Origin of the sequence: Pseudofrankia asymbiotica (genome assembly GCF_001983105.1) — a bacterium.
Lineage (GTDB): Bacteria > Actinomycetota > Actinomycetes > Frankiales > Frankiaceae > Pseudofrankia > Pseudofrankia asymbiotica.
This window is the reverse complement of record NZ_MOMC01000032.1, coordinates 1-115,343: the sequence shown is the minus strand read 5'-3', so window position 1 is coordinate 115,343 and position 115,343 is coordinate 1. Positions and strand designations below refer to the sequence as shown.

The 115,343-nt window shown below is 72.2% G+C and carries 98 protein-coding genes and 3 pseudogenes (1 of these 101 running past the window's edge); 47 read left to right on the top strand and 54 right to left on the bottom strand.

The window, feature by feature from the left end:
• Together BL253_RS17075 and BL253_RS17070 are read right to left on the bottom strand one after the other, a co-directional pair.
• Positions 1-658: the 5' end (the start) of a hypothetical protein gene (locus tag BL253_RS17075; RefSeq protein ID WP_076818059.1), read on the bottom strand. The gene continues 1,139 nt to the left of window position 1, outside the view; the window shows 658 of its 1,797 coding nt (coding positions 1-658); it begins with the start codon at positions 656-658; the stop codon falls past the left edge of the window.
• On the bottom strand, positions 655-1,974 hold the full coding sequence (locus BL253_RS17070; RefSeq protein WP_241834872.1) for a hypothetical protein: 1,320 nt from the start codon (positions 1,972-1,974) through the stop codon (positions 655-657). Before BL253_RS17070 ends, BL253_RS17075 begins: the two co-directional genes overlap by 4 nt.
• Positions 1,975-2,341: 367 nt before the next feature.
• Here BL253_RS17070 and BL253_RS17065 point away from each other — a divergent pair, with 367 nt between their 5' ends.
• The 4 genes from BL253_RS17065 to BL253_RS17050 all read left to right on the top strand — a co-directional run bounded on the left by BL253_RS17065 (position 2,342) and on the right by BL253_RS17050 (position 7,982).
• The gene (locus tag BL253_RS17065; protein WP_076818057.1) at positions 2,342-3,682 is read left to right on the top strand and encodes an ABC transporter substrate-binding protein; all 1,341 of its coding nucleotides are present in this window, start codon (positions 2,342-2,344) and stop codon (positions 3,680-3,682) included.
• Between the two features lie 516 nt (positions 3,683-4,198).
• On the top strand, positions 4,199-5,554 hold the full coding sequence (locus BL253_RS17060) for an ABC transporter substrate-binding protein (protein WP_076818055.1): 1,356 nt from the start codon (positions 4,199-4,201) through the stop codon (positions 5,552-5,554).
• 491 nt (positions 5,555-6,045) lie between these two features.
• A complete protein-coding gene (locus tag BL253_RS17055; protein WP_076818053.1) occupies positions 6,046-7,395 on the top strand; it encodes an ABC transporter substrate-binding protein in 1,350 nt (449 codons plus the stop codon).
• 161 nt (positions 7,396-7,556) lie between these two features.
• Positions 7,557-7,982 (top strand): allophanate hydrolase-related protein, encoded by a 426-nt coding sequence (locus BL253_RS17050; protein ID WP_076818051.1) that lies wholly within the window; start codon positions 7,557-7,559, stop codon positions 7,980-7,982.
• 7 nt (positions 7,983-7,989) lie between these two features.
• Here BL253_RS17050 and BL253_RS17045 read toward each other — a convergent pair whose 3' ends face one another.
• The gene (locus BL253_RS17045; protein WP_241834871.1) at positions 7,990-8,715 is read right to left on the bottom strand and encodes a DUF4232 domain-containing protein; all 726 of its coding nucleotides are present in this window, start codon (positions 8,713-8,715) and stop codon (positions 7,990-7,992) included.
• A 395-nt stretch (positions 8,716-9,110) separates the two neighbouring features.
• On the opposite strand from BL253_RS17045, the gene BL253_RS17040 reads away from it, so the two are divergent.
• Positions 9,111-10,802, top strand: a complete 1,692-nt coding sequence (locus BL253_RS17040; protein WP_076818049.1) for an ABC-F family ATP-binding cassette domain-containing protein — start codon at positions 9,111-9,113, stop codon at positions 10,800-10,802.
• 86 nt (positions 10,803-10,888) lie between these two features.
• On the opposite strand, the gene BL253_RS17035 is transcribed toward BL253_RS17040, so the two are convergent.
• Positions 10,889-11,740: an alpha/beta fold hydrolase gene (locus BL253_RS17035; RefSeq protein ID WP_241834870.1), complete on the bottom strand. Its 852-nt coding sequence runs from the start codon at positions 11,738-11,740 to the stop codon at positions 10,889-10,891.
• Positions 11,741-11,801: 61 nt separating this feature from the next.
• On the opposite strand from BL253_RS17035, the gene BL253_RS17030 reads away from it, so the two are divergent.
• Positions 11,802-12,428: a TetR/AcrR family transcriptional regulator gene (locus BL253_RS17030; RefSeq protein WP_076818045.1), complete on the top strand. Its 627-nt coding sequence runs from the start codon at positions 11,802-11,804 to the stop codon at positions 12,426-12,428.
• A gap of 144 nt (positions 12,429-12,572) precedes the next feature.
• On the opposite strand, the gene BL253_RS17025 is transcribed toward BL253_RS17030, so the two are convergent.
• The 3 genes from BL253_RS17025 to BL253_RS17015 all read right to left on the bottom strand — a co-directional run bounded on the left by BL253_RS17025 (position 12,573) and on the right by BL253_RS17015 (position 15,006).
• Positions 12,573-13,223, bottom strand: coding sequence for a DUF2461 domain-containing protein (locus tag BL253_RS17025; RefSeq protein ID WP_076818130.1), 651 nt, complete (start codon positions 13,221-13,223; stop codon positions 12,573-12,575).
• Positions 13,224-13,381: 158 nt separating this feature from the next.
• Complete coding sequence (locus BL253_RS17020; RefSeq protein WP_076818043.1) at positions 13,382-14,224, bottom strand: ferritin-like domain-containing protein; 843 nt, start codon at positions 14,222-14,224, stop codon at positions 13,382-13,384.
• A complete protein-coding gene (locus BL253_RS17015; protein WP_076818128.1) occupies positions 14,224-15,006 on the bottom strand; it encodes a ferritin-like domain-containing protein in 783 nt (260 codons plus the stop codon). Before BL253_RS17015 ends, BL253_RS17020 begins: the two co-directional genes overlap by 1 nt.
• A 350-nt stretch (positions 15,007-15,356) precedes the next feature.
• Here BL253_RS17015 and BL253_RS17010 point away from each other — a divergent pair, with 350 nt between their 5' ends.
• A complete protein-coding gene (locus tag BL253_RS17010; RefSeq protein ID WP_076818041.1) occupies positions 15,357-15,716 on the top strand; it encodes a hypothetical protein in 360 nt (119 codons plus the stop codon).
• Between the two features lie 513 nt (positions 15,717-16,229).
• Here BL253_RS17010 and BL253_RS17005 read toward each other — a convergent pair.
• A complete protein-coding gene (locus tag BL253_RS17005; protein ID WP_076818126.1) occupies positions 16,230-17,054 on the bottom strand; it encodes a helix-turn-helix transcriptional regulator in 825 nt (274 codons plus the stop codon).
• Between the two features lie 118 nt (positions 17,055-17,172).
• On the opposite strand from BL253_RS17005, the gene BL253_RS17000 reads away from it, so the two are divergent.
• A complete protein-coding gene (locus BL253_RS17000) occupies positions 17,173-18,633 on the top strand; it encodes an MFS transporter (protein WP_241834869.1) in 1,461 nt (486 codons plus the stop codon).
• Positions 18,634-18,803: 170 nt separating this feature from the next.
• On the opposite strand, the gene BL253_RS16995 is transcribed toward BL253_RS17000, so the two are convergent.
• The gene (locus tag BL253_RS16995) at positions 18,804-19,439 is read right to left on the bottom strand and encodes an FMN-dependent NADH-azoreductase (RefSeq protein ID WP_076818040.1); all 636 of its coding nucleotides are present in this window, start codon (positions 19,437-19,439) and stop codon (positions 18,804-18,806) included.
• 168 nt (positions 19,440-19,607) lie between these two features.
• On the opposite strand from BL253_RS16995, the gene BL253_RS16990 reads away from it, so the two are divergent.
• Complete coding sequence (locus tag BL253_RS16990) at positions 19,608-20,252, top strand: MarR family winged helix-turn-helix transcriptional regulator (protein WP_076818123.1); 645 nt, start codon at positions 19,608-19,610, stop codon at positions 20,250-20,252.
• Between the two features lie 34 nt (positions 20,253-20,286).
• Here BL253_RS16990 and BL253_RS16985 read toward each other — a convergent pair whose 3' ends face one another.
• The 3 genes and pseudogenes from BL253_RS16985 to BL253_RS45825 all read right to left on the bottom strand — a co-directional run.
• Complete coding sequence (locus BL253_RS16985; RefSeq protein ID WP_076818038.1) at positions 20,287-21,162, bottom strand: hypothetical protein; 876 nt, start codon at positions 21,160-21,162, stop codon at positions 20,287-20,289.
• 348 nt (positions 21,163-21,510) lie between these two features.
• Positions 21,511-21,900: pseudogene (locus tag BL253_RS45830) on the bottom strand (3-oxoacyl-[acyl-carrier-protein] synthase III C-terminal domain-containing protein).
• A 207-nt stretch (positions 21,901-22,107) separates the two neighbouring features.
• Positions 22,108-22,683, bottom strand: a pseudogene (locus BL253_RS45825) (type III polyketide synthase); the annotation flags it as partial.
• 1,080 nt (positions 22,684-23,763) lie between these two features.
• Here BL253_RS45825 and BL253_RS16975 point away from each other — a divergent pair.
• Positions 23,764-24,975: a cytochrome P450 gene (locus BL253_RS16975; RefSeq protein WP_241834868.1), complete on the top strand. Its 1,212-nt coding sequence runs from the start codon at positions 23,764-23,766 to the stop codon at positions 24,973-24,975.
• A 140-nt stretch (positions 24,976-25,115) separates the two neighbouring features.
• On the opposite strand, the gene BL253_RS16970 is transcribed toward BL253_RS16975, so the two are convergent.
• Positions 25,116-25,844 (bottom strand): alpha/beta hydrolase, encoded by a 729-nt coding sequence (locus BL253_RS16970; protein WP_131831507.1) that lies wholly within the window; start codon positions 25,842-25,844, stop codon positions 25,116-25,118.
• Positions 25,845-26,107: 263 nt separating this feature from the next.
• On the opposite strand from BL253_RS16970, the gene BL253_RS16965 reads away from it, so the two are divergent.
• Positions 26,108-27,343 carry a sensor domain-containing phosphodiesterase gene (locus tag BL253_RS16965; protein WP_076818121.1) on the top strand — a complete coding sequence of 412 codons (1,236 nt, stop codon included), beginning with the start codon at positions 26,108-26,110 and terminating at the stop codon, positions 27,341-27,343.
• Positions 27,344-27,425: 82 nt separating this feature from the next.
• Here the strand turns inward: BL253_RS16965 and BL253_RS16960 are convergent, their stop codons facing one another.
• Entirely contained in the window at positions 27,426-28,256 is an 831-nt protein-coding gene (locus BL253_RS16960; RefSeq protein ID WP_198946287.1) for a TetR/AcrR family transcriptional regulator, read from the bottom strand.
• Between the two features lie 104 nt (positions 28,257-28,360).
• On the opposite strand from BL253_RS16960, the gene BL253_RS16955 reads away from it, so the two are divergent.
• Both BL253_RS16955 and BL253_RS16950 read left to right on the top strand, forming a co-directional pair.
• Positions 28,361-29,377 (top strand): ATP-binding cassette domain-containing protein, encoded by a 1,017-nt coding sequence (locus tag BL253_RS16955; RefSeq protein WP_076818033.1) that lies wholly within the window; start codon positions 28,361-28,363, stop codon positions 29,375-29,377.
• Positions 29,374-30,237: an ABC transporter permease gene (locus BL253_RS16950; RefSeq protein WP_081438387.1), complete on the top strand. Its 864-nt coding sequence runs from the start codon at positions 29,374-29,376 to the stop codon at positions 30,235-30,237. The genes BL253_RS16955 and BL253_RS16950 overlap by 4 nt, the downstream gene beginning before the upstream one ends.
• A 74-nt stretch (positions 30,238-30,311) precedes the next feature.
• On the opposite strand, the gene BL253_RS16945 is transcribed toward BL253_RS16950, so the two are convergent.
• The 3 genes from BL253_RS16945 to BL253_RS16935 all read right to left on the bottom strand — a co-directional run bounded on the left by BL253_RS16945 (position 30,312) and on the right by BL253_RS16935 (position 33,367).
• A complete protein-coding gene (locus tag BL253_RS16945) occupies positions 30,312-31,190 on the bottom strand; it encodes a metallophosphoesterase family protein (protein WP_076818031.1) in 879 nt (292 codons plus the stop codon).
• Positions 31,191-31,472: 282 nt separating this feature from the next.
• On the bottom strand, positions 31,473-32,150 hold the full coding sequence (locus BL253_RS16940; RefSeq protein WP_076818030.1) for a response regulator: 678 nt from the start codon (positions 32,148-32,150) through the stop codon (positions 31,473-31,475).
• Positions 32,147-33,367 carry a sensor histidine kinase gene (locus BL253_RS16935; protein WP_076818028.1) on the bottom strand — a complete coding sequence of 407 codons (1,221 nt, stop codon included), beginning with the start codon at positions 33,365-33,367 and terminating at the stop codon, positions 32,147-32,149. The genes BL253_RS16940 and BL253_RS16935 overlap by 4 nt, the downstream gene beginning before the upstream one ends.
• Positions 33,368-33,646: 279 nt before the next feature.
• Here BL253_RS16935 and BL253_RS16930 point away from each other — a divergent pair, with 279 nt between their 5' ends.
• Together BL253_RS16930 and BL253_RS16925 are read left to right on the top strand one after the other, a co-directional pair.
• Positions 33,647-35,929, top strand: coding sequence for an MMPL family transporter (locus tag BL253_RS16930; protein ID WP_081438385.1), 2,283 nt, complete (start codon positions 33,647-33,649; stop codon positions 35,927-35,929).
• Positions 35,930-36,058: 129 nt separating this feature from the next.
• Positions 36,059-37,030: an LLM class flavin-dependent oxidoreductase gene (locus tag BL253_RS16925; protein WP_076818026.1), complete on the top strand. Its 972-nt coding sequence runs from the start codon at positions 36,059-36,061 to the stop codon at positions 37,028-37,030.
• Positions 37,031-37,062: 32 nt separating this feature from the next.
• Here BL253_RS16925 and BL253_RS16920 read toward each other — a convergent pair whose 3' ends face one another.
• The 5 genes from BL253_RS16920 to BL253_RS16900 form a co-directional block, all read right to left on the bottom strand.
• The gene (locus BL253_RS16920; protein ID WP_076818025.1) at positions 37,063-37,623 is read right to left on the bottom strand and encodes a PH domain-containing protein; all 561 of its coding nucleotides are present in this window, start codon (positions 37,621-37,623) and stop codon (positions 37,063-37,065) included.
• Between the two features lie 399 nt (positions 37,624-38,022).
• Positions 38,023-38,424, bottom strand: a complete 402-nt coding sequence (locus BL253_RS16915) for a hypothetical protein (protein ID WP_076818023.1) — start codon at positions 38,422-38,424, stop codon at positions 38,023-38,025.
• 820 nt (positions 38,425-39,244) lie between these two features.
• Positions 39,245-40,621, bottom strand: a complete 1,377-nt coding sequence (locus tag BL253_RS16910; RefSeq protein ID WP_081438394.1) for an IS701 family transposase — start codon at positions 40,619-40,621, stop codon at positions 39,245-39,247.
• 287 nt (positions 40,622-40,908) lie between these two features.
• The gene (locus BL253_RS16905; protein ID WP_076818020.1) at positions 40,909-42,252 is read right to left on the bottom strand and encodes a sensor histidine kinase; all 1,344 of its coding nucleotides are present in this window, start codon (positions 42,250-42,252) and stop codon (positions 40,909-40,911) included.
• Positions 42,252-42,926, bottom strand: coding sequence for a response regulator transcription factor (locus tag BL253_RS16900; RefSeq protein ID WP_076818116.1), 675 nt, complete (start codon positions 42,924-42,926; stop codon positions 42,252-42,254). The genes BL253_RS16905 and BL253_RS16900 overlap by 1 nt, the downstream gene beginning before the upstream one ends.
• Before the next feature lie 147 nt (positions 42,927-43,073).
• Between BL253_RS16900 and BL253_RS16895 the strand changes: the two genes are divergently transcribed.
• Entirely contained in the window at positions 43,074-43,460 is a 387-nt protein-coding gene (locus tag BL253_RS16895) for a hypothetical protein (RefSeq protein WP_076818018.1), read from the top strand.
• A 91-nt stretch (positions 43,461-43,551) separates the two neighbouring features.
• On the opposite strand, the gene BL253_RS16890 is transcribed toward BL253_RS16895, so the two are convergent.
• On the bottom strand, positions 43,552-44,487 hold the full coding sequence (locus tag BL253_RS16890) for an aldo/keto reductase (protein ID WP_076818016.1): 936 nt from the start codon (positions 44,485-44,487) through the stop codon (positions 43,552-43,554).
• A gap of 138 nt (positions 44,488-44,625) precedes the next feature.
• On the opposite strand from BL253_RS16890, the gene BL253_RS16885 reads away from it, so the two are divergent.
• Entirely contained in the window at positions 44,626-46,887 is a 2,262-nt protein-coding gene (locus BL253_RS16885) for a protein kinase domain-containing protein (protein ID WP_096336022.1), read from the top strand.
• Between the two features lie 99 nt (positions 46,888-46,986).
• On the opposite strand, the gene BL253_RS42305 is transcribed toward BL253_RS16885, so the two are convergent.
• Positions 46,987-47,586: a hypothetical protein gene (locus BL253_RS42305; protein ID WP_076818013.1), complete on the bottom strand. Its 600-nt coding sequence runs from the start codon at positions 47,584-47,586 to the stop codon at positions 46,987-46,989.
• 150 nt (positions 47,587-47,736) lie between these two features.
• On the opposite strand from BL253_RS42305, the gene BL253_RS16875 reads away from it, so the two are divergent.
• A complete protein-coding gene (locus BL253_RS16875) occupies positions 47,737-47,934 on the top strand; it encodes a helix-turn-helix transcriptional regulator (RefSeq protein WP_076818114.1) in 198 nt (65 codons plus the stop codon).
• 108 nt (positions 47,935-48,042) lie between these two features.
• On the opposite strand, the gene BL253_RS16870 is transcribed toward BL253_RS16875, so the two are convergent.
• Together BL253_RS16870 and BL253_RS16865 are read right to left on the bottom strand one after the other, a co-directional pair.
• Positions 48,043-48,684, bottom strand: a complete 642-nt coding sequence (locus BL253_RS16870; protein ID WP_076818012.1) for a CoA transferase subunit B — start codon at positions 48,682-48,684, stop codon at positions 48,043-48,045.
• The gene (locus BL253_RS16865) at positions 48,681-49,427 is read right to left on the bottom strand and encodes a CoA transferase subunit A (RefSeq protein WP_076818113.1); all 747 of its coding nucleotides are present in this window, start codon (positions 49,425-49,427) and stop codon (positions 48,681-48,683) included. The genes BL253_RS16870 and BL253_RS16865 overlap by 4 nt, the downstream gene beginning before the upstream one ends.
• Before the next feature lie 1,028 nt (positions 49,428-50,455).
• Here BL253_RS16865 and BL253_RS43785 point away from each other — a divergent pair.
• Entirely contained in the window at positions 50,456-50,758 is a 303-nt protein-coding gene (locus tag BL253_RS43785) for a hypothetical protein (protein WP_241834867.1), read from the top strand.
• A gap of 173 nt (positions 50,759-50,931) precedes the next feature.
• Positions 50,932-51,276: a hypothetical protein gene (locus BL253_RS16855; RefSeq protein WP_076818010.1), complete on the top strand. Its 345-nt coding sequence runs from the start codon at positions 50,932-50,934 to the stop codon at positions 51,274-51,276.
• A gap of 559 nt (positions 51,277-51,835) precedes the next feature.
• Here the strand turns inward: BL253_RS16855 and BL253_RS16850 are convergent.
• Complete coding sequence (locus tag BL253_RS16850) at positions 51,836-53,014, bottom strand: helix-turn-helix transcriptional regulator (protein WP_076818008.1); 1,179 nt, start codon at positions 53,012-53,014, stop codon at positions 51,836-51,838.
• Between the two features lie 87 nt (positions 53,015-53,101).
• Between BL253_RS16850 and BL253_RS16845 the strand changes: the two genes are divergently transcribed.
• The 4 genes from BL253_RS16845 to BL253_RS16830 all read left to right on the top strand — a co-directional run bounded on the left by BL253_RS16845 (position 53,102) and on the right by BL253_RS16830 (position 55,254).
• On the top strand, positions 53,102-53,500 hold the full coding sequence (locus BL253_RS16845) for a VOC family protein (RefSeq protein ID WP_076818007.1): 399 nt from the start codon (positions 53,102-53,104) through the stop codon (positions 53,498-53,500).
• A gap of 113 nt (positions 53,501-53,613) precedes the next feature.
• A complete protein-coding gene (locus BL253_RS16840; RefSeq protein ID WP_081438383.1) occupies positions 53,614-54,072 on the top strand; it encodes an ArsR/SmtB family transcription factor in 459 nt (152 codons plus the stop codon).
• Positions 54,072-54,554, top strand: coding sequence for an SRPBCC family protein (locus BL253_RS16835; RefSeq protein ID WP_076818005.1), 483 nt, complete (start codon positions 54,072-54,074; stop codon positions 54,552-54,554). Before BL253_RS16840 ends, BL253_RS16835 begins: the two co-directional genes overlap by 1 nt.
• Positions 54,547-55,254 carry a TIGR03086 family metal-binding protein gene (locus BL253_RS16830; protein WP_081438382.1) on the top strand — a complete coding sequence of 236 codons (708 nt, stop codon included), beginning with the start codon at positions 54,547-54,549 and terminating at the stop codon, positions 55,252-55,254. The genes BL253_RS16835 and BL253_RS16830 overlap by 8 nt, the downstream gene beginning before the upstream one ends.
• Positions 55,255-55,374: 120 nt before the next feature.
• Here BL253_RS16830 and BL253_RS16825 read toward each other — a convergent pair whose 3' ends face one another.
• Positions 55,375-55,659 (bottom strand): NHL domain-containing protein, encoded by a 285-nt coding sequence (locus BL253_RS16825; protein WP_076818003.1) that lies wholly within the window; start codon positions 55,657-55,659, stop codon positions 55,375-55,377.
• A gap of 56 nt (positions 55,660-55,715) precedes the next feature.
• Between BL253_RS16825 and BL253_RS44755 the strand changes: the two genes are divergently transcribed.
• Both BL253_RS44755 and BL253_RS16820 read left to right on the top strand, forming a co-directional pair.
• Positions 55,716-55,844, top strand: a complete 129-nt coding sequence (locus BL253_RS44755) for a hypothetical protein (protein WP_274535217.1) — start codon at positions 55,716-55,718, stop codon at positions 55,842-55,844.
• A gap of 102 nt (positions 55,845-55,946) precedes the next feature.
• Positions 55,947-56,564, top strand: a complete 618-nt coding sequence (locus BL253_RS16820; protein WP_076818001.1) for a LysE family translocator — start codon at positions 55,947-55,949, stop codon at positions 56,562-56,564.
• Positions 56,565-56,650: 86 nt separating this feature from the next.
• Here the strand turns inward: BL253_RS16820 and BL253_RS16815 are convergent, their stop codons facing one another.
• Positions 56,651-57,052 (bottom strand): DUF3592 domain-containing protein, encoded by a 402-nt coding sequence (locus BL253_RS16815; RefSeq protein WP_131831506.1) that lies wholly within the window; start codon positions 57,050-57,052, stop codon positions 56,651-56,653.
• 571 nt (positions 57,053-57,623) lie between these two features.
• Between BL253_RS16815 and BL253_RS16810 the strand changes: the two genes are divergently transcribed.
• Positions 57,624-58,664 carry an LLM class F420-dependent oxidoreductase gene (locus tag BL253_RS16810; protein WP_076817998.1) on the top strand — a complete coding sequence of 347 codons (1,041 nt, stop codon included), beginning with the start codon at positions 57,624-57,626 and terminating at the stop codon, positions 58,662-58,664.
• On the opposite strand, the pseudogene BL253_RS16805 reads toward BL253_RS16810, so the two are convergent.
• A pseudogene (locus BL253_RS16805) lies at positions 58,633-59,121 on the bottom strand (condensation domain-containing protein); the annotation flags it as partial. The gene BL253_RS16810 and the pseudogene BL253_RS16805 sit on opposite strands and share 32 nt — an antisense overlap.
• An 86-nt stretch (positions 59,122-59,207) precedes the next feature.
• On the opposite strand from BL253_RS16805, the gene BL253_RS16800 reads away from it, so the two are divergent.
• Positions 59,208-60,821: a TrkH family potassium uptake protein gene (locus BL253_RS16800; protein ID WP_241834866.1), complete on the top strand. Its 1,614-nt coding sequence runs from the start codon at positions 59,208-59,210 to the stop codon at positions 60,819-60,821.
• A gap of 50 nt (positions 60,822-60,871) precedes the next feature.
• A complete protein-coding gene (locus BL253_RS16795) occupies positions 60,872-61,552 on the top strand; it encodes a potassium channel family protein (protein WP_076817995.1) in 681 nt (226 codons plus the stop codon).
• Between the two features lie 30 nt (positions 61,553-61,582).
• On the opposite strand, the gene BL253_RS16790 is transcribed toward BL253_RS16795, so the two are convergent.
• Together BL253_RS16790 and BL253_RS16785 are read right to left on the bottom strand one after the other, a co-directional pair.
• Complete coding sequence (locus BL253_RS16790) at positions 61,583-62,242, bottom strand: TetR/AcrR family transcriptional regulator (protein ID WP_076817993.1); 660 nt, start codon at positions 62,240-62,242, stop codon at positions 61,583-61,585.
• 1 nt (position 62,243) lies between these two features.
• Complete coding sequence (locus BL253_RS16785; RefSeq protein WP_076817992.1) at positions 62,244-63,974, bottom strand: N-acyl-D-amino-acid deacylase family protein; 1,731 nt, start codon at positions 63,972-63,974, stop codon at positions 62,244-62,246.
• 244 nt (positions 63,975-64,218) lie between these two features.
• On the opposite strand from BL253_RS16785, the gene BL253_RS16780 reads away from it, so the two are divergent.
• Positions 64,219-64,797, top strand: coding sequence for a hypothetical protein (locus BL253_RS16780; protein WP_241834865.1), 579 nt, complete (start codon positions 64,219-64,221; stop codon positions 64,795-64,797).
• 168 nt (positions 64,798-64,965) lie between these two features.
• Here BL253_RS16780 and BL253_RS16775 read toward each other — a convergent pair whose 3' ends face one another.
• Positions 64,966-65,274: a DUF1876 domain-containing protein gene (locus tag BL253_RS16775; RefSeq protein WP_076818107.1), complete on the bottom strand. Its 309-nt coding sequence runs from the start codon at positions 65,272-65,274 to the stop codon at positions 64,966-64,968.
• A gap of 276 nt (positions 65,275-65,550) precedes the next feature.
• On the opposite strand from BL253_RS16775, the gene BL253_RS16770 reads away from it, so the two are divergent.
• Positions 65,551-66,045, top strand: coding sequence for an STAS domain-containing protein (locus BL253_RS16770; protein WP_076817988.1), 495 nt, complete (start codon positions 65,551-65,553; stop codon positions 66,043-66,045).
• Here the strand turns inward: BL253_RS16770 and BL253_RS16765 are convergent.
• Entirely contained in the window at positions 65,956-67,026 is a 1,071-nt protein-coding gene (locus BL253_RS16765; RefSeq protein WP_241834864.1) for a sigma-70 family RNA polymerase sigma factor, read from the bottom strand. The two genes, BL253_RS16770 and BL253_RS16765, sit on opposite strands and share 90 nt — an antisense overlap.
• Positions 67,027-67,253: 227 nt before the next feature.
• Between BL253_RS16765 and BL253_RS16760 the strand changes: the two genes are divergently transcribed.
• The 4 genes from BL253_RS16760 (at position 67,254) to BL253_RS16740 (ending at position 71,645) form a co-directional block, all read left to right on the top strand.
• Positions 67,254-68,489: an aromatic ring-hydroxylating oxygenase subunit alpha gene (locus tag BL253_RS16760; protein WP_241834863.1), complete on the top strand. Its 1,236-nt coding sequence runs from the start codon at positions 67,254-67,256 to the stop codon at positions 68,487-68,489.
• Positions 68,490-68,814: 325 nt separating this feature from the next.
• The gene (locus BL253_RS42300; RefSeq protein ID WP_158230366.1) at positions 68,815-69,774 is read left to right on the top strand and encodes an Rpn family recombination-promoting nuclease/putative transposase; all 960 of its coding nucleotides are present in this window, start codon (positions 68,815-68,817) and stop codon (positions 69,772-69,774) included.
• Between the two features lie 216 nt (positions 69,775-69,990).
• A complete protein-coding gene (locus BL253_RS16745; RefSeq protein ID WP_076817983.1) occupies positions 69,991-70,377 on the top strand; it encodes a (2Fe-2S)-binding protein in 387 nt (128 codons plus the stop codon).
• A 386-nt stretch (positions 70,378-70,763) separates the two neighbouring features.
• Complete coding sequence (locus BL253_RS16740) at positions 70,764-71,645, top strand: hypothetical protein (protein ID WP_338013720.1); 882 nt, start codon at positions 70,764-70,766, stop codon at positions 71,643-71,645.
• A 143-nt stretch (positions 71,646-71,788) separates the two neighbouring features.
• On the opposite strand, the gene BL253_RS16735 is transcribed toward BL253_RS16740, so the two are convergent.
• From BL253_RS16735 to BL253_RS16710, 5 genes are all read right to left on the bottom strand, one after another.
• Positions 71,789-72,256: an NUDIX domain-containing protein gene (locus tag BL253_RS16735; RefSeq protein ID WP_076817980.1), complete on the bottom strand. Its 468-nt coding sequence runs from the start codon at positions 72,254-72,256 to the stop codon at positions 71,789-71,791.
• 176 nt (positions 72,257-72,432) lie between these two features.
• Positions 72,433-74,370, bottom strand: coding sequence for a CocE/NonD family hydrolase (locus BL253_RS16730; RefSeq protein ID WP_081438380.1), 1,938 nt, complete (start codon positions 74,368-74,370; stop codon positions 72,433-72,435).
• Positions 74,371-74,690: 320 nt separating this feature from the next.
• A complete protein-coding gene (locus tag BL253_RS16725) occupies positions 74,691-75,971 on the bottom strand; it encodes a PucR family transcriptional regulator (RefSeq protein WP_131831505.1) in 1,281 nt (426 codons plus the stop codon).
• A 222-nt stretch (positions 75,972-76,193) separates the two neighbouring features.
• Positions 76,194-77,474 (bottom strand): ABC transporter substrate-binding protein, encoded by a 1,281-nt coding sequence (locus BL253_RS16715; protein ID WP_076817973.1) that lies wholly within the window; start codon positions 77,472-77,474, stop codon positions 76,194-76,196.
• A 75-nt stretch (positions 77,475-77,549) separates the two neighbouring features.
• The gene (locus BL253_RS16710; protein ID WP_076817972.1) at positions 77,550-78,254 is read right to left on the bottom strand and encodes an ABC transporter ATP-binding protein; all 705 of its coding nucleotides are present in this window, start codon (positions 78,252-78,254) and stop codon (positions 77,550-77,552) included.
• A gap of 122 nt (positions 78,255-78,376) precedes the next feature.
• Here BL253_RS16710 and BL253_RS16705 point away from each other — a divergent pair, with 122 nt between their 5' ends.
• Positions 78,377-81,100: an ABC transporter permease subunit gene (locus tag BL253_RS16705; protein WP_076817970.1), complete on the top strand. Its 2,724-nt coding sequence runs from the start codon at positions 78,377-78,379 to the stop codon at positions 81,098-81,100.
• A 12-nt stretch (positions 81,101-81,112) separates the two neighbouring features.
• Here BL253_RS16705 and BL253_RS16700 read toward each other — a convergent pair whose 3' ends face one another.
• Both BL253_RS16700 and BL253_RS16695 read right to left on the bottom strand, forming a co-directional pair.
• The gene (locus BL253_RS16700) at positions 81,113-81,397 is read right to left on the bottom strand and encodes a YdeI/OmpD-associated family protein (RefSeq protein WP_241834862.1); all 285 of its coding nucleotides are present in this window, start codon (positions 81,395-81,397) and stop codon (positions 81,113-81,115) included.
• Between the two features lie 301 nt (positions 81,398-81,698).
• Positions 81,699-82,670, bottom strand: coding sequence for an NAD(P)H-dependent flavin oxidoreductase (locus BL253_RS16695; RefSeq protein ID WP_076817969.1), 972 nt, complete (start codon positions 82,668-82,670; stop codon positions 81,699-81,701).
• A gap of 178 nt (positions 82,671-82,848) precedes the next feature.
• Between BL253_RS16695 and BL253_RS16690 the strand changes: the two genes are divergently transcribed.
• Together BL253_RS16690 and BL253_RS16685 are read left to right on the top strand one after the other, a co-directional pair.
• Positions 82,849-84,138, top strand: coding sequence for a cytochrome P450 (locus tag BL253_RS16690; RefSeq protein WP_076817967.1), 1,290 nt, complete (start codon positions 82,849-82,851; stop codon positions 84,136-84,138).
• A gap of 174 nt (positions 84,139-84,312) precedes the next feature.
• Positions 84,313-84,801 carry a potassium channel family protein gene (locus BL253_RS16685; RefSeq protein ID WP_076817965.1) on the top strand — a complete coding sequence of 163 codons (489 nt, stop codon included), beginning with the start codon at positions 84,313-84,315 and terminating at the stop codon, positions 84,799-84,801.
• 142 nt (positions 84,802-84,943) lie between these two features.
• On the opposite strand, the gene BL253_RS16680 is transcribed toward BL253_RS16685, so the two are convergent.
• Positions 84,944-85,909, bottom strand: a complete 966-nt coding sequence (locus tag BL253_RS16680; protein ID WP_131831504.1) for a helix-turn-helix domain-containing protein — start codon at positions 85,907-85,909, stop codon at positions 84,944-84,946.
• 541 nt (positions 85,910-86,450) lie between these two features.
• Here BL253_RS16680 and BL253_RS16675 point away from each other — a divergent pair.
• From BL253_RS16675 to BL253_RS16665, 3 genes are all read left to right on the top strand, one after another.
• Positions 86,451-87,677 (top strand): CHAP domain-containing protein, encoded by a 1,227-nt coding sequence (locus BL253_RS16675; protein ID WP_076817962.1) that lies wholly within the window; start codon positions 86,451-86,453, stop codon positions 87,675-87,677.
• Positions 87,678-87,969: 292 nt separating this feature from the next.
• Entirely contained in the window at positions 87,970-89,415 is a 1,446-nt protein-coding gene (locus BL253_RS16670; protein ID WP_076817960.1) for an FAD-binding oxidoreductase, read from the top strand.
• 91 nt (positions 89,416-89,506) lie between these two features.
• A complete protein-coding gene (locus BL253_RS16665; protein ID WP_081438378.1) occupies positions 89,507-93,133 on the top strand; it encodes an ATP-binding protein in 3,627 nt (1,208 codons plus the stop codon).
• Between the two features lie 209 nt (positions 93,134-93,342).
• Here the strand turns inward: BL253_RS16665 and BL253_RS16660 are convergent, their stop codons facing one another.
• Positions 93,343-93,612, bottom strand: a complete 270-nt coding sequence (locus tag BL253_RS16660; protein WP_076817959.1) for a hypothetical protein — start codon at positions 93,610-93,612, stop codon at positions 93,343-93,345.
• A gap of 286 nt (positions 93,613-93,898) precedes the next feature.
• Here BL253_RS16660 and BL253_RS16655 point away from each other — a divergent pair, with 286 nt between their 5' ends.
• From BL253_RS16655 to BL253_RS16645, 3 genes are all read left to right on the top strand, one after another.
• On the top strand, positions 93,899-94,642 hold the full coding sequence (locus BL253_RS16655) for a class I SAM-dependent DNA methyltransferase (protein WP_076817957.1): 744 nt from the start codon (positions 93,899-93,901) through the stop codon (positions 94,640-94,642).
• 44 nt (positions 94,643-94,686) lie between these two features.
• Entirely contained in the window at positions 94,687-95,796 is a 1,110-nt protein-coding gene (locus tag BL253_RS16650) for a phosphotransferase (protein ID WP_076817956.1), read from the top strand.
• A 445-nt stretch (positions 95,797-96,241) separates the two neighbouring features.
• Positions 96,242-97,921: an FAD-binding dehydrogenase gene (locus BL253_RS16645; protein ID WP_076818100.1), complete on the top strand. Its 1,680-nt coding sequence runs from the start codon at positions 96,242-96,244 to the stop codon at positions 97,919-97,921.
• A gap of 51 nt (positions 97,922-97,972) precedes the next feature.
• Here BL253_RS16645 and BL253_RS16640 read toward each other — a convergent pair whose 3' ends face one another.
• Positions 97,973-99,472, bottom strand: coding sequence for a TIR domain-containing protein (locus BL253_RS16640; RefSeq protein ID WP_076817955.1), 1,500 nt, complete (start codon positions 99,470-99,472; stop codon positions 97,973-97,975).
• Positions 99,473-99,672: 200 nt separating this feature from the next.
• Positions 99,673-100,098, bottom strand: a complete 426-nt coding sequence (locus BL253_RS16635) for a cupin domain-containing protein (RefSeq protein ID WP_076817953.1) — start codon at positions 100,096-100,098, stop codon at positions 99,673-99,675.
• 471 nt (positions 100,099-100,569) lie between these two features.
• Here BL253_RS16635 and BL253_RS16630 point away from each other — a divergent pair, with 471 nt between their 5' ends.
• Together BL253_RS16630 and BL253_RS16625 are read left to right on the top strand one after the other, a co-directional pair.
• Positions 100,570-100,935 (top strand): YciI family protein, encoded by a 366-nt coding sequence (locus tag BL253_RS16630; protein ID WP_076817952.1) that lies wholly within the window; start codon positions 100,570-100,572, stop codon positions 100,933-100,935.
• A gap of 21 nt (positions 100,936-100,956) precedes the next feature.
• Positions 100,957-102,423: an RNA polymerase sigma factor gene (locus tag BL253_RS16625; RefSeq protein WP_076817950.1), complete on the top strand. Its 1,467-nt coding sequence runs from the start codon at positions 100,957-100,959 to the stop codon at positions 102,421-102,423.
• On the opposite strand, the gene BL253_RS16620 is transcribed toward BL253_RS16625, so the two are convergent.
• Entirely contained in the window at positions 102,374-104,485 is a 2,112-nt protein-coding gene (locus tag BL253_RS16620) for a hypothetical protein (RefSeq protein ID WP_076817949.1), read from the bottom strand. The two genes, BL253_RS16625 and BL253_RS16620, sit on opposite strands and share 50 nt — an antisense overlap.
• A 474-nt stretch (positions 104,486-104,959) precedes the next feature.
• Here BL253_RS16620 and BL253_RS16615 point away from each other — a divergent pair, with 474 nt between their 5' ends.
• Positions 104,960-105,859 (top strand): LysR family transcriptional regulator, encoded by a 900-nt coding sequence (locus BL253_RS16615; RefSeq protein WP_076817947.1) that lies wholly within the window; start codon positions 104,960-104,962, stop codon positions 105,857-105,859.
• Between the two features lie 364 nt (positions 105,860-106,223).
• Here the strand turns inward: BL253_RS16615 and BL253_RS16610 are convergent, their stop codons facing one another.
• The 8 genes from BL253_RS16610 to BL253_RS16575 form a co-directional block, all read right to left on the bottom strand.
• Complete coding sequence (locus BL253_RS16610; protein WP_076817945.1) at positions 106,224-108,323, bottom strand: hybrid sensor histidine kinase/response regulator; 2,100 nt, start codon at positions 108,321-108,323, stop codon at positions 106,224-106,226.
• A 149-nt stretch (positions 108,324-108,472) separates the two neighbouring features.
• Positions 108,473-110,308 (bottom strand): sensor histidine kinase, encoded by a 1,836-nt coding sequence (locus BL253_RS16605; protein ID WP_420801678.1) that lies wholly within the window; start codon positions 110,306-110,308, stop codon positions 108,473-108,475.
• 128 nt (positions 110,309-110,436) lie between these two features.
• Complete coding sequence (locus BL253_RS16600) at positions 110,437-112,068, bottom strand: bifunctional aminoglycoside phosphotransferase/ATP-binding protein (RefSeq protein ID WP_081438377.1); 1,632 nt, start codon at positions 112,066-112,068, stop codon at positions 110,437-110,439.
• Positions 112,055-112,222 carry a hypothetical protein gene (locus BL253_RS42295; protein ID WP_158230365.1) on the bottom strand — a complete coding sequence of 56 codons (168 nt, stop codon included), beginning with the start codon at positions 112,220-112,222 and terminating at the stop codon, positions 112,055-112,057. The genes BL253_RS16600 and BL253_RS42295 overlap by 14 nt, the downstream gene beginning before the upstream one ends.
• A 107-nt stretch (positions 112,223-112,329) precedes the next feature.
• Positions 112,330-112,977, bottom strand: coding sequence for a response regulator (locus BL253_RS16590; RefSeq protein ID WP_076817937.1), 648 nt, complete (start codon positions 112,975-112,977; stop codon positions 112,330-112,332).
• Between the two features lie 201 nt (positions 112,978-113,178).
• Positions 113,179-113,394: a hypothetical protein gene (locus tag BL253_RS16585; protein WP_241834861.1), complete on the bottom strand. Its 216-nt coding sequence runs from the start codon at positions 113,392-113,394 to the stop codon at positions 113,179-113,181.
• Positions 113,395-113,837: 443 nt separating this feature from the next.
• Positions 113,838-114,557, bottom strand: a complete 720-nt coding sequence (locus tag BL253_RS16580) for a TetR/AcrR family transcriptional regulator (protein ID WP_076817936.1) — start codon at positions 114,555-114,557, stop codon at positions 113,838-113,840.
• Between the two features lie 293 nt (positions 114,558-114,850).
• Complete coding sequence (locus BL253_RS16575; RefSeq protein ID WP_076817934.1) at positions 114,851-115,207, bottom strand: VOC family protein; 357 nt, start codon at positions 115,205-115,207, stop codon at positions 114,851-114,853.
• Positions 115,208-115,343 lie beyond the last annotated feature (136 nt).

The window sequence follows — 115,343 nt, the reverse complement described above, 5'->3', positions numbered from 1 at the left end:
GCTCGGCGCGCTGGGCGAGAAAGGTGAGCCACCGGCCCAGCAGCGGCACCCCGGCCGGAACGGCGTACTCCCCCACCGTCGAGCGAAACCGTGTCGACCGGCCGAACAGCCGCGCGAACTCGACCCCGGCCCGGTTGGGCACCAGCACCTGCGGCGCGACGAGGAACCGCTCCGGCCGGGCGGCCTCCGCCGCCGCCAGCGCGTCCTCGTCGGCCCGCAGGTCCCCGTCGCTGGCGCGGACCGCGCTGGCCACGCCAGCGGGACCAGCCAGAACGGCCCCGACGGCCGGAACGGCCGCGCCGCCGCTGCCGCTCGGCGCGGGCCCGTCGGCGGGCGGCTTCGGTGTCCTCGGCGGCTTCACCGGCTCGCTGCCGGCGGCCGCGCACCGCTCGACGTGGCCGAGGAGGAGATCCCCCAGCAGGCCGGCGAAGGCGAACCGCAGGTCGCGGTCGCGCGGCTGAGGAACGACGAGCAGCGTCGCGTCGGACTCGTCGGTGCCGACCATGGCCGCGAGCGGCGCGTTCGCCTCGCCGGCCATCGTCAGCGGCACCAGCACCATCGGCGCCCGGGCGAGATGGACGTGCCGCACCGACGCGACCGGCTGGGCGAACCCCGTCTGGACCGCCAGCGCCCGCGCATACGCGCCGATCACGCTCATCCGGTCACCCCGGCGGACCCCACGCTCCCAGCGGCCCCGGTACTCCCCACAGCCCCGGGCGCCCCGGGCGCTTCCGACCCCTCGGACGCCTCGGACGCTCTGACAGCCTCAGCCGAGCCGACGGACCCGCTCGCCTGGGGCGTCGTGACCGGTGGGAGCAGGCCCAGAGCCGGCCGTCCCTGGGCGGTCACGCCCGGCGCGGCTCCCAGCGCCTCGGCGTAGACCCGGGCGACGGTCCGCAGCATCGCCGCCGACTCGGCCTGGTCGTCGTCGGGCGCCGCCGTGCCGTGCRCGAGCCCGAGCGCCTCGGCGACGGTCTCCACCCCGCCCAGCTCCTCCCGGACGCCGACCCCGAGCGCGGCGGTGCGCCCGGTGGCCTCGCCCCGGCAGAAGAAGGCCAGCTCGCAGGTCGAGAGGCAGCCGGGCGCGTAGCGCGCCGTCACCCGGCCGAGCGCCGCTGTCAGCGCCTCCGCCGTCATCACCGACGCCCTGGCACCGTCCTGCCCAAGATCGAGCGTCAGGTCGTCCGGCAGGGCGTCGAGCAGCGTGTCGATCCGCGTCAGCCTCGCGAGCTGATGCTCCAGCACGATCAACTGGCGACGCACGTCGAGGCGCACCGCCACCGGCACGTTGGAGAAGTCCTTCGGGCAGACGAGCACCACCTCGTGCGAGACCGCGTCGCGGCCGAGCAGCCGGCGCAGCGCCAGCACATAGACGGCCGACTGGACGGCGGCCGCCGCGACCTTCTCCCCGTCAGCCTGCCCGTCGATCACCGGGAACGACTTGATCTCGACAACGTGGAACGCCCCGCCGCGCTGGAACGCCACCAGGTCCGGTTCCAGGTAGACGTCCTGCCCGGCCACCTCCAGCCGCAGCAGCGGATGGTCGAACAACGCCCCGTCCACGCCGTCCTCGTCGCCCGGAGCGTCGGTCAGCCGCTCCGTCGCGGCGACGTGCCGCGCGGCCAGGCTCGCGCCGGAGTCGGCCCCGCCGAGATCGGTGTACGCCGCGTCGCGCAGGTCCAGGCCGAGCAGGTCCCGAAGCAGCCGCAGCAGCTCGGCGCAGCCGTCCGCCTTGACCTGACGCTCGAACGCGTTGCCTCGCACGATCGCGAACCGCGACTGCCCGAACGCCGCCGGGAAGCCGACGCGCTCCGCGAGCCGTTCCTTGTCCACCCCGGCCGCGTCCAGCACCGCCCGTCGCGCRCACCCCGGGTTGTTGGTCAGCGCCGCGATCGTCCGCGCGTTGTGCCGCCGCGGCGGCTCGGACCCGCGGATGCGCTCCAGCCGGGCCTCGGTCTTGCCCTCGTGCCGCACTCGCCGCCCTCCACCGCCTCGGCGTGGCCCGGACGATGGCCACCGTCCCCACGCCTGGCCCGTCACCTGGACCAGTTCTGGTGGATCAAGCGTCTCAGACGCCGCCCGAGCGCGCGCACCCGCCACCACCCGCGCCCGCCGAGCGGCAACTGTTGACGCCGATGTCAGATTCAAGTATTCACAGGCAGCACCATGTTTGGGCCACTTGGTCGAAACAACCCAGTTCCATCGGCGAACCATCGACGAACCCGAAGCGAGTCGCACCCGAACGAACAGGTGTCCGGGAGGCCCTGCCCCAGCCAGTTACGCCTCGCGAGCGAGTTCGGCGATCTTCGCGATGACAACGTCCGGAGACAAGGTGGGAAACATGCCGCATCCGTGGAGGCTCGCCAGCCGGCGAACGTCCCAGCAGCCAGTCCGGTCCGTCGCGTCCACGCGGCCGTCGGCCCGCCCGACCGCGTTAAGGCTGGCTGGCGTCGGCGTCCTGGCCGCGAGCCTGGCCTTCGTCTCGGCCTGCGGCGGCGGCTCTGACGACAACGGCTCCCCCACGACCACGAACGCCTCCGCGGGATCCGAGGACATTCTCGGCCCCGTCGCCAAGGCCACCGGCGCTCCCGTCAAGATCGGTGTGATCACGGACGGCGCCAGCCCGACCGCCGACCACACGAACGACAACAAGGTCGCCGAGGCCACCGCCAAGTACCTCAACGAGCACAAGAACGGGATCGGCGGCCGGCCGATCGAGATCACCATCTGCGAGACCCTCGGCGACCCGTCCAAGGCCGCCGACTGCGGCAACCAGATGGTCGAGAAGGGCGTCTCCGCCGTCCTCATCGGCACGTCGGGCGTCGTCGACAGCGCCTGGAAGCCCCTGAACGACGCCAAGCTCCCCGTCATGCTCTACGGCTCGAGCGAGCCCGACCTGCTGGCGAGCCAGACGACCTTCTCGCTGGGCAACCCGACCTTCCCCGTCATCGACCTGCCGATCCAGGTCGCCAAGGACGAGGGCAACAAGAAGGTCACCGCGATCGTCATCGACGTCCCCGCCGCCCTCCACTCGGCACAGGACATCGCCCCGCCGCTGTTCCAGAAGGCCGGCATCGGTTACGAGCTCGTCCGCGTCGCGCCCGGCACCGCCGACATGACGCCCCAGATGCAGCAGGTCGTCTCGAACAAGTCCGACGAGGTCTTCATCATCGGCAACGACTCCTTCTGCATCAGCGCCATGCAGGGCCTCAAGGCCGTCGGCTTCACCGGCACGATCAGCGCCATCTCCCAGTGCGTCACCGACGCCACCCGCAAGGCGGTGCCCGGCGCCACCCTCAAGGGCATGGTCGTCAGCGCCACCGTGCCGCTCGGTCCGGACAGCCCGTCGATGGACCTCTACACGCAGGTCGCCGAGACCTACGGCAAGGACATCGACCTCAGCTTCCAGGACGGCATGATCATGTTCACGATCATGTCCGGCTTCCAGGCCGCGACCCAGGGCATCACCGGGGACATCACCCCGGCGACGATCTCCTCCACCATCAAGGCGATGAAGGAGACGGAGCTGCCCGGCTCGGMCGGACTGAAGTTCCGCTGCAACGGCAAGGCCATCGCGGACCAGCCGGCCGTCTGCGTCCTGGGCGGCCTGACCACCACCCTCGACAGCAAGGGCCAGCCCGCCGCGTACAAGGTCCTCGGCAACACCCCGATCGCCGGCTGACACGCGCCTCCGGCAACCGGATCCAGCAGATCCAGCGACCGCACCAGCGTGCCGGGTGGGACCTCGTCAGCGTCCCGCCCGGCACGTCCGCTCCCAGAACGGCCCCGTCGCTCGCGGCGGGGCCGTTCGGCGTCCCGGTGCTTTTCGGGAAACGCTTCCAGACGAAGGCTCTTCCAGGTCGTGACGCACGGAGGCCACCGTGGTCGCGCCACGTCTCGGCGGCCCGACCACGGTGGGGTTGAGCCGCCGAGACTCTCATCACGAGGCCCGCCAGCTCAGCGGTCCTCCCGCGACTCGGGGCGTCACCATCTGTTGACGCCGACATCGGAATCGCGTAGGCACAGACACCATCGCATCTCGACTACGCGAAAGTGACGAACCGCCCGAAGGCCGTCGTACTACGCAACGCACATCACGCGCAGATAGGCCGGGATGTGTCGCCCGGCCGGTACCCACCCGCCCCAGGGACCGATGTGTTCCTCGTATTCGCGCAACACCCGAAGACAAGGTATGGATATGCAACTCATTCGTGGACTGACCGGTCGACCAGCCTCGGAGCGGCCGCGTCCGCGCGCCGCGGCCACGCCATCCCATACACGCCCTGCCGGCGCCTTACCATTACGAGTGGCTGGCGTCGCCGTCCTTGCCGCGAGCCTGGCCTTCGTCTCGGCCTGCGGCGGCTCTGACGACAAGGGCGACGACACTCCCGCCCCTACAGCCAGCGGCTCCGCGGCCACCGGGGACGTTCTCGGCCCGGTCGACAAGGCGGCCGGCGCGCCCGTCAAGATCGGTGTGATCACGGACGGGGCCAGCCCGGTCGCCGATCACACGAACGACAACAAGGTCGCCGAGGCCACCGCCAAGTACCTCAACGAGCACAAGGGCGGGATCGGCGGCCGGCCGATCACGGTCACCATCTGCGAGACCCTCGGCGACCCCTCCAAGGCCACCGACTGTGGGAACCAGCTGGTCGAGGATGGCGTCTCCGCCGTCGTCATCGGCACCTCCAGCGTCGTCGAGAGCGCCTGGAAGCCGCTGAACGACGCCAAGATCCCTGTCATGGTCTACGGCTCGGGTGAGCCAGACCTGCTGACCAGCCAGACGACGTTCAYGCTGGGCAACCCGACCTTCGGCATCATCGACCTGCCGATTCAGATCGCGAAGGACGAGGGCAACAAGAAGGTCACCGCGATCGTCATCGACGTCCCGGCCGCGCTGCATTCGGCACAGGAGGTCGCCCCGCCGCTGTTCGCGAAGGCGGGCATCGGCTACGAGCTTGTCCGCGTCGCGCCCGGTACCGCCGACATGACCCCGCAGATGCAGCAGCTTGTCTCGAACAAGTCCGACGAGGCATTCATCATCGGCAACGACTCGTTCTGCATCAGCGCCATGAACGGCCTCAAGGCCGTCGGCTTCACCGGCACCATCAGCGCCATCGCCCAGTGCATCACCGACTCCACCCGCAAGTCGGTCCCGGGAGCCACGCTCAAGGACATGGTCGTCAGCGCCACGGCGCCGCTCGGCCCGGACAGCCCGTCGATGCGCCTCTACACCAAGGTCGCCGAGACCTACGGCAAGGACATCGACCTCAGCTTCCAGGACGGCATGATCATGTTCACGTTGCTCTCCGGCCTCCAGGCAGCCTCGGACGGCGTCACGGGTGATATCACGCCCGCGACCATGACGTCGACCATCAAGGCCATGAAGGAGACCGAGCTGCCCGGCGCCGGCGGGATGAAGTTCCGCTGCAACGGCAAGGCCGACCCGGCCCAGCCGGCCGTCTGCGTCCTGGGCGGTCTGACCGCCACCCTCGACGACAAGGGCCAGCCCGCCGAGTACAAGGTCCTCGGCAACACCCCGATCGCCAGCTGACAGGGCCCCATCCGGCTACCGAATCCAGCAGATCCAGCAACCACCCCAGCTCGCCGGGCAGGCGGTCTCACCGAGACACCCCCCGGCGCGCTCCCTCCCAGAACGGCCCCGTCGCTCGCGGCGGGGCCGTTCCGCTTCCCGCCGCTCCCCGCGGAGGCGCTTCCAGGTGGTGACGCGTGGAGGCGCGGACGGTCGCGCGACGCAACGATCCGACCCGGATCGCGGCGGGATCAGGTCGCCGACAGTGGCACCGCGAAGCACACCAGCTCGGCGACCCTCTCGCGGCCCGGCGGTTTACCGTCTATTGACGCCGACGTCGGAATCGAGTACTAACTGAACACACGATCGTGGCGGACGTCACAGCCCGTCATGCCACACGACGCACACCACGTAGAGCCAGGTCGGGACGCGCAGCCCGGCCGGTGCCCGCCGCCCCCATGGGCCGACGTGCTTCTCGTATTCACGCAACGTCCAACGACAAGGTAGGGGACATGCCACTCATTCGTGGACTGACCGGTCGATCAGCCTCGGAGCGGCCGCATCCGCGCGCCGCGGCCACGCCATCGCACACCGGCCCTGCCGGCGCCTTACGGCTGCGGGTGGCCGGCGTCGCCGTCCTGGCCGCGAGCCTGGCCTTCGTCTCCGCCTGCGGCGGTTCAGACGACAAGGACACCCCCACCCCCCCGGCGAGCGGTTCCGCGGGTGCCGCGGACCCCCTCGGCGCGGTCGACAAGGCGACCGGCGCGCCGGTCAAGATCGGTGTGGTCACGGACGGCGCCAGCCCGACCGCCGACCACACGAACGACAACAAGGTCGCCGACGCCACCGTCAAGTACCTCAACGAGCACAAGGGTGGGATCGGCGGCCGGCCGATCACGATCGACCTCTGCGAGACCCTCGGCGACCTGTCCAAGGCCACCGACTGCGGTAACAAGCTCGTCGAGGACGGTGTCTCCGCCGTCGTCATCGGCACCTCCAGCGTCGTCGACTCCGCCTGGAAGCCGCTGAACGACGCCAAGATCCCCGTCTTCATCTATGGCTCGAGCACGCCGGACMTGCTCCTGAGCCAGACCACGTTCGCCCTGGDCAACCCGACCTTCCCGGTCATCGACCTGCCGATCAAGGTCGCGCAGGACGAGGGCAACAAGAGGGTCGCCACTGTCGTCATCGACGTCCCGGCCGCGCTRCACTCGGCGCAGGAGATCGCCCCGCCGCTGTTCCAGAAGGCCGGCCTCGGCTACGACCTCATCCGGATCGCTCCCGGCACCGCCGACATGACCCCCCAGATGCAGGAGGTCATCTCGAAGAAGGATGACGAGGTCTTCATCATCGGCAACGACTCCTTCTGCATCAGCGCCATGAACGGCCTCAAGGCCGTCGGCTTCACCGGCACCATCAGCGCCATCTCCCAGTGCATCACCGACTCCACCCGCAAGTCCGTCCCAGGGGCCACCCTCAAGGGCATGGTCATCAGCGCCACCRTGCCCCTCGGCCCGTCCAGCCCGYCGATGGACCTCTACACCAAGGTCGCCGAGACCTACGGCAAGGACATCGACCTCAGCTTCCAGGACGGCATGATCATGTTCTCGCTCCTGGGCAGCCTCCAGGCGGCGACGGAGGGCATCACCGGCGACGTCACCCCGGCGACCGTGACCTCCACCATCAAGGACATGAAGGAGACCGAGATCCCCGGCGGCGGCGGGATGAAGTTCCGCTGCAACAGCAAGGCCGACGCGAAGCAGCCAGCCGTCTGCGTCCTCGGCGGCCTGACCGCCACCCTGGACGACAAGGGCCAGCCCGCCGGCTACAAGGTCCTCGGCAACACCCCGATCGCGGACTAGCGCCCAGCTCCAACAGCCACACCGGCGCGCCGGGCAGGTCTCGTCGAGACCCGCCCGGCGCGTCCCCTCCCTGAACGGCCCCGTCACTCGCGGCGGGGCCGTTCGGCGTCGCGCCTCCCCTTCGCTGGCCAACCGGCCCGGCGGCCGCGACGATGCCGGACATGACCGACCCGCCGCGGCCCGCGCGGCCCAGCCCCGCCGCCTCGCCCGAGCCCGCCGTCCCGCTGCTCGTCGTCGGGGCGCACATGGCGGGGTTCCCGGCCCACGGGCGGATCAGCCGCCACGGCGCCGTCCCGCTCGGCCGCGTGCGGACCGCGCCGGGCTACCGGCTGCACGACCTCGGCGGCGACCCGGCGCGGCCCGGCCTGGTCCGCGACCCGGCCGTCACCACCAGCGCGACCGGCGAGCTGTGGCGGCTTCCCCGGCCCGCGATCGCCGAGCTGCTGCTGGAGACCGTGCCCCCGCTCGGGTTCGGCTGGGTCGACCTCGCCGACGGCCGCCGCGTCCTCGGCTACCTCTGCGAGGCCGCCGCCACCGCGGGCCGCCCGCTCGTCCCCGACGGCGACTGGCGCCGGCGCCTCCCCTGACTCCCCATCAGCGGCTGGCGGCGACGCTGGTGACCCTGAGCTGGTGGATGGACGGGCTCTTGCAGGCCAGCTGGCCCTGGGGCATCGGGACGAGCAGCGCGACCGTGTTGTCCGGCGGGTAGACCCGAAGGTTCGCGGCGCTCGTGGAGCCGGCCGGGGTGTCACAGCCGGGCAGCGCACCGGTCTGCGCGATCAGCACCGTGAACTCGGCCTTGCCTCCGCCCGCGAGGACCACCGCGGCGCCCGCGTTCCCGGTCCGGTCGGCCGGGGCGCCGAGCTGGTTGCCGGCCGCGTCGGCGAACGACGCCCCGGGGTAGCCGCGCAGCGTGCAGCGCGCCGAGGAGTTGTTCGTCAGCGTGATCCGGGTGTAGACCGTGCCCGCCGCGCCCTCGGAGCCGGCGATCGCCGCCGCCAGCACCGACGCCGCGCAGGTCGGCACCGCTGGCGCGGTGGTCGGTGGCCTGGTCGTACCGACGCCCGAGCCCTGCGATGCCGACCCCGTCGGACTGGTGGGCCCCCCGGTGCCCGGCGTCGCCGGCTCGCTCGTCCCAGCCGTTGAGGTGCCCACTGGCGGTTCGACGGAGGAGCCGTCGCCGCCGTCGCAGGCTGTGACCGTCACCGCGAGCGCGGCGCCCAGCGACAGCAGCGCCACCCGCCCGCCGAGGCCTCGCCCACCGCGGACCGGCCGGCCGGCCGTCCCGCTGCCCGTTCCCGTCCCGCTGCCCGCGTTCATGGATGCTCCTCCCGCCGTAGTGCCCCGCGGCGCGCGGCCGACGGCCGCGCTCCCGGGCGTGTGACGCTCAGCCGCCAGGGCACCGCGGCCCGGCCCGCCGCCCCGTCCCGGCGTCGCCGTGTGCCGTGTGCGCTGGTCGTCCTGTCGACGCGTCGCTGTGCCCCCATGGTGCGCCGTATGTGCCCATACCCGCTTCGGTCAGACGACTGGGTCAATTCGCGCGAAGCTCCACGGCGACAGCCCCGATCGGCACGGCACCTCATAGGTGGCTGGCAGTCAGGCCGCCCGGCCACGGACGCGGCCGGGCCACGCCGATCCGTGACGGTCAGGCCGGCCTCCCGGCCGGCCGAAGGCAGCGTCGCCGGGCGACGCGCGTGGGCGGGCAGAATGGGGCCATGTCCGCCACCCTTGTCGCCTCCGAGCTGTCCGTCGTACGAGGGGGGCAGGTCGTGCTCGACGGCGTCTCGCTCACCGTCGCGCCGGGCGACCGGATCGGGGTTGTCGGGCCCAACGGCGTAGGCAAGTCCACGCTGCTGCGCGCGCTCGCCGGCCAGGTCGCGCTCGACGCCGGCCGGGTCGAGCTCTCGCCGCCGTCGGCGAACGTCGGCCTGCTGCCGCAGGAGCCCGACCGCCGCCCCGGCGAGACGCTGCGCGCGTTCCTGGAGCGGCGCACCGGCGTCGCCGCCGCCCAGGCGGCGCTCGACGCGGCGACCGAGGCGCTGACCGCAGGCCGTCCCGGGGCGGACGACACCTACGCGGAGGCGCTGGAGCGCTGGCTCGCGATCGGCGGAGCCGACCTGGACGTGCGCGCCGAGCAGGTCTGCGCCGAGCTCGGCCTCCCGCCGGACGCGCTGGACGCGCCGACCACGGCCCTGTCCGGCGGGCAGGCGGCTCGCGGCTCGCTCGCCGCGGTGCTGCTGTCCCGTTTCGACATCACGCTGCTCGACGAGCCGACGAACGACCTGGACTTCGACGGCCTGGCGCGGCTGGAACGCTTCGTCGCCGGGATCTCCGGCGCCCTCGTGGTGGTCAGCCACGACCGCGCCTTCCTGGAACGGACGATCACCAGCGTCGCCGAGATCGACCAGCACAGCCGCGACGTCACCGAGTACGCGGGTGGCTGGTCGACCTACCTGGAGGCGCGCGAGCTCGACCGCCGGCATGCCCGCGAGCGCTACGACGAGTTCGCCGACACCCGCGCGGATCTCGTCTCCCAGGTGCAGCGCCAGCGCGAGCAGTCGGTGCGCGGCGCGATCCGGGCGAAGCGCAAGGTCCCGGACAACGACCGGTCGGTGCGCAGCTACAAGATCGAGGCGGCGACGAAGAGCGCCTCGCGCGTGCGCAACCTGGAGACCAAGCTGGGCCGGCTGGAGGAGGTCGACGAGCCGCGCAAGGAGTGGCAGCTGCGGATGACGATCGGCGCCGCTCCGCGCTCCGGCGACGTCGTCGCGGCGCTCGCCGGCGCCGTCGTCGAGTACCCGCCGGCACCGGCGGCGGGCGGTGACGCCGGCGGCGCGGACGGCGCGGGCGGGTTCCGGCTCGGGCCCGTCGACCTCACCGTCTCCTGGGCGGACCGGATCGTGATCACCGGGCCGAACGGCGGCGGCAAGTCGACGCTGCTCGCGGCACTGCTCGGCCGGGTGCCACTCGCGGCCGGGACGGCGACGCTCGGCTCCGGGGTGCGCCTCGGCGAGGTCGACCAGGCCCGCGACCGTTTCCGCGGCGAGGAGACCACGCTCGCGGTCGCCGAGCGTGTCACCGGCTGGGCGATGGCCGAGGTCCGCACCCTGTTCGCCAAGTTCGGCCTCGGCGCCGACCAGATGACCCGCCCCGCGGGAGCGCTGTCACCGGGTGAGCGGACCCGGGCCGGTCTCGCGCTGCTGCAGGCGGTCGGCGTCAACTGCCTGGTCCTCGACGAGCCCACCAACCACCTCGACCTGCCCGCGATCGAACAGCTCGAGTCGGCCCTCGAGACCTACCCGGGCACCCTGCTGCTGGTCACGCACGACCGCCGCATGCTCGACGCCGTCCACGTGACCCGCCGCCTGGTCGTTGAGGACGGCCACGTCACCGAGTCAGCCGTCTGAAGATCACCAGCCCGCCCGGCCCTCGCCGCTAGGCCCAGGCCCGGGCCGCCCGCGGAGCCGGCCGAGACGGGCGGCCTGAACCGTTCTCAGGCCGTGGCGAGGACGGCGGCGGCCAGGCGGTCGGGGTGGTCGAGCGGGACGAACGTCCGGCCGCCCTCGACGGTCTCGAAGGTCGCGTCGGCGAAGGCGTCGGCGAGGCGCCGGCCGAAGTCGACCGTGAAGAAACGGTCGCCGTCGCCCCAAAGAAGGCGCACCGGCGTGGCTATCTGGCCGAGCCGCGTCGAGACGTCGAGCAGCTCCTTCGGGTCGATGCCGCGGGCCAGTTTGGCCACGTCGCGGCGGATCTTCCCGTCGGCGAGCGGCCTGACCCAGGCCCCGGTCAGCTCCGGGTCGAAGGGCCGGCCCGACAGGGGGCCGAAGCCGAGCCGCCCGTGCCGGATCCGGGCCGACCGGAGGCCGGGGACCAGCGCCGCGACCAGCGCCGGGTGGCGAAGGGCGCGCACGAGCATCGTGAAGGGCGGCGGGGGAAAGGCGTCGAAGGCGTCGCAGTTCGTGAGCACGACCCGGCCGATGCGGGCCGGATCGGTGTCGAGGACGAACTGGACTATCGCGCCGCCGGTGTCGTTGCCGACGAGGGTGACGTCGCGCAGGTCGAGCGCCTCGATCAGGTCGAGCACGAGGCGGGCGACGCCCCGCGGCGTGAGGTCGGCGTCGGGGTGCATCGGCATCGGATGGGCGCCGAGGGGCAGCGTCGGCGCGTAGCTGCGCACGCCCTGCTGGGCGAGAAGATCGGCCGCGGCGGTCCACAGCTGGCCGTCCACGAGGACACCGTGCACGAACACCACGGGCGGCAGGTCAGACGTTTCCGGCCCGGCCGCGCGGTACCGGACCTGGCCCTGGGGCAGGTCGATGACGCCGGCGGGAGGTGAGGCTTCCATACGAAGGAACATACAGACAGCCTGTATGTAAAACAACCGCTCGGCGGAGCAGAATCTGTCTGTGCCCGCGTTGCCAAGCCAGGAGTCGAAGCCCGCACGGCGCCGTCAGGTGGACCGCTCCGCGGCGACGCGGGCGGCGCTGGTCGCCGCCGGCCGGCGGCTGTTCGCCGAGGAGGGCTTCGCCGCGGTCGCGACGGAGGCGATCGTGGCGGCCGCCGGGGTGAGCCGCGGTGCGCTCTACCACCAGTTCGTCGACAAGACCGCCCTGTTCGCCGCGGTGGTCGAGGCCGTCGAGGCGGACGTCACGACCCGCATCGCGGGCGAGGTCGCCGACGCGGCCCTGACCGACCCGATCGAGGCGATGCGGCTCGCGGCGAGTGTCTGGCTGCGGATCTGCGTCGAGCCGGAGGTCCACCGGATAGTCCTGCTCGACGGCCCCTCCGTGCTGGGCTGGGCCGAGTGGCGGGAGCTGTGCCAGCGCCACGTCTTCGGCCTCGTCAAGGACGTGCTCTCCTGGGGGATGGAGATCGGCCGCATCCGGCGGCAGCCGGTCGGCCCCCTCGCCCACATCATCATGGGCGCCAGCGACGAGGCGGCCCTCTACATCGCCCGCGCGACCGACACCGACACGGCCCGCACCGAGATGATCAACGCCCTGGACCTCGTCATAGACGGCCTCAGGCGCTGACGCCGCGACGCCGACATCCCGCCGCGGCCGCGGCGAGCCCCTCACCCTCGCGCGACCCGACGGCGACGGTCCCGGCCCCGGTTCGGCCCGTGGGGCAAGAACGGCCCGCAGGCCGCCACGCGGCCGAAGGCGGGCTCGGCGAGGTCAGCGGCGGCGGGACTGGGGCAGACGGGTGGGGCCGACCTGCTGGTCGAGCCAGTCGGTCAGCTGGCGCATGTCGCGCCAGGCCGAGGCCACCTGCTCGACGCAGGCCGGCTCGGCGAGCCACGTGGGCTCGCCGAACTCGCGATGGGCGGTGAGCGTCTTGTAGCGCAGCAGCTCGATGCGTGGATGGTCGGCGGCGTAGCCACGCGGCCGGGTCGCGAGCTGGGTACCCGATATCTCATACCCCGCCGCGCGGAGTCTCTCGACGATCTCCTCCAGCGCCGGCCCGCGCACGTCGTCGGCGATCGCCACCCRCAACCGCTCGACCTGGTCCGACGCGGTCCGCCAGTACCCGGAGGCGGCCATCAGCCCGCTCGCCGAGACCTGGACGTAGCCGCCTCGGTCGCAGTGCGCGCCGATCGCCGTCTTGTACGGCGATTTGTCCCTGGAGAACCTGACATCGCGGTACGGCCGGAAGACGTGCGGCTCGCCGAACTCCGGCTCGAGCGCCGCGAGCAGGGCGAGCATCGGAGCCCGCACCGCCCGCTCGTAGATCTCCCGGTGATCCGTCCAGTACGCCTTGCTGTTGTCCGCCTCGAGYCCGTCGAAGAAGATCAGCGCCTCGTCGGGAAACCCAGCGAACTCAGACATCCACACTCCTCCACGACCAGCCGTCATCCTACGGCCACCCACCGACAGACCCGACGCGTCGGAAAGCGCCGGGCGCCGCCGGCCGCGGCCAGCCTGGGGACCAGGACTGGCCGCGGCCGTCAGGCCCGCGAGTCAGGCTGGCGAGTCAGGCTGGCGAGTCAGGCCGTCAGTGCCGCTGGGCCGACGGCGGAGCTCGTGTCGAGGAACGCCTCCGGTACCGGGTAGTCACCGGCGATGAAGGCCAGGACGGCCGCGTGCATCGCCTCGACCGGCGCGATCGTCGCCGCGGTCGCGATCCCGCCGCCGTCGGACACGTTCGCCATCGCGTACAGGTAGGTCTGCGCGGCCGCGTTCTCCAGGCCGAGCGCGTAGGCGGCGAGCTCGGGGACGGACTTCGTGGCCTTCAGCTTGGCGACCTCCGACGCGGCGATCGTCAGCGGCGTACCCGTGATCGTCGGGAGCCTGGCGCCGGACAGCACCCCGTTCCACGCCTTCGCGTGCTCGGCGTGCTGCGAGCGGGCGACCGTCGCGAACTCGCCGACGGAGTCGGGCACCGTGCCGTAGTCGCCGGCGGTCGCCTTCGCCAGCGCCATCGTGTAGGCCGCGACCGCGAGGTTCTCCAGGGCGGCCGCCAGCGCGACCACTTTCAGGTCACCGGTGTACGGGCTGGCCGCCCGGGTCGGCGTCCCGCTCGCGGCCGCCGGGTTCCCGCCCCCGCCCGAGCCGCCGCATGCCGCGATCAGGCCCGCTCCGGCCGCGGCCAGCCCACCGAGCAACACTCCACGCCGACTGGCAGGTCCGCGGGCCACCCCCCTGATCGTGGCCCGCGTCGTGCTGGTCGTGTCGCGCAGCCGCTCCAGCGCGGTCGGGAAGGTGTCCCGGTGCAGCGCGTCGAGGTCCTTCGTCAACGCGCGCAGCTCCGCGTCTCCGACGCCCATCTCGCCCCGCCGCGTCCTGTCCGGCTGGGCCTCGTCCGGCCGGGTCTCGTCGTGCCGGGTCATCAAACCGCTCCTTCAGTCGACGGAGAAGCCATGGAGGTCGGGTAGAAGGCATCGGGGAAGCCGACGCCGCCGGCGGCCTTCGGCAGCCTCGCCRCATCGGGCGGCAGCGCGATCAGATCGGCGGCGCCACCGCCGAGCAGGGCCGCGACGGCGAGCAGGATGGCGCGGTGCTGCGCTTCCACGGCGGCGACGCTGCCGAAGAGCTTGCGCAGCATCGGCGTGCCCACCTGGCTGACGTTCCTGGTGTAGGTCTGCGCGGCCACGTCCTCCAGGGTGATCGCGAGCGACACGACGTCGCCGGGGCCCTTGATCGTGGGTATCGCCGCCTCGACGACCTTCGCGTACTTCGGGTCCGGAGCGTTCTGGGCCCGCCCGCCGAGGTCGACCACCGCGGCGTTGAACGCCGTGGCGTGATCCACGTGCTGCGACATCGTCTTCATCGCGAACGCCTTGACGACGGCGTTCGCCTCGGCGCCACCGATGAACGGCAGCGTCAGGGCCGTCGTGTAGGTGCTGACCGCGAGGTTCTCGATCGACGCGGCGGTCTGCAGGATCGCCACATCCATGGTCGCCGCCGAGCCGCGCGTCGCCGTGGCGAGCACCCCCGCCCCGGCGAGGCCGACGGCGAGTGCCGCGCCGCCCCGCGACGTCCGCCTGCCGGGCGCGCCCGCCTCGACGAGGTCCGCGACGGCCGCGCGGCCGCCCCGCATGGCATCGCTGTGCAGGTCGTCGGACGCCTCGCTCAGTTCCCGCAGGCGCCGGTCATCGACGGTGTCGGACACCGCATCCTCCTGGTTGCCGGTCATGCTCGTCGCCGGCGACGCGTGTCGCCGACGCTGCCGGGAGTGCGTGCCAGCGAGGGTGCGGGGCCGCCGTGACCATGCGCCGTTTGTCGTGTGACGTACTGGTGGCATGGCCGGCTGGTGGTGACGCGGTCCGCATCGACCGCTGGCAAGAGGTGTTCGGAGCCGTCGGCCGGGCGGATGGGTGTGAGTTCGCGGTGAGCGCGGCACGGCCCCCTCTCCGCGCCGCTCCCCCGCCGACGCGTCCGTCGAACCGGTCATCGGTACGGCCGAGTCCGCGAGCCGGCCGCCCCGATCCTGATCGCCGAAATGTCGCCTATCCTGCCGAGGTGTCGGCCACCCGAGTCCTGATCGTCGGTCTTGACCCACACGCGCTGCCGGGTGTCGATGCCCAGGCGGTCGAGCACGGTCTCGCCTACGGTCTCGAACGAATGCGGGCGGCTGGCTACCTGGCCGAGCAGCTCCTCGTCGCGCTCGACGAGTCATCGCTCGGTCTGATCGAGCGCGCGGTCGTCGGTCAGGCGTGGGATGTCGTCGTCATCGGCGGAGGCATCCGCAAGCCCGAACCACTACTGGAGTTCTTCGAGACCGTCGTCAACCTTGTTCACGCCGGCGCGCCGACCGCCCGGATCGCTTTCAACGCAGACGGCGGAGCCAGCCTCGAAGCCGTCCAACGGGTCCTGCCGTGACGGCATCATCATCCGTCGAGCACCTCGGTGTTCTGGCAAGCGACCAGGCGCCACTCACATGAGGTCAAGCGCGTCGAAGGTACCGCCCTCGATGTGCGGCAGCCGGATGGGCGAGCCGCCCGTTGGAATTCCGGCTGGACTTCAGTCGGTGCGCCGTCCGAGGCGCAGGACGCTCAGATAGTGGCGTGAGGCCCGGTTACTGTCCAGGTCAGGGCCGCCCCCCGACACGATCACAGATGGTGTTCGAATGCACACGGCTGAAATGGCCTCAGAAGGCCACCCGCAGCCCAGGTGAGTAGTCTGCCCACCTCCACACACACCAGGACTAGGTGGTCATCCACCGAGGCACGGCCGCAAACGCGAACCGTGTCGGATCACCCAGTCTCCAGGCTTGCCCACCTGACACACATCAACGGAGTCGGGGCGAACTGTGTCGGATGAGCCTGCCTATCGGCTTGCCAGTCCGACACGGTTCGCCTCCGGCCAGCCCGAGGCGGCGCGGGCGGCCCGCTGTCAGGGGCGGGCGAGCAGGGCCAAGGCGTCGGCCGCGGGGGTGCCCGGGTCGACGTGGTAGAGGACCATGCGGTGGCTGCTCTCGGGCAGCGGCATCGCCTCGTAGGTGAGGTCGAGACGCCCGACCAGCGGGTGCTGGAACTTCTTCACGCCGTGGCCGCAGTCCAGGACCGGGTGCTTGGCCCACAGGGCGGCGAACTGGTCGCTGCGCTGGACGAGCTCGCCGACGAGGCAGCTCAGCTCGTGGTCGTCGGGGTRCAGGCCGGAGGAGTAGCGCAGGAAGCCGACCAGCTGCCTGGCCATCTGGTCGGGCTCGGCGTACAGCTCGCGCCCGGACGGGGCCAGGAAGAACATCCGCGCGAAGTTCGGCCGGTTGTGGACGTCGTCCGGCGCCTCGAACGGGTGGCCGAGGCCGACGAGCCGGTGGCCGAGAGCGTTCCAGGCGAGCACGTCGTTGCGATGGTCGACGAGGAGCGCGGGCCCCGGGGCTGCGCGGACGAGGCCGAGCGCAGCGGGCCGCGGCCGCTCGACGCGGCGGCGCCGGACGGGGCGGGGCTCGGGTCTGGCGAGTCGGCGCAGGTGCTCGTGCTCCGCGTCGGTCAGTGTCAGCACGCGGGCGAGCGCGTCGAGGACGCTGTCGGAGACGTTGTGGTGGTCGGCCTGCTCCAGGCGCGTGTAGTAGGTCGGGCTGACCCCGGCCAGGTGCGCGAGCTCCTCGCGGCGCAGGCCGGGGACGCGGCGCGCGCCGTAGGAGACGAGCCCGACGGCCGCGGGGCTGACCGCCGCCCGCCGGGTGCGCAGGAAGTCACCGAGCTCCGTCGCCATGACCTCCATCGTGCCCGATGACGAAGGACGCTGGGTATCCCTGCCGGTGGTAGGCACGCCGAGGGGTGACGGCGCAGGGCGGTCGCTGTCGCCGGCCGGCGGGCGCACCGTGGGCGGCGTGACCACACTGACATCCACCGCGACCACCGACCAGGCGCATCCGGCCGCCGCGGCGGCGATCGGCACGGCCCGCATGACCCGCGGCCAGGGCCTCGTGCTGGTGCTGCTGCTGGCCTCCCAGTTCACGCTCGCCGTCGACTTCTCGGTCCTGAACGTGGCGCTGCCGACGGTCGGGACGAGCCTGGGGTTCTCCGACGCGAACGCGCAGTGGATCGCGACGGCGTTCGCGCTGTGCGCCGCCGGGTTCACGCTCCTGTTCGGCCGCATCGGCGACTACGTCGGCAAGCTGCGCGTCTTCCTCATCGGCATGACGGCGCTCGGCCTGGCCTCGCTGCTCGGCGGCCTCGCCACCAGTCCCGCGATCCTGCTCACGGCCCGGGCCGCGCAGGGCCTCGCGACGGCGGCGGTCACCCCGGCCGCGTTGTCGCTGCTGACCACGACCTTCCCGGAGGGCCCCGCGCGCCAGCGCGCCCTCGGGCTGAACAGCGTGATGATGTCCACCGGGTTCACCTGCGGCGCGATCCTCGGCGGCGTCCTGACCGACGTGGCGAGCTGGCGCTGGGCGTTCCTCATCAACGTGCCGATCGCCGCGGTCGTCGTCGTGGTCGCGCCGTTCGTGCTGTCCGACCCGGCGGCCAGGGTGCGGACCCGGCTGGACCTGCCGGGGGCCGCGCTCGTGACGTCCGGCCTGCTCGCGCTCGTCTACGGCGCGACCCGGCTGGGCGAGCGCGGAGCGGACGACCCGTGGGCCATCGGCTGCGTCCTGGCCGCCGTGGTCCTGCTCGCCGGGTTCTGGGCCGCCGAGCGGCGCCACTCCCATCCGCTCGTGCCGGTCACGATCCTGACGAGGCGCACGGTGGGCTGGGGCAACGTGGCCGGGTTCGTCACGTTCTCGATGGAGCCGGCGCTGGTGTTTCTCCTGACGATGTACATGCAGCACCTGCTCGGCCTCAACCCGCTCCAGACCGGTCTGATGCTGGTCGCGATGGGGGCCGGGGCGATCATCGGCGGGATGGTCGGGCCGCGGGTGTCCGCGGCGTTCGGGGTACGCCGCGCCGTCGTCGGCGGGCTCACCGTCCAGTCGGTGCTGACGGGCCTGCTCGTGTTCTCGGGACCCACCACCGCGTCGCTGTGGCTGGTCGCCGCCACGACCTTCGTCGGCGCGATCGGGCACGTGTGCGCGATCGTCGGCTTCATGGTGTCGGCCACGTCCGGGCTGCCCGACCACGAGCAGGGCCTGGCCACGGGTGTCGCGACGATGACCCAGCAGGTCGCCATCGCCCTCGGTGTGCCGGTCATGAGCGCCGTGGCCATCGCCGCGGGCGGCCTCGACTCGCTGTCCGCCCTGCGCCTGGCCATCGGCGTCGACGCCGTGGTGGTGCTCACCGGCGCCCTGCTCGTCGCCCGCGGCCTGCGCGCGCCGCGCCAGACCCCCGTCGCGGCGGTCAAGACCGGCTAACGCCGGTCGTGCTCGCTGGTGACGCGACGACAGCGACGCCGGCCGGCGCCCGCCAGCCGTCTCGTGAACGGGTGGCGGCCGCCGGCCGGCGCTGGCCGGTTGGCCGAGCCGACGGGTCGGCCGAGCAGGAAGGACGGCCGAGCACGCGGGACGGGCGGGGCGGACGGGGCTCAGACGAGGACGCGGGTCTTGATGCTCTCCGTGGCGGCGGCGCGAGAGGCGTAGAAGACGTCCTTGAACTGGGCCAGCGCCGGGTTGACGACGGACAGGGTCATCTCGACGTTGACGAACTCGACGTTGTCGGCGCCGAGGGCCTCCAGAATGTGCTCGAGGTACGGGGAGACGTGGTCCCAGCCCTCCTTCGGCGCGCCCGGCGAGTACGAGCCGCCCTGCGTGGTGACGACGGTGACCTTCCGGCCGTGGAACAGGCCCGGGTTGTCCGCGTCCGCCACGGTGACCCCGGGGATGATCAGCTGGTCGATCCACGCCTTCAGGGTCGTCGGGAGCGACCAGTTGTACATCGGAGCGGTGATCACGACCTCGTCGGCGGCGGTGACCTCGCCGATGTAGCCCTGGCGGGCCTTGAGCGCCTCGGTCTGCTCCGGCGTCCGCTGGTCCTCCGGGGTCATCCCCGCGGAGACGATGGTCCAGTCCAGGTGCGCCGGCGGCGCGGCGGCCAGGTCGCGGTAGGTCACCGCGCCGGCGGGGTTGTTCTCCTGCCAGGCCGCTACGTACTCGCGCGCCACGGCACGTGACACCGAGTTGTCACCGGCGATGCTCGAGTCGAGGTGCAGCAGGTGGGCCATCGGGCGCTCCTTGGAGGGCGTCGCCAGACCGGGAGGTCCGGTCAGCTATCGGACAGATTATCTTCCAGCAGATCGTCTGTCCCCAGATCGTCTCTCGAGTAGATTAACTGCTGTGGCGCTCATCTTAAACACAGACGATCGGACCGTGTTCCGGGGTATGGTGTGCCGGTGACGCAGCTAACGGGAGCCCAGCCGGACGCGCCGCGTCCGGACGCTCCCGGCGCCCTCGACGATCCCTGCGKTGCCAGCGATCCCTGCGTCCCCGCCGACAGCTCGCCCTGCGATGCCCCGAGCGACGACGACGCCACGAAGGACGTCGRCTGGCTGGTCGGCCAGATCCAGCACGGCTACCTGATCACCGCCTCGGCCGCCATCGACTCGGTGCCCGGCGGACTGCGCGGCCTGCGTGTCCTGGGCGACGCGATCCGCGGCAACGCGCCGAACCAGATCGAGGTCGCCCGCCGGTTCGGCATCGACCGGACGGTCATGGTCCGCCTCGTCGATGACATGGAGAAGGCGGGCCTCGTCGAGCGCCGGCCGGACCCCGCCGACCGGCGTGCCCGCAGGATCGTCGGCACCGAGCGTGGCCGCGTCGCCTACGAGGACGCCCAGGCCCGGCTACGCCTCGTCGAGGACCACGTGCTTGCCCCGCTGTCCGCCGGCGAGCGGGCGGCCTTCACCGCGATGGCCCGCCGGGTCGTCGAGCACCTCGTCGTCCTCGACCCCACCCAGGTCGAGTCCGCCTGCCAGGCGGCCTCCCGCCAGCTCGACCAGCGTGACCCACTTCCCGGCGGGAGCGATCAGTCCGCGTAGGAGTCCGCGCCCGGGTCATGCCCCGGGCGTCAGGTCAGCCGGCGTCGCCGGAGCCCCGCGGCGCATCGGCCGCATCGGCCCGGGCCGGCGGCGGGGGGCTGGTGGCGAGGGCGACGACGTCCTCCAGGCTCAGGCCGTCGCCGAGGTGGTCGAAGCAGGCGACGATCAGGGCGAGGGCCGCGGTGCCGAGCAGCGAGGTGCGCCGCTCGTGGTCGATGACGCCGTCGTCCGGCTCGACCATGAGGCGCATCTGCATCCCCTCGGTGGTCGCGGTCATGATGAAGTTGATGTCCTCGAGGGTCAGCCCGCGGCGGATGCGCAGGCCGCGGACCGCGACCGTCTTCTCGTAGGCCTCCAGCCACGCCTGCGTGCTGATCCGGTACATCTCCCGCAGCGTCGTGCGGGCGATCTCGTCACGCTCGGCCATCGCGGCGCCGAGCAGCTGCGCGCGCAGCGCGGGGGTGCGCATGGTGGTGGTCAGGTCGTCGTAGCCGGCGTCGTGGACGGCGCGGACCGCGTCCTCGGCGTCGGCGAGCCGGTTGCGGGCGTTCGCGGTGCCATCCAGAAAGCCCTCCCAGTGCGCGCCGCGCAGGGTGTACGCGAGCACGTCACGGATGAAGTCGGGCTGGTATGGCCAGCGATCACGGAAGCTGCCCTCCGAGCCRCGCAGCCGGCCGCCGTCACAGACCTCGTCGATGACCGCGCGCTGCGACAGCCAACGAAACAGCGGCCGATCCTCGGGGTCGACGTCGTCGGCCGGGCCCAGCTGCGCGTCGATCAGCCGCCGCCCGGCCTCCAGGTACTCGCGGGTCAGCTCGTCGTTGGCGAGCGCCTGCCGGCCGGCGTCCGTCTTGCGCCGAGCAGCGCGCATCAGGCCGGACAGCAGCTTGGACAGGTCCTCGGCCGGCACATCCGTCAAGGTCATTCCCCTTGCGCGAGACGCTTCGCTTTACCACGGAGATCGATAGCGTAGCAAGAGATCCGCCCATGCACGCCCAAACAACCTCGAACGTTCGAGGTCGGGCTCACGAGGCCGGACGGTGGAGGACACATCTTCGAGGCTGGCTACGTCGATCGGACTAGGCCACGCTTGGGCTTCGGCGCTAGGGATCGGGGGCCTTCCCTGGCGCGCCGGGGCGGGGGCACCCCGGAGAACGTCGTCGAGGACGCTGTCTCGGACCTCAGCGGGGGGAGGTCCGAGACAGCGTCCTCGACGACGAGAAGCACCCATCGGTGAAACGCCACAGCGACCACCGGTTCAGAAGCGCAGAAGCGCGGCCTCCGTCGTCAGGCCGGGGCCGAAGGCGATCAGGATGGCGTGGTCACCCGGCATCGGCCTCTCCCCCAGGTCGCCCGTCAGCAGCCGTCGCAACGCGAGCAGCACCGTCACCGACGAGCAGTTGCCATAGTCGCGCAGCGTCTCCCGCGAAGGCCGCAGCTAGGCCTCCGAAAGCCCGAACACCGCGCCCACCTTGTCGACGATCTTCGGTCCGCCCGGGTGCATCACCCAGTGCCGGATGTCGCCGACGCCGAGACCTGTCCCGGCGAGCAGGCGGTCCACGAAGCCCGGCGTGCTCTCCCGCAGCAGCGACGGGATGGCCGGCGACAGTCGCAGGTGGAAGCCGTCCTCATGTACTCGGATCGACATGTGCTCGGCCGTGCCGGGCGCCACCTCGGTGCGGGTCGCCAGCACCCGCGCACCGACCGACACCGCGGCATCGCCCGGATCCCCGGCGGCGGCCGGCACCGAGGTGGCAACCGGATCCCTGGCGGCAACCGGATCCCCGGCGGCACCCGCCGGGTTGGCGGGACAGGTCGGCGCAGCCGGGAGATCGTCCCCGTCGGGGACCGCGCCGAGAAGCACACTCGCGCACGCGTCGCCGAACAGGCCGTGCGTCACCGCCTGCTCGCGGGTCGGCTCCGAACGGAAGTGGGCCGAGATGACCTCGACACAGGTCAGCAGCACCAGCTCGTCCGGCCGGGCCGTGAGGGCGTCGATCGCGGCCCGGAGCCCGACCAGCGCCGCGTAGCAGCCCATGTGGCCGACGGACACCCGCCGAACGTCCTGGCGCAGGCCAAGCTCGGCGACCAGCTGGGAGTCCGGGCCCGGGCACGCATAGCCGGTGGTGCTCACCATGACGAACGTGCCGACCTTCGAGCGGTCCTGGCCGGCGAGGACGGCGGGCAGCGTGCGCCGGCCCAGCTCGACGGCGCATCGCTCCCAGGCGTCGACCCGCGCGCCGACCGCCGGGAAACCGTCGCGGAACGCGGTCCTCGGGTCCCAGTTCAGATGCCGGCGCGCGACGGTGTTCGCCTCGACGAACAACCGGTGGGCATCCGGGACGCCGTCGAAGACGGCGGCGTAGAAGTCGTCCCAGATGTCGGTCTGGGCGATCGGCTCACCGGGTGCGGCGGCACTCACGGCGAGCATCACGGGAGAAATTCCGGTGGGCATCTCGTCTCCGGGTGAGCGTGACCTGATGGCTTGTCATGACGAAGATTCGCGGAACACGGAGGAAGTGCGGTGCCGTCGACGCCCGAGCCAGGGACGTCGATGGGGCAGGCATCATCGGCGCAGGCAGTGGGACATGGATGGCGCAGCCGTCGCATGGCCCGACAGAAAAGAGATGGAGAACTAAAGAGAGAGGAAGCGGGAACAGGAACACCCGAGAAAAGAGGAGCGCGCCGCGGCGGCGCGGTGCGTAGGACCACCGATGACTACCCGATGGTGGCGTGGCGAAATTACCCCCCGTTTGGCCTGCAAAAGCGTAAGACGGGTGAACGGCTCTTCGCCGGTGTTCCGGGCGCATTCGACCGTCAATGTGACCCAGCTCTCACGCATCGCACGGGCCCGCGCCCGACGCCCGGCGGACAACGTCCTCGACGATCAGGCCCACGGCGCGGCCAGCTCATCGGCCGGCGGCACCCCCGGTTCGACCGGGGCGCGACCCACCAGGACCGCGTCGAACCGAAACTTTCGCGGCGGATGGTCTAAAAGCAGCACAAGGGGCACGTGAAGAGAGGCGGGGCGCGCCAACGGCGACGCGCCCCGCCCTCATCTCGACCTCCGGTCGCGTGGGCCAGCAGTGCCGCCGCGCCGACGGAGATCCGCCCCACCCGGGGCGCTTCAGATGTCACGAGCGTGTTGTCGCCGTCGTGACCCGGCCGGTTCCGCGACGGCGACAACACGGAGCCGGCGATCAACCGGCCGCGTGCCGCCGGGCCGACGTTGGCGGCACGCGGCCGCCGCGGGCAGGCGCATACCCTGCGGCTTCCATCCCCCGGGCCTCCACCGCGCCCATCCCCGGGCCTCGGCTGGGCACGCCGTCGAGGATCCGGATGGCCCGCACCCGGCCTCTCCCGCCCAGCGCGTCCCGGCCGGAGCCGCCGGAGTCGCCGCCGACGCCCACGGCCGGCACGCGACCTCGGCCGCGGGAAGGGCGGGCCGCGGCGGTTGCCGCTGTTTTAGACTTGGTATAAATTGCGCGACAACCAGCGACAAGGAGATCAGATGTCGGTTGACAGCGCGTCGGCGGGTGCGGCAGCAGGGGCCGGAAACCCCATGGAGAACCCCGCGTTCTTAACGTCTCCGCAGGCCGTCTTCCCGGCGCTGCGGGCCCGGGGCGCGGTGGCGCTGGGCGACCGCGGGGTCCTGCTGACCCGCGGCGCCGACATCGCGGCGCTGCTGACCAATCCCGAGGTCTTCTCCTCCGGCATGGAGACGACCCAGACGGGCACGGAACGGCCGCTGATCCCGCTGCAGATCGACCCGCCGCGGCACCGCGAGTACCGCAAGATCCTCGACCCGCTGTTCTCGCCGCAGCGCATGAAGGCGATGGAGGGACCGATCTCCGAGCTGGCCCGCGACCTCCTCGACGAGATCACCGCGCGGGACGAGGTGGACTTCGTCCAGCAGTTCTCGGTCCGGTTCCCGTCGCAGGTCTTCCTCGCCCTGCTCGGCCTGCCGCTCGGCGAGCTGCCCACCTTCCTCACGATGAAGGACGGCTTCATCCGGCCCGAGTCCATCACCGGGCAGCCGCGCGGGCACGAGGACTCGGTCGCGCTGCTGAAGAAGACCTCCGCGTCCATCTACGAGTACTTCGACGCCGTGATCGCCGACCGCCGCGCCTCCMCTGGCGACGACATCGTCAGCCGGTTCCTCGAGACCGAGGTCGACGGCGACCGTCTCAGCCACGAGGACATCCTCGACATCTGCTTCCTGTTCCTCGTCGCCGGCCTCGACACCGTCTCGGCCTCGCTGGACTGCATGATGCTGCATCTCGCGCAGCACCCCGACCGGCGCCGCTCGCTCGTGGAGGACCCGGCGCTGATCCCGGGCGCCGTCGAGGAGCTGCTCCGGTGGGAGTCGCCGGTGATGATGGTGGCGCGCTTCGCGACCCGGGACACCGAGATCGCCGGCTGCCCCGTGCGCAAGGGCCAGGTCGTGACGGGCCTGCTCGGCGCGGCGAACACCGACGAGCAGGAGATCCCCGACCCCGACGTCGTCCGGTTCGACCGCGAGCCGAACCGGCACATCGCGTTCGGGCGGGGGCCGCACCGCTGCCTGGGCTCACACCTGGCCCGCCTCGAGCTGCGCGTCGCCCTACGGGAATGGCATGCGCGCATCCCGGACTACCACGTGCCGGACGGCTTCCAGCCGGCCTTCACGACCACCATCCGCTCGCTCGTCACCCTTCCGCTTCAGCTCGGCACATCCGCCTGAGCCAGAAGACCTGGTCGCCGCCTGGACGAATCGCGTTGGGCGCCGTCACGCTGGACGACGTCACGCTGGACGACGGAGTCCAGCGCGACGGCGCGATCAGGCACGGTCCGCAGAAGCGGGACACGCGCTCGCGCGACTGGTCAGCCTGTTCCGCGCAGCGTTTCCGATACCCAGGTCATGGCCTCGGTCACGGCGGCTCGAGACTCGTCGGTGTGATCGAGGCTGTCAAAACCGTGCTGCCCGCCGGGCACCTCGATGACGTGCAGCGCCACCCCGTTGGCCCCTGCCGCATCGACGAACGCGTCCTGGGTCCGCGCGGCCTCCGGGTACTCGTGCCCGACCCGGGTGAGCAGGATCGGAACCGTCGGGACGGTGGACAGGGCGGCCACCGCGTTGAAGCGGGTCTTCTCCGATCCGGGCAGCGCGAGAATCGGATAGGTCAGGGCGACGCAGCGCAGCCACGGCGGCGGGGCGGCGAGCCAGTCTGCCGAGAGCGGGCCGCCGCCGGAGAAGAACCACAGGCCGACCCGGTCGGGGTCGACTCCGTCGAGACCGCGCGCCCGTTCGACGGCCGAGACGACGTCCTCCGCCGCGACCGGATAGTCAGTGCCGCTGTGAAGTCGATGGTCGACAGTCACCCCGACGAGGTCTGAGGACGCGGCCAGCGCCCCGTAACCGAGAAAGGTCGGCCAGTCCCGGGGCCTCGGTTTCACCTCGGCCGGCAGCGGACCGCCGTGGACGAACACGACGGCTGGCCGAGGCGTCTCGGTGTTCAGCCCGGCTGTGTGGACGTCGATGTTGCCCTGGCGGTGGCGTCCAACAGGTTTCACGTCAAGGACGAAAGGGTGCATATAAGGCGGAATTGCCATGACCTTATCCTGCCACCAGCCCGGCCTGGCCCGGCCCGGCCCACCTCGCGAACGTCGCGTCGGAGCCGGCGCCCAGCCCGGTCGCGGCACGGCCGGGGCGCTCCCGCGACGGTTCTGCCGGATGCTGTCGCCTGTCACCCCTACCTCATGCGGGATCGCCGACCGCCAGTCGGCTTCACGGGTTTTTCAAGGGCAACCTCCAGCCGCCACACTGCGACATACCGATCCCGGCGCTGGGCATGCCCTGTCGGGAGGTGAGCAGGATGACCGCAAAAACCTTCGGCCCTCCCGCAGATGTCGCGGAAGTCGACCAGAAAATACACGAACTCCTGGATGTACTACAAAATCATCTCGGTATGGAGCTGGCGGCGCTGGGGATGTGGGCCGGCGAGTTCCTCGTCGTGCAGGTGATCAGCGGTGACGGCGACAGCTTCGCCCTGAGCCCGGGCCCCACAATCCACCAGAGCAAGGACATACACGGCCTCATCGAGCAGGGCAAGGCCCCGGCGGTTATTGGTGACACCAACAGTCACGCACGCACGGCTCACGCACCGGTCATCCGAGATCTCGGCGTGCGCGCATACGCGGCAACCACCCTCGTCGACAGTGACGATGAACCTTATGGACTACTGGCCTGCCTCAGCCACAGACCACACCTAGAACTTCAGGAAAGAGATCGGCATTTCATACAGGTCATCGGGGAGTATCTCTCCGGCTACCTCATAAACTTGCGTCACACATGGGTAGAACGAAGCCAGATCTCACGAGTCATCAGCACACTCTTTGATCAGGGCGGCCCAGGCGTCGCCTACCAGCCGGTCGTGCACATCCGCACTGGACGGACAGTAGCGGTCGAGGCACTCRCCCGGTTCCCGGCCCGCTGCCACGGGCAAGCCGAGGGCCCGCATGGCTGGTTCACACAGGCACATCTGGTTGGCCTGGGCACTGAACTGGAACTGGCGGTGATCAGGCGCGCCTTGGGCGCTCTCTCGCACCTGCCAGGGCTCGTCGCCCTCCACGTCAACGCATCCCCGCAGGCCCTGATCCACCTTCCCGACCTTGCTCGTGGACTGCCTGACCGACGGCGACTCGTCGCCGAGATCACCGAGTATGAGGACTACTGCGGCAACGTTCACGYCCGGAGCGCCGTCGACAACCTACGCGGCCTGGGCGTACGAATCGCCGTCGACGACGCGGGCGCCGGCTATTCCGGGCTCGCGCAACTCCTGTGCATACGACCCGATATCATCAAGATGGACTATAGCATCACACACGACATCGATCATGATGCGGCACGTCGTGCGATCGCGGCGGGGATCGTCAGCCTGAGTCGGGAGATCGAAGCGCTGGTCATCGCCGAGGGAATCGAGACGGCCGCGGAACGCGACGCCAGCCTGGCCGCTGGCATCTACTACGGACAGGGTTTCTTTCTGGGGAAGCCTGTGGAAGACCTGACCGCCTGTGGATCCTTTCAGGGCCAACAACAGACTCGGAAATGACCCTTCTCGGTACCCGTCTCTCCGTGCTTCAGGAGCGCCGGTTGCTCGACGCTCGGCGTGAGAACGCCGGTGGTGACCGCCGTCAGTCCAGCGGCGGGTCGAGAATCACCGAAAGCAGGCGTGCCAGCGACCGGGTGAAGATCGTGTCCGCGTCGATGGGCGGCCTGCCCGCGCCGCTGGTCAGGGCGGCGGCGAGATGTGGGTACCGACCGGTGGCGATCACCGTGCCCAGGTAGGCGACCAGATCGGTCTGCCATTGTTCGACGGCGCTTCCCGCCGCGGTTCGCTCCCATTCGGCGAACTGCGCGATGAACCCGCTGAGCAGCGCGAACATCTCCATCTTGGTGGCGCCGTCCGACGGCGACCCGGCCAGGGCACCGAGAAAGAACTCGGTGCAGCGCAGGGCATTCGGCCCCATCGAGGGGCGGATGGCCGTCAGACCGGCCAGCCAGGGGTGCCGGCGCATCACGGCCAGYGTCTCGCGGGCCAACCGGGTCAGATCGGCCCGAGGGTCTCCGGACGGCTCGTCGGGCAGGACGATCTCGCCCGCGGCCGTGTCGAGCATCAGATCGAACAGATGCTCCTTCTTGGGCACGTAGTTGTAGAGCGACATCGTTCCCGCGCCGAGAACCGCGGCGACCCTGCGCATGGACACGGCCTCCAGTCCGGAGGCGTCCGCGAGGCCGATCGCGGCGGCGGCGATCTCGGCCCGGCTGTGCGCCGGCTCCGGGCCTCGGCCGCTGCGTTCCGGGCGAAGCCAGATCATCCCCGAAGTCACCTTCGCCGGGGCCGCCCCGGCGGTCCCGGCGCCGTCGATGACGGAGCGGTCGATGACGGAGCGGTCGGCGACGGAGCGGTCGGCGCCACCGGCGCCTGAGCTGGGACGACCAGGCCCGGGTGGGCCGGACGGCATCTGCGATCACCTCGGTTCGGACTCTGGCGCCGTACAGCGTACGCCGTTGCCCGTGGTACGGTGAGCGCCTCTTCTACGTACGGTGTACCTAGAAAGGTGAGCCCATGAGCCCACCCCCCAGCTCTCCCGACTCCCCCGACCGCGCGGCCGTCGAGATCCAGGGCATCCGCAAGAGTTTCGGCGCCACGCTCGCCCTCGACGGCCTGGACCTGGCCGTTCCCGCCGGCACGGTGTGCGGGCTGCTCGGGCCCAACGGCGCGGGCAAGACCACCGCGGTACGGATCCTGGCGACCCTGACCCGCCCTGACGCCGGTCGTGCCCATGTCGCCGGCTTCGACGTCGTCCGTCACCCCGACGAGGTGCGCCGGCGGATCGGGTTCGCCGGCCAGCACGCGGCCGTGGAGGAGGGCATCACCGGCCGGGAGAACCTGCGCCTGATCGGACGGCTGCACCATCTCGGCGCCCGCGGGGCCGCCCGGCGGGCCGACGAGCTGCTGGAACGCTTCGGGCTCCTCGACGCCGCCGACAGGCTGGTCCGGTCCTACTCCGGCGGCATGMGGCGGCGTCTCGACGTGGTCGCGAGCCTTGTCGTCCGCCCCGCCGTGCTGTTCCTGGACGAGCCGACCACCGGGCTCGACCCGCGCAGCCGTAACGACATCTGGCAGATCGTGCGGGAGCTCGTCGCGGACGGCACCACGGTCCTGCTCACCACGCAGTATCTCGACGAGGCCGACCGGCTCGCCGACGACGTCGCCGTGCTCGACCACGGCCGTCTCATCGCCTCCGGGTCGCCGGACGCGCTGAAGGCCGCCATCGGCACCCGGGTCGAGGTGACCCTGGCGGACGCGGCCCAGCTCGCCACGGCCGCCGCGGTGCTCGCCGCGCTCACCGGCGGTGAGCCCGTCCGCGACGAGGCCGAGCGCCGGGTGATCGCGGTCAGCGATCCCGGTCGCCCGATCGCCCTGCCCGGGCTGGTCCGGGACCTAAACGCCGCCGGCGTGCGGGCTCTGGACGTCGCGCTGGGACATCCGTCGTTGGACGACGTCTTCCTCGCCCTGACCGGACGCACCGCGTCCGACGAGCCGGCGGCCGGCCGCGCCGCCGCGGCGGCGGCGCCATGAGCGCCCTCGTCCCGCTCGGAGCCACCGGCGCGCCGCTGGGCAGCCTCCCGCCGGTCTCCCTCGCCGGACGGGCAAGGTTCGCGGTCTCCGACGCATGGGCTCTCGCGCTGCGCGTCCTGCTCTACTACCGGCACTCGCCGGGACTCATCGCGGCCTCGTTGCTGGCGCCGCTGACGATGCTCCTCATCTTCGGCTACATCTTCGGCAGCGCGATCCAGGTACCCGGCGACGCGGGCTACCGCGAGTACCTGATGCCGGGCCTGTTCACGCTGATCGCCGCGAACGGCATCATGCCGAGCATGACCGGCGCGGCCCGCGACGCGGGGCGCGGTGTCACCGACCGGCTGCGGACGATGCCGATCTCCCGCGCGGCGGCGCTGTTCGGGCAGACCGCGGCCGACCTGGTGGTCAGCGCCGTCGTCCTGGCCATGCTGCTCGGGTTGGGGCTCGCGTTCGGCTGGCGCGCGCACGACGGCCTGTCCCACGCGGCGGCCGGTGTCACGCTGCTCCTGCTCTTCCGGTTCGTGACGAACTGGATCGGCGTCGGCCTCGGGCTGGCCATCGGCCGGGAGGACACCGCCGCGCAGCTGTCCGTGCTGGTCTTCCCGCTCGCCATGGTCACCAACGTGTTCGTACCCACCGCCGGGATGCCCGCCTGGCTGCGGGTCATCGCCGAATGGAACCCGATCAGCGCCGTCGCCGCGGCGGCCCGCCACCTCTTCGGCAACGAGGTGCCCAGGACCGCCGCCGTCGCCTGGCCACTGGAACATCCGGTCACGGCGGCGCTGGCCTGGTCCGTCCTGCTGCTCGCGGTGTTCATCCCACTGTCGGTACGCGCGTTCGCGACGCACGGCCGTTGAGCGGACCGCGGACCCGCGACGCGCGGTCGCGGGCGGGCCCACGCGAACGGCGAACCCCGCTGGCCGACGGGCCGTCAGCCGGTGGCGGTGACCAGGGCGGCGAGATCGAGCGTGTCGCCTCGGACCTCGGCCAGCCACTCGTCGTCGAGGTACGTGAAGTCGCCGGTCTCGGTGTCGTACAGGCCGAGGCTCCCGTCCGTCACCCGCTGTCCGGGGTTGGTCGACGCCGGCTCCCAGCGGGTGACCTTGGGGCGCACCAGCTGGGCGAGCGCGTAGGAGGTGGTGCGGCCGTAGACACGTGGGCCGTTGGGATGGTGGTAGTGGCCGCTGACGTGCAGGGGCGGCTGCAGGCGCTCGAGGAGCCGGGTCAGTTTCGCCGAGCCCTGCACGCTCCCGCTGAAGTCTCGGGACATCCCGTACGGGCCGTCGTGGGTGACGAGGATGTCGACGCTGCCCGGCTCGGCACCCATCAGCAGCGCGTAGGCGTACTCGTCCAGGTCCATCCTGCCCTCGACCTCGATCAGCCCGAGGAACGCCACCCGCTGCCCGGCGATCTCCACCACGCTTCCGCAGGCCACATGGCGGTAGGCGCCGAGCGGGTCCACCGGCACGACCTCGGTCCCGGACGCCTCGTGCAGGGAGGCCAGCCACTCGTGGTCCTCGTGGTTGCCGCTGACGAACAGCACCGGCGGGACCAGGCCGAGGGCGAGGCGAACACCCTCGGCGAACGACGGCGACGGGTCCAGCAGCCGGATGAAGTCGCCCTGGGCGGGATGGTCGCGCCCGAACCTGCGGCTGGACTCGTCGTACCGCTCGACCGTCGGGTAGGCCCCCAGGTCCCCGACCTGGATCACGGCGTCGAGCCGGATCCCGCGACGTTCCTGGAGCAGCACCATCGCGCCCAACGCGTGACGCACACAGCCGTGGGCATCGCCCACAAAAGCGATCTTCATCGCCTGTCGACCTTTCGAAAGAGCCATCTGGACATGGCTCGACGCGGTCGAGCGACGCAACGATGTGGTGTCAACCACCGGCCCTGAAACTCCGAACGTCGGAATTCCCGAATGTCGGAATCCCTGAACGTCAGTGACGGTGACTCACATCCCAGCGCTCCGCCGCCGACTCGACGACCGAACCGCCTCCAGCATCACACCCGCGCGAATACCCGTCAACGCCCACCGAGCGTCGCCCGCGGTGGGCGCGATGGCCGGCGGGACCGACCAGTCAGCTCCGGCTCAGCTCCCGATGTCATGGTCGCCGGCCTCGACGAGGCCGCTCTCATAGGCGAAGACCACCACCTGGGCACGATCGCGCAGGCCGAGCTTGGTGAGAACGCTCGACACATGCGACTTGACGGTCGCGGGCCCGATGAAGAGCTCCCTGGCGATCTCCGCGTTGCTGGACCCGCGCGCGACGGCGACCACCACGTCGCGCTCCCGGTCGGTCAACCGCTCGACCCGGCCGGCGGCCACCGGGCCCACGGTCCGTCGCTCGGCGAACCGGCTGATGAGCCGCCGGGTGATCGACGGCGCCAGCAGTGCGCCGCCGTCGGCGACGGTGCGCACGGCGACGGCGAGCTGGTCGGCCGGGATGTCCTTGAGCACGAACGCGCTCGCGCCAGCCCGTAGCGCCTCGTACACATACTCGTCCGGGTCGAACGTCGTCAGGATCAGCACCCGGACGTCCCAGTCCGCCGCGGCGAGGATCCGGGACGTCGCCTCCAGGCCGTCCATCTCCGGCATCCGGATGTCCATGAGGATCACGTCGGGTCGGTGTCGCCGGCTCGCCTCGATCGCCTCGAGGCCCGTCCCGGCCTCGGCGACCACCTCGATGTCGCCGTGCACCCGCAGCACCATGGCGAGGCCCCCGCGGACCAGCGCCTGGTCGTCGACGATCAGGACGCGGATGCTCACCCGGACTCCCCTCCGATCGGCAGCCGGGCGACCACCCGGAACCCGCCGTCCACGCGCGGGCCCGCCTCCAGCGTCCCGCCCAGCAGCAGCGCCCGCTCCCGCATCCCGATGATGCCGTGCCCGCCCGGGCCGTCCTGCACCGCCTGCGCCGCAGGCGAACCCGCGACGTGCCCGCCGTCGTCCTGGATCTCGATGGCGAGGCCGGCGCGGTCGGCGCACAGCCGCACCTGGGCCGGGGCGCCGGGACCGGCGTGCTTGAGGACGTTGGTCAGCGCCTCCTGGATGATCCTGTACGCGAACAGGTCCGTGCGGGCCGCCAGCCCGGCCGGCAGTGGGTCCGCCGTCAGCGTCACAGCCACACCGGCCCGGCGGACCTGCTCGATCAGCCGGGGCAGGTCGGCGAGGCTCGGCTGCGGCCCCAGCTCGTCCAGGCCCGACTCCGGGCGCAGTACGCCGAGCAGGTGGCGCAGCTCGTCGAGCGCCTGTCGGCCCGCCTCCTCGACCGCGCCCATCGCCCGCAGCGCCGCCGGCAGGTCCTCGGYGGCGATCGCCCGCGCCCCGCTGGCCTGGATCGTCATGAGGCTCACCCGGTGGGCGACGACGTCGTGCAGCTCCCGGGCGATCCGGGTGCGCTCCTCGGCGACGATCCGGCGGGCCGTCTCGAACTCCTCCCGCGCGACCTGGGCCACGCGCTCCTGCCGCATCCGCAGCCGGCGGCCTACGTACCACACGCCGAACATGACGATGCTGCCGAACACGGGCCCTTCCCACCAGGCGCTCGGGTCGTCCAGGCCGTCGACGGTGCACAACAGCGAGGCGGCGGCGGCGCCCGCGGGGCCGCGCCAGTCCGGCTCGGCGTAGCGCCCGGTGGCGTACAGGGCGAGGATCGTCTCGCAGGCGGGCTGCGCGTCGTTGCCGGCCATGAGCACGGCCCAGCTGGCGAGGGACACCGACAGCACGACCAGGGGTGCCTGCCGGCGCCAGTACAACGCCGGGCTGATCAGCGCGACGACCACCAGGACGAGCACGGGAACGTCGCCGATCGGCCGCGCCGTGCTGCTGTTGTCGGGGCCGTCCACGACGAACACCGTCACCAGGAAGGCCAGGAGCGCGAGGGTGGCGTCCGCGGCGCGGGGCCAGCGGGCGAACGGGCCCCGCAGCCTTCGCCGCGCGGCGGGTGGCGGTCCCAGGGTGAGTGGCGCGCGTTTCGTCGTCATCGCTTATCCGTGAGCGGGACGGCGGTCGGCCGCGAATACACAGGCGAGCATCGGCTCACCGTATTCGAGCGGGAAAGCCCGGTCGCCAGCCTTCGGACGCATTCCCGTCTCCCCCGTGAGGCGGAGAACGGCGCGGTTTTCGCGCCACCGCGTCCGCCTCGCGGCGGGCGGCCGTGCCCGTCCACCGGCGGGAGACGACAACCCCCTCTCACCAGCACAGTCGGACCACGGCGCGACCGCGCGGTCCGCACGTCGACTCCCCGTCAGGAGAACGCAGCCATGAAGCAGCTCACGCGCCGAATCGGAGACGCGAGCGCGTCCAGACCCAGGGTCACGATCGCCGCCTGGGCGCTCGTCGCCGCCCTGCTGCTGGCCCTGGCCGGCACCGTCGGCGGCTCATTCGTCGACGACCTGGTAGCGCCCGGCAGCCAGAGCGAACAGGCCCAGCAGCTGCTCGAGGAACGGTTCCCCGAGGCGGCCGGCGGCAGCGCTCTGGCGGTGTTCGCCGCGCCGGCGGGACAGCGCGTCGACGCCCAGCGGCCGGCCGTCGCCGCCGCGGCCGCCGGCGCCGGGCGCGTAGAGCACGTCGCGGCCGTCACCGATCCCTTCGCCGCGGGCGCGGTCTCCCCCGACGGGCGGATCGCGTTCGCCGAGATCACCTTCGACGTGCCGGCGCAGGCGGTCGACCCGGCGACGCTGACGGCGGTCACCGCGGCGCTGGCGCCGGCGCGGGACGCCGGCGTCGTGACGGAGCTCGGCGGCGACGCCGCGTTCATCAACGCCGAGTCGGGGACGTCCAGCACCGAGGCGGTCGGCCTGCTGGTCGCGCTGGTCGTGCTGGTGGTCGCGTTCGGCACCGTCGTGGCCGCGCTGGTGCCGATCGTGCTGGCCCTGGTCACCGTCGCCGCGGGCCTCGGCGGCGTGGCGCTGCTGGCGAACGCCCTGGACGTCTCCGGCGCGGCGCCGACGATCGGCGCGATGATCGGCCTCGGGGTCGGGATCGACTACGCCCTGTTCGTCGTCGCCCGGTATCGGGAGAACCGCTCCGGCGGCCAGGACAACCGTGCCGCCCTGTCGAACGCGATGGCGTCGTCGGGCACGGCCGTGCTGCTCGCCGGCGGCACCGTCGTCGTCGCGATGGCCGCCCTGACGGTGACCGGCCTCGGGTTCCTGACGTCGATCGGGCTCAGCACGGCGTTGGTGGTGCTGTTCGCCGTGGCCAGCGCGCTCACCCTGCTGCCCGCGCTGCTCACGCTGCTCGGCGACCGCGTCGACGCCGGCCGGCTGCCGCGCCGCCGCCGGGCCGCCGAGGGCGCCCGGGGGGCGGCCCGGCGCGCCGAGGACACCGCCTGGTGGCGCTTCGCCCACCGCGTCTCCCGCCGACCGCTGCCGTACCTGCTCGGCGCCGTCGTCCTGCTGCTGGCGCTGGCCGCGCCGGCGCTGTCGATGCGGACCGGCTTCCCGGACGCGGGCGACGACGCGACCAGCACCTCGCACCGCCGCGCCTACGACCTGCTGGCAGAGGGCTTCGGCCCGGGCGTCAACGGCCCGCTGCTGMTCGTCGCCGACCTGCGCGAGCCGGGCGCGCGGCTGGCCGACCTGCCGGCGCTCGCCGCCCGGGTCGACGCCGACCCGGGGATCGTCACCGTCGAGGCGCCGTGGGCGTCGCCCGCCGGGGACACGGCGGTGCTGCGCGCCGTGCCGACGACGGAGCCCGCCGACGCGGCGACGTCCGCGACCCTCGACCGCGTCCGCGGCCTCGTCCCCGGCAACGTCGCCGTGTCCGGCCTGACCGCGATGACCGACGACCTGACCACCCAGCTCACCGACACCCTACCGATCTTCATAGCGGCGATCATCGTCGTGTCGTTCCTGCTGCTCATGGTCGTGTTCCGCTCGTTGGTGCTGCCGCTGAAGGCCGCCGTGCTGAACCTGCTGTCGATCGGCGCCTCCTACGGCGTGCTCGTCGCCGTGTTCCAGTGGGGGTGGCTCGGTGGCCTGTTCGGCCTGCACGACACCTATCTGATCGCCTCGCCGATGCCGACGATCTTCTTCGCGGTGCTGTTCGGGCTGTCCATCGACTACGAGGTCTTCCTGCTCTCGCGCATCCGTGAGGAGTACGACGCCACCGGCGACAACGCCGAGTCGGTGGCCCGCGGGATGGCCGGCACCGGCCGGGTGATCACGTCGGCGGCGCTGATCATGACGGTGGTGTTCCTCGGCTTCGTCGTGGACCCGTCGCCGCTGGTCAAGATGCTGGGCCTGGGCCTGTCGGTGGCGATCGTGCTGGACGCGACAGTCGTGCGCATGGTCCTCGTCCCGGCGGCCATGGCCCTGCTCGGACGGGCGAACTGGTGGCTGCCTGGGTGGCTCGACCGCCGGCTGCCGCACGTGAGTGCCCACGGCCCGGACGTACCCCGACAGCGGACACCGGCGAGCGTCGACGGCCCGGCCGCGGCCGGACTCTCGGCCCTGGGCGCCGGACCGGCGGGCGGCGGACCGGCGGGCGGCGGACCGGCGGGCATCGAACCGGCGGCGGACGTGGCGGAACGGGCCGGCTGACGAGGCGGAGCATGCCGGCCGACGCGCCCAGCTGCCGCAACGACCTGCGGCGCGGCCTGGTGCCGCGCCGCAGGAATTACACCGAGTCAAACTATGGCCGATGGCCGACCGCTCTCCTAGGCTGCCGCCATGCACTTCGGCCTGCACTTCGACTTCCGCAACCCGGAGTTCGCCCAGACCTCGACGGCGGACCGCTACGCGGCCGCTCTCGACATGGCGCAGTGGGCGGACGGGCTGGGCTGCACCACCATCACCGTCGCGGAGCACCACGGCTCGGCCGACGGCTACCTGCCGAGCCCGGTCCCGATGCTCGCCGCGATGGCGGCACGCACCACGACCGTGCGCTTCACCATCGCGGCCCTGATCGCGTCGTTCCACGACCCGCTGCGGCTGGCCGAGGACCTGATCGTGCTCGACAACCTGAGCAGGGGACGAGTCGACCTCGTCGTGGCCGCCGGCTACGTGCGCGAGGAGTTCGCGCTGTTCGACGTGCCGATGAAGGAGCGCCCCCGGCGGGTCACCGAGGTGGTCTCGACACTCAAGGCGGCCTTCGCCGGGGAGCCGTTCGACTACCGCGGTCGCCGCGTGCACCTCACGCCCGCGCCCTTCCGGCCGGGCGGCCCCTCGATCTCACTCGGGGGAAGCAGCGAGGCCGCCGCGAGGCGGGCGGCGCGGATCGCCGACGGTTTCGTCCCCACGGACCCGCGGGTCTGGGAGTTCTACCGCGACGAGGTCCAGCGGCTCGGGCGCCCGGACCCCGGCTCCAGCCCGACGGGCGCGACCGGGACCGTGGCGCTGGCGAAGGATCCAGAGCAGGGCTGGCGGGAACTAGGCCCCTACTTCCTGCACCACACGAACGCGTACGGCGCCTGGCAGGCCCAGGACGACATCGCGAGCCCCTATCGCTCGGTGCCCGATGTCGACACGCTGCGCTCGGCCGGGCGGTTCCGCGTGCTGACACCTGACCAGTACGTCGAGGAGCTCAAGGCGAAGCCGGTGCCCTTCGCCCACTTCCATCCGCTCTGCGGCGGGATACCGGCCGAGCTGGCGTGGTCGAGCCTGCGGCTGTTCGAGCACGAGGTGCTTCCGGCGTTCGCCTAGGAATCCCGGCGCGTCGGCACCGCGTTCAGCGGCTATGCGTAGTAAAGGATGAAGCCGGCGGCCAGCACGAGGGCCGGACCGATCAGAACCTTCGGGCCAGGGAGAAACGGGCGCCGAATGATCATGCCGTCGCCGGGATCGCGGGCCTTCCGCTGCCGCAGAATCTCGGTCAGCTCAGCGGCGACGTTTTCGTTCGGAGTACGAGATCTGAACAGGCTGATATTGGCGATCTCGGTGCCGAAGGCGACATATTCACGATTCGCGGTCACGACTTTCAGATATTTTTCGCGGCCGTCGAAACTCCGCACGGCCTCCCAGGGGATCCCGGTCTGGACGAGGAGGTTCCGAATCACCACCTGAGAGTCGGTCGCGACGAGCTCCGGCCGGATGAAGAACAGCCAGGCGAGAACGGAGATGGGAAAGAATATCAAAAAGGGCAGGAGCAGACCAGCCGGGTCCTGCTGGTCAGGGAAAGCCGCGAAGACGAGATACATCACCCAGCAGAAGGTCACGATCAGGTACCCACTGATCCGGTTCGCCCTGCTGTACCAGGTCCGTTTCACCGCGACCTCACCATGGTTGTCCCCGATCACGTACGCTACGGACGCCGAGCCGGGCAGGAGTGGGTGACCTGGCAGTAGGCGGTGCCCCGTTGTGCCTGAAGGGCCCATCCCCCCACGCCTGCCGGCGCGCGTGCGTGGAATAGCCGGCGAGCCGGTCCCACAGGGTCCTGCTCGCGCGCCGTGACCCCTTGAACCCCCAACTACCCATCCCGCCCTTGCCCAGACGCCACCCCAGTATCCCGCCAACAGTATTGACGGTGACGTTCACAGCGAAGCTCTTGGCCCACGCCTTCGAAGGCCGGGCTCCGGCCGAGGCGGTCGCCGAGAGCGCGGCGGCGGCGATCCCGGCGCCTATACAAAAACCCGCCGACCCAATGACGCAGGCCCCGAACGCGGCCCAGCCCCCGGCCCATGCCGCGGTCTTCCAGCTCACCCACTTCGGCTGGCCACCTTCGGCACCACCCGACCGCCGTCCACCACCAGCGTGGTGTCGACATCGGCCCAGCCGTCACCCTGGCGAACCCGACGGATCCCCGAATACGCATCGAGGGTCGACGTCCCGTCCGGGTTCACGAACGTCGACGTGGACTCCGTCCGCAGCCCCGTCACCTCGACCCGCCGTTTCTCGACCCACGCCGCCACCTGCGCGGAAACCATGTCGGGTCGCTCCGCCGGCCCGGCGTCGGCAGGGGGCGGCGAGGCGGGCGAGGCAGCCCGCGCGGGCGCCCGCGACGCCGGCGAGAACTCCGCCAACGTCATCGCCAACACCGCCGCGACCAGCGCGGACAGAACACGCAGCGGTCTGAACCGGCGCACGAACGCGGCCACCATCACACCGACTCCTCGGGCAGGTGAAAACCGCAGAGAAAAGGCAGGGAAAGCCGCGGGCACAACACCGTGCACGCGCAACGAAAACCAGCCGGGAGCCGCCGGAACACGACGGCGCCCCGCACTGGCGCAGACGAGATGGAACTCGGGCGCCATCGTGACGCACAGATCAGTGGACCGTCAGGCGAAAAGCGAGATGATTGTCCAGGGAAACTCGGCGTCCAGTGCCGCCGCTGGCCACATATRCAGAAGGCCCGCGCGCGTGACACGCAGGGCGCACCATTGTCAAGTGCCGGCCGGCGGTACCGGTCGAGGGCGATGAACAGGCAACTCGGCCACCAGCCCGAGATCCGGGCGCCACCAAAGCCGCCGAGGGYCTGTCATCACGGCAACCCACGGGCGGCAAAGATCTCCCTGAGTAATCCGCATACAGTCCCGCGCCATCCCTGGGATAGTGGCTTCTGATCCCCGGGACGCTTCGCCGCTCTACCGAGAAACCGTCACGCAACGTATCCCGCGACTCGGCCGAAGTTCCACGCCGTGGTCAGCGACACCGCTTCGGGCATATCAGCCGCACACGGCCCTGTACTCCGCGGCATGCCCACGAAATAAAGCTACTCACGTGTAGAAGAAACTAGTTCGTACACCACCGTCAGCAACCGCGGACAGCACCGTCATAACCGGGAGTGGCCATGTAACCGGCTCCTCTCGAGCGAGAGGTGGAACTCCGTCACCGACGGGCTCTTCGCGTACTGGCGGAAGGCGGTCTTCGACGTGCCCTAGTACTACAGTTACAGTGATCTTGTAGTGGTGTTGGATGGTGTCAGGCTGGTGTGGCGGCTGGCTGCGCGGCGTGGATCCGTCGGCGGAAGTGGTAGTGGCGGGCGGTCGCCTGGTGGCGTCGGCGCCAGTTCGACCACTTGGTGACGAGCGCGGCGGGCAGGTGCTCCTCGCGGAGTAGCGCGATGAGGTGACGGATTTCGTTGAGCGTGAACGGGATCATCAGGTTCTTGTCCGGGGCGGCCCGGTCGGCGATTGGAATACTGTCGGAAAGGCGCTGGTATCCGGTGGCGGCCGTCGTCGGTGTTCCCGCGGGGGAATCGGTGCGGCTTCTCGCGGCGGTGACGGCGAGCCAGGCGTGGGTGAGCATCGCGAGGGTGATGTGTCGGTACCAGCCGTGGTAGAGCCGGACCTGGTAGTGGTCGAGGCCGACCTCGTTCTTTCCGGACTGGAAACATTCCTCTATGCCCCATCGGCGGCCCGCGACAGTGACCAGAGTCGCGAGCGGGACCGGCGTCGGGCTGTGGGTCAGGAAGAACGCGAGTTCGCGTTTCTGGTCACGGCCACGGCGAATGAGGACCTGGTGCGGACGGTTCTCGAACCCGGCGCGGTCGGTCGTGTCGACCAGCGCCCAGTCATACAGCCGTGGGCCTTTCGACCCGTCCGCGGCCGAATAGATCTCCCAGGCGTCGCTCGGGACCGGGGCGGCGAGTTCGTCGACGCGGCGGCGGCCGACGGCCGTGGTCACCTCCAGATCGCGGCGGATCCCGAGCACGAAGCCGATCTGGTGTTCTTCCAGCCAGTCCCGCAGCTCCGGATCCGCGCCGTAGGCCTCGTCCCCGGCGACCCAGCGCAGCGTCCGGCAGGTCAGCCGGAACCGGCGGATCATGTCGAGGGCGAGCAGGGGCTTCGTCGCGAAACCGACCCGGCGCGGCACCCCGGCCGCCCCACGCCGGGCCCGGTCGTCGGTCCAGCTCGCCGGAAGGTAGAGCTCCCGGTCGACGAAAGCCCGCCCCTTTCCAGAGACATAGGCGGCGAAGACGCCCAACTGGCAGTTCTCGATCCGCCCCGCGGTTCCGGAATACTGCCGCTGGACCCCGGCCGACCGGTCACCCTTCTTCAGGAATCCAGTCTCGTCCACGACCAGCACCCCGTCCGGCTCGACCAGGTTCTCGGCCACATACGCCGCGACTATGTCCCGCACCGCATCCGCGTTCCAGGCATATTCGTTCAACAACCGCTGCATCTTCTGCGGCCCGGAATCCCGGGAGAACTCCGCGAGCGTCCACCCGTTCTTCCGCTCCGTCCGCGACAGCAGCCCCGCCACATACGCCCGGGCCTGCGCTCTCGGCTGCTCGTTCGGGAAGCAGCCCGCGACCCGGCCGAGCAGGTCCTCAAGCCCCGCCTCCCACACCGCCACGTCCACCCCGATTACACTGTCACCCGCGGCCACCGCAGCCTCTTTGTTGTTTCTCACAAAACCACGGAGAACCACGCGGTGGCCGCCTCACACCTACCGCCACGCCGCCACCCCGGGAAGAGACCACGCGGCGATCACTGGGGCTGTAGTACTAGGAGACTGCTGAATAACTCGAGACCGCGCCGGGATCGTCCCGGTTTGCCCAGATCGACATATGAGCCTAAAACCGGATGAGTCGGGCCGTCGGCGCCACTTGTTCAGCAGTCTCCTAGTGGCGGGCCGCCCCCTCACCGGGCGTGACGCCCCCGTCCGGCCGCGGCCCACACCGCGATCGCCGCGGCCGGGAGCTCGGCCCGCAGGCGCGCTCCCGTCGCGTTGCCACCCGGCTCGCCGTCCGGCTCGACCGCGACCAGCGTGCCGCCGTGGGCGCGCGCGATGTCCCGGGCGATGGCCAGGCCGAGCCCGCTGCCACCGCCGTCCCGCCCCCGCGTCTCGTCGAGCCGGGTGAACCGGCCGAACACCGACTCGCGGTGCTCGGCGGGAATGCCCGTGCCGTCGTCGGACACCTGCACGGTCGCGGGCGCCACGACGCGCACGGTCACCGTCGTCTCCGCGTGCCGCACCGCGTTGTCGACGAGGTTCCCGACCATCCGGCGCAGATGCGCCGCCGACCCGGCCACGACCACGTCCGGGGCGATGTCCAGCGCTATCCGGACGCCCGCCCGCCGCGGCCGCGACGCCTCCTCGGCGGCCACCTCGCCCAGGTCGACCTCGTCGGCCCGCAGTGGCTCGCCGGCGTCCAGCCTGGCGAGCAGGAGCAGGTCGGCGGCGAGCACCTGGAGCCGGTCCACGTCCGTGAGCGACTCACCCACCAGGCCTGGCGCCTCGCGCCGGCCCAGCTCGAGGCGGGTGCGCAGGATCGCGAGCGGGCTGCGCAGCTCGTGCGCGGCGTCCGCGACGAACCGCTTGTGCCGCTCGACCGCCCGCTCCAGCCGGTCGAGGGTCGCGTTCATCGCCCGCGCCAGCCGGGCGATCTCGTCACCCGACCGGGGCACCGGCACGCGCCGGTGCAGGTCGGTGGCCGTGATGTCGGCGAACGTCGCGCGGATCGCCGACACCGGGGCGAGCGCCCGCCCGGTCAGCAGCCAGGTCAGCCCGGCGACGAGCAGCAGCAGGACGGGCAAACCCACGAGAAGCAGGTCGCGCAGCATCTTCAGGGCCGCGCGGGCCGGGCCGAGCGAGACGCGCGCGGACACGGTCACGGGGCCGGCCGCGGTGGTGACCAGACGCTCGGCGGTGGCGTAGCCGGCCTGCCAGGCCTGTCCGGCCTCCTCGCCGGTTCCGGACGTCACCAACAGGCCCGGGCCGCCCGTGACGCCGTCGACCCGTACGTCCGGGTCGGCTCCGACGGTGGTGGTGAGGACCGGCCGGAGGTCACCGGGGCCGCCCGCCTCGCTGACCTGGGTGAGGCCGACGGCGGCCTCGTCGGCTCGCCGCCCCGCCTCCGCGCTGGCGCCCGACTCGAGGCTGCCCGTCAGGACGAGGACCAGGACCAGGCCCGCCGTTCCGAGGGCCAGCGCCACCACTACCGTCGCCAGCACCGTCGCGCGCAGCCGCACCGACCAGCGCATCAGGCACCCCCGTCCAGCCGGTATCCCGCGCCCCGCACCGTCACCAGGCTCGACCGGCCGAACGGGGCGTCGATCTTGCGGCGCAGCGCGCTGATGTAGACCTCGACGATGCTCGGATCGCCGTCGTAGGCGAAGTCCCAGGCCTGCTCGAGCAGCTCGGCCTTGGAGACCACCTCGCCCGGGCGCCGGGCGAGCGCGTGCAGCACGGCGAACTCCTTCGGGGTGAGCGCGATCTCCGTGTCGCCACGGCGGCAGCGCAGCCCCGCGGGATCCACCGCGAGGTCGCCCGCGGTCAGCACGACGGGCCGCTCCCGGCCGCCGCGCCGGACCAGCGCGCGCAGCCGGGCCAGCAGCACCACATAGGAGAACGGCTTGGACAGGAAGTCGTCCGCGCCGGTGTCGAGTGCCTCGGCCTCGTCGTACTCGCCGTCCTTCGCCGTCAGCATCATGATCGGCGTCCAGTCGCCGGCCTCCCGCAGGCGGCGGCACACGGCATAGCCGTTGAGCAGCGGCAGCATCACGTCGAGCACGATCGCGTCGTACCGGTGCTCGGTCGCCATCCACAGGCCCTCGCGGCCGTCGTGCGCGACGTCGACCGCGAAGCCCTCCTCGGCCAGCCCGCCCCGCAGCAGCCCGGCCAGCCGCTCCTCGTCCTCCACCAGCAGCACTCGCATGGCCACAGCGTGCCGGACGCGACCTCAAGGCAACCTGAAGATCACTTCAGGTGGCTTCAGGAACCCCACAGCCGGCGGGCGCGAGTCTGGCCCCGCCCCAGGAAGGGGCGCCAGAAAGCCAGACCAGACAGCGGGAGGTACCAAGCCATGCAACTTCGTCGGGTCATCCTCGTCAGCGCGCTCGCCCTGGGGCTCGCCGGCTCGGGCACCGCGGCCGCCAACGCCGCCGGGGTCCTGCCCGGTTCCGAGGGCCCCACCGGCCACACGACGGCCTGCCCCGCCCCGGGCGACCCGGCCGTCGATGACGTCCAGGTCAAGGACGGGAAGATCTACCACAACGGGCAGCTGGTCGGCGAGGCGGAGCCGGGGTCCCCCGTGGCGATCACGCGGGACGGCAAGGTCCACATCGGCACGGACGCCGAGACGCTGCCCAGGCCGGCCGACGCCAAGGAGAGCCTGGTCACGGCCGGGAGCCCCGGCGGCGGCGTCGACGAGAAGGGCTTCACCTGCGAGATCGACGGAGCGGACCAGTAGCTCCTGGGTGGGACCGCGCCCTCCGTGAGGAGGGCGCGGTCCCACCACCCCGCGGAACGCTCGGCTGGCAGCAGATCCCGGCCGCCGGCGCCTACCCCGCCGCCGGGCGGGGCAGGGACGCCAGGTCGTCGGGTGTGAGCTCCCAGGCGGCCGCCGCGGCGTTGGCCGCGACCTGCTCGGGCCTGGTCGCGCCGGCGATGACGGACGCGACGCCCGTCTGGGCCGCGAGCCAGGCGATGGCGAGCTCCAGGATCGTGTGGCCGCGCTCGCGGGCGAACGCGGTCAGCTCGTCGATGTAGGCGAAGTTCTCGGGGGTCGCCGCCTGGGCGAAGTACGGCGCCGCCGCCAGCCGGCTGCCAACCGGGAACGGCTGGCCCGCCGCGTACTTGCCGGACAGCAGGCCGGAGGCGAGCGGGAAGTAGGGGACGATCCCCATGCCCGCCTTGACCGCCGCCGGCACGATCTCCGCCTCGATGGCACGGTTCAGCAGGCTCCACTCCTCCTGCGCCGCGGTGAACGCCGCGACCTTGCGCTCCTCGGCGAACGCCGCCCGTTCCTCGATCTCGGCGGCGGTCACGTTCGAGCACGCCACGTGCAGCACCTTGCCGGCGCGGACCAGCTCGTCGAGGGTCTCCATCGCCTCGGCGTTCGAACCCTCGACGTCGACGAAGTGCTGGTAGTAGACGTCGATCCGGTCGGTGCCGAGCCGGCGCAGGCTGAGCTCGCAGCCCTCCAGGATCCGCGTGCGCAGGATGCCCGGCGTGTAGGGCTCGCCCTTCGGGCGGCGCATCGCCTTGGTCGCGATGACGACCTCGTCGCGGCGCGCGCCGAGCGCCGCACCAAGGAACTCCTCGGAATGGCCCCCGCCGTACATCTCGGCGGTGTCGAAGTGGGTGATCCCGGCGTCGAGCGCGGCGCGCACGACGGCCGTGCTCGCCTCGGCGTCGACCCGCATCCCGAAGTTGTTGCAGCCCAGCCCGACGACGGACACGTCGGGGCCCGACGTGCCCAGTGGTCGCGTCCGCATGCGCCCTCCCGAAAGATCCCGGCTCCCGGGGCGACACTACGGCCCCGCCATCGCCGGCGCTCGGACACAGGCGTCGCGACCCGGATCCCCGCGGATGCGACATGTGGGAGAATCACGCCGTGACACAGGGGGGCCACGGTGAGCATCGATCCGGGTAGTACGGATACGGACGAGACCACGCCACCGGCCCCGGACTCGGTGGCGGTTCCAGCTCCAGCTTTGGCCCCGGCCCCGGCCGACGAGGCGCCGCCGGCCGCGGTGCCCGTCCCGAGGCCGGCGGTCGCCCCGGCCGGGTTCACGCTGGGAGATCTCCAGGTCGGGGAGCTGCTGGGCCGCGGCTCGACCGGGGAGGTCCGCCGCGCGGTCGGGCCGGACGGCGAGACGGTCGCGGTCAAGCTGCTGCGGCCGGAGCTGGCCGACGAGCCGCAGGTGGTGGCGCGGCTGCTGCAGGAGTGCAAGGTGGTCGCCCGGATCGCCGACCCGCGCATCGCGCGGATCCGCCACCTCGTCGCCGAGGACGACCGGGTCGGAATCGTCATGGACTACCTGCCCGGCGGCGACCTGCGCGCCCTGCTACGCCGCGAGGGCACCCTCCCGCCGGCGGAGGCCGTACGGCTGGCCGGCCAGGTCCTGCTCGGTTTGTGCCGCGCGCACGAGGCCGGCGTGGTCCACCGCGACGTCAAGCCGGAGAACGTGCTGCTGAACGGCAGTGAGGTCGTGCTGACGGACTTCGGCATCGCCCGCCAGCTGGAGGGCCCGGCGCTCACCCGCAGCACAGGCCTGCTCGGCACCCCCGCCTACCTGGCCCCCGAGCTGGCCTCCCACGAGCCGGCGACGCCCGCCGTCGACGTCTACTCCACCGGCTGTCTGTGCTACGAGCTGCTGACCGGCGCCCCGCCGTTCGTCGGCGGCCCGGCCGTGACGGTGTTGCTGCGCCACCTCAACGAGGCACCGGCCCGGCCGGACGGGCTGCCCGATCCGCTGTGGGCCGCACTCGCCGCGATGCTCGCCAAGCAGCCGCGCCTGCGCCCGACCGCCGAGGACGCCGCCGCGACGCTCACCGCCCTCGCGCCCACGCTGGCCGGCCTGCCCGCCCGGCCCAGGACGCCACCCGCGCCCACCGGGCCCACCGGGCCGACAGGCACGACACCCCGGCTGAACGCGGCACCCGGGCCGGGCTCCGCGGGGACGTCCTCGTCGGCGACGACGGGCAGCCCGTCCCCGGATTCCGGGCAGGATCCGACACCGGACCTCAACGCGACCCGCACCAGCGGCCCCCGCCATCCCTACGCGCTGACCGGCCCGGCCGCGCCGGACCCGTCACGCCTCGGCGCCTTCGCCATCCCGCCGGGCTCCGGACCGGACTCCGGGCCGGGCTCCGGGCCGGGCTCCGGGTCAGGAGCCCACCCGGGGACCGACGGGTTCGACGCCTTCGCCACCCGCACCAGCGCGTCCCGGCCCGGCGCCGGGTCTCCGCGCGGGCCGAACGGGCCTGGCCAGGACGCGCCTGGCCGGCCGCGCCGCGGGTTCCCGCGCCGCGGGTTCCCGCGCCGCGCGGCGGTGCTCATCTCCGTCGCCGTGGTGCTCGTCCTCGCGCTCGTCGGCACCGGCCTCGCGGCGCTGCTGCGCCACGACCGGCACGCCGACCTCGCCGGCGACACCGCCGAACTCGCCGCCACCGCGACCGCGGGCACCGCGGGCACCGGGAGCCGGACCGCGCCGTCGGCGGCAACGCCCGTGCCGGGCGCGAGCGCGACGCCCACCTCGTCGCGGACACCCGCCGGCTCCGGCGCCAGCTTTGGGACAACGACCACGACCACGCCCACGGCGACGGCCACCGCGCCGCCGGTGCCCGCGCCGGGACGGCCGTCGGTGACAGCCGTCCCGCGCTCCGGCGCAGTCGTGCTCACGATCGCCCAGCCTCCCGGCGGTGGCCAGGTCACCGGGTACCGAATCAGGGGCTCCGGAATCTCCACGCGCAACGTGCCCTCCGCCGGCCAGGTCACGGTCACGGTGCCCGACTGCGAGACCCACGCGTTCACCGTCACCGCCGTCGGACCCGGCGGCGGCACGGACTCCGCGGTCGTCAACGCCGTCGGCTGCACGGCGCCCGGCCCGGTGACCGGTGTGGTGGTCAGCGTCGACCAGCTCGCGAACGACGGCTCGGGCCTGGTGACGGTGCGCTGGTCCGCCCCGGCCGACTTCGGCGGCGCGAGCAGCGTCGACTACGTCCTCACCATCACGCCGTCCTACCCGGAGTACCCGCAGCACACGACGACGACCACCGGCACGGTCCACAACCACTGCATGCCGGCGGGCCGCTGCCCGGAACACGTGACCGCCATCCAGGCCCGCAACTCGATGGGCCTCGGCCCCAGGGTCGAGGTTCCCAGCTACTGACGCCGGCTCCCGTCCGTGCCGGTGGCCCTGTGAAGGGCCACCGGCCAACGTGGGACAGGAAGACGGGAGACGGGAGACGGGCCGGAGCCGATGCCGAGGTCAGGCTCGGCGGTCGCGGAACTGGCCGCGCCCGTCCCGCCGGTCCCGCCGGTCGTGCCGGTCGTCCCGGTCCCACTGGTCGTGCCCGTCGCGCTGGCCGCGCCGGTCGCGGAGCAGGTCCGCGAGGACGACGACCGTCTCCGGTGGGAGCAGGCGCGTCACCGCGTCGGCGAGTCGCGCGCCGCTGGCGCCGTCCGGCGCGGCGGTCAGCAGTTCCCACACCGCGAGCTGATGCGGGGAGATGCCACGGTCGGGACCGACCGCGGCGCCGACGTCCGGTACCCAACCACCGGTGATGGTCGTCGCCTCCGCGCTCGCCGCCGCAGCCACGCCCGACCCGCCGCGCGCCGGCGTTGGCGGCGAGATCTCGGGAGGCTGGTCCTGGAAGATCAGAACCACMGACGTGCCGCCGTGTTCCGGCCGGGCCTGGTCGACGTAGAGCGCGTCCTCGATCAGCCGGGCCAGTTCGGCCAGGTCACGGCCGCGCGCGCCGGTGTGCAGCGCCAGCCCAAGCCGGCCGCCACCCAGCGCGACGAGCCGCGCCGGCTCGCGGCGACGCGGCCGGCCGGGTTGTTCGTGGGGGGCGGGGATACTCCCCATTGGGTCACTCCTGTCTAGGTCACAGCGAGTGGCCAAGGTTCGGGGCGGTGGTCGCAACACCGCCCCGAACCGTTCGGCCCATCTCGTGGGGTTGGGCAACCCCACCTACTGTCGTACCCAGATTTGGGGTTGCCCACTACGATGGCGGCCATGGCCGATGTCGAGTTGTGGACAACCGGAGACATCGCCGCCCGCCTCGGGATCAGCACCGAGCGGGCCCGCCAGCTGACCCACCGTGAGGAGTTCCCCGAACCCGTCGGCGCCGCCAAACACATCCGCTTCTGGCGCGCCGACCGGGTCGAGGAATGGATCGCGAGACACCGCCCGAACCAGGCCCCGCCCGCGTAACCCCAGGTCACGTCGAACACGCGACCAAAGCCCGCCCTGCCTGGGGAGACGTCAGCGGGCCACGGCTGGACCTGGGCGGCCCGTCGCGCGGGGCGGGCGGTCAATCGGTCAGTTCAGGGCGACCGTGAGTTCCGGGCCGGTGGCCTTGCGAACCTCGTCGACAGTCACGTCCGGGGCGAGCTCGCGCAGGACGAAGCCGGTGCCGGGAACGACGTCGAGGACGGCGAGGTCGGTGATGACGCGGTGGACACAGGCCTTGCCGGTGAGCGGCAGGGTGCAGGCCTCGACCAGCTTGTGGCTGCCGTCCTTGGCCGTGTGCTCCATCATGAYGATGACGCGGCGGGCGCCGTGGACGAGGTCCATCGCGCCGCCCATGCCCTTGACCATCTTGCCGGGGATCATCCAGTTGGCCAGGTCGCCGCTGGCCGCGACCTGCATCGCGCCGAGCACGGCCACGTCGACATGACCACCGCGGATCATCGAGAACGAGGACGCCGAGTCGAAGTACGCCGCGCCGGGCAGGACGGTGACCGTCTCCTTGCCGGCGTTGATGAGATCGGGGTCGACGGCGTCCTCCGTCGGGTACGGGCCGACGCCGAGCACGCCGTTCTCGCTGTGCAGGACGACGGTGACATCGGGCGGAAGGTAGTTCGGGACGAGCGTCGGCAGGCCGATCCCGAGGTTCACGTACTGACCGTCGGACAGCTCCTGGGCGACGCGGGCGGCCAGCTCGGCRCGCGTGCGGCTCATGCCGTCACCGTCCTCTTCTCGATGCGCTTCTCGACGCCGGGCGTGTGCAGGACGCGCTGCACGAAGATGCCGGGGGTGTGCACCTCGGCCGGGTCGAGCTCGCCGGGCTCGTAGAGCTCCTCGACCTCGGCGATGGTGATCCGGCCCGCGGCGGCGCACAGCGGGTTGAAGTTCGCCGCGCTCTCCCGGTAGACCAGGTTCCCGTGCCGGTCGCCCTTCCAGGCATGCACCAGCGCGAAGTCGCAGGCGATCGCCCGCTCCAGCACGTACTCCTGGCCGTCGAAGACACGGGTCTCCTTCGGTTCGGACGCGAGCGCGATGCCACCCTTGCCGTCGTAACGCAGCGGAAGGCCACCCTCGGCGATCTGGGTGCCGACACCGGCCGGGGTGTAGAAGGCGGGGATGCCGGCGCCGCCGGCGCGCAGCCGCTCGGCGAGTGTCCCCTGCGGGACGAGCTCGACCTCGAGCTCACCGGCGAGGAACTGTCGCTCGAACTCCTTGTTCTCCCCGACGTAGGAGCCGGTGGTCCGCGCGATCCGGCCGGCGCGCAGCAGCATGCCCAGGCCCCAGCCGTCCACGCCGCAGTTGTTGCTGACCGTCCGAAGCTCGGACACCCCGGCCGCCAGAAGCGCCTCGATCAGCGCGCTCGGGATGCCACACAGCCCGAAACCACCGACCGCCAGCGACGCGCCGTCGCCGACGTCCGCCACCGCGTCGGCCGCGGCCGCCRCCACCTTGTCCACCACTCACCCGCCTCTTGAGTCGCACCGGCCACGCCATCCTGCCCGACGACGGCCCGCCGGTGCCGCCTCCGCGGAGGTTGGCTCGGTGACATCGCCGCACTGCGAGCCTGATCGGCGGTTGTGTATCCGGATCCGAACTGACGAGGGCACGAAGTTCGGATCTGGGTGCAGTCCTGGTGATCGTCCGGGCCGCGGGGGCGCGGACGCCGCCGGCGGCAGTTTGGTTAGCGTCCGCTAACCATCGCCAGACTAGCGGCTTCCGCCTGGAGCCGTCCAACGCCGGAGAGTCGACCTCGCCGCGGCTCCCCCACCCAGCCTCGACTCGACCTAACCGCCTGTCCCAGCCCGGCCCGACCCAGCCCGGCCCAGCAAATCCGTCGCATCAACTTCGCGACACTCGGCGCGACGCGATGTCCTCGCATGGTCAACGTGGCCTAGGGCGCGGGTCTCGACGGTCCCGCCCAGCGCGGAGTCGGCCGGTCATCGCGGACCCTCCTCCCTCTCGCCGGCCTGGCGAGGCGTCGCCGCCGCTGAGAACCGACCGCCCGCCGGCGTGCTCGCGTTCGGCGCCATCCGTCGTCCACCGCCGATCTCCCTTCCCCGGACCGCCGTCCCGACGAGGAGGAATCCCGGCACATGAGCCACCCCAAGGAAAACCCGCCGCACGCCGTCGACATCGTCCTGTGCATCGACGTGACCGGCAGCATGTCCTCGATCATCGAGACGGTGAAGAAGGACGCCATGACCTTCCACAGCCGTCTCGCGGACAAGGTCAGGGGGAAGGGCAAGTCCTTGGGACAGCTACGACTGAAGGTCATAGCCTTCCGGGACTTCGGGGACCGGGCGGACGACGCCGTTGAGGAGTCGGAGTTCTTCCAGCTCCCGGCGGAGGCGAGACAGTTCGAGAAGTTCGTGCGGGGACTGCGGGCAGCCGGCGGCGGCGACGCGCCGGAGTCGGCGCTGGAGGCGCTGGCGCTGGCGGTCCAGGCGCCCTACGCGAGCTTCCCCGCGCCCACCACGTCATCGTCATGTTCACCGACGCGCCGGCGCACCCTCTCGGCAAGCACCGGTCGAAGGCCCGCGGCTACTACCCCAAGAACATCGCCAAGGACCTGGCCACACTGTTCGACCAGTGGGGCCACGAGAACAGCAAGTCCCCGCTCATGGACCCCTCCGCGAAGCATCTGGTTCTGTTCGCGCCCGACCAGACTCCCTGGACCGGCATCTCCGACACCTGGGACAACACGCTGCACGCCCGGTCCCGGGCCGGCCACGGCCTCGATGACGTCTACATCGAGGAGATCATCGCAACAATCGCGCACCGCCTGTGAACTCACGGCGATCGGCGTCGACGCTCAGCTGATTCGCCCGGTGTCGGTTCTCAGCTCGTCCAATGCGCCGAAGGAACCCGGAAAACACCTGTCTGCCGACCGACCCTGGAGAATGAAGGTATGTCGGTCGACGGTAACGACGACACGCGAGGCCCCGATCATCCACGTCGATCGTGGGAGAGCCCGAGTACTCACTGCGGGACGTGGACTGGTGGCCGTTCTGGTGGGCCGCGGCCCTCGGCGCCTGCCTGGTCATGGCCGTGTTCCTCGTGCTCTACGTACCGCTGGCGGGGAAACCCGACGACCCCACCGTGTGGGGCCCGCAGTCCGACGACGCGCTGGTGTTGGGGCTGGCTGTGCTGGGGCTGCCGGTGGTGGCTGGCGCCGTGTTGTCCACCATTCTGGTCCGAGTCTTCGCACCCGTCCGCGGGCTCCCGCCATTCCTGCAGGCGTGCGCCGGGCTGGCCGTCGAGGTCGCCCTCGTCGCGCTGCTGAGGTTCGCGGCCTCCGGTCACTGAACGTCGCCGCCAGCCCCGGCCGTTGAGGAGTGTCGCATCCGCCTGGGTATACCGACCTGAGCAATCTCGGTTCCTCGCTCGGGCTCCCGCGATCGCACCAGATCATGGTCCGATGAAATTGGCGCCGGCGAACCCGCGACCACACCCATCCGCTCATGGGTTCTGGTACCCAGGAAGCCGGAATCCGGCCCACAGGTCATGGCCGGATCCGATGAGGGGCTTGAGTGATTTCGGTTCCTCGCTCTGGCGCCGAAGATCCCACCAGATCATGGTCCGATAAAACTCCGGGATTCTGGCGCCGACGGACCCACGGCCACACTCATCCGTCCATGGCTTCTGGGGCCCAGGAGACCTGGATCCACCCCACAGACCATGGCCAGATCCGATGAGGGGCTTGAGTAAATTCGGTTCCTTGCTCGGGCGTCGAGGATCGCACCAGATCACCCGCGTAGCCTGCGGGCTCCGGCCCGGTCGGTCRCCGGAGACTTTTCGGCGCCCCACGTGGCAGGCCAGACCGCCCCGATCGCCGATGGCGTTGTCGGCGGCGGCGGCGGCGATCTTAGGTGGACGGGGCTGTCCAGTTTGCCCCCGCGCTGGCATCGGTGGTGACGACGGCGCGGGCCGCGAGCCACTGGCTGTAGGAGCGCATCAGGGCGCGCAGCTCGTCGGGTCGCTCGATGGCGAACGGCCGGCCCAGACCTGCGATCACCGGTGGGAGCCAGTCCAACCGCTCGGCCCGGATCCGAACTCGGACCCACCGGTCGTGCGGCGCCGCGGCGGCCCCGTCGACGGACTGTGCCGCCGTTCCGCTTCCGGGCGGCGCCGAGAGTCCCTCGCCGGGCAGTGTCGGCGGCTCATCCCCGTCGGCGGGGCTGACCAGCGCGATGCCGGTCGGGAGCCGAGCACGCACGTCGTCGGCCGTCCCCTGGACGCGCAGGGACACCTCGTAGCGCCACGGCGCCTGAGCGATCCCGGCCAGGACCTGATCGGCCGGGTCGAACCCGGCCGGGACGTCGAACGAACCGGGCAGCATCCGCGGCAGGCTGATCCTGTCCAGCCGGAAGGTGCGTACCTGGCCACTCGCGGAGTCGGCCCCGGTGACGTACCAGCGGCCGGAATGGGCGACGATCCCGTACGGATACACCGTGCGCACGCTTCGCCGACCGTCGGACGCCGTGTAGCTGATCGAGACCGGCCGGCGTTCGCGCGCGGCCTCGGCCAGTAGCAGGAGGACATCCGTCTCGGTCGTGGTGACCGCGGGGCGGGCGGGTGCCGTGAAGTCGAGGGTCTCCAGCAGTGCGGCCAGCCGGCGTCCCAGCGCCTCGGGGAGTACGCGGCGCAATTTGGCGGCGGCGCTGTCGATCGCCGTGTCGTTGTTGATCGCGGCGGCACCTTCGACCGCCGTGGCACCTTCGACCGCCGTGGCGCTGTCGGCCGCCGTGTCGGCCGTGGTCACCAGGCCGGCCCGCTGGGCGGCGACCAGGCCCAGCAGGACGGCCAGCGCCTCGGAGTCGGTGAACATCAACGGCGGCAGGCGGTAGCCGGGACCCAGGCGGTAGCCGCCGTGGCGACCGCGTACGGAACGCACCGGGACGTCGAGGTCGAGGAGATGGCCGACGTAGCGGCGCACGGTGCGCTCGTCGACCTCGAGCCGGGCCGCCAGTGCCGCGACGGTGTGGGTCCCCCCTGACTGGAGGGTCTCGAGCAGGGCGAGCACGCGCGCGGTCGGACGGGCCATGGTTCCGGATTCTCCAAATACCGGGCGGAATCTGTCCAGTATCGGTCCTAGCGTTGCTGTCGTATCCCGGCAACGAAGGAGATCATCATGCGGTTCGTCTCGATCCGGATCATCACCGACGACACCCCCCGGCTCGTCGCGTTCTACGAGCAGGTCACCGGGACGGCGGCGACCTGGTCGGCCGACGTCTTCGCCGAACTGGTCCTGCCGTCGTTCACGCTGGCGATCGCCAGCTCGCGCACCGTGCCGCTGTTCGGGCCGGGCTCGGCTCGGGCCGCCGACAACCGCACGGTGATCACCGAGTTCCTTGTCGACGACGTCGACGCCGAGTACGAGCGGATCAAGGGCGTGACGACCGACTTCGTCAACGAACCGACGACGATGCCCTGGGGCAACCGCGCGCTGCTGTTCCGCGACCCCGATGGAAATCTGGTCAACCTCTTCACCCCGGTCACCCCGGAGGCCATCGCCAAGTTCCGCCTCTAGGCCGATCACCCATCCACGCTCCTCAACCAGGCTTCTCAACCAGATGGTTGACAGCAGAGGTTGATCCTTCTAACCTCATCCTCAACCAGTTGGTTGAGGAGTCGGAGGGAACGGTGGACCAGCTCTCTCAGGTGTTCGCGGCGCTCGCCGACCCGACGCGCCGGGACCTGGTCGCGCGGCTGACGGACGGCGACGCCACGGTCGGCGAGCTGGCGGCGCCGTACGCGGTCTCCGTCCAGGCGGTGTCCAAGCACCTCAAGGTGCTCGAGCAGGCGGGCCTCGTCAGCCGCGCCGACGGCGCCCACCGCAGCCCGGTGCACCTGGAGGCGAAGGTCTTCGACCTGGCGACGGCCTGGCTGGAGCGCTACCGCCGCCAGGCCGAGCAGCGCTACCGCCGTCTCGACGCCGTGCTCGCCGCCATGAACGACGACGAGAAGGACGAGAACGACGACAAGAACGGCGAGAACGCCGGCCACCCGGCAGGACGGCCCACGAATCACCCCGGCACCAAAAACCTGAGCAAGAGCAGCGCCCGCGCCCGCGGCGCGGCCGAGAGCAGAGAGAGCGCCTGATGACCACCACGAAGACAGTCACCATCGAGGCCGACCCGAGCGTGCCGCTGATCCGGATCACCCGTGACTTCGCCGCGACCCCGGCGCAGCTGCTCCGGGCGCATACCGAGCCGGAGCTGTTCGCCCGCTGGGCCGGCCCCGACGGCATGGACAACCGCATCGACTACTGGGACGCCCGCACCGGCGGCAGCTGGCGCTACGTCGCTCACCGGGACGGCGCCGAGTTCGCCTTCCACGGCTCGTTCCACGAGATCGATCCCGACCGGCTCGTGCAGACGTTCACCTACGAGGGCGCACCCGACAGCGTCGCGCTGGAGACGCTGTGGTTCGAGGACCTCGGCGACGGCCGTACCCGACTGCACGCCCAGTCCCTCGTCGACAGCTTCGAAGGCCGCGACGCCTTCGTGAACAGTGGCATGGACGTCGGCATCGAGCAGGGCTACGTGAAGCTGGACGCGGTCCTGGCCGCCGGCGATGCCTGAGACGGCCCGCGAGCAGTCGCCGTCGCCCTCGTCGTCACCTCGGGGTGACCTGGGCGCCGGCGGCGTGCTCGCCAACCTCACGGACTCCGTCGCCCCTGTCGACACGGTCGACCTCGTCGCGCTCGCCGACCGGCCGGCCGAGCGCCACCGGCACATCGCGGCGACGTTCACCGACCGGGTGCTCGGCACCTCCGACTGGGACGCCCGGTCTCCCGTGCCCGAGTGGCGGGCACGCGACGTCGTGGGCCATCTGTGCGAGTGGTTCCCGAGCTTCCTCGAGGCCGGAACGGGCATCGAGCTCACCCGCGGACCGTCGGCCGACACCGACCCGGTCGAGGCCTGGCGGGTACACGCGGGCGCCGTGCAGGCCCTGCTCGTCGACCCGGCGACGGCGGACCGGCTGCTGCGCAACCCGCACATCGGCGAGATCCCGCTCGCGGCGGCGATCGACCAGTTCTACACGGTCGACGTCTTCATGCACACCTGGGACCTGGCCCGGGCCACCGGCCAGGACGACCGACTCGATCCAGGCCTGTGCGCCGTCCTGCTGGACGGGATGGCGGGCATGGAGGACGTGATCCGAGCCTCCGGGCAGTACGGGCCGCGCGTGCCGGTCCCGGACGAGTCCGACGTCCAGACCCGGATGCTCGGGTTCATCGGCCGCGACCCGTTCTTCGCCCCGCCGGTCACGGCGCCGTAGACCGTGGTCACGCCAGGTGCGCAGGCGTCCCGCCACTAGCCCGGTGGTGGCGCCGGGCCGACGGCCGCGCGGGTCACCGTGCCCGCCACCGGTCCGGTGGCGGGCACGGTGACCCGGCGCTCACCCGCCGGCTCTGGCGATGGTGTCGATGGTGCCGTCGGGCGCGACCCGGCGCACCTGGCGATTCCCGCCGTCCACGACATAGACCGCGCCGGTCACATCGGCGGCCACCGCCCGGGGCATCAGGAACGTCGCCGCCAGCGCCGGGCCGCCGTCGCCGTCCGCGCCCTCATGACCGGTCCCCGCGATCGTCCTGATGATCCCGTCCGGGCCGACCTTCCGGACGTTGGCGTGATCAGGGCTGACGGTGTGAATGGAAACGGTCAGCCACGGGCATGACCGCAAACTTTGGGGATCCTAGAGGGCGGCGGGGCGGACGCGTCGCCTGGCAGAGGCTGGTCGTGATCCAGGACGACGGCGAGGAGGCCGACCTCGCGGCGGGTGGTCAGGTGCGGGCCCGACCCGCACCGCTCCTGCCCGCCCGGACGGCGACGGTGGGACGGGCGACGGCGGGACGGCCGGTGACGTGAGGGGCCCATCTGGTCGCATGAGCGCGTCGTCTGTTCGCCTCGACAGGCAGGGCGCCGTGAAACTCGGTGTCGCCGGGCGCGGCGGCGTCCTAATCTCGTTGGGTGCTCGTCGCGGTTACCACCTTCACGGTCGCGTCCGTGCTCGTCGTGCTGCTCCCGGGACCGGACACCCTGGTCGTGGTCCGCAATCTGATGCGCGGGGGGCGGGGCGCCGCGCTGCGGGCTTCGCTGGGCGCGATGACCGGCCTGTCCATCTGGGTGGTCGCCGCCTCGCTGGGGCTGTCCGCGCTGCTGACGGCAAGCCACGAGGGGTACCTCGCGCTGCGGATCACCGGCGCGGTCTACCTCGGCTGGATGGGGATCACCACGCTGCGGGCCAAGGCGCACGACAGCCCCGGCGAGGGGGCCGAGCCTCGCCGAGGGCTGATCGGGAGCGGCTTCACCGCCGGCCTGCTGACCGACCTGCTGAACCCGAAGGTCGGCGTCTTTTTTCTGAGCTTCATGCCGGGCTTCGTCCCTGACGGCGCGCCGGTGGTCTGGACGTCGCTGCTGCTGGGCGGGATCTTCGTCGTCCTGACGGCTCTCTACTACCTCATGCTGCTCGCGCTGTCCGGCCCGGTCATGCGCTGGATGGCCGACGGCCCGGTCCGGCGATGGGTGGACCGCGTCACCGGCCTCGTCCTGATCGCGTTCGGCGTGCGCCTCGCCATCGAGCCCTAGGCCGAGCCCTGCCAGGGCACGGCTACCACAGGGTCCGCGTTCTGCGTCGCCACGGCCTGTCCGTCTCTCAACCCGGCCGCTGGGCGTCAGTCGCGGCCCGGGCGGCGGCGAGCCAGGACGGTCACGCCGATGCCGGCGGATGCCGCTCCGGCGGCGGCCCCGGCCAGATCCCACCACACCGGCTCTCCGCCCAGCTCGCTCGCCAGGGCCACGTGCCCGGGCTGTTCCGGATCGTAGACCACCCGGATGGTGTCGCCCTTATGCACAGAGGACCTCACCCAGAAACCGATCCTGCGCTGTTCGACGTCCTGACCGGCGACGTACCGGACGGTGGCGTGGTCCAGTCCGCGATCCGCCTGGACCGCGACCACCTGGGCCTCGGTGGGTGTGCCGTGGGCCGACAGACCCGTGAGCAGCTTGTGGTCATGCCAGGCAGCACGTAGCTGGGCGACCAGCAGCACCAGGCCGAGAATCGTCAACGCCGTCACGCGGGCCAGGCTGGCAGGCGCGAGTCGAAGCCTCAGAGACCGCCGGGTGGGCAGCGCGAACGGACCTGGGTCATCCAACGGCTCGGCAGTCCGGATGACGATCGGCGCTCGGGGCGCGGTCCCGCCGGGGGCCGTCGGTCGACCGTCCGGAGACGTGCCGGGACCAGTGGACGTCTCCGCACCAGTAGACGGCGAGGGATCAACGGGTGGCGCGGGATCGGTGTGTTGCGTCAGCACGCCCTCGGCCACGTCAGATTCGCCTCGTCTCGACCGCAGCGCCCCAAACGGACCAGGACCACATCGTGACCGGCTCACCGGTGAGACGCAAAGGCCAGGCCAACCACTCCCGTGACCGCTGGTTCACCAGCGGCATGCCGTCGTGACCGCCGACTCGTCGAGGACAGACGAGATACCGGAGGCGGGGACGCAGATCGGGGGCATGGCCGTCCTCCTCGCGGTGGAGGCCTGACGGTGCCGTAACCGACCGGTACGGTGACCGACGAGACGTCGGGGTCGACGGTCGTGGGCGACACGGCGCGGCGCACGGCGACGAAGGCGAGAGGCGGGGCGTATGCGGATCGGGATGCAGCTGGCCTACAGCGGCGGGTTCACCGAGACGGCCGCGGAGCTCGGTGACTACGAGAAGGCCGGGCTGGACATCGTCTTCGTGCCCGAGGCGTACTCGTTCGACGCGGTGAGCCAGCTTGGCTTCCTCGCCGCGCGGACCGAGCGCGTCGAGCTCGCCTCCGGCATCCTGCCGATCTACACCCGTACGCCGACGCTGACCGCGATGACGGCCGCGGGGCTGGACTACGTCTCCGGCGGCCGGTTCACCCTTGGCCTCGGTTCCTCCGGCCCGCAGGTCATCGAGGGCTTTCACGGCGTCCCGTACGACGCTCCGTTGGGCCGTACCCGCGAGATCATCGAGATCTGCCGGGCGGTGTGGCGCCGTGAGCGGGTCGAGTACCAGGGGAAGCACTACACACTGCCGCTGCCGGCCGACCAGGGCACCGGCCTCGGGAAGCCGCTGAAGCTCATCAACCACCCAGTACGCGAGCGCATCCCGATCTTCATCGCCGCGATCGGCCCGAAGAACGTGGAACTGGCCGCGGAGCTCGCCGAGGGCTGGCAGCCGTTCTTCTTCCACCCGGAGCGGGCGCGTGACGTCTGGGGTGGCCCGCTCGCCGCTGGTGGGGCGCGACGGGACCCGTCGCTTGGCCCGCTCGACGTCGTCGTCGGCGCGCCGCTGGCCATCGGTGAGGGCACCGAGGAGCTGCTCGACCTGATGCGCCCGATGTTCGCGCTCTACATCGGCGGGATGGGCGCCAAAGGCCGCAACTTCTACAACAGCCTCGCCCAGCGCTACGGCTACGAGAAGGAGGCGGCACTCATCCAGGACCTCTACCTCGCCGGGAAGAAGAAGGAGGCCGAGGCCGCGGTCCCCGAGGAGCTGCTGCGCGCCAACGCCCTGATCGGCCCCGAGGGCCACGTCCGCGAGCGCCTCGCCGCCTACGCGGAGGCCGGCGCGACCACCCTCACTGTCACCCCGCTCGCCGGCGACCACCGTTCCCGGGTCGCACTCATCGAGCGACTCCGCGCGTGGACCACGTGACCTCGTTGTCCGRCTCGGCACGCCGGGCGTAGGCAGCGGCGAGGTCGGCCAACAGCGAGGCGTCCGACCACCCGTCCGCGGAGACCCGCTGCAGCACCAAGAGCACCCGGTGGAAGCCGCCGTCGATCCGAAAGGCCGTCATCCGGGGCGGCAACTCGCGGGGCGGGTCGAACGGACGGCTGACCCCTCGCTGGATCGCGTAGGTCATGCCCTGGCCGTGCATCCCGTCCATCCGCGCGATGTCGGTCATATCGGACCATTCGATCATGGGCGGCACGGTCGGAGCGACCCACGGGTATGGGCGGCCGTCGTCGATCTCGACGACAGTACGCCACGCCTCGTCGCGCGCGGTCACCTCCGTGAGTGCGCGGCCTAAGGCATCGGCACTCAGGTCGCCGAAGACGTCCACGAGCACCGCGTGGTTGTAGGCGGCCGAATCGGCGGACATAGGACGACGATGCCAGGTTCTGGCGGCCTGGCAGGATGCGAGTCAGGCAGGCAGGCAGTAGTCAGGCAGGCGTGGCGCGGGCGTGAGGAGCTGGGGTGACGGTAAGCGGACCGCCGCCGGGGCCCACCGACGACCAGCTGCCCGCCGACCAGCTGCCCGACGAACGGTTGCCCGATGGCCGGTCGCCCGTCGGCCCACTGCCCAACGACCACCCGCGCGACGATCCGCTGCCCGATGCCCGGCCGCCCGACATCCCGCGCCGCCCTGTGGACCGCCTGGCATCCACCTGGGCTCCTCCCGCCCCTCGCCCGGACGATGACGAGTCCTCGCTGGTGGCGCCGGAGCCACGGCGGCGGCGGGGACGTGGGCTCGGACAGATGCTCGCGGCACGTCTCGGCCACCCGCTGAAGCTCATCGCGGCCGCGTTCCTGACGACCGTCGGCGTGATCACGCTGCTGCTGCGCCTGCCGCTGTCGGCCGAGCCAGGGCAGCACACGACGTTCCTGCAGGCGCTGTTCACCGCGACCGGCGCGAGCTGCGGAGCGCTCGCGAACGTGGACACCCCGACCCACTGGTCGACGTTCGGCGAGGTCGTGATCATGTTCGCCGTCCAGCTGGGCGGGCTGGGGTTCATGACGTCGGCGTCGTTGCTGGGCCTGCTGGTGTCGCGCCGGCTGGGCCTCCGGATCCGGCTGCTCGCCGCCACGGAGACCCAGTCGGTCGGGATCGGCGACGTCCGGCGGGTGGTCCGAAACGTCGCCCTGATCACGTTGGCGATCGAGGGTGCGGCGGCGTCGGTGCTGTCTGCCTGGCTCTGGCTCGACCACGGGATGCCGGTGGGGCGCGCCGCCTACCACGGCGTCTTTCACGCGGTCACCGGATTCAACAACGCCGGCTACGCGCTCTACAGCGACAACCTGATGTCGTTCGCCGGCGACCCGGTGGTCATCGTGACGATCGGGCTGGCCGCGATTCTCGGCGGACTGGGGTTTCCGGTGTTGTTCGAGCTGCGTCACGAACTGCGCACGCCCCGACTCTGGTCGATGCACACCAAGGTGACGCTGCTGGGCTACGGGGTCCTGCTTGCCGGCGGCGCCGCCGCCGTTCTCGCGCTGGAATGGCGCAACCCGGCGACGCTCGGCCCACTCGGCGCCGCCGACAAGCTGCTCGGCGGGTTCTTCGGCAGCGTCACCGCCCGCACCGCCGGCTTCAACACGTTCGACTATGGCGCCGCCCAGCCGGCGACGCTGGTCGTCACCGACATCCTCATGTTCATCGGCGGCGGCAGCGCCAGCACCGCAGGCGGCATCAAGGTGACGACGTTCCTGATCCTGTTCTTCGCGATCGTCGCCGAGGCCCGCGGCGACGACACCGTCGACGCCTTCGGCCGGCAGGTGTCACCGGCGGCGCTGCGTCAGGCGGTCGCGGTCGCGCTGCTGGGGGTCGCGCTCGTCGTCACCGGGACACTGTGCCTGCTCATCTCCAGCCACCACACCCTCGACCAGACCCTGTTCGAGGTGACGTCGGCCTTCGGCACCGTGGGGCTGTCCACCGGGATCACCGGCGGGCTGCCAGCCTTTGACCAGTACGTCCTGATCGTGCTGATGCTGGTAGGTCGGATCGGCCCGATTACGCTGGCGTCGGCGCTGGCGCTGCGGGAACGGCGCCGGCTGTACCGGCTGCCCGAGGAACGGCCGATCGTCGGCTGACTGGACCTTGGCGCGGGTCATGTGACGGCGGGAGCGGAGGCGAGGCTGGCGTGGGCCGGGACGTGCACCCGAACGCGGTACTGGTGATCGGGCTGGGCCGGTTCGGCAGCACACTCGCCGAGTCGCTGCAGCGGCTCGGGCATGACGTCCTCGCCGTCGACACGGACCGCGACCTCGTCCAGGAGTGGTCAGGGACGCTGTCCCACGTCGTCGAAGCGGACGCGACCAGCGAGGCCGCGCTGCGCCAGCTGGGGGCCGACGGCTTCGACCGGGCCGTGGTCTCGATCGGCGTCGACATCGAGGCGAGCCTGCTGGCCACCGGCACGCTGCTCGACCTGGGCGTCCCGGAGGTCTGGGCGAAGGCGATCACCCGTCAGCACGGACGGATCCTGGAACGCATCGGCGCGTCACACGTCGTCTACCCGGAGCGCGACGCCGGCGAGCGGGTCGCGCACCTGCTCTCCGGGCGGCTCATCGACTTCGTCGAGTTCGACAAGGGGTTCGCGGTCGCGAAGCTGCGCGCCCCCGAGTCGATCTGCGGGGCGACGATGGACGTCGTCGCGCCCCGCGGCCGGTTCGGGGTGACGATCGTCGGGGTGAAGCGCCCCGGAACCGAGTTCACCCACGTCGTGGCGGACACGGTCCTCGGCCGCGAGGACCTCATCATCGTCACCGGCCGGACCGACGAGGTCGAGCGCTTCGCCGCGGCCACCGGCACCCGTCCCGCCTGAGTTCGCCGTTTCGCCGGCCCGCCGGCCAGGTCACAACAGGGCGGTGAGCACGGTCCGGACGGCCGCGTAGTGGTCCGGACGCGGCGGCCTCCGCTCCTGGTTCCCGGCGGAGTCGACGGCCGCGTCTCCGGCCGACCGACGCGAGTCCTGCGCCGCCTCGAGGACGGCCGCGCCGATGACGGCGGCCGTCACCTGTGACACGACGTCCAGCGCCCGGGCCTGGTCCGCCTCACGTGGCCCCGCGGCCCGCAGCAGCCGCTCCAGGTGCCGTTCGACGTTCTCCGCCAGGATGCGGCCCTGAGCGACCTGCATGACCAGGATCGGATGCTCGCGGAACCATGCGAACAGGCCCTCGGCGAACCGGGTGACCGTCTCCTCGAACGTCGCCGCGGGCTCGGGGCCAGGCGCGTACAACGTGTCGACGGCCCGCGCCATGACCAGCGCGAGGAGCTCCTCGCGGGTCCGCACGTGATAGGAGATCCCCGGCACGGTCATGCCGAGCGCGTCGGCCACCCTGCGTATGGTCACCTGGTCGAGGCCGATCTCGAGGGCGGCGTCGATGATGTCGTCGGCCGTCACCTTGCGCGGGCGGCCACGCCGGCCAGGCGACGCCGGCTCCGCCCGGCCGGCTCTGCCTTCCGGGTCCGCGCCCTCGAGTTCCGCGTCGAGATCCGCTCCGCGTTCGGCCACGTCAGGTGACGGTAGCGGGATTGCGCACCAGTCTTCCGGGGAGCGCACCCGTCGGCTCGCCGTCGCGACAGGTGACAACGCCGCTGACCATGGTGAGCGCGTAGCCGTCCGCCTTCTGCACCAGCCGTCGTCCCCCGGAGGGCAGGTCCCGTACCGCGACGGGTCTGTGCAGCGTCAGGGCGTCGTAGTCGATGATGTTGAGGTCGGCCTTGAGGCCCGGGGCGAGCAGGCCACGGTCGCGAAGGCCGACCGCCTCGGCGTTCGGCCGGGTCAGCATCCGCACGGCCGCCGGCAGCGGGATCTTCGGGCCTCGGGTGCGGTCGCGCGTCCAGTGGGCCAGCAGCGTCGTCGGGTAGCTGCCGTCGCTGATCGTGCCGTAGTGCGCCCCACCGTCGCCGAGCCCGATGATGGTGTGAGCGTTCTCCATGAGGAGACGCACCGGTTCCAGGCTGTCCCCGGCGTAGTTGCCGGCCGGCAGCAGGAAGGCCGCGAGCCCGTCGCTGTCGACCATCAGGTCGTAGATCATTTCTCGTGGGCTGACTCCCCGGGCGGCCGCGAGCGCGCCCACACTCGTGTCCGGCGTCGGCTCGTAGTCGGGCACCTCGGCCATGACGTAGAGGTTGGCGTCCTGGCCGGCGAAGAACCGGAAGACGGGGTTCGGATGCCCGGACCGCTCGGACAGGATCCGTGCCCTGCGAGCCGGGTCGCGCATGGCGTCGACKCGCCTGGCCAGCGGCAGATCGGCGATCTCCAGGTAGCTCGGGTTGAAGACGAAGGGGTGGAAGGACAGATCGAGCCCCAGCACGACACCGACCGGACGAGGGAAGACCTGGCCGCGTATCTCCGGAAGGCCGTCCCGGTTCTCGGCGGACAGCGCCTCAAGATAGAGCCCCGCGTACTCCGGGAAACCCTGCGTGTTGATGAGCGTGAAGGACAGCGGCCCGCCGGACGTCACCGTCAGCCGCCGGAACAGCGCGACCTCGGCTCGGGGGTCGTGCTCGCCCTGCGTGGCGATGAGCTGAAGAACGCCCGCGCCGGCCCGGCGCAGACCGCGCGCAAGCGCGTGCAGTTCGGCCTCCTCGACCCCGACCGTCGGCGCCAGGTCGCCTTCCGGGGTCCGGTGGCCGATGCTGCGCGAGGTGGTGACTCCGAACGCGCCGGCGGTGACCGCCTCGGCGACGATCCGCGTCATCTCGTCAAGCTCGCCCGGGGTGGCCGCCTCCCGGTCGGCCCCCCGCCGCCCCATGACATGCACCCGGACGGCCGCGTGCGGGACCTGCGCCGCGAAGTCCACGTCCGCCGCGCGTCCGGCCAGCACCGAGAGGTACTCGGGGAAGGACTCCCACGTCCACGGCAGCCCTTCCGCCATGACGATCTCGGGAATGTCCTCCACGCCTTCCAGGACCTTGACCAGCAGCGCACGGTTCTCCGGGCGGCAGGGAGCGAACCCGACACCGCAGTTGCCCATCACGGCCGTGGTGACACCGTGGCCGGAGGACGGCGAGAGYCGGTGCTCCCAGGTGACCTGGCCGTCGTAGTGGGTGTGGATGTCCACGAATCCGGGCGTCACCAGTCGTCCCTGGGCGTCGATCTCCTCCCGGCCGGTGCCGTCGACCCGGCCGACCGCGACGATCCTGCCGTCCGCGACCGCGATGTCGCCCTCGAACAGGTCGGCACCGCTACCGTCCGCGATGGTCCCGTGACGGATCACTTGGTCGAAGTCCGGGGCCACAGCCCACCTCCCAAGAAACGATTTTTCTTACTCTAGAAAGAAAAATCTTGGGCTTCAACCGTACGGCGAAGGAACCGGATGTGGACGCGGCCGTGGCCGGCCAGGATCCCGCGACGACCACCCGCCTCCCCCCGCGTCGCCGAGCACCCCCAACCTGGCGCGACCTGGTGGTCGACCGGTCAGGGCATCCCAGGTCAGCGGGCAGGCCTCCCGGTAAGGTGCCGCCGCGGCGTAGCGTCGCGGTGTGCATCGGCTTTCCTCGACCGTGGTGTGTGTCGTCGGGCCGGACCCGGCGGCCGCGCCGGACAAGATCGCCCGCTCGGTCATGGCCCCGCTGGCCAGCGCGACGAACGTGACCGTCGTGCTCCCTGACGACACGCTGCCGCCCGGTGCGCGGGCGGCGGCCGCCTGGCAGGACTGCCGCGCCGTCGCGACGCCCTACGTGGTCCATGACGCTGACCCGCTCGCCGAGGTCGCGGCCGCCTGGGTCGCCCGTTACGACGAGGCCGGGCAGGTGGGCGATCTGGAGATCGCCGTGAGCGCGGCCATCGCCCGGTTCCGCCGCGGCGAGGTCGACATGCCGGACAGCCTGGTGCTGCTCGACCCGGACGGCTGGCCCCCGACCCGACGGCACTGGTACCTCGGCGTTCTCGCCGCCGCGGCGCCGACGCGGGTGGTGCCAGTCCGCTCCGACGCCCGCGAGCTGCGCCGCACCCTTGCGGCCCTACCCGCCGGTCGCTGGTGGCCCGAGCCCTCCGAGCGCCTCCTCGACGGCATCGACCGCGTCGTCCCCGACCGCGTGGGCCTGCCCGTCCGCACCTGACCGACGTCACGCCTCGCCGCACAGGACCGGACCGCGCCGCGGCCTTCGGTGGCGCCGCCGGCCTCGGCCGATCGTGACTCGGCCGGGTCGTCGTCAGGGCGGTTCGTCGTCAAGGCGATTCGTCGTCAAGGCGATTCGTCGTCAGGCTGGATCGTCAGGGCCRGGTCGTCAGAGCCGGACTGTCGCGTGTTCGCCGGTGCGGGACTCGATGTTGCGGGCCGCCGTGTCGAGCAGCTGGTGCGCGAGGTCCGCCAGGGCTCGGGAGGCCGCGACCTCGTCGCCGATCGTCGGCATGTCGGCGTCGTGCGGGTGGCAACGGGCCAGGCCTACGGCACATATCTCCTCGCCGGCCCCAAGCTTTCCCAGCTGCATCGCGCCGTCTTCGTACAGTCGGGCCTCGGCCCGGGTACTGCCCTCGTCCTCGATCAGCTGTACGTCCACGGTCCAGGTCTTCGTCTTGGTCTTCGTCACGGTCATCGCGCTCACCGCCTCCATCACTGCTACTTCGCGGTCGCCTCCCCGAAGCGTTCCCCGTCCGCGGCCGGTTGACCAACCCAGGCCGAAACCCCCGGCCAGACCGCTCGGCCGGGCCCCGGCCGGCCTGCTCAGGCGGATCCCCGCCGGCCCGCTCGGGCGGTCTCCTGGGCGGCCGCCGAGGCCTTGGGACGCTGCCGCGATGAGTCGCGGCGCGCCGGACAGTCAGTACGTCGGGCCGCCGCGACTGTCGGTGTCCCATGATCCGGAGGCCGGCGCGTGGGCAGGTGCGAGAAACTGGTGGGCGGGGTCCAGCCGGCGGGAACATCCCAGCCGGCGGGCACCGCCGCTCCCCCGGCGGACGAGCTCCGCTGGCGGTTCGACCCGGCCGCCGGCCGGCGCGCCACCGGGGGGCGCGCCACCGAGGATCCTGGCGAGTCCCTCAGCGTGGCCCTGATCGCCGCCCCGTKGGCACGGACGGTGGTCTGCGACGTCACCGCCGTTGGCACGCCGACGCTGGCGACGGTCAACGTCCTCGCGCGGCTGCGGCTCACCGCCCGCCGGCAGGGCCGCGGGTTCCGGCTGGACGGTGTGCAGCCGAAGCTGCGGCTCGTGCTTGAGCTGACGGGCCTGGCCAGCGTCCTGGGTGTGGAAGGCACGCCGGCCGGGCCTGTCGCCACCGGCTCAGCCCTCCAGGAAGGGTGGGAGCCCGAACAGCGGGAACAGCCGGTCGGTGTCCAGGAAGTGGTTGACTCCGACAATCTTGCCCTCTGACAGCTCCAGCACGATCAGCGACCACGGGACGTAGCTGCCGTCGCCCACGCCGTCCGGCACCGGGGAGACCTCGGTCCCGGTGACCGCCGCGTGGACCGCCGCGTGCTGCTCGGCCTCCCCCGGCGCCAGCAGGTGGTACTGGCCGAAGGCCGGGCTCCCGTTGGCCACGGTCGGCACCAGCCTGGAGTCGCGGCAGACGGAGCCCGTGCCGAGCATGAACTCGGCGATGTCGAGCGGGCCGCGCAGCCAGAGCTCCAGCGGCGGCATGGTCATGGTCGCGTCCTCGTGCAGCAGCGCGGTGAGGGCGTCCATGTCGTAGTTCTCGAACGCGGCGACATAGCGAGCCAGCAGCTCACGCTGCTCCTCGTCGGAGGGGCGCAGCTGGTCGGTCTCGGCGGCGGGCGAGGCCGCGAGGGTGGCCCGGGCACGCTGCAGGGCGCTGTTGACCGAGGCGACGGTGGTGTCGAGCAGCTCAGCGGTCTCCGCCGCCGACCAGCCGAGCACCTCGCGCAGGATCAGCACGGCGCGCTGGCGCGGTGCGAGCCGCTGCAGCGCGACGACGAGGGCGAGGCGCACCGACTCGCGCGCGACGGCCAGCTCCGCCGGATCCGCCGGGCCGCCGGCGCCCACCGCGCCACCGGAGAACACCGCCGCGTCGGGCGCCGGCACGATCCAGGTCGCCTCGGGCAGCGGCCTGGGCAGCGCGTCCGCCGGGCCGGACGGACCGGTGAGGTCGACCGGCCGGGCTCGCCGTGCCCGGCCGGCGGCGTGGTCCGAACAGACGTTGGTCGCGATCCGGTACAGCCAGGTCCGCAGCGACGCGCGGCCCTCGAAGCGGTCGAGGCTGCGCCAGGCTCGGATCATCGTCTCCTGCACCGCGTCCTCCGCCTCGAACGGCGAGCCGAGCATCCGGTAGCAGTAGCCGGTGAGCTCGCCGCGGTGGCCGGCCATCCGCTCCTCGAGCTCCGCGCGGCTCCCCACCGGCGCACCGGCCACGAGCGTGCCGACAGACTCGGTGCCGGCGAGTCCTGTGCCGGCAGGCTCTGTGCCGGCAAGCTCTGTGCCGGCGGTCTGTGTGCCGATAGGTCCAGACGTGCCCTGCGTCATAGCCCGATGATGCACCCCGGGTCCGACAAAACCGTAGGGGCGGTCACCGCCGGGCCGAACAGCCCGGCCCGCGGGTGCCCGTTCGCTTGCGCGCAGGCAACATGTCCGCAATGCCCCCGGCCTACGGTCCGGTGGTGACCGTCGTCGACTCCGCCGCCTCCGCCACCCTCGCCGCCGTCGCTCCCGTCGCCCTCGCCACTCCCGCCGCCCTCGTCGCCGCCGCGGCGGCCGCCCACCGCCCCGGCCAGGACGCGGCGCTCGACGCGGCGTTCCTCGCGGCGTCTGCGCGGTACTGGCATCCCGTGGCCCGGTCGTCGGACGTCGGCACGGCCCCCGTCCGCGCCGCGCTGCTCGGCGTCGAACTGGTCCTGTGGCGCCAGCCCGCGTCCGGCCCGGCCACCACGTCAGACTCCGCCGCCACATCCGGCGCGGCCGGCGCGGCCGGCCCGGCGAGTATGGCCGACGCGGGCGCCGTTGCCGCGCTGGTGGACCGGTGCCCGCACCGGAGCGTGCCGCTGTCCGGCGGCGAGGTCGACGCCGACGGCCGACTGCGCTGCCCCTACCACTCCTGGGGGTTCGACGGCGCCGGCCGATGTGTCGACATCCCCCAGCAACCCGACCAGCGCGTCCCGGACATCATCGCCGCCCAGCCGGTACGCGTCGCGGAGGCGGCCGGGCTGGTCTGGGCCTGCCTCGTCGACGAGGCGGACGAGGCGCGGCCGCGGCCGCGCTTCCCGGAGATCGAGGACCTGGGGTGGCCGCACTATGTCGGCACCGTCCAGGACTGGAACGGCCAGGCCGCCCGCCAGGTGGAGAACTTCTGCGACATCGGGCATTTTTCGATCCTGCACACCGACACGTTCGGCAACAGTGACGTGCCCGCGGTGGATCCGTACGCGGTACGCCGGACAGCGTGGACGGTGGAGGCGGACTACCGATATCCGAGCGTGAACCCGGTAGCCGAGCCAGGCCCGGACGGGCGCCRCCCGGTAGGTGAGACGTACTTCCAGTACCGGATCGAGCTGCCGTTCGCGGTCTGGCTCGGCGGCGCGAACGGCCCGAACACCGTGATGTTCTCCGTGTGCGCACCGACGTCGGCGACAACGCTACGGCTGTACTGGATGAGCGCCTTCGATCCAGGCGTGTACGGCGATGGACCGGTGGACGGCGACGGCCTGCAGACCGTCGAGGACATGATCTGGGCACCCGACAAGAAGATCGTCGAATCTCAGCGGCCCGCCCGGGTCTTCGCCGCCACCGACGAGGTACACCGCGCCTTCGACGCCCTCGGCGTCGCCTACCGCAAAGCCCTACGCGAACACGGCTTCGCCGGCTGACCACGACCACGGCTCGCACGGCAGAGCTCGCGGTGCCCTACGCGGACGAGACGACGATCGGTCGGCCCGCGCACGGCAACAGCGACACGACGGGCGCGGTCTGCGGCGTTGAGACGATCACGATAGGCCTGAGGTGGAGACATCGGCGCGACTCGCTCACCGTGATGGGCGAGCGGACGCCGCCGCACGCGAGGCCTGCTGGGAGTGCGGCGCCACCGTCGCCGCCAGCTTGATGGCCGGCCGAGCGCCGCCCCGCGGCCGTGCGGATCGAATCCTGGCATGTGGCGCCGTCCCGGATGTCGGTGTTCGCCTGTACGGTGCCGCCATGTCGAGCCCGCCCACGCCGCACGACGCGGTGTTCCGCCGGATCCTCGGTACGCCCTCGAACGCGGCGTCGCAACTACGCGCGACGCTGCCGCCGGCCCTCGTCGCCCGGCTCGACCTCGACCGGCTGACCCCGGTCCCTGGCAGCCTGGTCGACGCCACGCTGCGGTGGCGGCACACCGACCTGCTGTTCGCCGCCCCGCTCGACGGCCGTGAGGCGTTCATCTACGTCCTCATCGAGCACCAGAGCAGCAACGATCCGCTCATGGCGTTCCGGATGCTCCGCTACGTCGTGCGCGTTTGGGACCGTTACCTGGCCGACCATCCCAAGGCGACCCGGCTGCCGGCGGTGATCCCGCTGGTCGTGCACCACAATGAGCACGCATGGACCGCCCCGGCCCAGGTGCTCGACCTCGTCGACCTCCCCCCGGACCTCGCCGACGCCTGGCGGGAGCATCTGCCCCGGTTCCAGTTCCTTCTCGACGACCTGGTCCGCGTCGACGAGCGGGAGCTGCGCGAGCGGCCGCTGACCCACTCCGTGCGACTCACCCTGCTCCTTCTCAAGATCGCACCCGGGAACCCCAAGCTGGCCTCGGACCTGTGGCCATGGGTGGATGAGCTACGCGCGGTCCTGGAAGGCCCTGATGGTAGGGAGGAGTTCACCGCCCTGCTGCGTTACATTGAGCTGGTCGGAGAGGCAGACACACGTGACCAGCTGCATGACCTGATGGCCACTCTTGGTCCTGAGGCGGAGGAGGCCTACATGACCATCGCGGAGACGCTCCGTGCCGAAGGCCGCGTCGAAGGCCGCGTCGAGACGCTGGTCCAGCTGCTGACCCTCAAGTTCGGCCCGCTTCCCGATGCCGTACTCACGACCGTGCGCAACGCCTCCACCGACCAGCTCCAGGCCTGGACCGCCCGCGTCCTGACCGCCGATACGCTCGACCAGCTCCTCGCCTGACCAGCAACTCCACCGCGGTGGAGCCTGTGCACCGCCGCATTCCGTAACGAGACGCAGTTCGTGCCCACCCCAGTGCCGCCCGGCGCCGAGGGCTCGACGCGACAACGCCAGTGAGCTGACGGCCCGGCTTCCTCGCCCCGCCGTGACGAACCCAGCAAACAAGCTAGGTGCGCTGGCAGCGGGTGGACCRTCGAGGCCGACTACCGCTACCCCAGCGTGAACCCGGTCGCCGAACCGGGGCCGGACGGCCGCCGGCCCGTCGGAGAGACCTTCTTCCGGTACCGGATCGAACTGCCGTTCGCGGTCTGGCTGGGCGGCGCGAACGGACCGGGCAGCAGCATGTTCTCGGTGAGCGCCCCGACATCGGCGACGGCGTTGCGCCTGTACTGGATGAGCGCGTTCGACCCAGCCGTGTACGGCAACGTCCCGGTGGACGGGGACGGACTGCAGGCGATCGAAGACCGCATATGGGCCCCGGACAAGGCAATCGTCGAGTCGCAGCGCCCCGCGCGGGTGTTCGCCGCGACCGAGGCACACCGTGCCTTCGACGCGCTCGGCGTCGCCGACCACAAGGCGCTACGCGACCTGGGCTTCGCCGGCTGACCGCCGCCGCTTTCCGCGGCGACGGCATGCCGACCGGGAGAAACAGCCCCTTTACCCCGGAAGGCGAAATCGAACAGTTCGGCAAGCCGGCGGGCAGACCTTAACGTCTTCTGATCGTAGGCACGGCGGCCGAGATGTACCTGCGATAGCACTGACGCCTTCATGGCTATGCTGCGCGGGTGGCGATGGCTGAATTCTATATCGATCTTCCAGGTCGGCGCGGTGGACGTGACCGCCGCACTGGTGTGGATGGCGTCAGACCGACGATTCGGTGTCCAGCGGCGGAAGTACGGCCATGCGCCTCGGTCGTTCGCATGTACTCGCCATCGTCATCGAACGCGCGAACAGGGCGAATGGCGCTGGGAGTCTCAGTACCGCGAAAGGCGGTGCCACTGCTGGTGGCCGTGGTCGCCTTTCTCGTCCTGCTGTCCAACACGGCACTGGCCGCCGATACAACCCAGTACGCCATCAATCCCACCCGCGGGAATGGCGTGGCGATTCCCTTCGAGGGTTACACCGACCAGCACGGAAATCCGGTGCCGATCAGTGGCGCCGTCGGCGTCGACCTGGTGTTCGGGTCGGGCTCGAACCAGTATCTGCCATGTCAGAACTTCAATCCGTCGACCGGCACCGGGGACACCTTCGTGAACGCCTGCCAGACTCCGAGCAGTTACGCCACCTATACCCGGTTCCCCGTTGGCGGCGGACTGTTGTTCCCGCACGGCTACTTCATGGGCAACACCCAGCCCGATCTGGTGCACGGCGGAATGTTGACCACCAACTGGGGAGCACGCGCCACCTCCCTGTCGGTCGAGTTCTACCCCCAGCAGGACCTCGACTCCGTGTACGTCCATCCCCGGTTCGACGTCAACCGGTTCGACCACCACGCCAACGGCTGGACGTACTCCCCAGCCGTGGGCCGCATCACCCTGGCCACACTCGCCGATCCGGGCACCACGCACTTCGGCGGCCGGCTGACGGACGCCGGCCGGGCCGTCGCGCCGGGCCGCGCCCGGATCACGATCTTCGGCGGTGAGGCGCACTCGTCCACCGGCTACCGGATCGCCTCGTTCGCGGTCGTCACCAGCACGGGCACCGACCGCTGGGACAGCGGCGCGATGTACGCCGGCGGGCAGCAGATCTACATCCTGGACACAGTCACGCACCAGCAGTGCGTCAGCGGCCACTCTCTCATCACCGGCGCGATCGACATCGATCTTGCCAGGCCCGGATTCGGCGACGCCAACGCCCGCTGCTCGGCGGTGTGACCACCCGGCGAGTGCCGACGCGGCGGATTCCAGGGGTGCTCGCAACACCTGATGGCGCGGTTACAACCACCAGATGGCCGAAACGGCGATCACGACCTCGGCCGGGCGAGTCAGCCTCCGACGGAGGCACTGGGCGGCCATCGTCAGCGCAGCAGGGGGGCGGTGTTCGCGAGGTAGTCGCGGATGCGGATCCGGTGCGTCTCGTGCATGTGCAGGTCGGCGATCTCGTCGAGCGTGAAGAAGTCGACCGCGGTCGACTCCTCGCTGACGGCCAGCTCACCACCGACGATGGCGCAGGCAAGACAGATCGAGAACTGCTGGCGGATCTCGCCGTCGGGGTAGGCGAAGACGTGCCCCGGGTCGGAGTAGATGCCGACGATCCGCTCGATGACGACGTCGAACCCGGTCTCCTCGCGGACCTCCCGGATCACGCAGTCGGCGAACGTCTCCCCGATGTCCATCCCGCCGCCGGGCAGCGCCCACTCTCCGTTGTCGGCCCGCCGCTGCAGGAGGATCCGCCCCTCGGCGTCGGGGGCGACGGCGCAGCCTCCGATGACCAGCGCGTTCGCTCGCGGCGCGTTCGGGTCGTGGTAGTAGTCGATTCGCCTCACGCGCCCATCATCTGCCCACGGCGGGGCGGCGGGGCGGCGGGCCGGGCATGCCTCGCGGTACGGAAGGGCGGCGGACCTTGATCACCGAACTGTCCGCTCGGTTCACCCGGTCCGCCGCCCCGCGGGGTCAGGAGTGCTGGGGGTCGCCTGTTATCGGCGGATTCTGGCCGTGCTGGTCAGGGCGCCGGCTGGACCGTCGGGAGCTGGACGCGGACGTTGGTGGCGTAGGTCGTGCTGATGCCGTTGCTGGGCCGCGCGAACGGGCCGGCGGATGACAGCAGCTCCAGCCGGGGCCGATGGCCGGGGGTGAAGGTGTAGGCGTTTCCGGTGAGCTGGAAGGTCGCCGCGCCGCCCTGGTCCGCCGTCACCCGGTAGATGCCCTGGGTGACGAGGATTTCGCTTCCGCCAGGGGCGACGTCCCACAGCCGGGCGTCCAGCTGGCTCTCGGGGCCGATGTGCTGGATGTTCACGGTCACCTGGGGCATTCCGGCCAGGGTGAACGCCTGTGCCCGCGCGGGCCCGATGGCGATGATGGCGTTGTCGTGCGGGAAGGCCAGCGAGGTGCGACACGGGTTGGACTTCTGCAGGGCCTGGGAGAAAAGTGGTCCGAACTGTGACGAGTCGCCGCCCAGGATGTCACCAAGGGTCGCCGCGTCCACCGTGCCGTCGATGAGGCCGGTGAGCACGTCACCCAGCGTCCCGGGCAGGATCCCCAGGACCGGGTCGCGGCCGCTCTCGCCGAGGAAGTTCACTCCGCTCGACGTCGTCGCCTGCAGTCCCGGCTGGTTGAACGTGAGCGTCCCGGGGTGCGTGGCGGCCCACGACGGTGCGGTGACGGGCGCCGGGGTGGGGGCGCCGGCGGGACAGCTCATCGGTGAGAGGGCAACCGATCGGGGCGCCGGCCCGGTGCCGGTTCCGCGCAGCTTGGCGTCGAAGAACGCCGATCCCGCGTCGACCAGCCGATTGACGACGTCGCCGCGGTTGCTCGCGCCTGGGTGGCCGGTGTCGCCCAGTTGCAGCGACACGTCCGCGGTGGGGCTGGCCGCCAGCGCCTGGTTGTAGAGGGCGAGGCCCTGCTGGGCGTTGAAGAGGTCGTCGGTCCAGCCGTTCTCGACCAGCAGGGGCGCGGGCGTTCCGGGGATGGCCGTCGTGCCCTTGTACCGCAGCGCCCGGACGAGGCCCTGGACGTCGGTTCCGGCGTAGGGCTCTCCCCGCAGGAGGGCCTTGTACCAGGTGGCCAGGTCGGCATCGGCGTCGGCGCCAGCCGGGGCGATCTGCCCGAACAGCCCGGTGATCAGGTACAGGAAGGTCGTGTAGGACAACTTGGGAATGCCGACGGGCGAGGTGTCCGTCGCGTAGTTCGGCGGTGTCGTGTCGGTCGMCCGGCCGTTCGGGACGAGCGCGGTGGYGAGATCCGCCCATCCCCAGCGGGGGTACGACGCCGCGATGCTCAGTGGGGTGCCGTTCGGGCTGGTCCAGGGAGCGAAGGTGCCGTCCGGCAGCGCGATCCGGTTCCTGAGGAATGCCAGCTGCGCTGCGGTGCCGCCGCCGTAGGAGACTCCGGTGACGCCCACCGCCGCCGGAGCGGCGATTCCCTCGTCGACGAGCTTTCCCACGAGATGCTGGACGTCCCGTGCTTCGTAACGGACGTCGTCGAGGTGAACCCATCCGCGTGCGCAGCCGGGACTGGTCTTGGTCTGGGCGCCGCAGGAGCCTCCGAAACCGCGCGCGGTCGGCGTCACCACGGCGTAGCCGCGTTTGGCGTAGTAGTTCGTGTTGTAGTGGTAGGTCAACGCCTGCGATCCCTCGGGCGACGTGTCCTCAAACGCGGTCTTGTCCTCGCCGAGGCCGTGCAGCAGGACGATTGTCGGAAACGGCCCGGATCCGGTCGCGGGTAGCGTGACGTCGACATCCAGTGGTGTGCCGTCCCAGGAGGCCGCCCGCTGGTCGATGCCCGTCGTGGGGCAGAAACGCACGCCGTTCTGATCGGTGCACGAATGCCCGAACGGCGAAGCGGCGGCCCGCGCCGCGGCGGCATCGACAACGACCAGACCGCCCGCCAGCGCGGTCGCCATCCCGACCGCGCATAAGCTTTCCCTGAACCTACGCCTCATGAAGTTCCTCCTCGTGACGGAAGCCGGCCAGGCGCGCGAAGGCACCCGGGTCGTCGTGTCTTTTTCTTCGCTCCGGGGCTGCGCCCACGGTTTCACCACCGGGCGCGGGCGCCCAGGTACCCGTTCGAAGAGAAGCCGTCTCTTACTCGCCCATTTCTGGCGGTCCTGAACATGGCTGGCGCCTTCGGGATGGGCGGCAGGGGATACCTGTGAATGCCGGCGTTCCGACGATGAGAAATGCCGCGGGGCCGGGCGTGTGACAATCCTGGCACGCCCCGCCCGCGATGTCCTCGGCGAGGAGATACGAAGTTACGCGGGTGTTACTGGACCCCCGGTCCGAGGCCGGCGGCCGGCCAGGACGGCGACGGCGACAGCGACGGCGACGGCGACGGCGACGGCGACGGCGAGATCGCGGCGCCGGTCCGGGCGAGTATGAAGGCCATCCGCAGCACGAAGGCGTCGCGGCCACGGCGGGGATCGCGGCCGGTCAGGCTGATCACCTTCTCCAGCCGGTAGCGCAGGGTGTTCACGTGGACCGGGAGACTGCGCGCGGCGGCGTCCGGTGAGCCGTCATGAGCGAGCAGCGCGTCGACCGTCTCCACCAGCCCCCGCCCTGCCGCGAGCAGTGGGTCGTAGTACTCGGCCACCAGCTGGCGCGCGGCCTGACGGTCTCCGCAGAGGACCCGTTCCGGTAACAGGTCATCGACCCCGACGACCCGCCCGAGCGTCCGTTGGCCGGCGACCGCCCGCAGCCCGAAAAGGACGGCGGTCGCGGCTGGGCGCGCGGCGACAATGGACTCGACCGGGTTGCTCACGACGAGGTTGTCGATCAGCGCCGGATCGCCTGGCGCCGCGGGGCGAACCATTTCGTCCAGCGCGGCGGGCACGTTGTCCCGAATTTCCCCCATCGCCGCGGGTGCGATCAGCAGGACGGCCGGCCCGCGCCGGGCGGCGCATGCCGGGGCGCCGTGGGTCTCCATGATCCGATGCATCGCGCGCAGCATGGCCTCGGTGGCATCGACGGGCGGGACCGCACCCGCGACACGGACCGGCACGCCGAGTGGGAACACACCGTCAGCCCGGTCCGCGATCTCCCGCTCGTCGCCCTCGAGCAGCGCGTCGACCAACAGCTTCTGGCGCTGGTCGCCGTCGCGGGCGCGATGCTGCGCCACCCGCGCGTAGACCGACGCCGCAGCGAACGCGGCCTCACGGCCGTACCGTTCGAGATCTCCTCGAACCAGGGCGGCCGACGGCTCGCCCATGACGTCGTCGACGGCCGTGAGGACGGTCTCGACCGTCAGCCGGATGAGTTCGACGACCTGCCCCAGCGACAGCTGCTGCAGCGCTCCCCTGGGCGCGTCCGAGAAGATTCCCCGCAGCGCCGGCGAACGCGGCTCCGCGATGTCCTCCGCCATCACCTTGAGCTCGTTCATCACCACGATCTTGATCCACGACTTGGTCCGCGCCGGCAGCCCACGAAACCACGGCATCTCACCGAAGGCGTCGAGCGCGGCGTCCGAGAGACTGTCGATCGATCGCCGGAGGCTCTCCAGTGCCTTGGCCTGGTCGGCCTTGGCGGCCTGGCCGGCTGCCGTCCGCACCAGTGTCACCTCCACGGCGAGAGTGTCCCGGGCCGGCACAGATCCTGAACGGCCGGGATCCGCATGGCCGGGATCTGAGTGTGCCTGATCAACGCCCTCCCGACTGCCAGACCGGCCAGGATCTCCAGCCCGGCACGCCCCGAGGGGCTGTACGCGCCGCGGAAGGCCGTCGTGGCGCCGCGGGATGAAGGATCCGGACGCCCGGCGCCCGGGAGGTTGGCGTCACCGCGCCCGCCGACGAACGGGAGGGCGGGCACGGCGACGCTCGGCCTGGGCCCCCGGCTTGATCGCGTCGCCGGTGCCGAACTCGTAGAGCTTGCCGTCCCAGTTCGCCTTGCCGTCCGTGACGTGCACGACCGAGTAGGCGGGGTTGTAGACGGACGGGTACGGCAGCGGGCTCTTCRCCGCGAAGCTCACCGCCGGGGTCAGGCCGCCGGTGTTCACGTCCGCCATCTTCCGCAGGCCGGCGAGGACGGATGCCCGGTCGATGGTCGGAAGGGTCTTCGCGAGCTGGGCGAAGATCTGGACGCCGAGCCAGCTGCCGAGGCCCAGCTCGTTGATCTTGCCGTCGGGCTGGTGGGCCTTCATGTCGTCGTTGTACTGCTTGCCGTAGGCGCTCGACGTGTCCCAGGCCGGCGGGAACACCAGGCCGACGTCCAGCGGGCCGCCGGCGCCCATGCTCTGCAGCTCGTCCTTGCTGAACGCGCTGCCGGCGAATCCGATGGGACCCTTGTAGCCCGTGGAGCGCAGCGCCTTCACCGCCACGCTGGTCTGCGCGGAGAACGTCAGCCAGACGACGGCATCCGGATTGCCCTGCGTGACCTGCGTGGCGGGCGCCGAAAGGTCGGCCGTGGACGGCGCGATCCGCACGTTGTTCACGACCTGGACGCCGGCCTTCGAGAAGACGTCGCCGACGGCCGAGCGGATGACGTCGGCGGTCGGGATGTCGAGGGTGACCAGGCCGACCTTCTTGGCGCCGCTGGCGACGACGTCCTGGGCGAGTCCGTGGAAGCCCACGCCGACGGAGCCGTTGACGTTGAACGACAGCGGGTTGGTCAGGTCGAACTTGGAAACCGGGAACTGCCCGATGATGGGCATCTTGGCGGCCTCGATCTGGGTGGCCGTGGCGTCGTGGTAATTGTCCGAGCCGCCGGCGATGGCGACGACGCTCTTGTCGGACAGGATGTCCCGGTAGCACTTGGCCGAGTCGGTCGCGTTCTGGTGGTTGTCGCAGAGGGTGAGCTTCAACGGGCGCCCGTTGATCCCGCCGGCCGCGTTGATCGCGTCCACCGCGGCGGTGGCGCCCGTGGCGTACTCCGGGTTGGCGCTCACTCCACCGGACAGGGCGCCGATCGCCGCGATCTTGATGGGGTCGCCGCTCGGCCCGCCCGCCGCACCGGACGACGCGCCGTCGTCCCCGCCGCCACCGCACGCGGCCACCAGAACGGCGAGCGACACTAACGCCGCCGGCCCACGCAGGAACAATCTTACGGATCTCGACATCGTTACCCTCCGAGAAAGGACGTCACAAATACATCCCGAGCCGGTCCGCGAGGCACGGGAAAAGATTCAGGAAAGTCAGGAAAGGTACAGCGAAGCGAGGCCGTCGAGGTCTCCGCGCCATTCTTCGGCTGGCCCCTCACGCACGACCTCGCCGCGCCGCATGACATAGGCGCGGTCGGCCCGCTCCAGCACCGAGCGGGCATTCTGCTCGACGACGAGCACGCCGACGCCCGTGTCGGCGGTCGCCCGTACGGTGTCGAGCAGGCGCTCACGTACCAGTGGTGCGAGCCCGAGGGACAGCTCGTCGATCAGCAGCAGCCGGGGCTTGCGGGCGAGCGCGAGGGTGAGGGTGAGTGCCAGCATCTGCTGCTCGCCGCCGGACAGCAGCGCGCCGCGGTGGCCGGCCCGCTCCGTGAGTGTCGGGAACAGCTCGGCGGCCTCCCCCTGGGCGCGTACCAGCCGCAGCGACTGGCGCACGGTCAGCCCAGGGAAGACGTGCCGCTCCTCCCCCATGAACGACACGCCCTGCCTGCACCGCTTGTAGACCGGCAGGCGGCCGCAACTGGCGCCAAAGAGCAGGATCTCGCCACCCGTCGGGCGCAGATATCCCGCCAGGGTCCGCAGCAGCGTGGTCTTGCCCGCGCCGTTCGGGCCGAGCAGGGCGACGACCTCGCCGGGACGGACGGTGAGGTCGACGTCGCGCAGGACCTGGACGCGGCCGTAGCCGGCCGACAGGCCCCGTGCCTCCAACGCCGCCTCGGCTAACGCTGCCTCGGCCATCTGATCCTCCGGGTTGCGAGTGAACGCTCACCAGCTTACACTCGGTCAACAATCTTCCGCAACGAAAGCCGGAAGATCCGTTCCCAGAGCTTCTGCTCACCAGAAAAACGCTAGGGGCGCGCATGGACCCACGGACCATCCTGCAGTTCGCACTGTTAGGCCTGGGTGTCGGTGGCGTGTACGCGGTGAGCGCGGTGAATGTTGTCGCGATCCGCCGAGGGTCGCGGACCATCAACTTCGCGCATGCCGGTATCGCGCTGTGGGGCGCCCTGCTCTTCTACTGGCTTCGCGACAGCCACAACTTCCCGGCCGTCRCCGCCGCGGTGGTGACGCTGCTCGCCGCGGCCCTGTTCGGCGCAGTCGTCTACCTGGTCGTCATCCGGCCGATCCGCCACCGCACCCAGCTGTCACGGATGGTAGCGACGCTCGGTCTGCTCGGTCTGCTCGTCGGCCTGGCGCACAGCGTCTTCCCGAACGCGGCCCGGGTTCCCAACACCTCGCTGCCGTCATCGGCGGCACACCTGTCCGGCCTGACCATCCCCGTGGAGCGGATCGTCATCTTCGCGATCGCCGTCGTCATCGTCGGCGCGCTCGCGGCCTGGTCGGCCTGGGCACGGCTGCCACTGATGACCAGAGCGATGGCCGAGCACGAGTCCGCCGCCCAGGCGCTCGGCGCGTCCCCGCACACCCTGGGCAGCATCAACTGGGCGCTTGGCTCGGTGCTCGCCGCCGCCGCCGGCATCCTCGTCGCCCCGATCGTCGGGCAGTTCGACACCGCGATGATCACTGTGATGGCGTTCGCGCTCGCCGCGGCACTCATCGGCCGCTTCGACGGGTACGTACTCGCCCTCCTGGGCGGCCTCGCGCTCGGCGTCGGCGAGGGCCTCGTGACCCACTCCATCGCCGAGTACGTCCCGGAGAACTACCAGATCGGCTGGCCGCAGACGGTGCCGTTCGTCGCCGTCATGGCGATCCTCATCCTGCGGCGCGACCGGGCGAGCAACCGGCTGCCGGCCGTGCCCGCCGCGCCGGTCGCCGCGGGCCTGTTCCGCCCGATCCCGGTCGGCGTCGCCCTGGCGGCCATCATCACGATCCTCGCCGTCGGCGACGCCTCGTGGCGGGACGCCGCGACCTCGACGATCATCCTCGCGATCCTGGTGCTGTCACTGGTCGTCCTCATCGGGTACGCCAACCAGATCAGCCTCGCCCAGCTCACCGTCGCCGGCCTCGGCGCCTTCGTGGCGGTGCGGCTGGACATCGGAGCGCACGTGCCGTTCGTGCTGGCGCCGCTGGTCGGGGCCGCCGTCGGGGCGCTCGCGGGCCTGCTCGTCGGCCTGCCCGCGCTGCGGGTCCGCGGCGTGAACCTCGCCATCCTCACCATGGGCATGGCCGTCGCCGTCTCCGGCGTGCTCTTCGACAGCACCTTCTACACCGGCGGCATCACCGGCCTGGCGCCGCGCCTGCCGTCGCTGTTCGGCCTCACCATCGACGCCGGCCTCTACCCCGACCGGTACGGCTACTACTGCCTGTTCTGGCTCATCCTCGCCGGGGCCGCGGTCACGCTGGTACGGCGCTCCGGGCTCGGCCGGCGGCTGCTCGTCGTGCGGACCAACGAGCGGGCGGCGGCCTCCGTCGGCATCAGCATCGCACGGGCCAAGTTGTCCGCGTTCGTCATCTCCTCGGCGCTGGCGGGCGCCGCCGGCGTGCTGCTGGCGTTCCGCAGCTCGTCGGTGACCTTCGCGCAGTTCTCCTTCACGGAGTCGATCAACCTGGTCAGCCTGGCCGTGATCGCCGGCGTGACGTCGGTCGCCGGCGGCCTGCTCGGCGGCGTCCTCGCCTTCGGCGGCCTGGTCTATCTGGTGATCTCCGACCTGCACGTCGGCTTCATCACCGACAACTACGCCACCATCTTCGGTGCCGGCCTGGTGCTCACCGTGATCGTCCACGAGAACGGCGTCGCCTGGCGCAAGCGCTCCCGGTACGACCCGACGCCGCTGCCCACCGGCGACGTGCCCGCCCGCGCCGGCGAGCCGCTCGTCGCCGACGACGTGACGGTCCGCTTCGGCGGCGTGACCGCCGTGTCGAAGGCCAGGCTGCGGGCCGCGCCCGGCCTGGTCACCGGCCTCGTCGGCCCGAACGGCGCCGGCAAGACGACGCTGCTCGACGCGATCGGCGGCTTCGCGCCGACCACCGCCGGCCAGGTGCTGCTCGGCGACCGGCCGCTCGGCGACCGCACCCCCGACGCCCGGGCGCGCGACGGCCTCGGCCGGGTCTTCCAGGCCGGCGAGCTGTTCGAGGACCTCACCGTCGCGCAGAACCTGCGGGTCGCCGCCGAGAACGCCGGCCACACCGACGGGCGCCTGCCCGGGCCTGCCCGGGCCGCCCTGGAGCGGTTCGACCTGGCCGACGACCTGCCGCGGCTGCCGACCGAACTCCCGATGGCGAAACGGCGCCTCGTCGGCATCGTCCGCGCGCTGGCCGCCAACCCGTCGGCCGTCCTTCTCGACGAACCCGGCGCCGGCCTGTCGATCACGGAGATCTCCGAGCTCGCCGCCGGCCTGCGCGAGCTCGCCCACGACGCCGGCCTGACCGTGCTCGTCGTCGACCACGACATGGCCCTGGTCATGTCGGCCTGCGACCGGATCGTGGTCCTCCATCAGGGCCAGGTCCTCGCCGACGGCACCCCCACGGAGATCCAGGCCAACCCGGCCGTCCGCGAGGCCTACCTGGGCGAACCGGCCGAATTGTCCGCCGAACCCGCGACTGGAACTGAACCGACCGCACGCGTCCTCGCCGAGGCAGCCAACGACCAACCGGCGGGCGGCGCGGCAGCCCCGGTCAGCTGACCGGGGCGCTGGTCAGCTGACCGCCTCCCCAAAAAGCGAAAGAACCGCATGCCACAGCCGCGGCCGCTGGATCGCCTGGTCGAGCGAGCCGTGGACCGTGTGGTACACCGTCACGTCAGCGCGCGCACGTCGCTCGCCGGCCCGTCTGGGTTTGGCCACCCAGCTGATGAACGTCGACCGCACCTCGGCCGTCTGCTCCTCCCACAGGGACCAGGCGTCCGCGCGACTGAGCGCGTCGAACAACTCGGCCGGCACCGCGACCTGATCATCCGCCACAGTGGTGATGGTCCCCGCCAACGCGACGTCGGGCAGGTCCAGAGTCGCGTATCCGACCGAGCCGACCCCGCCAGTGTCGGCACGAACAACGCGTGGATGATGCGCAGGATGATTGGGCCCGCGACTTGATCACTGTTTGGGCCCCGTGGTGGTCATGATCCCGCTGGCCCCGCTGACAACCACAGGAGAGCACAAACGGCGATCACCGAGGCGGTGGTGTGTCAGGCGGGGTGCGCTCGGCTGCGGGGCTGCGGGAACGTCACCCTCGGCCCTGCTTCATGACGTGAGGGATGCCTGCCGCGGAGTGGGCTTTGCGTCCGTCTCACCCGGAAACAGCGCGTCGCGCGGCCTGCAGAGCCGTCTCCGTCTCGGCGAGGAGGCGCGAGATGATCTCGGCTGCCGGGGCGACGTCGTGGACCAGAGCGGCGGACTGGCCGGTGAACGGTAGGACGTCGTGCCCGCGGTTGGCACGCACGTCGACCATGAACGTCGCGCGGAACTCGGCGGCGTCGACGGCACCCGGGTCCGCCGCCAGCTGGTCGATCAGTGGTGTCCGCAACGCCCGGGGTGCTGGCGGCGGCCCCGGCGGCAGGTCGAGCGTGAACGGCGGCAGTACATATTCGCTGTGGGTCACCTTGACCGCCTCGGTCGCGTCGGCCGCGACGATCCGCTCCTTCCAGACCGGATCGATGCCCATCTCCGAGCTGGCCAGGAACCGTGTCCCCATCAGTACGCCCTGCGCGCCGAGCGCCAGCGCGGCCGCGACGCCGCGGCCGTCGGCGATCCCGCCCGCGGCCAGCACGGGCACCTCGCCGGCGAGGTCCACCAGCTGCGGGACGAGCACCATGGTCCCCACCCAGCCCGCGTGACCGCCGGCTTCCCAGCCCTGGGCGACGAGCACGTCGGCGCCGGCCTCCAGCGCCTGCTCGGCGCCGCGCAGGTCGCCGACCTGCTGAATCCAGCGGGCGCCCACGCTGTGTGCCTCGGCGATCCGCCCGGCTGGGACGCCGAGGTGGAAGGACACGGCCGCCGGCCTCGCCGCCAGGATCGCGTCGAACACCGCCGGATCGAACGGGCGGCCGGTGTGGTTGACCGCGAACGGCCGGTCGGTCAGCTCGCGCAGGTGCTCCCACTGCCGCCGCAGGTCGGCCGGCTCGCGGATGGCGGTGCCGACGCTGCCAAGAGCGCCGGCGTTGCACACGGCGGCGGCGAGGTCCACCTGCGCCCATGGCCCGAACGGGGCAAGCATGATCGGCACCTCGATGCCGAGCAGGTCGCAGAAGGGCGTGCGCATCCGCCAACGATGACAGGCGACTCCCCCTTTTCCGCGGAGCCGGTCCGGCGCCGAGCTGGTCGGACCGAGCCGGGCCGGGCCGCCCTGCCGATCCTGGGTCGCCCCGCCCCTGGCATGATCGCCGGTCACGCCCGAACTCAGGGCGAACGGGATCGCAGCGCAACGGGGAGATGACACGATGGCCGACCCGGTGACCGACCTGATGACCGACGCCGCGGGCCGCGCCGACGACCAGCCCGTCCCGGCCGACACCCTCGAGGCGCGCTTCCCGGCGCACGCCGGTGCCGCCCGCCTCTACGGTGACTCGATCAGCCGCGACGTGGCCGGCCTGTACCGCAGGCTGCGCGCCGAGCACGGGACGGTCGCGCCCGTACTGCTGGAGGGCGACATCCCGGCGTGGCTGATCCTTGGCTACCGGGAGGCACACTTCGTCGCGAGCCGTGGCGACCTCTACGATCGCGACTCGGTCCGATGGAACGCCTGGGATCTCGTCCCGCTGGACTGGCCGCTGCGGCCGGCTCTCGGCAAGGGGGACTCGGTCGCGTGGGCGTCCGGCGCCGAGCACGACCGGCGCTCCGGCGCCGTCCACGAGGTGCTCGCGGCCGTGGACCCCTTCGAGCTGCGCTCCCGGTGCGAGCGGATCGCCGACGAGCTCATCGWCACCTTCGCCGACCGCGGCCGGGCCGAGCTGATGTACTCCTACGCCCATGTGATGCCGGCCCGCGCGGTCGCGGGGATCCTCGGCATACCGGCCGAGGACACCGCCGGAATGGTCCAGGACCTCGTGACGCTGTTCGACCACGGCACGGACGCGCTGGCGGCGCATGGCCGCCTCATGGCGCTGGTGACCCGTCTCATCGCGCTGCGCCGCGACCGACCGGGTTTCGACGGGATCTCCCGGCTGATCACACACCCGGCGGCCTACACCGACGACGAGGCGCTCCAGGACATCTTCGTCCTCCTCGCCGCCGCGCAGCAGACGACCGCGTACTGGATCGGGAACACTCTGCGGCTGCTGCTGGCGGACGCGCGGTTCGCGACGACGCTGGCCGGTGGGCGGCGCAGCGTCGGGCAGGCGATGGCCGAGGTTCTCTGGGAGGACCCGCCGGTCGCGAACTTCACCGGCCGATGGGCGGTGCACGCCGGCCAGCTCGGCGGTCAGCGCATCCAGGCCGGCGACATGCTGGTCATCGGGGTGGCCGCCGCGAACGCCGACCCGGACGTCCGTCCCGACCCGGCCGCCGGCGCCGCCGGGAACCAGGCCCACCTGACGTTCGGCCACGGCGAGYACCGCTGCCCGTTCCCCGCGCAGGAACTCGCCGAGGTGATCTCCCAGACGTCCGTCGAGGTGCTCCTGGACCGGCTGCCCGACCTCACCCTCGCCGTGCCCGCCGACGACCTCCTCTGGAACCCGGCGATCTGGGTACGCGGCCTGACCACCCTGCCCGTCACCTTCACCATCGCCTGAGGCCCGCGCCGCGCGGTGGTGGGCGTGGCCCTGGGCGGCGTGTGAGCATGGCCGCGGGCGCGGTGTTCGCGGCGCGGTCTGTCCGGCGCGGTGTGCCCGAGGGCTGTGCCGGAGCACCTGGGTCAGATCCGGCGACGCGGACCTCGACGTCCAGGACGGCGGGTGGAGGACAGGATGAACGTCAGAATTCTGCGCCGGGTCCTGCGCCGCTACACGACCCAGCCACTGTCGGCACGGCGCGCGATGCGGGTGATCATCGCCGCCACGACGCTGACCGTGGTCATCGGCGGTGTCCTCATCCGGCTCGTCGACGAGCGAAGCGTCCCGAACGTCGGGGTCGGCATGTGGTGGGCCCTGCAGACCGCCACCACGGTCGGATACGGCGACGTCGTGCCGAGCACATCGGCCGGCCGGCTCATCGGGTCCTTCATCATGCTCGAGTCGATCGCCTTCCTCGCCATCGTGACAGCCTGGGTCACCTCCAGCTTCGTCCGGCGCGCCCAGCTCGAACGAGCACCGATGGAGGGCTCCGCCTCTCCCGCGGTCACCGAGGATCCGGGCGGCCCGGGCGTCGAGGCACTGCTCCGCACGATCGACGCTCGTTTGCGCCGGATCGAACATGCCCTCGACCTGGGCGCCGACCGACCTCCGCCAACCGACTAGCCCAGGTTGGTTCTGCCGGGGCGGCGCGTACGACACGCTCAGGGAGCAGGCTCTCCACGGCTACCGCTGACCTTGCGGGAACGCGCCACCACCACGTTGCCAAGATCGTGGACAGATGGGAGGCGAAGTCGTCGGGGCAGCATTAGCTGTCCGCCTTGAGGCAACGGGTACTGAACCGTGCCGATGTTTCGGCACCCCGCGTGAGCACGACGACCGCGTAGACGCACTGGTGATCGTTCTCAAGCATGTCGCCGTACGCGGGCTGGCCATCGTGGATCACCTGGTAAGGCGCGGCCTTACCATCAGCGGGACGGTCGACTTCGATCTTCACGGTCACCGAGGGAAAGGTAGCCAGCGCCACGGTCGGGCTGAAACGCCCCCAGCTCGTGCCGCATGCTGCCGACATCCGAAGCTGCAGCTCGCCGACAAGATGTTCCGTCGGGAAGTAGACGTTCAACGTGTCGGCGACCTTGGCATCTGTGGCGCATCCGGTCACCATGGGATCGCTGCCGTCAGGCGCCTGGATGGACCGGACCTCCGCGCCAGCCGGCGTCGCGCGTGGCGACGTCACGTCGTCGCCTTCCGCACCCGCTGCCCTCATGACGAGGTAGCCGGCCACGGCCGCGCCGAGGACCGGAAACGCCGCCGCGGCCGCCCAGCGCGGACGGAATCTCCACGGCCGAGACCCGACGTTCACATCCTCATCACCCGGAGATACCGCCGGTTCACGACTGTGCTGCCACTTCTCCATCGCGGGCACATCCCTGGCCGCGTCTCGCGGTGACGTGTCGAGGTCGGCGGGCCCCAGGGCTTCCACGGCGGTCGTAAGGTCGCGTTCCCTGAGAGCTTCTTCATGGAGAGGGCGGAGACTTTCGGGCGTCGAATCACAGATCTTTGTGTATGAACGCACGATGTCCATCGGGGRAACTCGACGRCCCTGCTCGTAGTCGACGAAGTTGCTGTGGGCCGTGAACCCCGCCAGCTTGGCGAACTGGCGCAGGGTGAGCCCGCGACTGACACGGAGCTGCCGCAGCTCGCGCCCAAGACGGACACACGCGGTCTCAGCCGGCACTTGGTCAGCGGTCCCCGGCTGGTCATTCGGCTCCATGACGTCCCCCGTGGTCTGAGCCTGGTCGGTCGGTGCCCGACCGACCAAGTCTCGTGCTTGGCTCGTTATGGGTGAGCCGATCAAGGATAGTCCATGTCCTCGGGGAAGACATCGCCGTGGACTCCGCCGAATACGACAGGCGTCCCGCGCGCGCCGCGTACCCGCCTCAGCGGGAGACAGGCAACGGCCGAACCGTGCGCCAACGCGCGGAGACTGTCGACCGCGCCACCGGGAAGCACCGGCATCGATGCAATCAATCGCAGTCGAGATCGAAGCAGAATGATTCAGAACAGCCACCCATCGCCCGACGGGACCCGAGGCGCCGAACTCCGACCAGGCAAACAAGAACACACTCGCCGGCTATCTTGAGACTAATTTCAGCACCCGCTTGATCTCGCCTGTTTTTCACGAAGTCCCGACGCGAGAACCCAGATTGCACGCGTCCCGATTCCCTCATCCACGCGTTCACCCCATTCATTCGAACTTGCAAGGGAGAGCCATGATGCACAGTCGAGACAGGCGGCATCAACGCCTGCGGCTGATGTCCCTGATCGTCGTGCCAAGCCTGGTCGGGCTGGCCATGGTCGTACTCGCCGGTCCAGCCCGCGCCGATGCGCCTCTCCTCGTCGCGGGGAACACGTGGCTGCAGGGCGACGGCGTACCGGTATGCGGTCCGAGTACGGACCCGGTGTGTGGCGGGCAGGCCCAGACAAGCAATGTCAGCTCCCAGTACTGGCAGTGTGTCGAGCTGGCTCAGCGGCTTTACTCGCGTAAAGGGTGGTACACGGCGAACGGAGGCAGGTTCGCAGGTGTCGCCAAGGCCACGGACATCTACTATCAGGCACAGAGCGGTGCGCTCGGAAACATGCATGCCATACCGAACGGCTCCATCACGGGCATCGTCCCAGGCGACATGATCGTCCATACGACCGCCGATGGCGGTGGCAGCGGCCACGTCTCCGTCGTCGACACAGTCTCCGGCGGCACCATAAATGTGAAGGAACAGAACGCGAACCCAACGGGTGTGGYCACCTACTCCTGGAACGGAGGGACAGTTTCTCGTTCAGGTTCACATGTTCTCGGTCTGGTACATGATGACGACGATCATCTCATCAATGGGCCCGGGGGAAACCCGTTCGGCGGCCTTGATCTCGTCCACCAGGTACCAGGAGGTGTCCGTGTCGCCGGATGGTCCATCGACCCGGACGCCGGCACGGGAGCCATCGATGTTCACACATACATTGGTTCCACCCTCCTTGGCGGCATGAACGCGGGGGGCAGTCGCCCGGATGTCGGCGCCGCCTATCCGCAGTACGGCCCGAACCACGGCTACGACGGGCAGCTCGGATGGGGGCCGGCTGGCGTTCAGAATGTCTGCACCTTCGGTATCAACGTCGGCTCCGGTGTGAATACCCTGCTGGCCTGCCGGACGGTTACCATCTCCCATGTACCGTTCGGCGCCTACGACGTCGCGCAGGCCGTGAGCGGGGGAATCCGTGTCGTTGGCTGGGCGCTGGATCCGGACTCCGGTTCTCCGATACCAGTGCACGTCTACGTGGATGGCGCGCTGGCTGGCGGCCTGAGCGCGGGGGTGRCCCGCAACGACATCGGCAACCTCTATCCCGAGTACGGCGCGGACCATGGCTTCGACGGCACGGTCGGCTACGGCGCTCCCGGAAACCACACGGTGTGCGTGTACGCCATCAACGACGGCTATGCGGGTGACACCAGCAACCCACAGTTCGGCTGCCGGAATGTGACGATCTAGGCGACCAGGTCCGCTCGAGGTTTCGGTGGTCAGCTCAGACGTGCGCGGGGGCGTCTGAGCTGACCACGGTAATTTCTTCTCCTGTCTGCCCTGACCGCGCGTGCCGGATGAGGTCGCCGCCGACGGACGCCACGCTGGCGCCGCCACGCTGGCGCCGCCACGCTGGAAGACCATGCCAAGCGTGCCGCAAGGACGGCGGGTCTGATCCCAAGTGATGTCCAAGCGCCGGGCGACATGGTGGCCCCAGTCCGCTTCGTGACCGCGCAGGTCACCACCGCCTCAGGGAGCCATCATGTCGACGCTCGCCCCCCGTACGCCATCTCCTGACGCCGCATCCGTCGACGCTCCGTCCCTCGACGGTCCGCTCGCCGACCTGGCCGAGACGATCCGTGGCCAGGTCCTGCTGCCGGGCAGCGACGCCTACCTGGCGGCCGCGACGCCGTGGAACGTGGCGGTACCGGCCACGCCGGTCGCCGTCGTGGCGGCCGCGGACGCGAGCGACGTCGCCGCGGCGGTGCGCTTCGCGGACGCCCACGACCTCGACGTCGACGTGCGGGCCACCGGCCACGGGGCGCTCGCCCACGCCCGCCCGAGCCTGCTGGTGTACACCGGCGACCTGGACGAGATCACCATCGATCCGGTCCGGCGGCAGGCCCGGGTCGGCGCCGGGGTGCGCTGGCAGCAGGTGCTCGACGCCGCCGCCGTCCACGGCCTCGGCGCGCCCGCCGGCTCCGCCCCGCACGTCGGCGTCGTCGGTTACCTCACGGGTGGTGGTCTTTCGCCGGTGGCCCGCGGCTTCGGGTACGGCAGCGACCTGGTGACGGCGTTCGACGTCGTCACTGGCGACGGCGTGCCGCGCCGGGCCACGGCGACCGAGAACCCGGCGCTGTTCTGGGGGCTGCGAGGAGGCAAGGGCGCGCTGGGCGTCGTCACCGCCGTGGAGTTCGAGCTGCTGGACGTCCAGGAGATCTACGGCGGCTGCCTCTACTTCGACGGCGCCGACGCCGACCGGGTCGTGTCGGCGTGGAAGACCTGGTCGGCGGGCCTGCCGGAGCAGGCGACGACGTCGGTCGCCGTGCTGCGGCTGCCGCCGATGCCAGCTGTACCGGCGCCGCTCGCCGGCCGGTGCACCGTCGCCGTCCGGTTCGCCTGGGTTGGCGACCCGACCGAGGGCGAGCGGCTGATCGACCCGCTCCGCGGCCTCGCACCGGTGGTCTTCGGAGGTGTCGGGATCCTGCCGTTTCCCAAGATCGGCATGATCCACGCCGATCCGGTCGACCCGATGCCGGTCCACGAGCAGGCGGTGCTGCTGCGCGAGCTGCCCGACACGGCGGTACGCACCCTGCTCTCGCTGACCGGCCCCGCCGCCGACTGCCCCCAGGTCATCGTCGAGCTGCGGCTGCTCGGCGGGGCGCTCGCCCGCGAGCCCCGTGAGCCGAGCGCCGTCTGCCACCGCGACGCGGCCTACTCGCTGCTGACGATCGGCATCGCGGCGCCGCCGCTGGCCGCGGCGACCACCAGGCACGCCACCGAGGTGATGGCGGCGATGGAGCCGTGGTCCGGCGGCCTCGGCGCGCCGAACTTCGGGGCAACCGCCGATCCGGCGCTGGTCGCGCGCAAGTACGACGCGGCGACGCTGTCCCGGCTCGCCACGCTGACCGCCAGCTACGACCCGAACGCCCGGATCGCGGCGGCGCACCCCATCCGCGCGGCCGCCGCCACCCGCGCCAGCTCCTGACCACGGCCACGCGCCGGCGGCCACCCCTCCGGCGGGAGGGCGCCCAGCGCCCGACACGGGGCGAGCGCGTCTAGCGCCTCGCCCCGGCATCATGAGAGGCGTGCCGTTCTACCGCCTGTTCGGCCCGGTCGAGGTGGTCCGCGACGGGCGGCCGGTCGTGCTGGGCGGGCCCAAGCAGCGCGCCGTGCTCGCGGCGCTGCTGCTCGACGCCGGCCGGGTCGTCTCCGTCGACCGCCTGGCCGACGCCGTCTGGGGGGACGAGCACCCGCCGAGCATGCTGTCCAGCCTGCACGCCCACATCTCCAACCTGCGCCGGCTGCTGCGGGACGACGAGCGGGCGACGTCGCCGATCGTGCGCCGCAACCCCGGCTACGTCGCGGACGTCGCCGCCGCCGACCTCGACCTGCGGCTGTTCGAGTGGGAATGCGACCGGGCGCGCGCCGCCGCCGACGCCGCGGACTGGCCGGCGGCCGTCGAGGCCGCCGACCGCGGGGCGGCGCTGCGACGGGGACCGCTGCTCGCCGAGTTCGCCGACGAGCCGTGGGTACGGGCGGCGTCGGCGGCGTTCGACGAGCGGTGGGCGCAGTGCGAGCAACACGCGGTCACGGGCCTGCTCGGCACCGGCCGGGTCACCGCCGCCGTGTCGCGGTCACGTGAGCTGCTGCTCGCCACGCCGCTCGCCGAGCAGGCGTGCTGGCTGCGCATGGTCGCCCTGTACCGGGACGGCCGGGCCGCGGAGGCGCTCCAGACGTTCCGCGAGCAGGCCCGGCGGATGGACGAGGAGCTGGGCCTGGACGTCGGCCCGGCGCTGCGCGAGCTGCAGGGTGCGATCCTGCGCCAGGACGGCGGCCTCGACACATGGCCCGCCGCGCCGGTCCCGCCAGGGGCCGCCAGCGGTGGCGCCTTCACCAGTGGTACCAGCGCCACCGCTCCCGCTGCCACCACTTCCCCCGCCCTCGCTCCCCCCGCGGCCGCGGGCACGTCCACTGGCGCCAGCGCCAGGGTCTCCGCGGCCGCCACGGCCACCGCCACCGCTGGCACGGCTGGCACCGCCGGCACCGCCTTCAGCGGCGGCGAGACCGGCGGCGCCGCGGCCGACCGGGCGTGGCCGGCGCTGGCCGACGGTGACCTGGTCGGGCGGGGCCGGGAGGTGGCGGCGCTGGAGTCGGTGCTCGCCGAGGCGATCGTCGGCGCCGGCCGCTGGGCGGTCCTCACCGGCCCGGCCGGGATCGGCAAGAGCCGGCTCGCCGAGGAGGCCGCGGGCGGCTGGCAGCGGGCTGGCGGGGTCGTCTCGCGCGTCGGATGCCCTGACGACGTGGTGCCGCCGTGGTGGCCGTTGCGCCAGCTGCTGCGTGACCTCGGCGCCGAGCCGGACGATCTGCTGACCCCGCCGGCCGGCGTCGACGCGGACGCGGCCCGGTTCGTCGTCTACGACCGGGTCGCCGGCGCGCTGGCCGAGGCGGCCAGGGCCAAGCCCCTGTTGGTGGTGGCCGAGGACGTGCACTGGGCGGATCCGGCGTCGCTGCGGCTGCTCACCCATCTCGCGGGCGCGGCGGCGTTCCCCGGCCTCGCCGTCGTCGCCACCGCCCGCGACGTCTCCGGGAACCCTGAGCTCGACCGGCTGCTCGCCGCCGTGTCCCGCCGGCACGGCTCCCGGCGTCTCGCCGTCCCGCCGCTCACCGAGTCCGAGGTGACCGAGCTCGCCGGCCGGGTCAGCGGGCAGGCCATCGACACCGCCGAGGCGGCCGAACTCACCGAACGGACCGGTGGCAACCCGTTCTTCGTCTGCGAGTACGCCCGGCTGCCCGCCGAGGAGCGCGCCAGCGGCCAGGTGCCGGTGGCCGTGCGTTCCGTGCTCGGCCAGCGGCTCGCCGGGCTCGACCCGGCCGTGACGCAGGTACTGCGGGCCGCGGCGGTCATCGGCGACACGCTCGACATCGACCTGCTCGGACGGGTCACCCGGCTCGGCCGCGACGACCTCGCCGACCTGCTGGACGAGGCGGCGGACGAGCATGTCATCGTCCAGGCGGCCGGCACCGGGCGGTACATGTTCGCGCACGCTCTGCTGCGCGACGAGGTCGTGGCCGGCATCTCCGGCCTGCGCCGCCAGCGGCTGCACCTGCGGGTCGCCGAGGCGCTCGGGCCGGCCGGCGGCGGCGAGACGCTCCCCCGGCGGGCGGCACATCTCGTCGCGGCCTGGCCGCTCGCCGACGCCGCCGACGTGTTCGACGCCTGCCGGGCCGCGGCGCTCGACGCGGAACGCCGGTGGTATTCGGAGGCGGCTGCGCACTGGTGGGGGCAGGCGCTCGACGCGCTCGACCAGATCGCCAGTGGTCACGCCAGCGATCCCGCCGGCCATCCCAGCGGCGATCCCGGCGTCGACCGGGACGAGATCGTCGTCGCCCGGGTCGCGGCGCTCGCCCGGGCGGGCCGGGGGCAGACCCTGCTCGACGTGGTCGACGCGGGCCTGCTCGACGCGGTGCGCCGCGGCCGGCTGGACTCGGCGGGCAGGCTCGCCGCCGCGCTGCTGCGCACCAGCGGCTCGTGGCCGTGGCCCGCCTACGGCGACGACCCGGCACCGCTGCTGGCCCGCCTCGCCGGCCTGGAGACGCTGGTCACCGCCGACCCGGTCGCGCATGTCCGGGTGCTGGCCGCGCTCGCCGTCGGAAGCTGCTACGACCCGGACGGCTCGGTGCCCGACCTGCTCAGCCGCCGGGCGATCGATCTCGCCGAACAGACCGGCGACGGTGAGGCGCTGGCCGACGCCCTGCTCGCCCGGGCGCTGGCGTTCTCCGGGATCGCGGAGCGGGCCGCCGAGTCCCTCGACCTGCTCGACCGGCTCGCGGCCGTCCCGCACGCCAGTGCCCGGCTCGACGAGGTGATCTCACACGGTCTGCGCTATCTGGCGAGGACGGCGCTGGGCGACCCGGCCGCCGCCGACCACGTCCGGCTCGGCGCGCTCGGCAGCGACCTGCTGCGGCTGCCCGCGAGCCGGGTGCAGTTCCGCTGGGCGCAGGGCTCGGTCGCCCTGTGGCGGGACGACGACCTGACCGCCGCCGAGGCGGCGTACCGGCATGCCTCCGAGCTGCACCGCGAGACGGAGCTGTACCAGAGCGGCGCCTACCAGGCGGCCCTGCTGGCCCTACGCTGGGAACAGGGCCGGCCACACGAGCCGGACGAGACGTTGCCGGTCGACATGTCCGCCCCGTGGACCGCGGCCCTGGCCGCGATCACCCGCGGCGGCCCGGGCGTCGACGCGCTGATAGCCACCGAGATCGCCCGGTTCGAACCGGTCACCTGGACCACCCACGGCCGGCTGACGATGCTCGCGCACGCGGTCGCCGACCGCGGTCTGCGGGAGCATGTCGAGATCCTGACGGCCCGGCTGACTCCCGTCGCGCACTGCGTCGCCAACATCGGGCAGTGCGGCATGGTGGGCCCGGTCGCTCTCGGCCTCGGCCGGCTCGCCGCCCTGGCCGGCGACCTGCCGGCGGCGCGGGCCCACCTACGCACCGCCGCCGAGCTCGCCGCCCGTTCGCGCGGCGCCGGCGCGCTGCTGCGCTGCCGGCTGTTCGCCGCCCAGCTCGCGGCGCGCTCCGGTGAGCGCGTCGACGACGCGGAGTTGCGCGACGTGGCCGAGCGCGCGGCCAGGCGCGGCATGGCCGGCGTCGCCCGGGACGCACGGACGTTGCTCACCGAACTCGCCACCACACCCTGACCGCGCCACGCCCGTCGCCGGCGCACTGACCCCGCGCTTTGGCCACCCCGCACCGCACCGCGGGCCGCACCGCACCGCGGGCCGCACCGCACCGCGGGCCGCACCGCACCGCGGGCCGCACCGCACCGCGGGCCGCACCGCACCGCGGGCCGCACCGCACCGCGGGCCGCACCGCACCGCGGGCCGCACGCGCGTTGGCCGCGCGGCGGCTACGACGGCGGGTGCTCGAACTGGTGATGCGCGGACCGCTGCCGTTCGCCGCCCAGGCTCGCCATCTTGGCCTGCCGCTCCCTCGCCTTTCGCTGTGCCTTCGCCTTCGTCAGGGCGGGGTCGTACTTCGTGCCGGCCAGCGGGCTGTTCTCGCCGAGCTCGGCGGGGCCCATGGCCTTGATCAGCATGGCGCGGAAGAAGTTGATGTGCCGGTAGCCCTTGTCGCCGGTGTCGTCGGTGTCGCCCTTCGCCACGTCGCTCGTCGCCACGTCCCTCTCCTCACCTGGTCGCCGGCACCCGGCGTGCATGCCTGTCTCACGCAGATCGCCCGCGGACGGGTGCCGTAAACCTTGCGGGCCCGGTGCCTGCACGTGACACGACGGACACCGGCGAACACGCGGGCGATAGCGGTGATCTGCGCGTTGCTCCCCGCACCCGCGATGCAGGCGAGCCAAGGAGCGGCCCGAAACCACCGGCAGGCTGGCAAAAGGACCGGGCCCACGAAGTGCCCGAAATTCGTTAGCACGGTCAAAATCTCGCCTGTACGGTTCCTGGGTGGTGGACGAGGATGGCTACTTTCCGGAGGCGGTCGCGGCTAGGTACGACGCCACGGAATCGTCTCGATTCACGTCGGAGGACGTCGACCCGGCCGTCGATCTACTGGCCGAGCTCGCTGGCGATGGCCGTACGCTGGAGTTCGGCGTCGGCACCGGGCGAATCGCGCTACCTCTGGCCCGCCGGGGCGTACCGGTCCATGGCATCGATCTCTCCCGCGCGATGGTCGCCCAGATGCGCGCGAAACCAGGCGGAGACACGGTCGACGTGACGATCGGCGACTTCGCGACGACGACCGTCGATGGCCGGTTCACGGTCGCCTACCTGGTCTTCAACACGATCAAGAACGTGACCACGCAGGAGGGCCAGGTAGCGGTCTTCCGCAACGCCGCCGCGCACCTCGAGCCGGGTGGCTGCTTCGTCATCGAGGTCAACGTGCCGTCGCTGCGCCACCTGCCGCCCGGGCAGAACGTCCTGCCCTTCGCGGTGGGTGAGCATGGCTGGGCCTACGACGTGTTCGACGTCGCCACCCAGCGGATGAGCTCCAACTACGTCGAGATCGTCGACGGCCGCGGCACGTTCCGCTCGATCCCGTTCCGCTACGTCTGGCCCTCGGAGCTCGACCTGATGGCCATGCTCGCTGGCCTCCGCCTGCGCGACCGCTGGTCCACCTGGACCGGCGCCCCCTTCACCAGCGAAAGCGGTCAACACATCTCGGTCTGGCAGAAGCCGACCGCGCCATAGCTACGGTTGACCCGAGTAGATGAGTAAACGCATACTCCGAACTCATGCTGTCTGGGGAGATCGACGCGTCGGCAGTGCCCGCGCGGGTCACGCCGTTGCGGGTGCCCGCCGACTGGGCGGAGGTGTCACCGGCGTGGTTMACGGCGGCCCTCGCGGAGAGCTGCCCGGGCGCCGTGGTCGAGGACGTCGTCCTGGTGGCACGGGATGACGGCACCAACCGGCGGGCGCGGTTCGACCTCACCTACGCGGCGGGCTCCGGCCCGGACCGGGTCTTCCTGAAGGCCGAGGGCATCCACCGGGCGGTGCACGCCCGCAACGGCAACCTCTTCAACGAACCGGACCTGTTCGCCTCCGGCGTCCCGCTCCCCGTCGACCACCCGCGCTCCTACCGGGTGGTCATCGACCGCCCCGGGCTGGACTACGTCATCGTCATGGAGGACGTGACCAGGCGGGGCGGCGACCCTCGGGACTCCACCCGCCCGATGACGGTGGACCAGGTCGCGAACGGGCTGCGCGGCCTGGCCCGGCTGCACAGCCGGTACTGGGGGTTCTCCGCGGCCAGCGAGCCGGACCTCGCCTGGGTCCAGACCTGGGCCCCGACCGCGGGCTTCCAGGCCGGGCTGCGGACCTACACGCCGAGAGGGCTGGAACGCGGCGCCGACCGGCTCCCGGCCGCGGTGACGGCGTATGGCGGCGACGCCCACGTCGACATCTGGGCCCGCTACGTCGCCACGCTGGACCGCGAGCCGGTCACCCTGCTGCACGCCGACGCCCACATCGGCAACACGTACGTCCTGCCGGGCGACGACGTCGGCTTCCTTGACTGGCAGGTCGTGCGCCGCGGCGCGTGGCCGCAGGACGTCGGCTACTTCCTCGTCGGCGCGCTCACCGTCGAGGACCGCCGCGCCGCCGAGACGGACCTGATCAAGGAGTACCTCACGGCGCTCGACGTGCCGGACGCGACCCGCCCCGCCTTCGACGACGCCTGGCTCCAGTACCGGGCGTCCCCCGCCTATGGCCTGACGATCTGGCTGTCGACGCTGGGCACCGACGGCTACCAGACGCAGGAGATCTCCCTGGCGCTCGCCGAGCGCTACGCCGCCGCCTACGTCGACCTGGACACCGAACCGGCGCTCGCCGTCCTCGAACGCTGACGTCGGCACCGGCGACCGCCGACCGCCGGGAAGCACCCAGCAGGCGAAAGGGCCGACGTCAGGGCCGTTCATGGAGGGCAGCGACGAAACCGGAGTCCCCAAAGACGATGTCGAAGACGAGACGGCCGTCGTAGGTCCAGTCGGCCGGGGGCTGCCGGCGCCGTCGTCCATGATCTGGTGCGATTCTGGGAGCTCCAGGTCCGAGGATTCCACCAGATCATGACCGGCCGGCGTGTTCGGGCCGCGGGATTTCATCCACCGGGCCCGTCCCAGCCACAGACGCCCGGGCGCCCTCCCGGCACGGCCAGCGTCGCCAGTCCAATGCCGGGTAAGGCCCGGTTGACGGACCGATCGGCACGGACGGAAGGTAGCCGGGGCGAACGAGGCCGGTCGCGGGTTCACGGCGCGGCGAGCCAGAGACCGGGTGTGGACAGGGGTGGGTGTGGTGGACGGCCGAGGCGGCGACGAAGCGGATGTGATCGTCGTCGGGGCGGGGCTTGCCGGGCTGGTGGCGACGGCGGAGCTCGCGGACGCCGGCCGGCGGGTGATCCTCGTCGAGCAGGAGAACGAGGCGAACTTCGGCGGGCAGGCGTTCTGGTCGCTGGGCGGGCTGTTCTTCGTCAACTCCCCCGAGCAGCGTCGCATGGGTGTGCACGACTCGTTCGAGCTCGCCTGGCAGGACTGGCTCGGCACCGCCGGCTTCGACCGGGAGCGCGAGGACCACTGGCCCCGGCAGTGGGCGCGGGCCTACGTCGAGTGGGCCGCCGGCGAGAAGCGCGCCTGGCTGCACGCGATGGGCGTCCGCTGGTTCCCGATCGTCGGCTGGGCGGAACGCGGCGGCTATGGCGGCGACGGTCCCGGGAACTCGGTACCGCGCTTCCACCTGACCTGGGGTACCGGTCCTGGGGTCGTCGAGCCGTTCGCCCGCCGGGTGCGGGCCGCGGCCGACGCGGGGCTTGTGACGTTCCGCTTCCGCCACCAGGTCGACGAGCTGACCCTCACCTCCGGGCAGGTCGACGGCGTGCGCGGCACCGTCCTGGAGGYGAGCGACACCCCTCGCGGCGTCGCCTCCTCCCGCACAGGCGTCGGTGAGTTCGAGCTGCGCGCCCAGGCGGTGATCATCACCTCCGGCGGGATCGGCGGCAACCAGGAACTGGTGCGTGCCAACTGGCCGGAACGGCTGGGCGAGCCGCCAAAGCACATGATCACCGGGGTGCCGGCACACGTCGACGGCCGGATGCTCGCCATCAGCGAGGCGGCCGGCGCAAGCCTCATCAACCGCGACCGGATGTGGCACTACACCGAGGGCATCACGAACTGGGACCCGATCTGGCCGAATCACGGCATCCGGATCCTTCCCGGCCCGTCGTCGCTGTGGTTCGACGCGACCGGCACGCTGCTGCCACCGCCGCTGTTCCCCGGCTTCGACACACTCGGCACGCTCGCGCACATCCAGCGCACCGGCTTCGACCACACCTGGTTCATCCTCACCCAGAAGATCATCGAAAAGGAGTTCGCGCTCTCCGGCTCCGAGCAGAATCCCGATATCACCGGGAAGGACATTCGCCTGCTGCTGCGGCGCCGGTTCGGTGAGGGCGCCCCCGGCCCGATCGAGGCGTTCAAGAAGCACGGCGTCGACTTCGTCGTCCGCGACGACCTGCGCTCACTCGTCGACGGCATGAACGCGCTCACCCCGTCCCCGCTGCTGCGCTACGACGACATCGAGCGCCAGGTCCTCGCCCGCGACCGCGAGATGGCGAACCCGTACACCAAGGACCTGCAGATCGCCGCCCTGCGCGGCGCCCGCCGCTACCGCGGCGACAAGCTCATCCGCGTCGCCACGCCCCACCGGATCCTCGACCCGAAGGCCGGCCCGCTGATCGGCGTCAAGCTGCACCTGCTGACCCGCAAGACCCTCGGCGGCCTGGAGACCGACCTCTCCGGCCGGGTCATGCGCCCCGACGGCCGCGAGCCCCTGCCCGGCCTGTACGCCGCCGGCGAGGTCGCGGGCTTCGGCGGCGGCGGCGTACACGGCTACCGCGCCCTCGAGGGCACCTTCCTAGGCGGCTGCCTCTTCTCCGGCCGCGCGGCCGGCCGAGCCGCGGCGGCCGGCACCGCGACCTGACCCGTCGGTGGCGTCAGCCCGATCACGACGCGGGCATGGCTGTGGACTCGGTCAGCGGCCGGCCAGGCCCGGGAACGGAGGTTGGGCGTCCGGGCGGTAGCGACCGGCCACTGTCCGGTCGATCTGGCTGAGGAGTTCCTTCTCGGCGGCCTCCGGGTCATTCACCCGCAGACGAATCGGCTTGATGCCGAACAGCAGGCCGGCCGGCTCGTATTCGCCGAGAATGACCGGAACCACGGACCGGTGCTCGCCCCCCGGATCATCGACCCATTTGTTCATCCACACGGCCTGTGCTCGGGGCGCGGCCTCCAGATGCTCGGACACCACGATGATGGTTCGATGGGCGACATTCATCGCCGCCTCCAGCTGCCGGACGGCGTGATCGCCTGCCTGGACATCCCAGGTCTCGACATGCGCTCGATACTTGTCCCCCTTCTCCAGCACGAAGGCGATCCACTCGCACCAGTCCGCGTCCTCGGCGGCTGCAGCGATCAGGAAGTCCCACTTCACCGCGTCCCCCGGCAGTTCATCGTTGGCGGACTCGCCCTCGGCGGGTGTTCCGGCGGCCGTCGCGGGCCCCGCGGCGGCCGCGGGGGACGGGCTTTCCCGTACCCAGCCCGGTCGGCCCGGCAGCGTAAGCCATGCCTTGCCACTGAACTTCGGCACGTCGACGGCGACCTCGCGGTACTCCGCCGGGTCGACGCCGAGCAGCTCCAGGTCGACCACGTCGTCATAGAAAGCCGACGAGACAATCAGGGCCACGTCGGCCGGGTGATCGTCGAGCGCCTTTTTGATCGGCGGCGCGTCGACGAGGCGACAGGCGACGATGACCGCGTTTCCAGCCCACCCGGTACCGTCCTCGATCACGTCCCCGTGGTGCAGGGCGAGACGCAGCCGAATCCGGCCCAGGTCGTTGCGGGTCCGGTTGAAGCTGCGTAGCCCACGGCGTAGCTCGTCGACGAAACGGATACCGATGACCGCCTTCGGTACCTCGCTCGACGCCACCATGAGCAGCCCGTCGCCCTTGTCCTGGCTCCTGAGCGACTCCGGCGAGATTCCCGCGTCCGCCACCGCGTCCTCGATGATCTCACGCAGGCCGCGGCGGATCTCCAGGTGCACCATCGCGCCCCTGGGGCTGTACCCGACGGCGTCCAGCACGATGACCGTCGCGGGTTTCGGCAGCCCTCCTGCTCCGCTGCCGCTGGTCGCGCCCACCCTGTCCCGGCCACGGGCGGCATCCGTGGTCGAACCACCGGGACGCCTCCCGGGCGCGGCGCCGGCGGCCCGCAGGTCGTCCACTCGCCCGGGGAAGAGCCTGTTCGCCGGGAAGATYTCGGCGGCCCGCGCGAGGATCCTGAAACGCCCGCCGTCCACACCACCGGCGTCCAGTGCCTCGCTCACCGCCTGCCAGAACGTCAGCGAGTTCGCCGCGCCCGTCGGGATGAGAAACTCCGGCAGGCCCGCGTGCAGGAGCAGCTGTCCACCGGACAGGGAATCCCGAAACACCCTGGCGAGTTCCAGCACCTCGTCGTCTTGGAGCCGCTCCGTCATCGTTCCCCCCGATACGTTTCCGCGCCGACCGTCCAGCACCCGTGACCACGCGTCGGTAGCCGCCGTGTCGGAGCGCGCCAGACCGGGTCGCGAATGGCGCGATCGTACTCGCGGGAAACACGCAGAGCGCCCGTGAGGGCCGCGGTGGCGCAGCGTCGGCTATCGGACAGGCAGAGCAGGTGCCGGGACGACGTGCTCCGTCAGTCCAGAAGGTGGCCGATGGTGGCATCGACATGGCCAGGGATTTCCTCGTGCCGGTCGCCGACGGTGGACGTTCCCGTCGGTTCGAACATGAGGATCGAAGCGCCCTYCGGTGAGGAGGGCCGGTGCTCGACGCCGCGCGGGACGACGAAGACGGCGCCCTTCGACAGGACGACGGTGCGTTCTCCGGCCTCGAGGTCGGGCACTATGGCGTCGGGGCCGCGCAGGGCGATGCGCAGCTCGCCGTCGAGCACCAGGAAGAACTCGTCGGTGTCGTCGTGGGCGTGCCAGACATGCTCGCCGGCCACCTTCGCCACCCGCACGTCGTAGTCGTTGACCCGGGTCACGATGCGCGGGCTCCAGAGCTGCTCGAAACTCGCGAGTGCCACCGCGAGCTCCACGGGACGGTTGGGTTCGGTCCTCATCCGTTCATCATCGCGTCGCCGCCCGCGCCCGTCATCGGTCGTAGCCGTCGCAGTGGCCGCAGTGGCCGCTGCCGCTGCTGCCGCCGCTGCCGCAGCCGCTGCCGCTRCCGCCGTCGCTGCCGCTGCCGCCGTCGCGCCAGCGCCGGCCCCGCGGAGGTCCGCCCCGCGGAACGCGACCGATGATCGCCGGTCACGGGTTGTCGGCGTCGCGAATCCGGCTGTACCGCGACGCCGGCAACACGGTTGTGACGATCATGAATCGATCGACACCCCACCCGGAGCCGAAGTCCCCACTCGACGAGAGGGCCGACGTGACGCACGCCACATCGATAGGTGGGAGGTAGAGAATGAGAGGACGGCTCCGACCGGAGGGTGTCGGTGCCCGGAGGGGCGCCGGAATCCCCGGCCGCGGGACGCCAGAGCACTTCGCTCGCGTTCCTGGAGGCCCAGAGGTCAGCGGAGGAGCCGACGATGAAGTACCTGGTGACGATCTACGGGTCCAAGGAGACGTGGGAGTCGATCCCGGCCGAGGAGTGGCCCGCGGCGATCGCGGCGCAGGAGGCGTTCAACAGGAAGTACTTCGACTCCGGCGAGCTGGTCGGGGCCTACGGCTCGGGCACCGAGGCCGATGCGAAGGTCATCCGGGTGCGCGACGGGGTGCCGGCCGTGACCGATGGCCCGTACCTGGAGACGAAGGAGTTCATGGGCAGCTTCTACATCCTCGACGTCGCCGACGAGGCCCGGGCCGTCGAGATCGCCGCGGACCTGCCGTGGGCGTCGCACGAGGCGGTGGAGCTGGTCCCGCTCCCCCACGAGTCGCCGGCGCCCCAGCGCTGAGGGCACCGGGGCGGCGGCGCGGTGGCGGACGAGACGGGACCGGCGACCGGCCGGGACGGCCGCGCGGGCGACCGGGCGGCGGCTGACGGCATGGCGGGTGACCGGGCGGAGAGAGACCGCGCGGTGGGTGACCTGCTGCGCGGGCTCGCGCCGGCGGTGCTCGGCGGGCTGCTGCGCCGGTACCCGGGGCAGTTCGACCTGTGCGAGGACGCCGTCCAGGAGGCCCTGCTGTCGGCGGCGACAGGCTGGCCGCGCGACGGGGTTCCGGACAATCCGCGCGGCTGGCTCGCCGCCGTGGCCGCCCGGCGGATGATCGACACGATCAGGGCCGAGGCGGCCAGGCGGCGCCGCGAGGAGGGGCTCGCTGTCGCGACCCCGGCGAGCGAGCTGGTCGCCGGGGCCGCTGACGCCGAGCGCCCGGCCGACCAGGACGACTCGCTGCGGCTGCTGTTCCTGTGCTGCCACCCGGCGCTGTCCCCGCCCAGTCAGGTCGCGCTGACGCTGCGTGCCGTCGGTGGCCTGACGACGGCGCAGATCGCCGCGGCGTTCCTCGTCCCGGAGGCGACGATGGCGCAGCGGATCAGCCGGGCCAAGCAGGGCGTGCGCGCCGCCGGGGCCGAGTTCCGGATGCCGGCGGCGGGCGCCGAGTTCGGCGAGCGGCTGCGCGCCGTGATGCACGTGCTCTACCTGATCTTCAACGAGGGCTACACGGCCTCCGAGGGGGTCGATCTGACCAGGCCCGGCCTGTCGGACGAGGCGGTCCGGCTGGCCCGCTGGCTCGCCCGGCTGCTGCCCGACGGCGCGGCCGAGCACGCGGAGGTGCTGGGGCTGCTCGCGCTGATGCTGCTCACCGACGCCCGCCGCCCGGCCCGCGTCGGTGCCGACGGCCAGATGGTGCCGCTCGCCCGGCAGGACCGCTCGCGCTGGGACCGGGCGCTCATCGCCGAAGGCGTCGAGCTGCTCGAGCGGGCGCTGCCGGTGGGGCCCGTCGGCGCGTACCAGGTGCAGGCGGCGATCGCGGCCGTGCACGACGAGGCGCCGGACACCGACAGCACCGACTGGCCGCAGGTCCTCGGGCTCTACGACGTGCTGGAGCGGATCGCGCCGAACCCGATGGTGGCGCTGGCCAGGGCGGTGGCGCTCGCCCAGGTCGCCGGCCCGTCGACGGCGCTGGCGGCCGTCGACGCGCTCGCCGAGGCGGATCGGCGGATGTCGACGCATCACCGCCTGCTCGCCGTGCGCGCGCACCTGCACGAGATGGCCGGCGACCCGTCCGCCGCCGGGGCCGCGTTCCGCGCCGCCGCGCGCCGCACCGCCAGCGAGCCGGAACGCCGCTACCTGCTGGACAAGGCCGCGGACCAGGGCAGCGACGAGGCCAGCGCGACAGGCGAGGCCGGCAAGGCAGACGAGGCAGACGAGGCAGACGACGCCGGTCGGGTCACTCCCGCCGCAGTGTCACGGTCACGGCGTCCCCCGGGCGGATCGTGACCCGGGCGCGCGCGAGGTCGTCGCTGACCGAGCCGACCATCTCGATCCGGATCGCGCCCAGGCTGACCGGCTCGGCGCCGCCGCCCCCGTAGAACGACCGGTCGGGCAGCAACGCGCATCCCGAGGGGTCGGCGCCCGCCGGGAGCTGGGCGTCGAGCAGCAGACCGTAGACGTCGTGGGCGTAGGCCGGGCCCGAGTCGTCGAGCCAGGTCGCCGGCGTCCCCCGGTAGCGGACGGGGCACGTTCCCGACACCTCCATGGCGGTGAAGTGCTCCTGGCCGTCGACCATCCCGTCGTCGACGATCTGCAGGCCGAAGCCGGCGCGCGGCTGGTCGTCGACGCCGTGCCACTTCCCGACCCAGGGCCAGCGCGCCGCCCGAGCCGACGCCCGCGGGCTGTTCGCGGAAAGCAGGGGGGCGCCGTGGGTCGTCGTCGCGGGCCCGCTGTCCCGCGCGGGGCCGAGGTCGCTCTCGGGCAGCTCGCTGACGGTGCCCAGCGCGGCGAACACCACCAGCGCCGCGCCGAGCAGGCACAGCAGGGTGGTGCCCACCCGCACGGCCCACCGCCGCGGTGCCGTCCGTGCCGGTGCGCGCGAGCCCGCACCCGAACGCGCGCGCCGGCGGCCTTTCGGGGTCTCCCGCGTTGGCGGGTCCACCGAGGCCGGCCCGGGCGGCGCCGGTGGGCCCGGCGCCCGTGAGGTTCTCGGCGGGCCCGCGGCGGCGGCGCCGGCCGACACAGCGGCGCCAGCCGAGGCGGAGCCGCCGGCCGACACCGCGGTGCCAGCCGCCGCCGGGACGCCCGGCCGGGCGGGCGGCGCCGCCACGACGGACGTGCCTGGCGCCAGCGCCATCCACGACGCGGTCGGCAGCGCGGAAGGCGGTGTGACGGGTGCCGCGCGAGGGGGGCGCTGGCCGGTCTGCTCGTCCAGGACGCACCAGGGGCAGTACGGCAGGCCCGCCCGGAAGTGGTGCGTGGGGACGCGCGGGCAGCCGCGCAGGCCCGCGGCGAGAGCGACGAGCGCCTCGTGCCACCGGGTCGCGGTCGGCCTGGGCTGCTGGCTGCCCGCGCCGGGGCCGAACGCCTGGCCGAACATCGCCCGGGTGCCGGGCGGGAGGATGTCCGCCGGCGGCAGGTCCAGCGGCGGGCCGAGGTCGCGGTGACCGCCGAGGGCGTACAGGCCCGCGCGGGCGAGCTCCAGCTGGCCCGGCGGCACGCCGCCGCCGCGCCAGCGGCCCGTGTAGGGCCGGTGCCCGCCCATGAGCAGCGCGAAGAGGTGGACGGCGAGCGCGTAGTCGTCGGCGGCGGGCCCGCGCGGCCGGCCGCGCTCCGCGAGCAGCTCCGCGGGCGTGAAGTCGGGTCGGCCGACCGGGGACTGATGCACCCCCGCGTCCGTGGTCACCTGTGCCGCGTCGCAGTCGACGAAGGTGACCCGGCCGGTGGAGGTCACCTGGACGGCGCCATCGTGGAAGTCGCCGACGACGTAGCCGTGCTCGTGCAGCACGGCCGTCGCCGCGGCCAGCCGCGTGGCCGCCTCGAGGCGCACGCCCCAGTCGTCGAACCAGCCGGGCCGGGGCGACGCGTCCGGGTGGACGAGCGTGCCCAGCGGGACACCGTCGGCGGGGGTCGCCGTGCTGTAGGTGTAGCCCACGAGACCGCCGCTCCCGTCGACGACAAGCTCGCGCGGCCAGGCGAACGCGTCGAGCCCGCCGGCCGGGGGGCCGGCCGTCCCGGGCTTGGCGGCCGGCGGCACGGCTGTTGGAGGGGCGGCCGGCGGCGCGGCTGTTGGAGGCGCGGCGTCGGGCCGCTTACCCGCCGCGGGCTCGACGGCGCCCAGCCCGGTGACGGGTGGATGCTCGATCATCCAGGTCAGCTTGGCCCGCAGGTCGGGCGCCGAGCGGACCAGGTGCGCCGGCGTGAACACCTTGACGGCCATGCCGGGGACGCCGTCGCGAAGGTAGAGCCGGCCCTGGCCGGAGGCGCCGAGCGGGCGGCCGATGTGGATGCGCGACCCATCGAGGCCGAACAGATCGGCCAGATCCACCGAGTCCTGCTCGTCGCCCATGGATTCCTCTCAAGCGCGCTTCCTCAGGATCCCACAAACCGGTTCGAGGTGGGGATGCATGGGAGGAACCGGCCCAGTCCCGGTGGGCGGGGGCCGGCACGACCACCGGAACGACCCGGCACCCGGCACCCGGCGTCCCGGGCCAGAGCGCGCCCGCCTCGGCGTGTCACCGAGGTGGCCTGCGTCGTTGATCAAGCGGCGCGGCGCCCAGATCCTCGAAAAGGCGGTCTGTCTGAGCGGGGCACGCCGAACGACCCGGAGCGGAGGTGGCCGCGCCGCGCAACGCGGACCGGTACGGCGACGTCTCATCAGGCAGGCCACGACGTGGTGGCGTCCGTCGCGGTTGAGGACATGGTCGCCGTTGCGACCAGGCCCCAGCCAGCGCGCGACCCATCATGATCGTAGATCGATCCCCGCCGCTTAGGCATGAACAGCGATGGCCGGCGGGGATCTGGAGCAGAACCGGGACGGGACGTGGAACCTCGCAGGCTGGAGCACTTCCTGGCAGTCGCCGAGGAGGGCGGTTTCACCAGGGCCGCCACGCGGCTGCACATGGTGCAGTCCGGCGTGTCGGCGTCGATCCGGTCGCTGGAGCGGGAGCTCGGTGTCGATCTGTTCGAGCGCACGACGCAGCACGTCGAGCTCACGGAGGCGGGGCGGGCGCTGATCCCCGAGGCACGCCGGGTGCTCGGCGCCGTCCGCCAGGCGAAGCAGGTGGTCACCGAGGTGCGCGAGGGGGTGCGCGGCGCGTTCTCGTTCGGGATCCTCCACAGCCTCACCCCGCGCTCGGTGCTCGCGGCGCTCGCGGCCTTCCGCGCCGAGCACCCGTATGTCCAGGTGCAGCTGGCCGCTCCCGACCCCGCGGCCGCCACGTCACACGCCGCGAGGATCCGCGACGGCGAGCTGGACCTGGCGGTGCTGGTCATCACCGGCCCGGTGCGGGACCTGCGCCTGCACGCGCTGCACACCGAGACGGTCGCGCTCGCCTGCGCCCTCGACCACCCGCTCGCCGCCTCCGGGCGCGCCGCGGTCACCCTCGAGGAGGCCGCCGGTCTCGACCTCATCGAGTTCCCCGTCGGCTGGGGCGTGCGTGCCGCCGTGGACCGGGCCTTCGCCGCCGCCGGCCTCGCCGAGCGGTCGACCCGGGTGGAGCTCGGTGATCTCTCGACGGTCATCGACCTCGTCCGCTATCGGACCGGCTGCGCCTTCGTCCCCGCGTCGCTGGCCGAACGCACCCGGGACCTCCGCTTCCTCGCCATCGAGCCGCACCCGCCGCGCTATCAGGTCGTGCTCGCCACCCGTCCCGGCGGCCCCCCGTCCGCCACCGCCGCGCAGTTCCTCGACCGCTGCCTGCGCCTCGGCCGCGCCGCCTAGCCGGCCGGGGCACGGCCACGCGAGCGGGGTCGGCCCGTGAGTGGGCCGGCCCTGCGCGCGGGACGCCGCGCCAGGTACGCCGGCGCCGGGCCGTTCCCGTCCCATGCCGTTCCCTGCCACCCAGGGGTATGGGAAGCCGGCGCCGGCGTCCCATACCACCCGCCCCCGCGGTCCCCCGTGTTCCCCCGTGCTGCCCATGATTCCAGCTCGGCCCGCCTCGTCGAGAGCCTGCCGGTATCTGTCCGGGAGCTGTCCGTCGCGCCGTCCTGAACCGCCCGAGCGGACACATCCTGGCCGTCGCGTCCCTGGCCGTCGCCCCYTGGCCACGCCTCGTCGTCCAGGACCACCGTCCGCGGCTTCCCGATCATGATCCTCCCGCCGACAGGCCGGTGGGCGCGGGGCGCAGGTCAGGGACGCGGCGGGTGACCCTGGCKGCGGCGAGCAGCTCGCCGACCTTCTCGGTGAGCACCGCCGGCGAGCACGGCTTCTCCACGTACGCGACGCCGTGCGCCGTGACCGGGGCCGAGTTGATCATGCCGCGATGGTAGGCGGACACGTACAGCACCGGCAGGCCGGGACGGGACGCGCGCAGCCGGTCGGCGAGCTGGCCGCCGTTCATCCTCGGCATCGCCATGTCCGTGACCAGGATGTCGAGCGCGGACGCGGCCTTGGCCAGCTCGAGCGCGTCCGGGCCGTCGGCGGCGGTCAGCACGTCGTAACCCGCCATGAGCAGGATCCGCTCGGACAGCCGGCGCACCTCGCCGTCGTCCTCGACCAGCAGTACCGTCCCGCGCCCGCCGGAGATCGGGACGCTGTCACGCCGGGGGACGGCCGAGCCCGGTGCCGACGACGTGGCCGGCAGGTAGACCCGCACGTCCGTGCCGATGCCGCGGGCCGAGTCGACGAGCACCTGCCCGCCGGCCTGGCGGACGATGCCGTAGACGGTCGAGAGGCCGAGCCCGGTGCCCTGGCCGGGTTCCTTCGTCGTGAAGAACGGCTCGAAGATGACGCCGCGGATGTCCTCCGGGATGCCGACTCCGGTGTCGGAGACGGTGAGCAGTACATGCTCGACCAGGCCACCCGCCGCTCCGTTGACCCCGATGCCGACGCCGGCGCCGGCCGTCGCGGGCGTGGCCGGGGCGAGCAGGACGCGCGCCGTGCTGATCGTGAGCTGCCCGCCGTCGGGCATGGCGTCCCGGCTGTTCACGGCCAGGTTGATGAGCACCTGCTCCAGCTGGCCGCGGTCGGCCCAGACGATCGCGTTCCGGGCCTCGGCCCGCACGACGATCTGGATGTCCTCGCGGATCAGCCGGCGCAGCATGTCCTCGATGCCGATGACAAGCTCGTTGACGTCGACCGCCTGCGGCTGGATCGGCTGGGTGCGGGAGAACGCGAGCAGCTGGCGGGTGAGCGCCGAGGCACGCGCGGCCGCGTCCCTGATCGCGATGACGTCTCGGCGGACCGGTCCCTCGACCTCGCCGAGCAGGAGCGCGGCGTAGCCGTCGATGACGGTGAGCAGGTTGTTGAAGTCGTGGGCCACGCCGCCCGCGAGCTGGCCGACGGCGTCCAGCCGCTGGGACTGGCGAAGTTTCGCTTCCACGTTGCGCCGTTCGGTCACGTCGGCGACCATCGCGAGCGCCCCGCCGAAGCTGTCCGCGGGGATCCGGGTGGGCATCCCACCCGCCGCGCTCGGCGCGCTCCCCGCTRGCGCGGCCGCGCGCGACGTACCGGCGGGCATCGCGTCGGTGTCGGCACGGGCGGTCAGCGCGATCTGCGCGTGCACCGTGTTCCCGATGCCGTCGCCGTGCGTGCAGCCGGCGCAGGCGAGCTCGACCTCGATCCGCTGGGTGCCGCGCTCGCGGACCGCCACGAGCGCCGCGATCAGCGGCTCCCGGTACCGCGGCAGCACCAGGTCGGTGAACGTCAGGCCGTGCACCTCGCGCGGGGTGCGAGCGACGAGGGCGGCGAACTGGGCGTTGGCATAGTCGATGGCGCCGGTGGCGTCGATGAGGACGACGCCTTCGCTGGTCGTCTCCACAATTCCGCGGTATCGCTGCTCGGACAGCCGCAGCTTGCGTTCCGCGGTCTGGCGCAGCCGCAGATCCTCGAACACGGCCGCGCCGCGGACAAGCGCCGGGAAACGGCCGCGCAGCGACCAGTACCAGATACCGACGAAGGCCGTCGCCACATCCCAGACGGCGCTGGCGAGCCCGAGGCCGTTCAGCTCGCCACCGTGCTCATGGAACGGCTGGGTGGTCGACGGATTCGCGGCCGCGCTGAAGTACAGCACGGCGTGCAGGCCATGCCCCACCGCGCAGGTAAAGAAGATCGCGGCAGTTGCGGTACCCAGCTTGTTGTTGCGCCACTGCCCTGATTTCCAGAGGCCACGTGCGATCGTCAGTGAGATCGCCAAGTAGGTCAACAAGATGACGGTGTTCGCGAACGCCGCGACCTGACCGGTCATAGCGAATACTCCGTCGACATGACGACTATCCTGCCCCTAGTGACGCCCTTCCGGGAAGAACACATTATTCGAAGGCTGTCGGTATCACCCGGGAACGCCGACTCCGACACGCCGACATCGCGATCATCCCACGGACAGGGCCGCCGGCGTCAGGCCTGGCCGGGGACGGGCGCCGGCGGGGCACAGGGCGCCGTCCACACGACGCGGGTCCCGACGCCGTCGGGGCCGGGGCCGATCTCAAAGGTGCCACACAGCTCCTCGGCGCGGCTGCGCATGTTCGCGAGCCCGCTACGCCGGCTCGGCTCGCCGGTMCCGAGTCCGATGCCGTCGTCGACGATCTCGGCACTGACCCGGCCGTCCGCGACGGTCACCGTCACCGACGCTCCCCGGCAGCGGGCATGCCGGGCCGCGTTCGACAGGCTCTCCCGCACCACGGCGAACAGGTGGTCCGCGACGGCCGGGGTGACCGCGCTGTCCAACGGGCCGTCCACGAGCAGGCGCGGCTCGAAGCCGAAGGCCCTGGTCGTCTCGTCGACGATGCCGCGCAGCGCCATCCGCAGGCCGGCACCGCCGGCCGCCGACCGGCCGCGCAGCTCGAACACCGACTGGCGGATCTCGCGGAGCGTCGAGTCCAGGTCGTCGACGTAGGTCGCCAGCCGCTTCGCCCGGTTCGGGTGGTCCTCCGCCTCGGCCAGCCCCTGCAGGCCGAGCGCGACGGCGAACAGCCGCTGCATGACATGGTCGTGCAGGTCACGGGCGATGCGGTCGCGGTCCTCGAGCACCGTCAGCCGGTTCTGCGCGGCGCGCGACTCGGCGAGCTGCAGGGCGATCGCGACATGCCCGGCGAACGCCGCCGCCATCTCCAGGTCCGCGTCGGTGAACGGCTCCGCGCCGCGGCGGCGCCCGAGGATGACCGCGCCCGCGCTGGTCCGCGAGGTGATCAGCGGCACGACCATCACCGGGCCGAGGTCGGCCGCACCGGCGAGCAGCTCGGCGATCTCGGCCGGCGCCTCGCCGGCGAACAGCGGCGCGTGCTCGTGGATCGCCCGGCCGGCCAGCGACTCGTCGACGGCGAGCAGCCCGCCCGCCAGCCGCTCCGCTCCGTCACCGGCGGTGATGTCGAGGCGCAGGTGCTCCGCGTCGTGCGCGCCGAGCGCGAGCGCGGCCGTGTCCGCGCGGGCGACCTCGCGGGCGCGCCGCACGATCAGCTCCAACGGCCGGTCACCGTCGCCGAGCAGGTGACGGGTGATGTCGGCGGACGCCTGCAGCCACTGCTCGCGGTGCCTCGCCTGGCCGAACAGGCGGGCGTTGTCGATCGCGACCGCGGCGCTGGCGGCGAGCGCCAGCACCAGCTCCTCGTCCTCCGCGGTGAACACCCGGCCGCCACGCTTCTCGGTCAGGTAGAGGTTGCCGAACACCTCCCCACGCACCCGGATGGGCACGCCGAGGAAGGTGCGCATCGTCGGGTGGCCGCGCGGGAAGCCGACCGCGCCGGGATGCCCCGCGAGGTCCTCCAGGCGCACCGGCCGCGGGTCGTGGATGAGGGCGCCGAGCACGCCCTCGCCGCGCGGCAGGTGCCCGATCTCGGCCACCAGCCGTGGGTCGATGCCGACGTGGATGAACTGCTCCAGCACCTCGGCGCCCTTGGCGGTCACCCCGAGGGCGCCGTACCGGGCGTCGACCAGCTCGCAGGCGGCCTCGACGATCCGGCGCAGCACCACGTCGAGGCTGAGGTCCGAGGCGACGGTCCTGGTCGCGCGCAACAGCCCGCGCAGCCGGCCCTGCGTCGCCATGACGTCCTGCGCCCGGTCGACGAGCTGCAGGAGCAGCTCGTCGAGCTCGAGCCGGGCGACGCTCGGGAACTCGAGCTCCTCGCCCGGCCGCTCGTCGCCCGGCCGCTCGTCGGGCCGAGACCCGGCACGCTGCGCCGGCGCCGCGTCGCCAGGCGCGGACGGCGTGGGCCGGGCGGTCGGTTCGGGTCCCATGTCCCCGACACCGTAGCCGATGCCCTCCCCCTGAAGGTGGGGGTCAGTCCGCTCCGCGCGCATCACTTTCCCGGCGGCCGTCTGGGCAGGTCAGACCACATGGGGGCACAGGGGAAAGGGCGACGGGGCTAGCGCAGGCGGCGGCGGGCCGCCGCGGCGGACTCGGCGACCGGCGCCGCCGTGTGGATGACCGTCGCCGCCGGCCACGGGTCGGCCCGGGCCGACATCGCCGCGTGCACCGCCGCCGTCGCGTCGGACGCGTCCTGTCCCTCCGTCGCCCTGCGGGCGATCCGGGCGGCCGCCACCTCGGGCGCGGTGACACAGCGCAGCTCGACGAGGTCCGCCGCGGCGGTGCCGGCGAGCCGCGCCGCGGCGGCTCTGGCCGTGGCGGACGACCAGGAGGCGTCCAGCAGCACGTTCTCCCCGTGCGCGAGCGCGTGCCCGGCGCGGCGAAGCAGCTCGGCGTAGACGGTCTCGGTCGCCGCCGGCGCGTAGATCCCGGCGTCCAGGCCGGGGTTGAGCGCCGCCGGCGCGGGCGTGTCGGCCGGCAGGCCCGCGAGCTCCTTGCGCACCACGTCCGAGCGCAGCAGCACCCAGCCGTCGTCGGCCCCGGCCAGCTGGCTGGCCAACGTCGACTTGCCGGTGCCCGGCAGGCCCCCGACCAGCACCAGGCGCACCCGGCCGCGGCGCAGGTGGTCGAGCGCGAGCGCGGCCAGCCGCCGGGCGAGGTCGGCGGCGTCCGGGTCGCCCTGCCCGGACCGCAGGCAGGTCACCTTGGCCCGCACGAACGCCCGGTAGGCGACGTAGAGGTGCGCCAGCGACGGCGGGTGCGCCTCCCCGGCGAACTCCCGGTACCAGCCGAGAAACCGCTCGGCCTCCTCGCGCGCGCCGAGCCGCTCCAGGTCCATCGCGAGGAACGCGACGTCGCCGAGCACGTCGCCGACCCGCAGCCGCGGGTCGAACTCGATGCAGTCGAGGATGCGCGGGCCGTCCGGCAGGCAGAAGATGTCGTCGGCCTGCAGGTCGCCGTGCCCGTCGCGGATCCGGCCGCCGCGGATCCGCTCCGCCAGCAGCGGGCCGCGCCCGGCGAGGTACCGGGCCGAGAGCCGGTCGATCTCGGCGACGACCTGGCCGTCCAGGATCGCGTCACGGAACGGGGCGACCCCCTCGGCGCCCTCGCGCCACAGGCCCGTGAGCGTGTCGGGGCTCCCGGCCGCCTCGATCTCCGGCGACGTCTCACAGGCCGCGTGGAAGGCCGCGAGCCGGTGGGCGACGGCCCGCAGGTCCTCGTCGACCGGCTGGGCGCGGCGGACCAGCGTGGACAGCCGGCGCCGCTCGGGCAGCCGGCGCATGACCACCGCGTGGTCGACGAGCCGGCCCTCGGCGTCGCGCAGGTCGGCGACGCCGAGGTAGACGTCGGGCGCGAGGCGCCGGTTGAGTGCCACCTCGTCCTCGCAGGCGGCGAGCCGGTCCTCGCGGGTGCGGAAGTCGAGGAAACCGAGGTCTAGGGGCTTCTTGACCTTGTAGACGAGGTCCCCGGCGAAGGTCAGCGTCGCGCTGTGCGTCTCGACGGTCTCGCCTCGAGGAACGGCGTCCACGTCCCACCGGCCGCCGCGGGACCCCCTGGCCCGCTCGGGCCGCTCGGGCCGCTCGGGCCRCTCGGGCCGCTCGGGCCGCTCGGGCCGGCCGTCCCCTTGAGGCCCCTTGCCGTGAGCTGCCTGGGGCGCCTGGGGCGCGGTCACGGCGTCAGGCCCGGGCATCCTGCCTCCTCGGCGCGGTCTGGTCGCGGACCCGGCCGGCATCGCGGCCACCCAGGGTGCTGTCGGGACGCCGGGCGCGGCCAGCGGCGGGGACGATCGGATCGCCGTCTCGGCTGCCGGCGTCCGGCGTGCGCTGCTCGGGACGGTTGGACACCAGGGACTCCTGCCACACGCCCATCACCGTGAAACGGGCACTCCGGCGTCGCCCCGGCCGGTTTCACCCGGGCCGGGAGTGCGCGGGCCGCGAGGGAGGCCGCCCCGTCAGCCCCGGGGGCTGGCGTCGAGCCGCGCGGCGAACACGGCGGCCTGGGTGCGGCTGGTCAGCCCCAGTTTCAGCAGGATCGACGAGACGTAGTTCTTGACGGTCTTCTCCGACAGGTGGATCCGGCCCGCGATCTGCCGGTTCGTGAGGCCTTCGGCGACCAGCCGCAGGATCTCACGCTCGCGAACGCCCAGGGCGGCCAGCCGCGGGTCCTGCGCCGGTCCCTCCCGCAGGCGGGTCAGCACCCGCCGGGTGACCGCCGGGTCGAGCAGCGACCGGCCCGCGGCGATCGCGCGGATCCCGCCGACCAGGTCGGTCCCCTTGATCTGCTTGAGCAGATAGCCGGACGCACCCGCCATGATCGCGGAGAACAGGGCGTCGTCGTCGTCGTACGACGTGAGGATCAGGCAGCCGATCTCCGGATGCGCCGACCGGATCTCCCGGCAGACGTCGATACCGCTGCCATCCCCGAGACGGGCGTCGAGGACCGCGACGTTCGGCGACACGGCGGGGATCCGGCGTAACGCCTCGGTCGCGGTGGCCGCCTCGCCGACCACATGGAGGTCACCGGTGTCCTCGAGCATCTCCCGGATGCCGCGCCGGACGATCTCATGGTCATCCAGGAGGAACACCCGCACATCGCTCATGATCAAAACAATACGCGCGGACGCGGGCGCGCAGACGGCACGAGTGTCGGCCGGCTCTGGTAGGTATGGACCGCCGGTCCATGACTTTGGTCCCGGCCGGCGGTCAGATGCCGCGACCGGCCGGGCATCCGGCCGGTCGGGCTGGTGGGCTGGTGGGCGGCGACAAGGGCGACAGCCCTGGCCGGTTGACGCGGGAAGGTGTCAGGAGGTCACGGGCCGGGACGGCCAGCTGGCGGTCTCGGAGCTGGCCATCCAGGTGATGTCGTCGGCCCGGACACCGAGCCGGCTGGCGATCTCGGTCGCGTCCTTGCCCTCGCGCAGCGCCGCGCGCAGAGCATCCGCCCGCAGCTGGCGCAGCTGCGAGGGCCGTGGGTGGTTGCGCCAGATCAGGTCGTTCGCGTGGGCGGCCCGATCCACGGAATCCTCGATCGAAGCAATCTCTTCACAGGTCGGCACATGGCCATGGTGGACGTAACGGGCCCGGAGGACAACAGCGAGATGGCTGGCTCCGGGCCACATTGCCAACACATGTCAAACGCCAACGGACGATCCGAATACGGGTCGGGTACCGGCGATCGCCGATGGCGAGCAAGGAGGGCCCCCTCTGAGCCGGTCCGTGTCCGGTCGGCCGCGCTGACGAGTGCGCGGCCCTGGCCGACCGCGCGACGCTGTGATCAGGGCCACGCGATCGCGGGCGAGGCCGTGACCTGCGCGGGACCACCCGCGGCGTCAGCACCATCCCGTCCGCCCGCGCCGACGCGCCCGTGGGCGCCGCCCGCGGACCAGGGGCCAGCCGCGCGGGACCGCGAGACGCCGAGCGGCCGCGCCGGCGAGGGCCCATCCGCCCCGGGTATGCCCGTCTAGGACCTGACCACTTTGGTGCCAGGGGTGCCCGAGACTCCCTGGACATTCGGAACGTCCGGGGCCGGGCCGGCGAGGCCGTGACGCAGGAGGCTCGCGAGCTCCGCGTAGGCGTCGGCGTCGGACAGGCCCGTGGCCGCGGTGATGTCGCCGCGCTGGATCGCCGACATGACCGCCGTCGCCGCCTGACCGACGAAGGCCGCGTCGACCCCGCGGAACACCCCCGCCTCGACGCCCGCGGCGACCAGCTCGCGGATCCGGCGGGCGGCGATGCGGGTGTTGCGCTCGTACTCGGCGCGGGTCGCCGGGTTCGCGGCCAGGTCGCGGCGGAACGCCGGCGAGGCGGGCCGCAGCTCGCGGGCGACGCCGCCCAGGTAGGCGCCGACCGTCTCGGCGAGGCTCGCCGCGGCCGCCGTGGCGACGTCACGCTCGATCCGGTCGGCGGCGACCCGGAAGAAGTGCCGGGCGACGGCGACCGCGAGCTGTTCCTTGCTGTGCGCGAGCGCGTAGAGCGTGCTCTTCGAGCAGCGCAGCCGGGCGGCCAGGTCCGCCAACGTGAACTGGGCGAACCCCTCCGCCAGGAAGATCCTCAGAAGCGCGTCGAACAGGTCCGCCTGCCGCGACGTCCGTGCCGGGGCCGCGTCCGGCGCGGGCGGAGGCGCCGGGACCGGCATCGGCGCCGCCAGCTGGTCCACGCCGGGAGCTGGACGCGCGCTCACAGCCGACAGCCTGTCGCCGGGAGCCGCGCGGCCCCGCGGGCCGCCGGCCCGTCGGCGCGTCGTGACGACGGGTCACGATCCGCCAGAGCTTTCCCGGGTGGCCACATCCTGTCCACGTTACGGGGAGCGAGTCCCAGGCCCGTTCGATGGAGCACGCGCGGACCACGCCCAGAAGGCGCCGGCCTCCCGCTCCGGACGTCGGGCCTGCCCGAGGGCGGTCCGGACGCGGGCCAGGGGCCGGCCAAGGGCCGGGCTACGGGCGGACCGCGGAACGGAGTACGGCGTGGGTCACATCATGGCGTCGGCGCGTGGCGGCGCAGCTCCCAGTGATTGCCGGCGGGGTCGTCGCAGAACATCACCGTCAGGTCACCCTGACCGCCGGACCGGTAGGCGATGCCGGCGGCGTCCAGCCGGCGCTCGATGTCCTGGTCGACCTCGATGGCCGTGTGGGCCCGGGCCGCGGGCCTGTGGTCGGGATCGACGCTCAGATGGATCTGGCTGCCGTCGTCCGCCTCGTACCACCGGGCGATTCCGGTGAGGCTCGACGGCACGTCCAGTTTCCGGTAGCCGAGGATGTCGACGAGGAACGCGCCCTCGGCGTCGTCGAGGCCGGGTGGGACGCCCAGGTTGGCGTGATGGAACCGTGGCATGAGAAGGCAACCCCCAGACAGATGGAGTGGAGCACGAGGGTCGACGGCTGTTCGCCGGCGACAGGGTCGGTCAGGGGCGGGGTCGGTCAGGGGCGGGGTCGGTCAGGGGCGGGGTCGGTCAGGGGCGGGGTCGGTC

Bases quoted from the DNA above. Each gene is read 5' to 3' on its own strand.
- BL253_RS16875 (WP_076818114.1), top strand. From the start codon at position 47,737: ATGGCCGATGTCGAGTTGTGGACAACCGGAGACATCGCCGCCCGCCTC.
- BL253_RS16620 (WP_076817949.1), bottom strand. From the start codon at position 104,485: ATGGGCGACGAGCAGGACTCGGTGGATCTGGCCGATCTGTTCGGCCTC.
- BL253_RS16905 (WP_076818020.1), bottom strand. From the start codon at position 42,252: ATGCGCTGGTCGGTGCGGCTGCGCGCGACGGTGCTGGCGACGGTAGTG.
- BL253_RS16630 (WP_076817952.1), top strand. From the start codon at position 100,570: ATGAAGTACCTGGTGACGATCTACGGGTCCAAGGAGACGTGGGAGTCG.
- BL253_RS16830 (WP_081438382.1), top strand. From the start codon at position 54,547: ATGCCTGAGACGGCCCGCGAGCAGTCGCCGTCGCCCTCGTCGTCACCT.
- BL253_RS16945 (WP_076818031.1), bottom strand. From the start codon at position 31,190: ATGAAGATCGCTTTTGTGGGCGATGCCCACGGCTGTGTGCGTCACGCG.
- BL253_RS16890 (WP_076818016.1), bottom strand. From the start codon at position 44,487: ATGCGGACGCGACCACTGGGCACGTCGGGCCCCGACGTGTCCGTCGTC.
- BL253_RS16695 (WP_076817969.1), bottom strand. From the start codon at position 82,670: ATGCGCACGCCCTTCTGCGACCTGCTCGGCATCGAGGTGCCGATCATG.
- BL253_RS16915 (WP_076818023.1), bottom strand. From the start codon at position 38,424: ATGGTGGCCGCGTTCGTGCGCCGGTTCAGACCGCTGCGTGTTCTGTCC.
- BL253_RS16670 (WP_076817960.1), top strand. From the start codon at position 87,970: ATGTCGACGCTCGCCCCCCGTACGCCATCTCCTGACGCCGCATCCGTC.
- BL253_RS17050 (WP_076818051.1), top strand. From the start codon at position 7,557: ATGACCGACCCGCCGCGGCCCGCGCGGCCCAGCCCCGCCGCCTCGCCC.
- BL253_RS16970 (WP_131831507.1), bottom strand. From the start codon at position 25,844: ATGGCAATTCCGCCTTATATGCACCCTTTCGTCCTTGACGTGAAACCT.
- BL253_RS16590 (WP_076817937.1), bottom strand. From the start codon at position 112,977: ATGAGCGATGTGCGGGTGTTCCTCCTGGATGACCATGAGATCGTCCGG.
- BL253_RS16925 (WP_076818026.1), top strand. From the start codon at position 36,059: ATGCACTTCGGCCTGCACTTCGACTTCCGCAACCCGGAGTTCGCCCAG.
- BL253_RS16850 (WP_076818008.1), bottom strand. From the start codon at position 53,014: ATGGCCCGTCCGACCGCGCGCGTGCTCGCCCTGCTCGAGACCCTCCAG.
- BL253_RS16665 (WP_081438378.1), top strand. From the start codon at position 89,507: ATGAGAGGCGTGCCGTTCTACCGCCTGTTCGGCCCGGTCGAGGTGGTC.
- BL253_RS17035 (WP_241834870.1), bottom strand. From the start codon at position 11,740: ATGGAAGCCTCACCTCCCGCCGGCGTCATCGACCTGCCCCAGGGCCAG.
- BL253_RS17040 (WP_076818049.1), top strand. From the start codon at position 9,111: ATGTCCGCCACCCTTGTCGCCTCCGAGCTGTCCGTCGTACGAGGGGGG.
- BL253_RS16900 (WP_076818116.1), bottom strand. From the start codon at position 42,926: ATGCGAGTGCTGCTGGTGGAGGACGAGGAGCGGCTGGCCGGGCTGCTG.
- BL253_RS16575 (WP_076817934.1), bottom strand. From the start codon at position 115,207: ATGCCACGGTTCCATCACGCCAACCTGGGCGTCCCACCCGGCCTCGAC.
- BL253_RS16835 (WP_076818005.1), top strand. From the start codon at position 54,072: ATGACCACCACGAAGACAGTCACCATCGAGGCCGACCCGAGCGTGCCG.
- BL253_RS16895 (WP_076818018.1), top strand. From the start codon at position 43,074: ATGCAACTTCGTCGGGTCATCCTCGTCAGCGCGCTCGCCCTGGGGCTC.
- BL253_RS42300 (WP_158230366.1), top strand. From the start codon at position 68,815: ATGTCGAGCCCGCCCACGCCGCACGACGCGGTGTTCCGCCGGATCCTC.
- BL253_RS16950 (WP_081438387.1), top strand. From the start codon at position 29,374: ATGAGCGCCCTCGTCCCGCTCGGAGCCACCGGCGCGCCGCTGGGCAGC.
- BL253_RS16775 (WP_076818107.1), bottom strand. From the start codon at position 65,274: ATGACCGTGACGAAGACCAAGACGAAGACCTGGACCGTGGACGTACAG.
- BL253_RS16845 (WP_076818007.1), top strand. From the start codon at position 53,102: ATGCGGTTCGTCTCGATCCGGATCATCACCGACGACACCCCCCGGCTC.
- BL253_RS16995 (WP_076818040.1), bottom strand. From the start codon at position 19,439: ATGGCCCACCTGCTGCACCTCGACTCGAGCATCGCCGGTGACAACTCG.
- BL253_RS16710 (WP_076817972.1), bottom strand. From the start codon at position 78,254: ATGGCCGAGGCAGCGTTAGCCGAGGCGGCGTTGGAGGCACGGGGCCTG.
- BL253_RS43785 (WP_241834867.1), top strand. From the start codon at position 50,456: ATGTTCACCGACGCGCCGGCGCACCCTCTCGGCAAGCACCGGTCGAAG.
- BL253_RS17045 (WP_241834871.1), bottom strand. From the start codon at position 8,715: ATGAACGCGGGCAGCGGGACGGGAACGGGCAGCGGGACGGCCGGCCGG.
- BL253_RS16810 (WP_076817998.1), top strand. From the start codon at position 57,624: ATGCGGATCGGGATGCAGCTGGCCTACAGCGGCGGGTTCACCGAGACG.
- BL253_RS17020 (WP_076818043.1), bottom strand. From the start codon at position 14,224: ATGACCCGGCACGACGAGACCCGGCCGGACGAGGCCCAGCCGGACAGG.
- BL253_RS16685 (WP_076817965.1), top strand. From the start codon at position 84,313: ATGAACGTCAGAATTCTGCGCCGGGTCCTGCGCCGCTACACGACCCAG.